The 115,343-nt window shown below is 52.7% G+C and carries 94 protein-coding genes and 2 tRNA genes (2 of these 96 running past the window's edge); 54 read left to right on the top strand and 42 right to left on the bottom strand.

What is annotated here, in order from left to right; genetic code table 11:
• The 3 genes from IE076_RS01185 to pssA all read left to right on the top strand — a co-directional run.
• Positions 1-1,499: the 3' portion of an ABCB family ABC transporter ATP-binding protein/permease gene (locus IE076_RS01185; protein WP_189434629.1), read on the top strand. It extends 442 nt beyond the left edge of the window; 1,499 of the gene's 1,941 nt are visible here — the last part of the coding sequence; its start codon lies off the left edge, out of view; the stop codon is at positions 1,497-1,499.
• Positions 1,500-1,655: 156 nt separating this feature from the next.
• A complete protein-coding gene (locus tag IE076_RS01180; RefSeq protein ID WP_189434627.1) occupies positions 1,656-2,357 on the top strand; it encodes a phosphatidylserine decarboxylase in 702 nt (233 codons plus the stop codon).
• Between the two features lie 11 nt (positions 2,358-2,368).
• A complete protein-coding gene (gene pssA / locus IE076_RS01175; protein ID WP_189434625.1) occupies positions 2,369-3,316 on the top strand; it encodes a CDP-diacylglycerol--serine O-phosphatidyltransferase in 948 nt (315 codons plus the stop codon).
• 201 nt (positions 3,317-3,517) lie between these two features.
• Here pssA and IE076_RS01170 read toward each other — a convergent pair whose 3' ends face one another.
• Genes IE076_RS01170 through IE076_RS01160 form a run of 3 tightly spaced genes read right to left on the bottom strand, consistent with a single transcriptional unit; the run spans position 3,518 to position 8,695 of the window.
• Complete coding sequence (locus IE076_RS01170; RefSeq protein ID WP_189434623.1) at positions 3,518-7,021, bottom strand: efflux RND transporter permease subunit; 3,504 nt, start codon at positions 7,019-7,021, stop codon at positions 3,518-3,520.
• On the bottom strand, positions 7,018-8,121 hold the full coding sequence (locus IE076_RS01165; protein WP_189434621.1) for an efflux RND transporter periplasmic adaptor subunit: 1,104 nt from the start codon (positions 8,119-8,121) through the stop codon (positions 7,018-7,020). The genes IE076_RS01170 and IE076_RS01165 overlap by 4 nt, the downstream gene beginning before the upstream one ends.
• 25 nt (positions 8,122-8,146) lie before the next feature.
• The gene (locus IE076_RS01160; protein WP_189434619.1) at positions 8,147-8,695 is read right to left on the bottom strand and encodes a PadR family transcriptional regulator; all 549 of its coding nucleotides are present in this window, start codon (positions 8,693-8,695) and stop codon (positions 8,147-8,149) included.
• Between the two features lie 417 nt (positions 8,696-9,112).
• Between IE076_RS01160 and puuE the strand changes: the two genes are divergently transcribed.
• The 4 genes from puuE (at position 9,113) to IE076_RS01140 (ending at position 15,979) form a co-directional block, all read left to right on the top strand.
• Positions 9,113-10,015, top strand: a complete 903-nt coding sequence (gene puuE / locus IE076_RS01155; protein ID WP_189434618.1) for an allantoinase PuuE — start codon at positions 9,113-9,115, stop codon at positions 10,013-10,015.
• A gap of 310 nt (positions 10,016-10,325) precedes the next feature.
• A complete protein-coding gene (locus IE076_RS01150; protein WP_189434615.1) occupies positions 10,326-11,099 on the top strand; it encodes a L,D-transpeptidase in 774 nt (257 codons plus the stop codon).
• A 303-nt stretch (positions 11,100-11,402) separates the two neighbouring features.
• Positions 11,403-12,791 carry an efflux RND transporter periplasmic adaptor subunit gene (locus IE076_RS01145; protein WP_189434613.1) on the top strand — a complete coding sequence of 463 codons (1,389 nt, stop codon included), beginning with the start codon at positions 11,403-11,405 and terminating at the stop codon, positions 12,789-12,791.
• 23 nt (positions 12,792-12,814) lie between these two features.
• Positions 12,815-15,979 carry an efflux RND transporter permease subunit gene (locus tag IE076_RS01140; RefSeq protein WP_189434611.1) on the top strand — a complete coding sequence of 1,055 codons (3,165 nt, stop codon included), beginning with the start codon at positions 12,815-12,817 and terminating at the stop codon, positions 15,977-15,979.
• Positions 15,980-15,985: 6 nt separating this feature from the next.
• Here IE076_RS01140 and IE076_RS01135 read toward each other — a convergent pair whose 3' ends face one another.
• Positions 15,986-16,333, bottom strand: a complete 348-nt coding sequence (locus IE076_RS01135; RefSeq protein WP_189434609.1) for a hypothetical protein — start codon at positions 16,331-16,333, stop codon at positions 15,986-15,988.
• A gap of 240 nt (positions 16,334-16,573) precedes the next feature.
• Here IE076_RS01135 and IE076_RS01130 point away from each other — a divergent pair, with 240 nt between their 5' ends.
• A complete protein-coding gene (locus IE076_RS01130; protein ID WP_209008742.1) occupies positions 16,574-16,921 on the top strand; it encodes a hypothetical protein in 348 nt (115 codons plus the stop codon).
• 49 nt (positions 16,922-16,970) lie between these two features.
• Here IE076_RS01130 and IE076_RS01125 read toward each other — a convergent pair whose 3' ends face one another.
• Positions 16,971-17,927, bottom strand: coding sequence for a nucleoside hydrolase (locus tag IE076_RS01125; protein WP_189434607.1), 957 nt, complete (start codon positions 17,925-17,927; stop codon positions 16,971-16,973).
• Between the two features lie 215 nt (positions 17,928-18,142).
• On the opposite strand from IE076_RS01125, the gene IE076_RS01120 reads away from it, so the two are divergent.
• Complete coding sequence (locus tag IE076_RS01120) at positions 18,143-19,174, top strand: DUF2817 domain-containing protein (protein WP_189434606.1); 1,032 nt, start codon at positions 18,143-18,145, stop codon at positions 19,172-19,174.
• A gap of 6 nt (positions 19,175-19,180) precedes the next feature.
• Here IE076_RS01120 and IE076_RS01115 read toward each other — a convergent pair whose 3' ends face one another.
• From IE076_RS01115 to IE076_RS01105, 3 genes are all read right to left on the bottom strand, one after another.
• Complete coding sequence (locus tag IE076_RS01115; RefSeq protein ID WP_189434604.1) at positions 19,181-19,912, bottom strand: SDR family NAD(P)-dependent oxidoreductase; 732 nt, start codon at positions 19,910-19,912, stop codon at positions 19,181-19,183.
• A 121-nt stretch (positions 19,913-20,033) separates the two neighbouring features.
• A tRNA-Gln gene (locus IE076_RS01110) sits at positions 20,034-20,107 on the bottom strand.
• A gap of 61 nt (positions 20,108-20,168) precedes the next feature.
• Positions 20,169-20,242 (bottom strand) — tRNA-Gln (locus tag IE076_RS01105).
• Positions 20,243-20,787: 545 nt separating this feature from the next.
• Between IE076_RS01105 and IE076_RS01100 the strand changes: the two genes are divergently transcribed.
• Both IE076_RS01100 and IE076_RS01095 read left to right on the top strand, forming a co-directional pair.
• On the top strand, positions 20,788-22,260 hold the full coding sequence (locus IE076_RS01100) for a Ppx/GppA phosphatase family protein (RefSeq protein WP_189434602.1): 1,473 nt from the start codon (positions 20,788-20,790) through the stop codon (positions 22,258-22,260).
• Positions 22,257-22,958, top strand: coding sequence for an RlmE family RNA methyltransferase (locus tag IE076_RS01095; RefSeq protein ID WP_189434601.1), 702 nt, complete (start codon positions 22,257-22,259; stop codon positions 22,956-22,958). Before IE076_RS01100 ends, IE076_RS01095 begins: the two co-directional genes overlap by 4 nt.
• Positions 22,959-22,990: 32 nt before the next feature.
• On the opposite strand, the gene IE076_RS01090 is transcribed toward IE076_RS01095, so the two are convergent.
• Positions 22,991-24,391: an MFS transporter gene (locus IE076_RS01090; protein ID WP_189434599.1), complete on the bottom strand. Its 1,401-nt coding sequence runs from the start codon at positions 24,389-24,391 to the stop codon at positions 22,991-22,993.
• A gap of 329 nt (positions 24,392-24,720) precedes the next feature.
• On the opposite strand from IE076_RS01090, the gene guaB reads away from it, so the two are divergent.
• Positions 24,721-26,223, top strand: a complete 1,503-nt coding sequence (gene guaB, locus IE076_RS01085) for an IMP dehydrogenase (protein ID WP_189434597.1) — start codon at positions 24,721-24,723, stop codon at positions 26,221-26,223.
• 287 nt (positions 26,224-26,510) lie between these two features.
• Positions 26,511-28,475: an acyltransferase family protein gene (locus IE076_RS01080; RefSeq protein WP_280514282.1), complete on the top strand. Its 1,965-nt coding sequence runs from the start codon at positions 26,511-26,513 to the stop codon at positions 28,473-28,475.
• 49 nt (positions 28,476-28,524) lie between these two features.
• On the opposite strand, the gene IE076_RS01075 is transcribed toward IE076_RS01080, so the two are convergent.
• A complete protein-coding gene (locus tag IE076_RS01075; protein WP_189434594.1) occupies positions 28,525-28,812 on the bottom strand; it encodes a hypothetical protein in 288 nt (95 codons plus the stop codon).
• Positions 28,813-28,909: 97 nt separating this feature from the next.
• On the opposite strand from IE076_RS01075, the gene IE076_RS01070 reads away from it, so the two are divergent.
• On the top strand, positions 28,910-30,202 hold the full coding sequence (locus tag IE076_RS01070; protein ID WP_189434593.1) for an RsmB/NOP family class I SAM-dependent RNA methyltransferase: 1,293 nt from the start codon (positions 28,910-28,912) through the stop codon (positions 30,200-30,202).
• 78 nt (positions 30,203-30,280) lie between these two features.
• On the opposite strand, the gene IE076_RS01065 is transcribed toward IE076_RS01070, so the two are convergent.
• Positions 30,281-31,507, bottom strand: coding sequence for a tetratricopeptide repeat protein (locus IE076_RS01065; RefSeq protein ID WP_189434591.1), 1,227 nt, complete (start codon positions 31,505-31,507; stop codon positions 30,281-30,283).
• A gap of 310 nt (positions 31,508-31,817) precedes the next feature.
• On the opposite strand from IE076_RS01065, the gene IE076_RS01060 reads away from it, so the two are divergent.
• Together IE076_RS01060 and guaA are read left to right on the top strand one after the other, a co-directional pair.
• A complete protein-coding gene (locus IE076_RS01060; RefSeq protein ID WP_189434589.1) occupies positions 31,818-32,312 on the top strand; it encodes a MarR family winged helix-turn-helix transcriptional regulator in 495 nt (164 codons plus the stop codon).
• Between the two features lie 115 nt (positions 32,313-32,427).
• A complete protein-coding gene (guaA, locus tag IE076_RS01055) occupies positions 32,428-33,975 on the top strand; it encodes a glutamine-hydrolyzing GMP synthase (protein WP_189434588.1) in 1,548 nt (515 codons plus the stop codon).
• A 65-nt stretch (positions 33,976-34,040) separates the two neighbouring features.
• Here the strand turns inward: guaA and IE076_RS01050 are convergent, their stop codons facing one another.
• Together IE076_RS01050 and IE076_RS01045 are read right to left on the bottom strand one after the other, a co-directional pair.
• Positions 34,041-34,382, bottom strand: a complete 342-nt coding sequence (locus tag IE076_RS01050) for a TraR/DksA family transcriptional regulator (protein WP_189434586.1) — start codon at positions 34,380-34,382, stop codon at positions 34,041-34,043.
• A 108-nt stretch (positions 34,383-34,490) separates the two neighbouring features.
• A complete protein-coding gene (locus IE076_RS01045; RefSeq protein ID WP_189434584.1) occupies positions 34,491-34,799 on the bottom strand; it encodes a PilZ domain-containing protein in 309 nt (102 codons plus the stop codon).
• Between the two features lie 275 nt (positions 34,800-35,074).
• Between IE076_RS01045 and IE076_RS01040 the strand changes: the two genes are divergently transcribed.
• From IE076_RS01040 to IE076_RS01015, 6 genes are all read left to right on the top strand, one after another.
• On the top strand, positions 35,075-35,653 hold the full coding sequence (locus IE076_RS01040) for an NnrU family protein (protein ID WP_189434582.1): 579 nt from the start codon (positions 35,075-35,077) through the stop codon (positions 35,651-35,653).
• Positions 35,654-35,815: 162 nt separating this feature from the next.
• The gene (locus tag IE076_RS01035) at positions 35,816-36,394 is read left to right on the top strand and encodes an NnrU family protein (protein WP_189434581.1); all 579 of its coding nucleotides are present in this window, start codon (positions 35,816-35,818) and stop codon (positions 36,392-36,394) included.
• Positions 36,395-36,620: 226 nt separating this feature from the next.
• Complete coding sequence (locus IE076_RS01030) at positions 36,621-37,292, top strand: tetratricopeptide repeat protein (RefSeq protein ID WP_189434579.1); 672 nt, start codon at positions 36,621-36,623, stop codon at positions 37,290-37,292.
• A complete protein-coding gene (locus tag IE076_RS01025; RefSeq protein WP_189434576.1) occupies positions 37,293-38,639 on the top strand; it encodes an outer membrane protein assembly factor BamB family protein in 1,347 nt (448 codons plus the stop codon).
• A gap of 28 nt (positions 38,640-38,667) precedes the next feature.
• Positions 38,668-40,074 carry a ribosome biogenesis GTPase Der gene (gene der / locus IE076_RS01020; RefSeq protein ID WP_189434574.1) on the top strand — a complete coding sequence of 469 codons (1,407 nt, stop codon included), beginning with the start codon at positions 38,668-38,670 and terminating at the stop codon, positions 40,072-40,074.
• Between the two features lie 214 nt (positions 40,075-40,288).
• Positions 40,289-41,071, top strand: coding sequence for an inositol monophosphatase family protein (locus tag IE076_RS01015; protein ID WP_189434572.1), 783 nt, complete (start codon positions 40,289-40,291; stop codon positions 41,069-41,071).
• 82 nt (positions 41,072-41,153) lie between these two features.
• Here IE076_RS01015 and IE076_RS01010 read toward each other — a convergent pair whose 3' ends face one another.
• From IE076_RS01010 to rpsF, 9 genes are all read right to left on the bottom strand, one after another.
• Positions 41,154-41,900, bottom strand: coding sequence for an SDR family NAD(P)-dependent oxidoreductase (locus IE076_RS01010; protein ID WP_189434570.1), 747 nt, complete (start codon positions 41,898-41,900; stop codon positions 41,154-41,156).
• 5 nt (positions 41,901-41,905) lie between these two features.
• Complete coding sequence (gene purF / locus IE076_RS01005; RefSeq protein ID WP_209008741.1) at positions 41,906-43,399, bottom strand: amidophosphoribosyltransferase; 1,494 nt, start codon at positions 43,397-43,399, stop codon at positions 41,906-41,908.
• 47 nt (positions 43,400-43,446) lie between these two features.
• Positions 43,447-44,073: a CvpA family protein gene (locus tag IE076_RS01000; RefSeq protein ID WP_189434568.1), complete on the bottom strand. Its 627-nt coding sequence runs from the start codon at positions 44,071-44,073 to the stop codon at positions 43,447-43,449.
• 81 nt (positions 44,074-44,154) lie between these two features.
• Positions 44,155-45,558 (bottom strand): DNA repair protein RadA, encoded by a 1,404-nt coding sequence (gene radA / locus IE076_RS00995; protein WP_189434566.1) that lies wholly within the window; start codon positions 45,556-45,558, stop codon positions 44,155-44,157.
• A 33-nt stretch (positions 45,559-45,591) separates the two neighbouring features.
• Positions 45,592-46,743, bottom strand: coding sequence for an alanine racemase (alr, locus tag IE076_RS00990; RefSeq protein ID WP_189434564.1), 1,152 nt, complete (start codon positions 46,741-46,743; stop codon positions 45,592-45,594).
• Positions 46,744-46,878: 135 nt separating this feature from the next.
• On the bottom strand, positions 46,879-48,366 hold the full coding sequence (locus IE076_RS00985) for a replicative DNA helicase (RefSeq protein ID WP_189434562.1): 1,488 nt from the start codon (positions 48,364-48,366) through the stop codon (positions 46,879-46,881).
• Between the two features lie 333 nt (positions 48,367-48,699).
• Positions 48,700-49,305, bottom strand: coding sequence for a 50S ribosomal protein L9 (gene rplI / locus IE076_RS00980; protein ID WP_189434561.1), 606 nt, complete (start codon positions 49,303-49,305; stop codon positions 48,700-48,702).
• 152 nt (positions 49,306-49,457) lie between these two features.
• Entirely contained in the window at positions 49,458-49,703 is a 246-nt protein-coding gene (rpsR, locus tag IE076_RS00975; protein WP_008552033.1) for a 30S ribosomal protein S18, read from the bottom strand.
• A 6-nt stretch (positions 49,704-49,709) separates the two neighbouring features.
• Complete coding sequence (gene rpsF, locus IE076_RS00970; protein WP_189434559.1) at positions 49,710-50,141, bottom strand: 30S ribosomal protein S6; 432 nt, start codon at positions 50,139-50,141, stop codon at positions 49,710-49,712.
• Positions 50,142-50,635: 494 nt separating this feature from the next.
• On the opposite strand from rpsF, the gene fabD reads away from it, so the two are divergent.
• The 8 genes from fabD to IE076_RS00930 all read left to right on the top strand — a co-directional run bounded on the left by fabD (position 50,636) and on the right by IE076_RS00930 (position 59,326).
• Entirely contained in the window at positions 50,636-51,589 is a 954-nt protein-coding gene (gene fabD / locus IE076_RS00965) for an ACP S-malonyltransferase (protein WP_189434557.1), read from the top strand.
• 113 nt (positions 51,590-51,702) lie between these two features.
• Positions 51,703-52,440 carry a 3-oxoacyl-[acyl-carrier-protein] reductase gene (gene fabG, locus IE076_RS00960; protein ID WP_189434555.1) on the top strand — a complete coding sequence of 246 codons (738 nt, stop codon included), beginning with the start codon at positions 51,703-51,705 and terminating at the stop codon, positions 52,438-52,440.
• Between the two features lie 276 nt (positions 52,441-52,716).
• Positions 52,717-52,953 (top strand): acyl carrier protein, encoded by a 237-nt coding sequence (locus IE076_RS00955; RefSeq protein ID WP_008551920.1) that lies wholly within the window; start codon positions 52,717-52,719, stop codon positions 52,951-52,953.
• 153 nt (positions 52,954-53,106) lie between these two features.
• A complete protein-coding gene (gene fabF, locus IE076_RS00950) occupies positions 53,107-54,372 on the top strand; it encodes a beta-ketoacyl-ACP synthase II (protein WP_189434553.1) in 1,266 nt (421 codons plus the stop codon).
• Between the two features lie 193 nt (positions 54,373-54,565).
• On the top strand, positions 54,566-55,789 hold the full coding sequence (gene mltG, locus IE076_RS00945; RefSeq protein WP_189434552.1) for an endolytic transglycosylase MltG: 1,224 nt from the start codon (positions 54,566-54,568) through the stop codon (positions 55,787-55,789).
• A 243-nt stretch (positions 55,790-56,032) separates the two neighbouring features.
• Positions 56,033-56,923: a YicC/YloC family endoribonuclease gene (locus tag IE076_RS00940; RefSeq protein WP_189434550.1), complete on the top strand. Its 891-nt coding sequence runs from the start codon at positions 56,033-56,035 to the stop codon at positions 56,921-56,923.
• Between the two features lie 121 nt (positions 56,924-57,044).
• Positions 57,045-57,737, top strand: coding sequence for a guanylate kinase (gmk, locus tag IE076_RS00935; protein WP_189434548.1), 693 nt, complete (start codon positions 57,045-57,047; stop codon positions 57,735-57,737).
• Positions 57,738-57,946: 209 nt separating this feature from the next.
• Positions 57,947-59,326, top strand: a complete 1,380-nt coding sequence (locus IE076_RS00930; RefSeq protein ID WP_189434546.1) for a multicopper oxidase family protein — start codon at positions 57,947-57,949, stop codon at positions 59,324-59,326.
• Positions 59,327-59,434: 108 nt separating this feature from the next.
• Here the strand turns inward: IE076_RS00930 and IE076_RS00925 are convergent, their stop codons facing one another.
• The 7 genes from IE076_RS00925 to lptF form a co-directional block, all read right to left on the bottom strand.
• Entirely contained in the window at positions 59,435-61,834 is a 2,400-nt protein-coding gene (locus tag IE076_RS00925; RefSeq protein ID WP_209008740.1) for a S8 family peptidase, read from the bottom strand.
• A 400-nt stretch (positions 61,835-62,234) separates the two neighbouring features.
• Entirely contained in the window at positions 62,235-63,074 is an 840-nt protein-coding gene (gene rsmA, locus IE076_RS00920; RefSeq protein ID WP_189434541.1) for a 16S rRNA (adenine(1518)-N(6)/adenine(1519)-N(6))-dimethyltransferase RsmA, read from the bottom strand.
• A complete protein-coding gene (pdxA, locus tag IE076_RS00915) occupies positions 63,074-64,090 on the bottom strand; it encodes a 4-hydroxythreonine-4-phosphate dehydrogenase PdxA (protein WP_189434540.1) in 1,017 nt (338 codons plus the stop codon). Before pdxA ends, rsmA begins: the two co-directional genes overlap by 1 nt.
• A 34-nt stretch (positions 64,091-64,124) precedes the next feature.
• The gene (locus tag IE076_RS00910) at positions 64,125-65,066 is read right to left on the bottom strand and encodes a SurA N-terminal domain-containing protein (protein WP_189434538.1); all 942 of its coding nucleotides are present in this window, start codon (positions 65,064-65,066) and stop codon (positions 64,125-64,127) included.
• Between the two features lie 205 nt (positions 65,067-65,271).
• Positions 65,272-67,674: an LPS-assembly protein LptD gene (locus IE076_RS00905; RefSeq protein WP_189434536.1), complete on the bottom strand. Its 2,403-nt coding sequence runs from the start codon at positions 67,672-67,674 to the stop codon at positions 65,272-65,274.
• The gene (gene lptG, locus IE076_RS00900; RefSeq protein ID WP_189434534.1) at positions 67,674-68,765 is read right to left on the bottom strand and encodes an LPS export ABC transporter permease LptG; all 1,092 of its coding nucleotides are present in this window, start codon (positions 68,763-68,765) and stop codon (positions 67,674-67,676) included. The genes IE076_RS00905 and lptG overlap by 1 nt, the downstream gene beginning before the upstream one ends.
• Positions 68,765-69,958 (bottom strand): LPS export ABC transporter permease LptF, encoded by a 1,194-nt coding sequence (gene lptF, locus IE076_RS00895; RefSeq protein WP_189434532.1) that lies wholly within the window; start codon positions 69,956-69,958, stop codon positions 68,765-68,767. Before lptF ends, lptG begins: the two co-directional genes overlap by 1 nt.
• A 284-nt stretch (positions 69,959-70,242) precedes the next feature.
• On the opposite strand from lptF, the gene IE076_RS00890 reads away from it, so the two are divergent.
• From IE076_RS00890 to IE076_RS00880, 3 genes are all read left to right on the top strand, one after another.
• A complete protein-coding gene (locus tag IE076_RS00890; RefSeq protein WP_189434530.1) occupies positions 70,243-71,733 on the top strand; it encodes a leucyl aminopeptidase in 1,491 nt (496 codons plus the stop codon).
• Positions 71,734-72,460: 727 nt separating this feature from the next.
• Positions 72,461-72,910: a DNA polymerase III subunit chi gene (locus IE076_RS00885; RefSeq protein WP_189434529.1), complete on the top strand. Its 450-nt coding sequence runs from the start codon at positions 72,461-72,463 to the stop codon at positions 72,908-72,910.
• Positions 72,907-73,614 (top strand): class I SAM-dependent methyltransferase, encoded by a 708-nt coding sequence (locus tag IE076_RS00880; RefSeq protein WP_189434527.1) that lies wholly within the window; start codon positions 72,907-72,909, stop codon positions 73,612-73,614. The genes IE076_RS00885 and IE076_RS00880 overlap by 4 nt, the downstream gene beginning before the upstream one ends.
• Before the next feature lie 21 nt (positions 73,615-73,635).
• Here IE076_RS00880 and IE076_RS00875 read toward each other — a convergent pair whose 3' ends face one another.
• Positions 73,636-74,217, bottom strand: a complete 582-nt coding sequence (locus IE076_RS00875; RefSeq protein WP_189434525.1) for a TMEM175 family protein — start codon at positions 74,215-74,217, stop codon at positions 73,636-73,638.
• 188 nt (positions 74,218-74,405) lie between these two features.
• Between IE076_RS00875 and IE076_RS00870 the strand changes: the two genes are divergently transcribed.
• Together IE076_RS00870 and IE076_RS00865 are read left to right on the top strand one after the other, a co-directional pair.
• Positions 74,406-74,960, top strand: coding sequence for an AAA family ATPase (locus tag IE076_RS00870; protein ID WP_189434523.1), 555 nt, complete (start codon positions 74,406-74,408; stop codon positions 74,958-74,960).
• Positions 74,961-75,075: 115 nt separating this feature from the next.
• Entirely contained in the window at positions 75,076-76,107 is a 1,032-nt protein-coding gene (locus tag IE076_RS00865; RefSeq protein ID WP_189434521.1) for a hypothetical protein, read from the top strand.
• Between the two features lie 257 nt (positions 76,108-76,364).
• Here IE076_RS00865 and IE076_RS00860 read toward each other — a convergent pair whose 3' ends face one another.
• The 4 genes from IE076_RS00860 to IE076_RS00845 all read right to left on the bottom strand — a co-directional run bounded on the left by IE076_RS00860 (position 76,365) and on the right by IE076_RS00845 (position 80,407).
• Positions 76,365-78,251: an ABC-F family ATP-binding cassette domain-containing protein gene (locus IE076_RS00860; RefSeq protein WP_189434519.1), complete on the bottom strand. Its 1,887-nt coding sequence runs from the start codon at positions 78,249-78,251 to the stop codon at positions 76,365-76,367.
• Between the two features lie 118 nt (positions 78,252-78,369).
• Positions 78,370-78,783, bottom strand: a complete 414-nt coding sequence (locus tag IE076_RS00855; protein ID WP_209008739.1) for a DUF1801 domain-containing protein — start codon at positions 78,781-78,783, stop codon at positions 78,370-78,372.
• 99 nt (positions 78,784-78,882) lie between these two features.
• Complete coding sequence (locus tag IE076_RS00850; RefSeq protein WP_189434515.1) at positions 78,883-79,977, bottom strand: type I restriction enzyme HsdR N-terminal domain-containing protein; 1,095 nt, start codon at positions 79,975-79,977, stop codon at positions 78,883-78,885.
• Positions 79,978-80,095: 118 nt separating this feature from the next.
• Complete coding sequence (locus IE076_RS00845; protein ID WP_189434513.1) at positions 80,096-80,407, bottom strand: hypothetical protein; 312 nt, start codon at positions 80,405-80,407, stop codon at positions 80,096-80,098.
• A gap of 216 nt (positions 80,408-80,623) precedes the next feature.
• Here IE076_RS00845 and IE076_RS00840 point away from each other — a divergent pair, with 216 nt between their 5' ends.
• From IE076_RS00840 to IE076_RS00830, 3 genes are all read left to right on the top strand, one after another.
• Positions 80,624-82,024 carry a YfcC family protein gene (locus tag IE076_RS00840; RefSeq protein WP_189434511.1) on the top strand — a complete coding sequence of 467 codons (1,401 nt, stop codon included), beginning with the start codon at positions 80,624-80,626 and terminating at the stop codon, positions 82,022-82,024.
• Positions 82,025-82,082: 58 nt separating this feature from the next.
• Positions 82,083-82,697, top strand: coding sequence for an AAA family ATPase (locus IE076_RS00835; protein ID WP_189434509.1), 615 nt, complete (start codon positions 82,083-82,085; stop codon positions 82,695-82,697).
• A 177-nt stretch (positions 82,698-82,874) separates the two neighbouring features.
• A complete protein-coding gene (locus IE076_RS00830) occupies positions 82,875-83,147 on the top strand; it encodes a DUF4242 domain-containing protein (protein WP_189434508.1) in 273 nt (90 codons plus the stop codon).
• Positions 83,148-83,417: 270 nt separating this feature from the next.
• On the opposite strand, the gene IE076_RS00825 is transcribed toward IE076_RS00830, so the two are convergent.
• On the bottom strand, positions 83,418-83,951 hold the full coding sequence (locus IE076_RS00825) for a DinB family protein (protein ID WP_189434506.1): 534 nt from the start codon (positions 83,949-83,951) through the stop codon (positions 83,418-83,420).
• 512 nt (positions 83,952-84,463) lie between these two features.
• On the opposite strand from IE076_RS00825, the gene ndk reads away from it, so the two are divergent.
• From ndk to IE076_RS00800, 5 genes are all read left to right on the top strand, one after another.
• Positions 84,464-84,886 (top strand): nucleoside-diphosphate kinase, encoded by a 423-nt coding sequence (gene ndk / locus IE076_RS00820; RefSeq protein ID WP_008551976.1) that lies wholly within the window; start codon positions 84,464-84,466, stop codon positions 84,884-84,886.
• A 221-nt stretch (positions 84,887-85,107) separates the two neighbouring features.
• Positions 85,108-85,581: a GlcG/HbpS family heme-binding protein gene (locus IE076_RS00815; RefSeq protein ID WP_189434504.1), complete on the top strand. Its 474-nt coding sequence runs from the start codon at positions 85,108-85,110 to the stop codon at positions 85,579-85,581.
• A 228-nt stretch (positions 85,582-85,809) separates the two neighbouring features.
• Positions 85,810-86,790, top strand: a complete 981-nt coding sequence (locus tag IE076_RS00810; RefSeq protein WP_189434502.1) for a serine hydrolase domain-containing protein — start codon at positions 85,810-85,812, stop codon at positions 86,788-86,790.
• A gap of 538 nt (positions 86,791-87,328) precedes the next feature.
• The gene (locus IE076_RS00805) at positions 87,329-87,943 is read left to right on the top strand and encodes a TetR/AcrR family transcriptional regulator (RefSeq protein WP_189434500.1); all 615 of its coding nucleotides are present in this window, start codon (positions 87,329-87,331) and stop codon (positions 87,941-87,943) included.
• 615 nt (positions 87,944-88,558) lie between these two features.
• On the top strand, positions 88,559-89,122 hold the full coding sequence (locus IE076_RS00800; protein WP_189434498.1) for a TetR/AcrR family transcriptional regulator: 564 nt from the start codon (positions 88,559-88,561) through the stop codon (positions 89,120-89,122).
• Positions 89,123-89,152: 30 nt separating this feature from the next.
• On the opposite strand, the gene IE076_RS22580 is transcribed toward IE076_RS00800, so the two are convergent.
• Complete coding sequence (locus tag IE076_RS22580; RefSeq protein WP_209008738.1) at positions 89,153-89,389, bottom strand: HAD family hydrolase; 237 nt, start codon at positions 89,387-89,389, stop codon at positions 89,153-89,155.
• 393 nt (positions 89,390-89,782) lie between these two features.
• Between IE076_RS22580 and IE076_RS00790 the strand changes: the two genes are divergently transcribed.
• A complete protein-coding gene (locus IE076_RS00790; RefSeq protein ID WP_189434496.1) occupies positions 89,783-91,876 on the top strand; it encodes a molybdopterin-containing oxidoreductase family protein in 2,094 nt (697 codons plus the stop codon).
• 118 nt (positions 91,877-91,994) lie between these two features.
• Here IE076_RS00790 and purN read toward each other — a convergent pair whose 3' ends face one another.
• Both purN and purM read right to left on the bottom strand, forming a co-directional pair.
• The gene (gene purN, locus IE076_RS00785; protein ID WP_189434494.1) at positions 91,995-92,648 is read right to left on the bottom strand and encodes a phosphoribosylglycinamide formyltransferase; all 654 of its coding nucleotides are present in this window, start codon (positions 92,646-92,648) and stop codon (positions 91,995-91,997) included.
• Positions 92,645-93,730, bottom strand: coding sequence for a phosphoribosylformylglycinamidine cyclo-ligase (purM, locus tag IE076_RS00780; RefSeq protein ID WP_189434493.1), 1,086 nt, complete (start codon positions 93,728-93,730; stop codon positions 92,645-92,647). Before purM ends, purN begins: the two co-directional genes overlap by 4 nt.
• 406 nt (positions 93,731-94,136) lie before the next feature.
• On the opposite strand from purM, the gene IE076_RS00775 reads away from it, so the two are divergent.
• The 4 genes from IE076_RS00775 (at position 94,137) to IE076_RS00760 (ending at position 99,979) form a co-directional block, all read left to right on the top strand.
• Positions 94,137-95,228, top strand: a complete 1,092-nt coding sequence (locus tag IE076_RS00775) for an AI-2E family transporter (protein ID WP_189434490.1) — start codon at positions 94,137-94,139, stop codon at positions 95,226-95,228.
• Positions 95,225-95,905, top strand: coding sequence for a P-loop NTPase family protein (locus IE076_RS00770; protein ID WP_189434488.1), 681 nt, complete (start codon positions 95,225-95,227; stop codon positions 95,903-95,905). Before IE076_RS00775 ends, IE076_RS00770 begins: the two co-directional genes overlap by 4 nt.
• Before the next feature lie 359 nt (positions 95,906-96,264).
• Positions 96,265-98,478, top strand: a complete 2,214-nt coding sequence (locus IE076_RS00765) for an RNA degradosome polyphosphate kinase (protein WP_209008827.1) — start codon at positions 96,265-96,267, stop codon at positions 98,476-98,478.
• Positions 98,456-99,979, top strand: a complete 1,524-nt coding sequence (locus IE076_RS00760; protein ID WP_189434485.1) for a Ppx/GppA phosphatase family protein — start codon at positions 98,456-98,458, stop codon at positions 99,977-99,979. Before IE076_RS00765 ends, IE076_RS00760 begins: the two co-directional genes overlap by 23 nt.
• A 99-nt stretch (positions 99,980-100,078) precedes the next feature.
• On the opposite strand, the gene rnd is transcribed toward IE076_RS00760, so the two are convergent.
• Positions 100,079-101,299, bottom strand: a complete 1,221-nt coding sequence (gene rnd, locus IE076_RS00755; RefSeq protein ID WP_189434483.1) for a ribonuclease D — start codon at positions 101,297-101,299, stop codon at positions 100,079-100,081.
• 297 nt (positions 101,300-101,596) lie between these two features.
• On the opposite strand from rnd, the gene aspS reads away from it, so the two are divergent.
• Together aspS and IE076_RS00745 are read left to right on the top strand one after the other, a co-directional pair.
• Positions 101,597-103,381 carry an aspartate--tRNA ligase gene (aspS, locus tag IE076_RS00750; protein WP_189434481.1) on the top strand — a complete coding sequence of 595 codons (1,785 nt, stop codon included), beginning with the start codon at positions 101,597-101,599 and terminating at the stop codon, positions 103,379-103,381.
• A 155-nt stretch (positions 103,382-103,536) separates the two neighbouring features.
• A complete protein-coding gene (locus IE076_RS00745; RefSeq protein WP_189434480.1) occupies positions 103,537-105,339 on the top strand; it encodes an ABC transporter ATP-binding protein in 1,803 nt (600 codons plus the stop codon).
• A 123-nt stretch (positions 105,340-105,462) separates the two neighbouring features.
• On the opposite strand, the gene IE076_RS00740 is transcribed toward IE076_RS00745, so the two are convergent.
• On the bottom strand, positions 105,463-107,580 hold the full coding sequence (locus IE076_RS00740; RefSeq protein ID WP_189434477.1) for an aq_1923 C-terminal domain: 2,118 nt from the start codon (positions 107,578-107,580) through the stop codon (positions 105,463-105,465).
• 37 nt (positions 107,581-107,617) lie between these two features.
• Positions 107,618-108,811 carry an aq_1923 C-terminal domain gene (locus tag IE076_RS00735; protein ID WP_189434474.1) on the bottom strand — a complete coding sequence of 398 codons (1,194 nt, stop codon included), beginning with the start codon at positions 108,809-108,811 and terminating at the stop codon, positions 107,618-107,620.
• A 249-nt stretch (positions 108,812-109,060) separates the two neighbouring features.
• Here IE076_RS00735 and IE076_RS00730 point away from each other — a divergent pair, with 249 nt between their 5' ends.
• From IE076_RS00730 to IE076_RS00715, 4 genes are all read left to right on the top strand, one after another.
• A complete protein-coding gene (locus tag IE076_RS00730) occupies positions 109,061-110,695 on the top strand; it encodes an EAL domain-containing protein (RefSeq protein WP_189434472.1) in 1,635 nt (544 codons plus the stop codon).
• Between the two features lie 366 nt (positions 110,696-111,061).
• The gene (locus tag IE076_RS00725) at positions 111,062-111,874 is read left to right on the top strand and encodes a ferredoxin--NADP reductase (RefSeq protein WP_189434469.1); all 813 of its coding nucleotides are present in this window, start codon (positions 111,062-111,064) and stop codon (positions 111,872-111,874) included.
• A 53-nt stretch (positions 111,875-111,927) separates the two neighbouring features.
• A complete protein-coding gene (locus tag IE076_RS00720) occupies positions 111,928-112,461 on the top strand; it encodes a regulatory protein RecX (RefSeq protein WP_189434464.1) in 534 nt (177 codons plus the stop codon).
• A gap of 115 nt (positions 112,462-112,576) precedes the next feature.
• Positions 112,577-113,701, top strand: a complete 1,125-nt coding sequence (locus tag IE076_RS00715) for a heparin lyase I family protein (protein WP_189434461.1) — start codon at positions 112,577-112,579, stop codon at positions 113,699-113,701.
• Here the strand turns inward: IE076_RS00715 and IE076_RS00710 are convergent.
• A protein-coding gene (locus tag IE076_RS00710) for a formate--tetrahydrofolate ligase (protein ID WP_189434458.1) crosses the window boundary here: on the bottom strand, positions 113,698-115,343 show its 3' portion. Its footprint extends 22 nt past the window's final position; the window shows 1,646 of its 1,668 coding nt (coding positions 23-1,668); its start codon lies beyond the right edge, outside the window — the gene reads right to left on this strand; its stop codon occupies positions 113,698-113,700. The genes IE076_RS00715 and IE076_RS00710 overlap by 4 nt on opposite strands.

The raw sequence follows: 115,343 nt of genomic DNA, 5'->3' as shown, positions 1-115,343 counted from the left end.
CCGGCGGCTTGACCCGGGTTATCGACCGCGGCGTAAAAGGCATCGAAGGCATCGTCCGCTTCACCATCCTCAGTGGCATCCCGACCGTCGTTGAGTTTGCAATGATGGCGCTCGTGATCTGGTTCCAGTTTGGCTTCTGGTATGTGGTCGTAGTTGGCGCAACAGTCTTCGCCTACGTTTATTACACCGTTGTCGCCTCCGATAAGCGTATCCAGATCCGCCGCGACATGAACAACGCGGATAACGATGCAAACAGCAAGTCCGTTGATAGCCTGTTGAACTTCGAAACCGTCAAGTACTTCGGTAACGAGGAAATGGAGCGTGGCCGGTTTGATAAGGCCATGCGTGGTTATGAACGCGCGGCGATCAAAACCTGGACCTCGCTGTCGTGGCTCAACTTCGGTCAGGCCCTGATCCTTGGTGTTGGTATGACCACCTGTATGGTCATGTCCGCAATGGCAATTCAGCGCGGAGAGCAGAGCATCGGTGACTTTGTCATGATCAACGCGTTGCTCATGCAGCTGTCTGTTCCGCTCAACTTCATCGGCTTCATCTATCGCGAGATCCGTCAGGGCATCGCCGATCTGGAAGCCATGTTCTCCGTTTTGGCCGTTGAACCGGAAATCCAGGACGACCCACTAGCAGAAAACTTGCAGGTCAAGGAAGCCACGATCAAGTTTGAGGATGTGCACTTCCACTATGATGAAGAACGCCCGATCCTGAAAGGTGTGAATTTCGAAGTGCCCGCTGGCAGCACCATAGCAATTGTTGGCCCTTCCGGCGCAGGTAAGTCCACAATCTCCCGCCTGTTGTTCCGCTTTTATGATGTCACCTCGGGCCGCATCACGATTGATGGCAAGGACGTGCGGGATGTGACCCAGAAATCCTTGCGCCATCACATCGGCATGGTACCGCAAGATACGGTGCTGTTTAACGACAACATCGCCTACAACATCCGCTATGGACGCGTGGATGCAACCGATGAAGAGGTCAAACACGCCGCAAAGCTTGCGCAGATCGACCACTTCATCGACGCACTCCCGCACGGCTACGACAGTGAAGTGGGCGAACGTGGCCTGAAGCTCTCAGGGGGTGAGAAGCAGCGCGTTGCGATTGCTCGCACCATCTTGAAAAGCCCGCCAATCCTTATACTTGATGAGGCAACCTCTGCTCTGGACACTCATACCGAGCAGGAAATCCAGTCTGCGCTGGACGTGGTCTCCAAAGACCGGACTACGCTCGTCATTGCCCACCGCCTCTCAACAGTGGTCAATGCAGACCAGATCCTTGTCCTGAAAGCTGGTGAAGCAGTAGAGCAGGGCACCCATGCTGAATTGATGGCCAACAACGGCCTTTACGCCTCCATGTGGAGCCGCCAGCGTGAAGTCAGCGAAGCCGAAGCTCGTCTTGCTGAAATACGTGAGAATGATGAGGGTTTCATTTCCCGGGGCAAAAGTGCCGAGGAAAGCATAATAGAGGGCATAACCGAGAAGAAATAGTGGGGTGAAGTGATTGCACTGCGCCCAATGAGAGGAATCTCTGTTTAAATAAGCTAGAGTCGCTTGCACGCAGCTCTCCGAGTTGCTCTATGAGCAGAAACTTAACGTCTGAGGGGTTCAATAGCTGAACCCCTCACTCTAGCAAAGGTGGTAATTATGTCTTTGGCGGACAGCATTTCCAAGGCACTGGTTCCTATTCATAAAGAAGGCTACCCTTTTATTGCCATTGCAGCAGTCACGACTATTATTCTGGGATGGTTTTGGTCTGTGCTCTTCTGGATCGGCCTCTTTCTCACCGGATGGGTCTGTTACTTCTTCCGCGATCCGCCACGCGTAACTCCTGTTAAAGATGGACTGATTGTCTCTCCGGCAGATGGCACCATTTGCCAGATGGGCTCCGTTGTACCGCCGCGTGAACTGGATCTGGGCGATCAGCCTATGATGCGTGTTGGTATCTTCCTGAGCGTCTTTAATTGCCACGTAAACCGTGCGCCAATGACTGGCCGCGTCACACGCGTTGCCTACAAGGCCGGAAAATTTGTCAATGCGGAGCTGGACAAGGCAAGTGAGGACAACGAGCGCAACGGATTGATCATCGAAAACGACAACGCGCGTATCGGCGTTGTACAAATCGCTGGCCTCGTAGCACGCCGTATTGTGTGCTTCGTCAAAGAAGGCGAAAATATTTCGGTAGGTGATCGCTTCGGTCTGATCCGCTTCGGATCTCGTCTTGACGTCTACCTGCCGCATGGTACCAAGCCACAAGTAGCGTTGGGCCAGACCATGATTGCAGGCGAAAGTGTTCTGGCAAATCTAAAAGATCAAGAAGCAGGCGACCTGGTTGCCCGCGTTTCTTAAGGTAGTATAGAGTGACTAATCCATTTCCTCCCTATGAACCGGGAGGTCAAACCGCCAATGACAAAGGGGCGGCGCGCAAACGCATTCCCCTTCGTATCGTTCTGCCAAACGTCGTCACATTGCTGGCGCTGTGTTCTGGCCTGACTGCCATTCGCATGGCCATGGAAGCCAGATGGGACATGGCAATCGCAGCCATCTTCCTGGCAGCCATTCTCGATGCTCTGGATGGTCGTGTCGCGCGCATGCTCAAAGGCACTTCCAAGTTTGGCGCTGAACTGGATTCGCTGGCCGACTTTGTCAATTTCGGCGTTGCACCGGGCATTATCCTCTACGCGTGGATACTACAGGATGCCGGATCTCTGGGGTGGATCGCCTCACTGCTGTATACCATTTGCATGGTACTGCGACTGGCCCGATTTAACGTGGCGCTGGACGATCCGAATAAGCCGAAGTGGGTAAGTAAATTCTTCACCGGCGTCCCCGCTCCGGCAGGCGCTCTGACAGTTCTGTTGCCAATCTATCTCGAACGGCTGGGTGTGCCGCACTGGGAAGAGCTGGCAGCGCCTGTGGCACTCTACACCATGTTCATCGGGCTCTTGATGGTCAGCCAGCTGCCAACCTTTTCCGGCAAGCAGATCGGCACCCACATCCGCCGCGAATGGGTCCTGCCGCTGTTCGTGGTCGCCGTTGGCATTATCGCTCTTGGCGCCAGCTATCCGTTTGAGTGTTTGACCATTATCAGTCTCGGTTATCTCGCCTCTATCCCGTTTGCATGGCGCTCTTACAAGAAACATTGTCTTGACGGCAAAGGACGCCCCGAAGATTGTAACGTGGTGACCACCGAGATTGACGAGGAAAGTGTCTCTGAGGACAAGGCCTCGTTGAAAGTCAGCCTCGAAGATATCGCAAAAGCTGGTGTTCCCGATCCAAAACTGAATAAGGACAAGGATGGCGACTAAAGGTCCTGTCCCACCTGAAAGAAAAGGCCGCGCTTCACCCCGCGGCCTTTTTTGTGGGCTTACACCTGAACATGACATGAGAACGGTCCGGCCCCTCGCATAGGTCAAACAACTCTGGAGGCAATTGCTTCCGTCACACAGGTGCAGGCAATAAAAAAGGCTGCCGAAGCAGCCTCTTTTGCGTTTGAATTGATACCAGCATTACTCGGCAGCTTCAGGAACACGCTTGCCTTCGTCCGCTTTGGCATCGCCAAAGCTTGGCTCTTGCAGACCCAGACCACCGTTTGCAACAGCATACTGGCCTGCGGGCATTCCAACCTGACCGCGATCTCTGAAGTAACCCCAGCCATTCCTGATATGCATTGGCAACACCAGAGCAATCGGGATCATAACCAGCGTCAGCATGGTCGAAAATGCCAGACCGGATATCACAGCAGTAGAGAGCTGCACCCACCAGCTTCCAGTGACACTGCCAAAGGTGGTGACCTGATTGGCAAAGTCGAAGCTGATCTGTGTCGCCATTGGAATGAGGCCAGCAATCGTTGTGATGGTGGTCAGCATCACCGGACGCACACGCTGTGCACTGGTGCGTAGCGCCGCATCTACCGGGCTCTGGCCATCTTCACGGAAGCGATTGTAAGTATCGATGAGTACAATCGCGTTGTTCACCACGATACCCGCCAGCGCCACAATGCCCGTGCCAGTCATGATGACCGAGAACTTCTGCCCGGTGACCAACATTCCCAGCACCACGCCAAACATACTCATAACCACGGTCGAGAGCGTCAGGAAGGTCTGATAGAAGCTGTTGAACTGGGTCAGCAGAATGATGAACATCAGGAAGAGGGCACCAATCATCGCCTTGCCAAGGAAGGACTGTGTATTCTGCTGCTCCTCGTTGGAACCGCGGAACTTGTAAAATACACCTTCAGGCCATGTCTGAGAGTCAAGCCATTCCTGAATCTCAGTTTCCTTCTCCGTGATCAGATACTTGTCTTTGTTGACGCCCGCCTTGATATCAATCGAGAACAGACCGTTCCGGCGTGTCATGGAGGAAACTTTTTGCTTTGGTGTCCGCTCCACAAAGTTTGAAAGCGGGATCTGACCAAGCGGAGTACGAAGACGCAGCTCATCGAACTTATCCAGCGTGCGCTCCCCCTCAGGAAGACGAACTCTGATATCCACTTCATCCTCGGAATCCGACGGGCGGTAGTCACCAATCAACACACCATTGGTCACCAACTGAACCATAGCACCAACGGCTGCAATATCGGCTTTGTAACGCGCTGCCTTATCGCGGTTGATGGTCAGCTCCCAGTCAATGCCGGGCAGCGGACGGCTGTCTTCCTGATCGCGCAACCCGTCAACAGTATCGAGGTAGGTGCGAATGCGGCCAGCGGCTGCAACAGCTGCATCATAATCGTTTGAGGTAATCTGCAGCTGGATGTCTTTACCAGTTGGCGGGCCACCTTCCACCTTTCGGGCTTCGACTTTGATGCCTGGAAGCAGGGAGGTCTTCTCGCGAATGCTGTTGAAGATTTCCCGTGCTGAACTACGGCAACAGAAGTCAACAAACTCAATGTCGATAGACCCGATCAGGTCAGCAGGCGCGTTGTTGCCACCGCCACCGCGAATACCAACGGGGAAGGCTCTCGTTACAACATTTTTGACGCCCGGTTCCGCCAGAATGACCTTGTCTACCTGAGTAACAAGCGCAAGAGCCTCAGTAGCCGACATGTTGCCGCGAGCCGTCACATAAAAGCGACCTTGCTCCGGCTCCTCGTCAACGAAAAGCTCGGTTCCTGCGTTGTTGCTCATGAAGGTTACGACGATAACCGCGCAAATGGTAAGCAGAGTAACCATGGCAGCAACACCCGCCCACCACTTGCGAACCAGTACCTCCAGTACACCGATGTAAACCCGTGTAATGCCCCGCAGCTTTGAGGTGTCAAACGGACCATGCCCGGAAAAGACCTTTGCTGCTTCCAGCTCTGCTGTTTTGCGACGCTCAACACGGGCACGGGAATACTTGAGGACGGGTTTGAATAGCTTGAGAGCTGGTAGGAATACCGCAACGAAGATTGGTACACCAATGACAAGTATGGTCGGGATCATGAGCAGCAAATGCATCCCGCCCCAAACAGACCTAACGGGCGGCAATGTTACCACGATTATGGCACTGATCAGAGCGACAAGGCCGCTCAGGATGTACTCACCATACTTGCCGATGAAGGCAAATACAGAGGCCAGAATGCCGCCGGTTACCGGTAGGAACACCATTGCCGTCAGCAAGGAGCCGGACAGAACGATGATCACCATGATCGGCAGATAACTCATGAACTCGCCGATCACACCCGGCCACAGTAACATGGGCAGGAAGGCTGCCAGTGTTGTGGCGGTTGACGAGACAATCGGCCAGAACATCAGCTTGGCGGCGCGGATGTAAGCATCCCGCGGTGGCATGCCTTCAGCCGCCTTGCGGTCCGCGTACTCCACCATCACGATGGCACCGTCAACCAGCATACCAACCGTCAGCACAAGGCCAAACATCACCATGTTGTTCACGGTCATGCCAATTGTTGTCAGCGTCAGGAAGCCCAGCATAAAGCTGGTTGGGATAGCAAGACCAACAAGAACAGCTGAGCGCAGCCCAAGCGCTGCCACCACAACGATCATCACGAGGAAGATCGCTGTCATGATGGACGATTCAAGCGAACTCAGAACCTTGAAGATATTATCCGACACATCCAGCATATAGCTGATGGTCACCGTTGGCGGCAGATCCTTGGTAACCTCCGCAACAACCGCGCGCACAGCTGCGTTGTTCTCAATGATGTTCTCGCCAATACGCTTGACCACATCCAGAGAAACAGCAGGCTGACCATTCACCAGTGTAAAGGTGCTTGCATCCTTGAAGGTGCGCTTGATTGAGGCAATATCGCCAAGAGTGACGACGCCTTCACCCGATTGTTTCACCGGCAGTGAATAAACGTCATCTGCATCAAGGATCAGGCCCGGAACCTTGATGTTAAAACGCCCAGCACCGCCGTCAATGAAACCCGCAGCAATCAGCTGGTTGTTCATCTGAAGCGCATTGATCAGCTCATTTTGACTAATGGAATAGCTTTCCATCTTGAGCGTATCGATGATCACTTCCAGCTGTTCATCGCGCTGACCAGTAAGTTCAACCTCTTTGACCGAGGCAATGGATTCGATCTCGTCTTTCAGGCGATCCGCAATACGGTACAGCGTGCGTGCTGGCACATCACCGGAAAGGGCGATGGTCATTGTCGGCTGTAAAGCCATATTGTGCGTGCTGACAGTCGGCTCGTTGGCGTCCGCCGGGATCTTGCTTTTTGCCGTATCCACTTTTTCACGAACATCAACCAGAGCTTTGTCTTTATCGACGCCGATGTCGAACTCGAGCAGGATCCCCACATGACCTTCTGCGGCAATCGTGGTGATCTCCTTCAGTCCCTCAAGACCGCGCAGTTCGGTCTCCATGGGTTGCCCGATCAGCCGCGCCCCGTCCTCAGGAGAAATACCGGACTGGCCGACAGAGACATAAAAGAATGGAACATCAATATCAGGAGCCGCTTCCTTGGGGATTGCGATGTAGGACATAATCCCTGCAATCACCATGAACAGCATCATCACAAAAACTGTTTTGGGGCGATGGAGCACCCCTTCCAGCATGGAAATCATTGTGAAACCTCCGCGGTTTCAAAAACGGGGTGAACGACGCGGCCCTCTTTAACGAAGTCCTGACCAACGGTAATAATGGTCACTTTCTCAGGCAGCCCCTTAAGCCAGACGCCCTTTGTGTCCCCGCCAATCATCTCAACAGGGTAAAAAACAACCTTGTTGTCAGCATCAACGCCGCGCAGGCCAATGTCTCCGTTGTCCGCCAGGGTCAAAATACCCGGAGAAACAAAGTGCGCTTTTTCTTTGCCAAGACGCAGCTGCGTGCTGGTGGTGACACCGTCTTTCAAGTCAAAATTCGGGTTCGGCAGCTCCACTTCCACGCGGAATGTGCGTGTGTCCGGATCAGCTGAACTTGCAATGTAGCTGACTTTTCCTTCAACCGACTGGCCGGTCACCAGATTGACAACTGCGCTCTGCCCAACCTTTACAGCCTGAATGTTGGATTCAGAAACCGCACCAATGGCAAGCATTGGATCCGGTGCCATAATGGTCGCGCACACTTTGCCAACGCCCAGCATGGCGCCCACGTCTGTCAGAGGCGCTTCGATGATGCCGTCAATGGGCGCACGGATTTCCGTACGCTCCAGTTCTAGCTCAGCTTCCTGAAGCTGAGCACTGGCTGCATCACGCGTGGCCTTAAGGGCAATCACACGGTTTGCGGCAGAAAAACCGCGGTCCTTCAGCTTTCCAGCTGCTTCAAAATCAATATTAGCCTGTGCCAGCAATGCGTTTGCCTGAAGAACCCGTGCTTCGCGGGCCCCGCGGTCAAGCGAGCAGAGTAGGTCGCCCTTGCGCACAAACATGCCTTCGCTTGTCGGGCGTGCGCGAACCACCCCAGCCGTTTCTGCATGCACCTCAATGCGGGTTGCAGCCTGCGTCCGTCCGCGCATTTCCAAATAAGGAGTACGCTCGGTTGCTGTAAGTGTCTCCACTTTTACGGCAAATGGAACATCGCCCAGAGCTTTAACCCTATCAGCCGGTGGTGGAGGAGAATCCTCGCTCGTACCCTGACCCATAACAACGCTGGTGCCGGTCGCCATCCAAATACCGATTCCGGCAGTAAGCCCCAAAGCCAGAATATGTGAAAATCGAATTGCCATTTTTCTCTCCGCCTGTTCTGGGCGTTTATTCAGCTGCTTGAGCGTGGGAGACAGGCTCGCTGGCGATACGCTCAAGTTTGCTTCGGTTCATTTTTAAATAATTGAGGGAGGCGCTGTACGCCGTAATTCCGTATTCCAATGTCCAGGCGCTTGCAGGGTCTTCGTTAATCTCAAGCTCATGCTTCATGTCCGCAATCTTGAGCTCCAGATTTTCCATACGCCGGTCAATCTCCTTAGAGATGAACTCAGGACCAACCCACCGGCAGTAAAGAGCAAGTAGGAGGAAAGGGGACCTGAACAGGTCTTCCACCGGGGTTTCGAAAAGCTCTTTTAAAAAAGCATCGCGGCCCAGCTGCGTAATGGAGTAGATCTTTCGGGAAGGTTTGCCTGAGGAAAGCTCTTCGCGCCACGTCACAAGACCTTCTTGTTCCATCTTGGCAAGGGACGGATAAATCGACCCGTAACTTGCTTCAATGAAATGGCTAAACTGCCCTTCTTGTGCGGCCTTGCGAATTTCGTATCCGGTTGCGTCTCCGCTGGATAAAATGGCAAGACAAAATTTTCGTGTGCTCATTCCTCACCACATGAACCCGAGTGCAAAAGAGAACCCACATAATCGTGGATTCGGATAAGCTACTGAACGATAAAGACTTTAAATCAACTTGAGTAGAAGTCTGCTTCCGTTCGATATATATCTACTCGATATATAACGAACTTTTACTTAAAGCTTTGGAAACTGTCAAATGTAGAAATGTAGCAGGATGTCCCAATCTCGCCACATAACTTCAAGTTGTTCTTGCGCTCAGAATTTCAATGGTCACCCATAAAATTTAATGAATATTATTCGAAATAATGTGGCCACTGTAGCAAAATATTCTAGTTTTCTCCGCGGAAGGCTGCGTTGTGCTCTGGATTTCTGCACAAAGCTACTTGTCTTGTCTTGCTGTTTTAAGGTGAAGTGGGCCCGGTTAACGTCATAAAGGTTTATGTTATGGATTACGCACGCGATATGATTGGGTATGGGCGCAACGCGCCGGATCCCAAATGGCCGGGTAATGCGAAAATCGCGGTTCAGTTTGTTATCAATTATGAAGAAGGCGGCGAAAACAACATTCTTCATGGCGATGCTGGATCAGAAGCCTATCTCTCCGAGATCATAGGTGCGCAGACATGGTTGAACCAGCGCCACATGAACATGGAATCCATATACGAGTACGGCTCCCGTGCGGGCTTCTGGCGTCTATGGCGCCTGTTCCAGAAATACCAGCAACCAGTCACCTGTTATGGCGTAACAACCGCACTGGAACGAAACCCTGCCGCAGTGGAAGCCATGAAAGAGGCTGACTGGGAGATCGCCTCCCACGCGCTCAAATGGATTGAGTACAAGGACTTCTCCATTGAAGACGAGCGATGGCAGCTGCAACAGGCAATCAAGATCCACGAGGAGGTGACGGGGGAGCGTCCCTACGGATGGTATACGGGTAGGACCTCCGTCAATACCCTGCCTTTGATCATGGAAGAAGGCGGCTTTCTGTACAGCTCAGACAGCTATGCAGATGATCTGCCTTACTGGGTCGAGGGCCCCAAGGGCCCGCACCTGATCATTCCATACACTCTCGACGCTAATGATATGCGCTTTGCAACCCCGCAGGGCTTCAATTGCGGTGACCAATTCTTTACCTACCTGAAAGATAGCTTCGACACGCTGTACGCTGAAGGCGAGGCTGGTGCGCCTAAAATGATGTCCGTTGGTCTGCATTGCCGGATCTCCGGACGACCCGGCAGAACCGCTGCTTTGGCCCGATTTTTAGATTATGTTTCCCATAAACAAGATGTCTGGGTGCCCCGTCGCATCGATATTGCACGTCACTGGCATGCATACCACAAGCCATAAAACCCTTTAAAATAGGGAATTTTCCTCTCCCAACAGGTGGGAGGGGGCCTTTTACTTGCGAAAAAACTCATATTGTCTTGAACTGGCCGCAATCCAGCCATTTACCGGCCAGACCCGCCCGTTATTGCCTCACGGATCACACAGTTTGAATCCACATGGTGAACAATGCATGGCTTCAAATTGTCGTGACCACCTGTCTTCCTCAATTGCTTATTGATAGAGACAAGTTAGAAGAACGCCAATTGGCTATGCGGTATGCCTATTGCATTATGCTCGGCAATATAACGTAAGGAAAAATAATAGGGTGACCATGAGCTTATTGAGTGCAACTGCCAAGACGGCACGGTCTTGTCGCGATAATAAACTATCCAGACGCGGGTTTATGGTCGGATCAGCAGCGCTTGCCTTGGCTGGCTGTCAGTCAGCCGGTTATGGTGTTGCTCCCGGACCAATGACGTCCGGTCAAGCACCTGTTGCCCCGCGCCGGGGCGCTGACCTTCGTCACGACCCTTACTATAGGAGCGTTTATGCCGCGTTGCCGGAAGAACAATTCCCGATCCCGGCCGTCAACCTCGATGAAATCTCCGACGGACGCTATCTTCGTCAGGTCGTAAACTACACAGGCCCGGAAGAGGGCGGCACGGTCGTAGTCGATCCTGGCAACCGCTTCCTGTATCAGGTGCGCGGTGACGGCACAGCGATGCGTTATGGCGTCGGTGTCGGGCGTGAAGGCTTCAACTGGAATGGTGATGCTGTCGTTCAGTACAAGCGTGCGTGGCCTACATGGACCCCGCCTGCGGAAATGATCGCTCGTCAGCCAGAGCTGGAACCATATCGCACTGGTATGGAACCGGGCCTGTCCAACCCGCTGGGCGCCCGTGCGCTCTATCTGTTCCAAGGCGGAAGGGATACTTTGTATCGCCTGCATGGGACTAATGAGAATTGGTCAATCGGCCGGAACGTATCAAGCGGCTGTATCCGCCTGCTTAATCAGGACGCCATTGACCTGTATAATCGCGTACCAGACGGTTCTCGCGTGGTTGTACGCCATGCCAGCAACCCGGTAGAAGTGATTGGCATCTAGCTAAACAGCTGTTGCGGAAACGACCAAAAGGCCTGATAATACTGTCAGGCCTTTTGTGTGTTTGCCTTTAGGTAAGGCAAGGCTGGCGAAAAAAATGTAACAGACTGTACCAAACCGCCAGTTTCGACAAGACGATTACTTTTTTGTTCGCATCAAAATGCGCACGTCTCACAAAAGCAATGTAAAACACTCTCAACTAAAGTGTTCTTTCAAGCATACTTGATACCGCCATGAGGCCCTTCCCTGATACAGTGGGCCCAACGAGCCGGAAGTAATGCGAAATCTTGTAGGAGTTGGGTGTTTATGTCCCGTTCTAAACAGGCTGTAAAAGCTGGCCTGATCGCCGTTACAATTGGTGTGGCAGGATTATATATTGGTAAACCGGTGCTGTTCGCAGAGCCGGTCCCGGTCCTCGCATCACTTGGATTAACGCTCTGGCCTGCCGATACGGCTGAAGTTGCTGTCAAAGGCAACGCTACAAGGCAACCCGGCGCACGTGGCGGCGGAAATCGTGGATTTGGTGGCAATCAGGAAATTCTGGCCCGCGCCAGAAATGTCACCACAGGCGTAACGGACACGTTCGTTCGGGCCATTGGCACCGGACGGGCCGCCAAAATGACTGACCTGTTCCCGGAAAGCTCAGGGCGCGTTCAGGAGCTGCCTTTCACCGCTGGGACCCGCGTCGCTGCGGGAGATGTTGTTCTGCGTCTGGATGATGTGGAAGAGCGGTTGGCTGTCGACCGTGCAAGGCTTGCACTGAAGGATGCTGAAGATCAGGTTGAGCGTTACGAACAGCTCATGAGCTCCCAAACGATCTCCACTGTTCAGATGCAAAATGCAGTGTTGGCAACAAATCAGGCTCGCCTTGATCTTGATAAAGCCAATATTGAACTGGACCGCCGCTTGGTGAAGGCACCGTTTGATGGTGTTCTTGGCATTATGGACGTGGAGGTTGGTGATTATGTCACTCAGTCTTCCCGTATTACTGGGCTGGATGACCGTTCCAGCATTCTAGTGGAATTTGTTGTGCCGGAGCGGTTTGCCAATAAGGTAAAGCGTGGTGATAAGGTTGAACTGCGTACCGAAGCTATGCCCGGTCAGGTCTTCAGCGGTGAGCTGACGGCCATGGAAAACCGCGTCAACTCAGACTCCCGTACCCTTAAAGTACAGGCAACCGTTGCAAATCCCGATGACCTGCTCCGCTCAGGTATCGCGTTTGATGCCCGCGTACAGCTGGAAGGCGAAGAATGGCCCTCCATTCCGCCGATCGCGCTTAAGTGGGACCGGACCGGTCCGCATGTCTGGACTGCCGTAGATGGTCAGGCAGAGCGGACTGACGTCATGGTCATTGAAAGAAGTGCTGATCGGGTCCTGGTTGAAGGTGAAATTGAGCACGGTGATATCGTCATCACGGAAACCACCCGGGATCTGCGCGAGGGAACCAAACTTCAGCTTTCCCCTGAGCCGGGCTTTGCATTGGTTTTCCCCGAAGATACCGATCAGCCGATGATCAGCCATACGGAAGGCGCTGAAGGTGAGGCTGCAGGAGAGCAACGAGGACAGGGCCGCGGGCAGGGCAGGAGCAACCCGGTAGAGGCTGAGGCCGACCAAAACCCGCAGGTTGAACCGGTGCAAAGCTCCGGTCCTCGCTCCGGCATATCGCGTGACGATGCCGAACGCTCCAGCTCCTGATTGACTGACCCAAAGGTGTTTCTATGAAAGACGATAAAAACTCTGAGCGGGAAAGTCACTTAAGCGGACTTTATGCGCTTTGCGTGCGCCGTCCGGTGCTGGCGATCACCCTCAACCTTCTCATTATTGTTGCAGGTATCGCAGCGATGCTTGGCGTTGAAGTGCGCGAAATGCCCAACGTTGACCGACCTGTCGTAACTGTGACAACCACATATTCTGGTGCACCACCGGAAGTAACAGATGCTGAACTGACGAGTGTGCTGGAAAAGGCAATCTCCCGCACATCCGGCATTGAATCCATCTCATCCTCCTCCAAATACGGCAACAGCCGCATTACTGTTGAGTTTGATGACAGTGTGGACGTGAGTGAAGCGGCCAATGACATTCGTGATGCTGTCGGCGGAGCAGTAGAATTCCTTCCTGAAGACGTCGACACGCCTATGGTCGTGAAGGCTGATGCAGATGCTGACCCGGTCATGCGGCTTGTGGTGACCTCCGATGAGCTGCGCATCGAAGAGTTGAGCAAGTACGTTGATGACGAGATTGTTGATCGCATTACATCCGTACCCGGCATTGCCAGCGTTGAATTGTACGGCTCCCAAACGCCAGTTTTCAGGATTGCCATTGACGTTCCAGCCATGTCATCGCGCGGACTGATCCCTGACGACCTGCGCTCTGTTTTACAAGAATTGGCCCTCGATACCTCTGGCGGCTCATTGGAAACCGGCGCTCAGGAGCTTTTTGTTCGTGCAAACTCTGACGTGGAAACCGCCGAACAGATCGGCATGGTAAAGCTCAACGACACCACGCGAATTCGTGACGTCGCCTTCGTAAGCTACGGCCCGGAACGCGCGTCATCTAGCGCATTCTATAACGGCAAAAGCGCTGTTGGTATGGGTGTTATCCTTGCGGCAAACTCCAATACGATTGATGTCTCAAACAAAGTACGCGCTGAAATCGAGCGCATGCAGGAACAGTTGCCAGCGGATATTGCAATCAATATCAGCAGTGATGACGCTATCTTTATTGGCGGTGCGATTGAGGAAGTGGTGTTCTCGCTCTTTCTCTCCACCAGCATTGTCATCGGCGTGATGCTGCTGTTTCTCGGGTCTATTCGTGTCACGCTCATTCCAGCGGTGACCGTGCCGGTGGCTTTGGTCGGCGCATTGGTTGGGATTTGGTTGGCAGGCTTCTCAGCAAACGTGCTGACATTGCTCGCCTTGTTGCTGGCAACCGGCATGGTCGTAGATGACGCTATTGTTGTGCTGGAGAACATCTCCAAGCGCGTTCAAAAGGGGCAGGGGCCGCGTGCCGCGGCGATCCTGGGTACCCGTGAGGTCTTCTTCGCCGTCATCACAACCACAGCCACACTGGCCGCGGTCTTCATCCCAATTTCATTCCTGCCCGGCAGCGTGGGCAAGCTGTTCTCCGAGTTCGGCTTTGTGCTTGCAATCTGCGTTATGCTGTCCTCGTTTGTTGCGCTGACACTCGCGCCTATGATGGCCTCACGTCTGCTACGTGTTAAGAACTATGAGGACACCCACAAACCCTCTCGTGCATGGCTTGCCATTACCAAAATGGGGTCTGCGATCGAACGCGCCTATTCTCAGGCATTGGACTGGACACTGCGCCGCCCGATGCTTCTGTTGGGCGTTGCTACCCTCTTTGTTGTCTATGGCGCCTCCCAGTATGCCTTCCTGCCGCAGGAGCTTACTCCAACCGAGGATCGGGGTACTATCGTCATGATCGGTTCCACACCACAAGGGGCGAGCTTGGAATATACTGCTGGCAAAGTAAGTGAGCTGGAATCGATGGCTCGGCCATACGTTGATAGTGGCGAAGCACACAGTGTTTTGAGCCTCGTCGGTATGGGCGGACAGGTCAACCGTGGTTTCCTCGTCATGTCTCTGAAGGACTGGTCAGAACGCGATCGCTCTCAGCAGGAGATCGTGCGTGAATTACAGCGCAGTGCCTCCCGGATCCCTGGTCTTGAAGTTCGCGTAAGACAGCCAAATACACTTGGTATTCGCGGCGCGGGGCAGGGTTTGCGCTTCGCGGTAACCGGCACCGACTACGACCAGCTGGCTGAAAGTGCAGATAGGATCGTCGAAGAAATGCAGGCTCGCCATGGCGATCAGGTCGGGTCCGCATCCGTTTCCTATGAGACCACACAGCCACAGCTGTTAGTGAGTGTCGATCGGGAGCGCGCAAACGATTTGGGTCTGTCGTCTGACCGCATCGCCTCCAACCTGCGTATGCTGCTGGATGGTTCCTCTGTTGCTGATCTGTTTGTTGAGGATACCGGTATTCCAATGGTCATGGAAGCGGGCGGTCTGCCAATGCGCTCGACCCGCGATCTGGAAAACATCTTCCTCAAGACCAGTGACGGCACCATGCTGCCAATGTCTTCCATCGTTTCCATCGAGGAAGAAGGCGTGGCGCCAAACCTGACACGCGAAGAGCAGCAGCGGGCCGTTCCGGTCACCATCTCTCTCAATGACGGCTATGACCTTGGTCAGGCAATTTCCGACATGAGGGAAGTGGCCGCGGAGGTTCTGCCTGAAGGAAACAATGTCACATTGCTGAGTGAGGCAGCCGTACTGGAAAGCACGACCTCCAACGTCTACATGACCTTCCTCTTTGCAATCCTTGTCGTCTTCCTGGTACTTTCCGCGCAGTTCGAGAGCTTCATGAGTGCTCTTGTCATTCTCTGCACAGTTCCATTCGGGATTGCAGCGGCGATTATCTCGATTGGTCTGACAGGAGGTTCGATCAACATCTACTCCCAGATTGGGATCATTCTGCTCGTCGGGCTGATGGCGAAGAACGGCATTCTCATCGTCGAGTTTGCCAACGCGCTGCGCGAAGAAGGGCGCACCGTGTTTGAGGCTGTGCATGATGCCTGCCTCGTCCGCTTCCGCCCTGTTGTCATGACTGTGGTCTCCACGGTGCTTGGCGGTGTTCCGCTGGTCATGGCTTTCGGTGCAGGTGCTGAAGCGCGTATCGAGATGGGCTGGGTGATTGTTGGCGGTCTGGGCTTTGCAACACTCTCCACGCTGTTCGTGACGCCTGCAGCATATCTGCTACTGATGCGCTACACGAAGCCGCGTAAGGCCGCTGAAGACAAGCTTCATTCTGAACTTGATCATGCGCTGGGCACGAGCCAGAGCCAGACACCGGCAGAGTAAAATCCGCTAAGGGTATGCCGAGATGATCACAATGCTTGCGTTGTTTTCGTCTCGGCATTTTTGTGCAAGGTAATAGATGTCAAGGCGTAAACTAACCAGATGGGAGTTCGCTCCAGCTTCCGTGGATTCATCAACACGGTGGCCGTGCACTTTCGAAAGCTCCAGATCAAAAAATGCCTCACTCTGAGAAAAGTACGAGAGCAGGAGATCCAGATCCAGCGCTTCATTTCCGGCAGCATCAACCACACGGGTCTGGCACAGTTTGTCACGCCACATCTGCTCTCCGCAATTTTCAAGAAACTGCTCGCAGGAGACAACCTGATCGAACAGCTGATGCACAGTGGAGCGAAGCATCGACTCAATCTCCAACCTTTCGGGTGAGAATTCCGGAGCGTAGTTTAAGCTAAAAACCTGATTTCCCTTCAAAACCAAATGATAAAATTGGAGGTAAGGGCTGCTTAAGAGTTGGGCCAGATCGCTCCAGGTTCCCCCTCAAATACCACAGGAAGATAATAAAGCGCATTGAATGCGCCTTTCTTATGGTAAACTGAACTTTCCTTGGTGGGATTTTAGGTGTGATGAAGGGGGGAAGATATGCGCTCACTCAGGCATTTAGCACTGATGCTCGCCAGCCTGACAACAATGCTGACACCGGCTGTGGCAAACAAGGCGCTGGGTATACCGCGCCTGACAGAAGTGACTGGCCGGGCGGAAGTTATTGATAAGCGGCAACTTAATATATACCACCCGCACGGCATCGCGCGCGTCGGCCTCATGTGGCCTGCCGAAAGTCACTATTCTCTGCGCAGGCAGCTTGCCACCGCAGTTAAAGTGAAATGCCTGATGTTCGGATCAGATACAGCTGCCAGCTGCGTCGCCATAGACCAGTTTGGAACCCGCTGGCTGCTGGGTAATGTCAAGCAAGCGGCCTTCACAAAATAACCACACATGAATAAGCGCCGAGGGCGAGAGACCACCGGCGCTCGAAGGCCTAGGCAGTCTTGGCGAACGTCTTCATCATGATGTCAACGAATAGCGCTGCATTTGCATCAAACGCCACATTGCAATTGTCTGGTCTGGTGCCACGATGGGCCTTGTCGACGACCGTCCGGCCAACCGTCAGCGCCCCCTGGGTTTCAATGTCGACGGGATACCTTTCAAGTGTAATCACCTCTGGCTGAATGAGATAGGCTACACATACAGCGTCATGAACAGGCGCACTATGCTCGATATCCATTCGCTGGATTTTGTCATGAACGCCGATGCGGTGCGCCGTGCAATCTGCCATAGCTGTGCCGGCAGGCGTGCCCAGCTGTTGAAACTGACGGCATTGCGTTGCAGTGATTAACGCCTTGTGAGTGGCATCCAATGGAACCAGCGTCAGTTTTTCAAAGCCAGCATTAAAGACAGCGTGAGCGGCTTCTGGATCGGCCCAGATGTTGAACTCGGCTGAAGGCGTAATATTGCCAACATCATGGCCACCACCCATGATCACCACTTCCGGAATAAGGTCCACCAGTTTCGGCTCAACAGCAAGGGCAGCCGCAATGTTGGTCAGCGGTGCAGTTGGAACCAGTGTGATCGGATCGGTCGTGTTGCGGTACGTCTCAACCAGATACTCAATCGCGTGTTGTTCCTGTGCTTTCAAGGATGTCTCAGGCAAGGGCAGGTGCTTGCCGTGGATCTTCTCGGTCAGATCACCCTTGGAGCGTGGCACGGGAAAGTCGTTCCGCACCAGCGGCTTGAAACAGCCCTCATGAACCGGAATTTCTGGCTTGCCGATCCAGTCGAGCACACGCAATGAATTATCTGTGCAATAATGCACTTCAGCATTCCCGTTCACCGTGGTGATGCCAACCAGGTCCAAATCTTCATGCAAAGCAGCCAGCATAATGGCAACAGCATCATCGGTGCCGGTGTCCACGTCTAGTATCAGTTTTCTTTTCATTATTTGCTCCCGGGAAGTCAGTCGCTGCTAACACGGTGAAGGCGCAGCGGCAGCCTGATTTGAAGATGCACCATCGCACGAGTCTGGAAACTTGCGCGTGCCGCGAGAAAAGGCGATAAGGAATAACAGACTAAATTATTCTTGCTAGGTCAATTACTTGTGTAATATGCCTTGCCAATATATCACAGTCTCATCCTTTTTTTGAAGAGTACGAAATGCCTGCAAACCCCATTTTCTCCGAGGACTATTTCCAAGCTCAACAGCGCTTTGTCGATCTGGCCAGTCGCCTTGGATTTGAGACGGAAGTCATGCCTCACCCAACTTTCTGGAGTGATGAAGGCCCGGTTCAGATGACCGTGGCTCGGCAAGGCAATCCGGACAGCGAACATGTGGTCTTCGTAACCTCCGGTGTCCACGGCACGGAGCTGACGGCTGGCTCCGGTATCCAGTTGGACTTGATGCAGCGTTATGTGGATCGTGTGCCTGACAACACCAAGGTGATCTGGGTGCACGCCGTCAATCCGGCAGGCTGCGCGATTTTCACGCGAACAGATGAGAACAACGTCGACAACAACCGCAACTCCATCAGCTTTGAGGGCGAGCTGCCGCAAAACCCGGATTACGAGGAACTCCACGCCGCCATTTGTGCGCCCCAGATCACCGGACAAGAATGGGACACCGCCAACGCTGCAATCAAAGCCTACACCGATAAGAACGGGGCAGGGGCGCTGACCCAAAAGGTCCTCAAGGGGCAGTATTCTGTACCCATGGGATTGTTTTATGGCGGCAACGAAACCTCATGGTCCACGAAAACGCTAAAACAGGTGATTGTCTGCCACGGGCAAGGGGCAAAACGCGCCACCATCATCGACTTGCACACCGGCGTCGGGCCTGCTGGCTTTTGCGAAGTGATGGACCTGAGCTCAAAGCCAGGCGAAGATGTTGAGTGGAGCCTGATCGGTGGCTTTATGTGCGATACGTTGGATGTTCTTGATCTTGAGCACACACCGACAAAACTGATCCTTGAGTTTGGGACTATTCCGTTTGATCAGGTGCTGGACGCCCATCGCCGTGATAACTGGCTCAAACGCAACCGCGAGACCGTCGCGCCGGAACTTGCCGCGCAAATCCGCCAACAGCTCAAAGACGCGCTCTTTGTTAATACGCCTGAATGGTGCGAGGCACTGCTCACTCAAAGCCGCGATGTCTTTGAAAGATACGTCATCAACGTCAAAGCCGACGCCTGATAAGCCTCAAGGTGCAATCTCGGTCCCGTCATAGGCAAAACACCTGCCTGTCTGGGACTGATCCACCTTGTTGATCACATCCAGCAACAGTGCCGCTGATTTAACTGGCCGCATCAATTGCCCCTCTGGAAGACCCCGTTGAAACGGTTTGGACAGCTCACTGTCCACCGTACCAGGGTGAACCCCAATCACCACAGAGTTCTGATGGGTACGTTGCAATTCAATCGCCGCGCAGCGGATGAGCATGTTCAGCGCGGCTTTTGATGCACGGTACGAGTACCAGCCACCCAGAGAATTATCAGAAATGCTGCCAACCCGAGCGGAGATAGCGGCAAAAACGCCCTTTTGCTGCTTTGGTAAAAGTGGCAGGAAATATTTCATGATCATTGCAGGCAAGACTGTATTCGTATGAAACGTCTCTTCCATCCCGCTGATTGAAAGGGAGCGTATGGTTTTTTCCGGCTTGGCCGTCGGACTGTGCAGCTGTCCCGTCGCGACAAAGATCAGATCAAGCCCGCCGCTAGCTTTAAGCGCCTCCGCTCTGGCCTTGAGCCCCTCCAGATCATTTAAGGACAAGTCATGGCTCTCAACCCGATCGTGGACAGGAATACGGTCTGGAGAGCGGGCAAAGCAAAACACTTTTGCCGTCTCAAAGCGATCAAGACACTCATGCACAAAAGCAGTGCCAATCGCACCGCTTGCGCCAAAAACGGCGATCCGTTGAGGGGAGAAGGGCATGGTAGAACCTTTGCGCGCATTACGACTGCGCGAAGTGTTCTTGAGGCAGACAAGACCGTCAATCTGCGGAATATGACAACGGCAACAGGCCGTTGCTTTAATAGAAATGTTTGGAAGAAATTGGCTGGGGATCCTGGACTCGAACCAGGACCGACGGAGTCAGAGTCCGCTGTTCTACCATTAAACTAATCCCCAGCAGAACAGGAGGGAAGTGTTCCCTGCGCGGCAGCTTCAGCTTTTAGATCATGCGTGCAATTGGCTGGGGATCCTGGACTCGAACCAGGACCGACGGAGTCAGAGTCCGCTGTTCTACCATTAAACTAATCCCCAGCAATAACAGCACGTTAGCTACTGCCGACCAACAAGTTGAAGCAAGGCGCTCAATTCGTCGGTGAGAGGGCTTTTAGTGTCCGTACCGTACCTTGTCAACTTGGTTCTCGTGAGTTTTAACAAAATCAGTGGTCAAAGCCGATTTCCTGCGCTTGGCTTGTGAATAAGGCCATAACACCTGCGTATTTATGCCCAGATACCGTCTGACTTTCAGCCAAGCGAACCTGCTGTCAAGGTAACGGGGGCTTGCTATAAGCTCTTGGAGTCTCCCGCAATTTAAGCGAATTCATTGAAATTTAGGACTGTACATTGAAATGGGGCGATTGCTGTTTGCCATGAAACTGTTACAATGTTGCCAACTTGAAATGACTTCAGTCCAGATCGCATGCAAATGCCTCATGGACTGCACAAAGGCATAGCACTTGAAGAAAACGGGTGAGCGGTCCTCTTCGGATGGAGCGAGAACGCCCGGCGTACCCGGAAGCCCCAAAAAAGGCAGACGGAAGCAACGCCACAAAAAGCGTAGGGCTGGAGATGCAAAAAATGTGTCTGCACACCAAGCTGAAGCTAGTCATTCCGCAGGAACTGCGGAAGAGACTGGCAGTTCTCGTCCTGAAGGCGCTAAACGGCAGAGGAAAGCGCGTCGCGCGAAGCCTAACCGGGCGGAACGTCGTGCGCTCCTAAACCAAAAAATACGTCCGCCCGTCGTCAATATTGATCCGGGCGGTACGTCGGTAGAAGTCTTGCAACCTGCTCCTGTACCGAAGGAAGAGGCCAAGAAACACGCGCCAGTACACACAAAGCCAGCACAATCCAGACATGGTCATGCGAAGCACGGCAAAACGTCAGAGCAAAGCCCTCCACGTCCTGCACAAGGCTTTCGGTCTCGTGAAAACGACACACATTGGCGCCGTCACCACTCAGATATGCGCGGTGACGGAACGCATCGTTTTCCCACGCGCCACCGGCATCATGTCGGCGGATCGCAAGAACTCTATGCAGCCCTGGATCTTGGTACCAATAACTGCCGGTTGTTGATTGCCAGGCCTGAGCAGCGCGGGTTCCGTGTGGTTGATGCCTATTCCAAGATCGTCCGCTTGGGCGAGGGGGTTGGTCGTCACCGCAGACTGTCTGATGATGCCATATCCCGGGCCATTGAAGCCTTGCAGGTGTGCCAGCAAAAGATCTCAGAACGCGGCGTCCAGCGCGCAAGGCTCATCGCTACGGAGGCCTGCCGGGCTGCCGAAAACGGAGATGAGTTTATCCAGCGCGCAAAGGTCGAAGCGGGGCTGGAGTTGGAGATTGTCAGTCAGGAAACAGAGGCCCGCCTTGCTGTCGCCGGTTGCGTGTCACTGGTTGACCCAGAGGCCGATGGTGTCCTGCTTTTTGATATCGGCGGGGGCTCCTCCGAGATTGTCTGGCTTGACCTGCGCAACAGATATGGCGCCCGCGGTTTTGCGCTCACGCGCTTTGTCAGAACATGGACCTCCGTACCATTGGGGGTCGTCAATCTGGCCGAGCGCCATGGCGGCGTACACGTCACACCTGATGTTTTTGAGGCAATGGTTGGTGATGTTGCCGAGAGATTGCAGAATTTCCCTCTTGGCAATGAACTTTCCCGTGCTATAGAGCGCGGCAATGTCCATATGCTGGGAACATCCGGGACGGTAACCACATTGGCTGGGGTCCATTTGGGCCTCAAGCGCTATGACCGCCGCCGCGTTGATGGAGCATGGATGGAGCAGGAAGATGTTTCCGCCATGATTAACCAGCTTTTGAATATGTCCTATCAGGAACGGGTTGATAACCCTTGTATTGGTGAGGACAGAGCCGATTTGGTGCTAGCAGGCTGCGCAATTTTGGAAGGAATACGCCGCAGGTGGCCTTGTCAGCGATTACGTGTCGCCGACAGAGGACTGCGTGAAGGTATTTTGATGGAGATGATGGCGGCAGACAAAGTCTGGAGCAACTCCAACCAGAAGCGCCGACGCACCCCGAGAAAGGAATATAACAGATGACCCGCAACTCAAGTGGTCGTGGATCAGGTGACCGTGGCATGTTTCAGCGCGTGAAAACCGCGCGTAAACGGTCCAATTCCTCAACACTTTGGCTGCAGCGCCAGTTGAACGATCCCTATGTCCGCCGGGCGAAGGTGGATGGCTATCGTTCCCGCGCAGCCTATAAGCTGATTGAGATTAACGAGAAGCACGAAATCCTGAAGCCGGGCATGCGCGTGGTTGATTTGGGCTGTGCCCCGGGTGGCTGGTCCCAGCTGACCGCACCGATTGTTGGCTCCACCGACGATGAGCCGCTCGTGGTCGGCATCGATTATCTGGAAGTTGAGCCAATTCCGGGCGTCGTGATCCTGCAAAAGGACTTTCTCGATGATGATGCACCAGATGAGCTGATGAAAGCACTGGGTGGGCACCGCCCTGATCTGGTCATGTCCGATATGGCAGCGCCTACCACAGGCCACCGTCAGACAGATCACCTGCGCACCGCATACCTTTTCGAAATCGCCATCGATTTCGCCCGTCAGAACCTGAATGAAGGCGGAACCTTTCTCTCCAAAGTGTTTGCTGGTGGTGCTGAGGCGAAGCTGCTTCAGGAGCTGAAAAAAGAATTCAAATCTGTGGTGCACATCAAGCCACCTGCAAGCCGCAAAGGTAGCCCGGAGATGTTTATTCTCGCTAAGGGCTTTAAAGGCTCCAGATAACAATCTGGAAGGCTGGTTTCGACCAGCCTTCTTTATTGCTGCATATATGCTTCATCGTTCAGCTTATGCTTTCCAAGCTCTGCTGGCAGGAGCCAATAGAGCGCAACCGAAAGCAACGTGATCGAACCAGTGAGGATGGACAGCCAGATAAAGTCTGGTCCCGAAAGTGTGGGCTCTTCTGTGATACTCTGGAAGATATGCAATACCGCTGCCGCAAAACCAACGGAAAGCGCAATTGAAAGCTGCTGCACAAGGCTTGCAAAGCTCACACCTGGATTGACTAGTCTTCGGGTGAGATTTGTGTAACTGACCGTATTGGATGAAGTAAACACAACACTACGAGAAAATCCAATAAGTAGACTGAGCAGCGCGACAGCCGCAATTGATTTAGTAAGCCATACAAAGCCGGTGGCCAGTGTAAGCGTGGAGAGCACTGCTATGAATGGTATCAATGTGCCGCGAAAGCCGAGAGATTTGATCAGGCGGTAAGCAACGATTCTTGAAAGCAAGGCCCCAACTGCAGCCGCCCCCATAAGCAGACCAGTAACCAGCGTGTTGTACCCCATCAGGATTTGCAGGATTAAAGGCATAACAAACGCAAAAGAAGACACTCCGATGCGTAACGGGATCTGCCCCATACTCGCAAGGCGGTAACTTGCGTTTTCGAAGAGTTTCAAATCAATTAGAGGATGGAGCGCGCGCTTCGAATGCCATGTAAACGCCAAGCCGCATAACAGACTGGCCCCGAAAAATCCGATTGGGACTGACGCATCATTGGTAAATCTCATCAGGTTTGTGATTCCGGAAAGCAGGAACGCGGCAGTGCTACCAAGTAGTGCAAAACCCAGAAAGTCAAAGGGTATTTTGTCCTTGCTCTTGTAGTTGCGAAAATAGAAACTGCTCATCATACCGGCTGCAATGCAGACTGGGACATTGATCAAAAAGATCCATCTCCAACTCAGGTAATTTACGATCACGCCGCCGATGAAGGGGCCGAGGGCCGTCCCGAATGCGGACGGTATGACCACCCAAACCATCGCCTGAACGAGGTTTTTGGACCCTGCCATCCGTATGACAGTCAATCGACCGATCGGCATCAAGAACGCACCTGCAAGGCCTTGCACGCTGCGCGCAATTAGTAACTGTGTGAGGTTGGCGGAAAACGCGCAGGCAAGCGACATAGTTAAGAACAGCAGGGCTGCTGTAATGTATAAACGCTTCGATCCAAACCGATCAGCCGCCCAGCCCGACATGGGGATAAAGATTGCGAGCGTAAGTTGATAGAGCGAGATGGTCAGATGCAAGGAAAGTGGGTCGATCTCCAGGTCTCGCGCGATTGTGGGAATCGCAGTGCCCAATACCGTGCCATCCAGCTGGATGAGCAACAGTGTCATGCCAACGATCACAGTCGTCATTCGAAGGCGGTGTGGCATGCTTCGGGCTTTCGATTTTGAGAAAATGGACAAGCCTGCTCAAAGACTTCTGCGGGCTCATCAAGTGGTTTACAAACCGAAGGCCACCCTAGTGGTTCACAGTCTACCAACAGTTATTGCAGTGCGTTGAAATTGAGTGAAATCAAGGCGGGGTGCAAAAATTATGCAGGTGTCATTCTTAAATCAACAACTTCCCCCTTTCCAAATCACAAAAGCCGTGGTAGTGACCCGCGTCAACTTCTCTAGAAATTCAGGCAACTCTGCAGTCAAATCCACTTGAGCAGGGAGTGGGTCAGGGCGGTCTATACACATCCGAAGGGAACTTGGCGATGCCTACATTTTACGAACCATCCTATGGTCACGAAGCGCTGACTTTTGATGATGTTCTGCTCCTCCCAGGGCATTCCGAGGTCATGCCAGCGCAGGTTAACCTGCACTCGCGGGTCTCACGCAATCTTCAGCTGCATTTGCCGATTCTCTCTTCCGCAATGGACACGGTGACAGAAGGTCGCCTTGCAATCGCCATGGCGCAGGCTGGTGGTCTCGGCATTATTCACAAGAATATGACCGCTGAGCGTCAGGCCGAAGAAGTCCGTCAGGTGAAGAAGTTCGAGAGCGGCATGGTGGTCAATCCACTGGTGATTGGTCCGGACGCAACCTTGGAAGATGCCCTCAACCTGATGGAAGCCCACAAAATTTCTGGTGTGCCGGTCGTTGAAAATGGCGGTCGTGGTGGAGCAGCCACAGGACGCCTCGTCGGCATCCTCACCAACCGCGACGTACGCTTTGCTTCAAACCCTGAGCAGCTGGTATGCGAACTGATGACGCGGGACAATCTGGTTACAGTGCGTGACAATGTTCATCAGGACGAAGCCAAGCGCCTCCTGCACCAACATCGCATTGAAAAGCTTCTGGTCGTGGACGAAAATCAGTGCTGCGTTGGCCTCATCACCGTTAAAGACATGGAAAAGGCCAAACTTAACCCGAACGCCTCTAAGGATGCTCAGGGCCGTCTTCTCGCCGGTGCAGCAACCAGCGTTGGTGCGGAAGGCATGCGCCGCGCAGAAGCGCTCATCGAAGCCCAGGTGGACCTGCTGGTTGTCGACACCGCCCACGGCCATTCTCAGGCTGTGATCGATCAAGTTGCAGCCATCAAGAAGCGCTTTCCGAATGTGGAGCTGGTGGCTGGTAACGTGGCAACCCCGGCTGCAACAAAAGCATTGATTGATGCAGGCGCAGATGCTGTGAAAGTGGGCATCGGCCCAGGTTCCATCTGCACAACCCGCGTTGTTGCCGGTGTTGGTGTCCCTCAGCTGACCGCGATCCTTGATTGTGCAGAAGAAGCTGCCAAGGCGGATGTGCCGATCATCGCAGATGGCGGCATTAAATTCTCTGGTGACATGGCAAAAGCCTTTGCCGCAGGCGCTGGTTCCTGCATGGTTGGTTCCCTGCTGGCCGGTACGGAAGAAAGCCCAGGCGAAGTTTACCTGCATCAGGGTCGCTCTTACAAAGCTTACCGTGGTATGGGGTCCGTCGGTGCTATGGCGCGCGGTTCTGCAGACCGCTATTTCCAGGCAGAAGTCTCCGACAAACTGAAACTGGTTCCGGAAGGTATTGAAGGTCAGGTTCCTTATAAAGGCCCTCTCTCTTCCGTGCTTCACCAGCTCGCAGGCGGCCTGCGTGCTTCCATGGGCTACGTTGGTGCACCAGATCTCAACGAATACAAAGAACGCGCCACCTTCGTCCGCATCTCCGGCGCATCCCTGAGAGAAAACCACCCTCACGACGTAACCATCACCAGAGAAAGCCCGAACTATCCCGGCGCTGTTTGACGCCGTTGCGCTGAGCGACAATCTCTTCTTTTGATTACATTGGCTTACGGCTATCTGATGTTAAATCAGGTAGCCGTAAGTTTTATGGGACCTGCGATGTGCAGGGAGTTCGCTTTCCAAGCTGATGGGGCAATGAGCGATCTGTCTGGTAGTTCAATGAATTGCCCTATCACCGGGTGCGGTACTCTGGGTAGCACACCTAACGATTGCCGCCAGGGCTACGAGATATCCCACCACGGATATGCGCGGATTACGTTGCGGTTACTGGGTTCGGTATATCTGGGCCTATGCCAACACCTAAGGGTACTGCGTTTAGAACAGACATTGAGGGATTGAGAGGAATTGCAGTCCTCTTGGTTGTTCTGTTTCATTTCGACTTGCTGAAGGTATCCTCTGGTTTTATTGGCGTTGACATCTTCTTCGTTATATCCGGTTTCCTAATGACTCAGATCATTGTGAATCCAGTCTTTGACTGGAGCCTGTCAGGCGTATTCGGATTTTACAAAAATCGTTTCTGGCGTATCGCTCCGGCCTATTATTTGGTGCTGTTGGGTATTGTAGTTTTATGCGTATCCCATCCCTACTATTTCAATCTGGGAAAGGTCGCAGATGGATTGATCGTTTCGGCGTTCTTTTCATACAATGTCGTGGCGCCATCCGAAGCTGATTACTTTGGCACAGACGCAATCGCCAATCCCATGCTCCACCTTTGGTCTTTGGGGGTTGAGATACAATTCTATCTCCTTTGGCCTCTTGTTCTTTACTTCATCCGCACGAAGAGTTTGCTCAGGAAGTTTCAGGCGGTCGCGGTAGTATCGCTTATGTCATTCATTGCAGCGCAAATCCTGTTAGTGACAGACCCTGAAGTTGCGTACTATTCGATCCTTACCCGTCTCTGGCAATTCGGCTTTGGAGCGGCTGCAGCGCTATTACTGCAAACAAACAGAGTTACAAGTCAGTCCAATTTCATAAACCTAATTCAACTGTTGGCGATCGCGACGATCTTTGTGATGGCTTGGACACCCACATCCGCACCTTGGCCTGGCTTTCAGGCAGTAATCCCCACATTGGCCTGTGCTGTTCTCTTGGTAACCGGGCAAATGCCAAACTCCCTATCGCGGATCTTTCTGAGCCTCAGCCCTCTGCGAGCAGTCGGAGCAATTTCCTATAGTCTGTATTTGGTCCATTGGCCTATTGTTGTCTTCATAAATATTTATCTTAGGCAGGAGGAGATTGATGATGTGCTTCGGATAACGGGGCTGGTCAGCGCAATTGCGCTCGCACTCTGTTTATACAAATTTGTAGAATGCCCGCTCAGGACCAGATCGCCACTGGGAGCTGTTCGATGGCGTGCCGTACTCCCAATAAGTGCCCTTACTGTAATCCTGCCGATCAGCTTTTTAGTGACGAATGAGGACCTATTACTTCTTGTAACTCCGTACCGATATACGGAAATGGTTCGCTTGGAAAAAGAGTACAACACTGTATGTCGCGATGACGAAATATTTTGCTTGATAGGCGCAAAATCAGAGACACCAAGCATTTTGCTGTGGGGGGACTCTCATGCAGGACACCTCGAGTATGGTCTTAACAAGATTTTGCGGAACCAAAACACTGCTGCAATATCAATCTCCAAGGGCGGGTGTCCGCCTATCATGAATATTAAATTTCAAGATGAAACAAAGAACCGCAAATGTCTGAGATATAGCAACCTAGCCCTTGATTACTTGTCCAGCAATCAGAAGATAGAGACTGTAATTCTTGCTGCTCGTTGGTCTCGTTATAACGAAATTTTCGTTGCCTCTGAGAAACACCACATTGCCGATTCCGTCTCGAGTCTGGGTGATGACTGGTTGGTCGAGCGGGAAAAACTGGCGCAGACGATAAATAGGATTGTTGGACTACAAAAAAGCGTGATTGTTGTAACTCAAGCGCCACAATTCAAAGAGAATGATAAAGCGCGTGAATGCCGGATGGAATTTCTGAAAGGCTATCATGTACCCAAGAATTGCAACATGAATGAAGAAGACCATATCGCTGAGCAATTTAAGATGGATGAGTGGCTAAGTGATGTGATCAGTGACAGTGATCGAGCAACTATTGCGGATGTGAAGCAGCTCTTTTGTGAAGGGCAGAATTGCTCTGCGTTCGAAGGTGATTCCATTTATTACTATGACTATAACCATTTAAATTCGGTAGGCTCGTCTAAGGTGGCGCATGAAGTGCTTTCTGAACTGCTGTTTTCTCAGTGATCTGGCAACTATTCTACGCGTTGTTTAATCCTCTATCTGTCGAAGGGTTTCACTGTTCTTCGTGGAAGCGGGCAACAAGTTGCTTTAGGTACTCAAAATGACGCGCAGAAGATGGCAGGTGCATATTCTTTCCCACCTTAAGCGAGCGCACCTGCAATTCAGATCGCTCAGTTAAACAGAGCGAAACCTCCAGCGAAATGAGCTGTGCGTCACGAGATTGCGGATTTGATCTGTAAATCGCTGTATTTGCGTCGTTAACTCCTAAGCTAGGCTGGCCGCAATAAGGTAACACCCAAGAAATTGTTGAAGGAGTTTCTGTGAGGTTTGCCTCACGCATGCTATGCACTATTGAAAAGCCTTGAGTATTGGCCTAAACGCTGCAATGCCAAACGAATAAATCGAAAAATTAAAATTTACGGAATTAGGAAACATTCATGCGCGACGGTGGACGAATTGCGGCTGCAATTGAAGTGCTGACAGAGATCAATGAGCGCCGCCGTCCTGTGCAGGAAGCCTTGAAGGATTGGGGCAATAAACACAGGTTCGCAGGGTCCGGCGACCGCGTCGCGATCGGCAATCTCGTGTTCGACGCGCTGCGCCACAGATTGTCCCATGCGCAGGCCATGGGCTCAGACACCGCCCGCGCGCTTGTCTTGGCAACCTACATCTGGGGCTGGGGCAATTCGGTCGAAAAGCTGGATCAGGTGATCGAAGAGGATCGCCACGCACCTGAGCCGCTTTCAGATGCTGAACGTACCGCACTTGTCGAGAACAAGCAGGTCAGTGACAACCACCAGATATCCGCCAATATCCCGGAATGGCTCTGGCCGCATTTTCAGGACAACTTCGGTGAGGAAGCGCTGGCCGTTGGACAGTCTTTGTCCGAGCGCGCACCAATTGACCTGCGCGTAAATACGCTGAAAAGCTCTCAGGAAAAAGTACTCAAGCGCCTGTCTCATCTTCATCCAGAAGCAAGCGGCCTCTCACCCGTTGGCGTTCGTCTGGAGCCAGTTGTCGGTCCGCGCAAATCCCCGCATGTACAAGCGGAAGAAAGCTTTCGTAAAGGCTGGTTCGAACTGCAGGACGAAGCTTCGCAGATTGCTTCTATCCTGTCTGGTGCACAGCCTGGAGAACAGGTGCTGGACCTTTGTGCCGGCGGCGGTGGCAAAAGCCTCGCTCTTGCGGCGCAAATGCAGAACAAAGGCCAGATCTATGCCTTTGACGCTCACAAAACACGTCTGGCCCCGCTCTATGATCGTATGGCCCGCGCCGGCGTAAGAAACATCCAGACCATCGATCCGCAGACCGGCTCATTGGAGATTTGCGAAGGTAAGATGGATCGCGTGTTCGTGGATGCGCCGTGTTCCGGAACAGGTGTATGGCGCCGCCGTCCAGATACCAAATGGCGCGTTACCGAAAATGCGCTTAATGGTCGTGTTGAAGATCAGGCGCAGGTACTGGAAACAGCGACCCGTTTTGTTCGCGAAGGCGGCAAGTTGATTTACGCGACTTGCTCGCTGGTCCCGGCAGAAAACCAATTGCAAGTCCTGGCGTTCCTCGAAAGACACTCTGACTTCAAACTGGTCGACTTGGCACCAGTCTGGGAAGAGCATTTCGGTGATGTGACCGCACGTCGCCCGTTGTTCAAGGACGGCGGCATGATCACGCTAACACCGTACCACACCGGCACCGATGGTTTTTTCATTGCCATGATGGAACGAAGCTAGTCTCAGTAATTTGTGAGCTATTGAGAGGCATGTCGCCAGTTAAATGCGACATGCCTTTAACGCCAGACGCCATCAACCTTAGCTGGAGGCTTTCTCTTCCAGCTCTTCCGCAGCTGCTGGTGCGCTTTCAGCTGCGTCTGCAGTTTCCTCTTCAGAAACAGTCTCTTCAGCCTGAGCCTCGTCAACTTGGCTTTTGTCAGCCTCTTCCTCAACCGGCTCTTCTGTAGTTTCATCCGGCTCTGAAACCTGAGGGGCGGCCTTCTCTTCGCGAACGGGCCGCTCATACCCTTGCTCGGCGAGATACTCAATCTCTTTGATCGCCGCCTTTGTCGCCTCAAGGAACTGGCTACCTCTGGATTTGGAGGTAAGCACATCGCGAGCGGCATCAGTGGCACCAGCTGCAGCCAGTGCAGCGCCAAGAGCATTGCTCACCTGCTTGTTACCCGGTGCAAGCCGCCACGCCTCCGCAGCGTGGTAAACGCCCGCATAAACCAGCCCCAACTTGCGCTTTCCAATGCTTAGATGAACCAGTGCAGCAGCGCTATCTGGCTCGCACGCATGGGCGAGTTCAAAACTTTCAACAGCGCTTGAGTGGTTTTCATCCAGCATATAGGCGTGGCCCATCGCGATCAGAACTTCCACATTCCGCGGCTGTAGATCATGCGCTTTTTCCAAAGTTTCCAGTGCTTCCTCGCTCTTCTTGCGAATAATGAGAAGCTTTGCCATCCCGAGCAGGGCGGGGACATACTCCGGATCAATTCTTAATGCAGCGCGGTAATTCAGGGTTGCCGCCTCGGCTTTGGTCTCCGCGCTGAGTGCATCCCCTAGAAGAGAGAGGGCAGCCGCACTGCCGGGAATCTCCTGCACCAGACGCCGAGCGTAAGGCTCTGCCTCTGCATGTCCGTGCATCTTGATCAAGATGGTGGCAAGCCCGTAAAGCGCATTGCGGTTGTTGGGTTCAGCTTCCACAACAGCGTCAAAGGCTTCTTTAGCCTGCTCCAAATAGCCCAGCAAAAGCAGCGCATTGCCCATATTGGCGCGTGCAGCCAGGTGTTCTGGCTTCATAAACAACACCTTGCGCAGGTGCGCGACAGCTTCTCGCAGGTCGCCATTGCGCAACATGATTGTTGCCATCTTGAAGAGCAGTTCCACATCGTCGGGGTAGCGTCCAACAAGATCCTGATAAACAGGAATCACTTCATCAAAGCGCTCTTCCTGTTCCAGATAGGCAACCGCATCCAGCGCGGCGTTGATTTTCTCTTGCCGGGTGTTTGTGTCCGGCGTTCCACGCAGTGTCTCTGTCACTTTTTACGGACCCCCTTGTTGGGCAGTGCCGTCCGTAGATCCAGTGTGATGGATCTGCTGACAGGCAATTCTGCGAATCAAATTCGTACCTATGCACCACAAAGCCTAAGCGCTTGGCAAATCAGCGTCAAAGGTGGAGCGGGTTGATCTTGTAGGAAGGCGTGGATAGATGATATTGAACGCATCAAAACCACATTCAAGGACTAGTGCCTTGGAATAATCACCAATATTCAAGTCAGATTAACCATTTTCCGGTTTTCTTGCCGGGCAATGGAATGAAGCAAAGCATTCGACGCAGGGCAAAAGGGTTATGGCGGAGAAATACCGTGCCAAATTAACGACACAGGCAAGTTTGTTTGAAGACGAACACAACGTTGAGCTGCTCAACTATCTGCCTTTGCGCATCATCGCAACAGGCCGCTTCATCGAGCGTCGTCTCTCAGAGCATCTGCAAAAGCACTATGGCTTGTCTTTGCCGTCCTGGTTGGTACTCAGCGCACTGGAACGGCTGGGTGCTGTGTCCGTGCGCGAGCTCGGGCCGGTGATCGGGCTGGATACAGTGGCTGTGTCCAGGGCGGTTAAGCGCCTGACCGAAGCAAACCTGATTAAAAAGCAAGAGCACCCCAGAGACCGGCGCCTCGTGCGCCTGAACCTGTCCGAGGATGGCCGTGTCGTGCTGCGGGCACTGGAGGCGCAGCTTAAACAACTTGAGAAGAATCTGTTGCCACAACTGGACGTTCAGGAGCGCATCAGATTGGGGCAAATGATGAGCAGAATCGAAGAACATGAGCAGTCGATTTTGTAGCAGGCTGGGCCGCTTTCAACTGCACACAGAAAAACACCTCGCGCTCTTTACGTAACTCAGAAATTTCCGTTCAAAAGACCTTCCCAAATCAATGCGTTCAGAGTAGAAGCTGCGCATGACTGACCGCATCCTCATAATTGATTTTGGATCTCAGGTCACTCAGCTCATTGCGCGCCGCGTGCGCGAGTCTGGTGTGTACTCCGAGATCGTTCCGTTCCAGTCTGCAGAAGCTGCTTTTAAGGAGATGAATCCAAAAGCAGTGATCCTGTCAGGTGGTCCGGCATCCACGACTGAAATGGGGAGCCCGCGCGCACCCCAGATCGTATTCGAGGCAGGTATCCCTGTCCTTGGAATTTGTTATGGTCAGCAGACCATGTGTGCCCAGTTGGGCGGCGAAGTTGCTACATCCGACCATAAAGAGTTTGGTCGCGCCTTTGTTTCAGTTGAAAAGCCTTCTCCTTTATTCGAAGGTTGCTGGGACCAAGGCTCAAACCATCAGGTTTGGATGAGCCACGGTGACCGTGTAGTCTCCCTTCCGACGGGTTTTGAAGTGATCGGCACTTCAGAAGGCGCGCCGTTTGCAGCAATTGCAGACGAGAAACGCCACTTCTATGCCGTTCAGTTCCACCCGGAAGTGGTGCACACTCCAGATGGTGCAAAGCTCATCGAGAACTTCACCCACAAGATCGCAGGCTGTTCAGGCGACTGGACAATGGCGGAATACCGCCAGCAGGCCATTCAGGCGATCCGTGATCAGGTTGGTGATGGCAAGGTCATTTGTGCCTTGTCCGGCGGCGTTGACAGCTCTGTTGCAGCCGTACTGATCCACGAAGCTATTGGCGACCAGCTCACCTGTATCTACGTGAATCATGGGTTGATGCGTCTTGGTGAAACTGAACAGGTCGTCTCCATGTTCCGCGAGCACTATAATTTGCCGCTGATTCATGTCGATGCTTCTGATCTCTTTATCGGCGAACTGGAGGGTAAATCCGATCCAGAAGAAAAGCGCAAGATTATCGGCAAGCTCTTCATTCAGGTCTTCGAAGAAGAGGCGAAAAAGCTGGGTGGGGCAGACTTCCTTGCGCAGGGAACCCTGTATCCTGACGTAATCGAAAGCGTCTCCTTCACGGGTGGCCCATCTGTGACCATCAAGTCTCACCACAACGTGGGCGGCTTGCCAGAGCGCATGAATATGCAACTGGTTGAGCCACTACGTGAGCTGTTTAAGGATGAAGTGCGCGATTTAGGTCGTGAGCTTGGTCTCCCAGACAGTTTCATTGGACGCCACCCATTCCCAGGACCGGGCCTTGCGATCCGTTGTCCGGGCGGCATCACCCGCGAAAAATTGGATATTCTGCGTCAGGCAGATGCCATCTATCTGGATGAGATTCGCAAAGCTGGTCTTTACGATGCCATCTGGCAGGCCTTCGCTGTTCTGCTTCCGGTGCAAACCGTAGGCGTTATGGGCGATGGCCGCACCTACGAGTTCGTCTGTGCTCTGCGCGCAGTAACCTCCGTAGACGGAATGACAGCAGACTTCTATCACTACGACATGGAATTCCTTGGCCGGGCAGCGACCCGCATCATCAACGAAGTACGCGGCATCAACCGCGTCGTTTATGATGTCACCTCCAAGCCTCCAGGCACCATTGAGTGGGAATAAACTGATTGAAAGCTGGGGTGGTACCACCCCGGCTTTTTTCTTGAGGAGCTTAAGAGGCTGCCCAGCTACCCAAATAATTTTGCGCAGGGGACGCAGTATAGAGCAGCCGGGTCGGCGCGCAGGCGCGCTTCGGGAATGTCTTCTCCACACTCCAGGCAAAAACCATACTCGTCTTCTTTGATCCGGTGCAGGGCGCTCTCGATTCGCTGTAGCTCTCTGGCTCGCTGACGGTCATTGGCTTGGGCCATGGCTTGGCGCTGCATGGCATCCATACGGGACAGGCGCCCAACCGATTGCTGATCAAGGGCAACGGTTGCACGGTCTGCCTCGGAAATCTCGGAGAGTTCACTAAGCTCCTTCCTGCGCGCCAGAAGTAAGCCCTGTGCTTCGTCAAGGGTCAGTACCATCAGATCATCTCCCACCCAATCCGTGATGAAGTCAGTATGAGGGAGGAAGAAGAAGCTGCGCAAGTAAAACAAAAACGCCCATCAAAAATGGGCGTTTGGGAAGGCACATTAGATTTTCATCAGGCTGGAAACGGTTTGCTTTTCGCCAACGAATTCAACGCCAAGTGAGTCTGGAGTTCTCCAGCGCACTTCAACTTGCACGCGCTGGCGTAAATGAACCAGATAGAGATAAAACTCGTCTGGCACATCGATTGTTGTTTCCATCTTCAGGCGTGCGCCGTAATCGGATAAATCACGAATAGTGCAGTCGAAAACCATGGTGTGGTTTGCGAAAACAATGCGTCCTTCCTTTAATGTGCGTCGGCGATAAGCCCGGCGACGCTCAGCATTTGCTGTTGCACTATCACTATCGGACATAGAACTTTCCAAGTGGTGTTTTTGTTGAGGGACCTAATACCTATCAAAAAATAGGAGTCACACAGTCAAGTTATGATATATGCAGGTAAATAACCCATCCTGATTTACCTAGAAACCCTCTAGGATCTCAAGGGCTCTTTGAAAAAGAATTGGGTAAATGTAGTAAGTGCTTACGCAAGGAATATTGAGGCCATTGATATTTCACAGCGTATTGCAAAAGTGCATAAGCTCAACTTTGGGCTTAAACGTAAAAAACAAATCTAAAGGCTCACTCGATGACGCTGCTACTTCTCGGGCTTTTTATCTTTTTGGGAATTCATTTCCTCCCATCATTCCCTGGGCTTCGTGATTCCGTTGTCCAGCGCATTGGCTTAAATCCGTATAGAGTATTTTATTCACTGATCGTGCTGACTGGTCTGTTTTTCATGATCTACGGCTTTGCTCTGGCACGTCAGGAGGACTGGTACCCGCTCTATATAACACCGTTCTGGATGCGCCATCTGGCAATGACGCTGCTGCTGCCGGTCTTCATTCTGGTTTTTGCGAAATTCATTCGCGGTAATATCGCCAAGTGGACCAAGGACCCGGTGATCCTTGCTGTAAAGATCTGGGCGATCTCACACTTGCTCGTCAATGGTGAGCCATATTCGGTGGCCCTGTTTGGCGGCTTCCTTGTCTGGGCAATTTGGGCACGAATCTCTCTGAAGAAATTCAACCGTAAGAACACTGAGACCGAGGAGTTCCCCCACGCACTCCGCAATGACATCATCAGCGTAGTCCTGGGCGTCTTGCTGTATGGTCTATTCGTGTGGAAGGTGCACACACTGCTGATCGGTATGCCGATCCTCACATAAATCGCGCGTCTCCCAATCTAAGCAACAAACGCAGACCGTCTGTGTGACTTGTCAGTCATGCAGGCGGTCTTTTTTTGAGCCTTTCGTAAGGGTAAAGTTTGTTTTGCAATTCAGATCTGCGTGAAATACGTTGTGCCGGTTGATCTTGGGAGAGAACAATTTATGACTTATTTGATTTCCGGCCTTGCTGCTTTTCTTCTGGTACATCTGATCCCGTCCTTCTCAGGACTAAGAGAGACACTCGTAGAGCGTCTTTCTTTCAATGGGTATCGAGGCCTTTACACAATCGTTGCACTGGGTGGCCTGGTTGTCGCTATTTATGGTTTTGGCGTTGCATGGAATGGAGACTATGCGCCGTGGTATGTGGCACCAAGCTGGGGCCGCCATGTGACCATGCTGCTGATGCTGCCGGTCTTTCCGCTTTTCTTTGCCTCTCAGCTAAAGGGCAACATTACCCGTGTCACCAAGCACCCGCTCATCAACGCAACAAAATTCTGGGCAGTTGCGCACCTGTTCGCCAATGGTGAACCGTATTCAGTGCTTTTGTTTGGTTCATTCCTGATTTGGGCGATCATTGTCAGAATCTCCATTGCCCGCCGCGAACGGGTCACACCGCCGGTCCACGACTATCCAAATGCCGTGAGAAACGATGTAATCTCCGTTGTCCTCGGTCTGATTGTTTATGGCCTGTTCGTGTGGAAACTACATGCAATTTTGATCGGTGTGCCGATCGTAGCTTGACCTTTTGCATGTGTTAAGGTTTCAAGACAGATATAAAAGTGGTTCTCTCCTGCATTTGCTCTTGCAAATGTAGGTGGGAAAACTCTTTTCTTGCCCTAAATATGCCACTAATCGGTTGAAAGAGGTAGGGGAAGAGGTTTGCCTGCGGCTCTGTTGGTTTTAATGTGACGCCGCCCATTGGGATACCACACACCTAAGAATCGTTGCTGCAGGAACATTTGAAGTTATGTCCGACATTTTTCGCGAAGTCGATGAAGAAGTAAGAAGCGACCAGTTTTCAAAGCTTTGGAAGCGCTTTGCTCCGTTTGTATACCTGACAGCAGGTCTTATCGTTGTAGGTACTGCAGGGTATCGCGGCTATGAATACTGGGAGAACAAGCAGTCTCAGTCCGCTGGCGCAGAGTTTCTGGAAGCCGTGAAGCTTTCAGAGGCGGGCAATCATGCAGAAGCTCAAGCATCTTTCGTTTCCATGGAAAGCAGCATTGGTGGCTATCCGATGATGGCCAGAATGCGCATCGGAACTGAACTGGCACTGCAAGGTCAAAACGAAGACGCGATCAAGGCTTTTGAAGATGTCGCAGCTGACAGCTCCACTCCAACAGTCTACAAGGGTCTTGCAAACATCCGCGCAGCATATCTTTTGTTGGACAGCGGCGATCTGGCTGCGGTGAAGCAAAACACCGAAGTACTTGCCGTTGCAGGCAACACTTGGCGCTTCTCAGCACTGGAAATTCTGGGGGCAGCTGAATACAAGGCTGGTGATCTGGAAGCAGCACGCACTCGCTTTAGTGAAATTGTTGGTGATCCAGCAGCACCATCAGATATTTCCGGGCGGGCACAGATCTATCTTGAACTGATTACCTCTGCATTGGGCGAAGACGAAAAGGGGACTGAATAAGTGGGCGAAACCAAAAGAAAGTCTTGGAAGACTTTGATTGGAACCAGCGCGCTAGCGCTGACGCTGGCAGGTTGTTCTTCTCTTTCCAGTTTAAATCCATTCGGCGGCGATGATGAATTCCTTGAGGGCGATCGTCAGCCACTTTATACGGGCACAGTAACGTCTTCTGCATCAGGTGCAGCCGCCACCATTGGCGCTGCCACAGGTGGGTCAACCTGGCCAGCTGCTGCAGGACCACGAAATAATGATCCCGGCAACATTGCGATCAATGTTACCGGTAACGTGGCATGGTCCTCCAATATCGGCCAAGTTCGTCGTGCAGGGTTCTTCCGTATTGGTGCCAGCAACCCGCGCACAGCAGCGCGTCCGGTTTCTGATGGGCAGCGCATCTACGTCTATAAGTCAGACGGAAACCTTGTTGCACTGACAACAGGTGGCGCTCAGGTCTTCACCAAAGACCTCAGACCGCGAAACGAAGGGGAAGTCGCAGCAGGCGGCGGCGTTGTGCTTGATGGAAGCAGGGTCTTCGTCGCGACTGCCTACCGCAATGTGTACGCGCTTGATAAGGCCGGAAACGTTCTCTGGACCACGACGCTGGATACCCCGGCGCGCGGCGCTCCAGCTGCTTCCAACGGCATGGTCGTGGTTGTAACACAAGACAACGAAGTGATCGGTCTGAATCAGTCAAATGGTGAGCAGGCCTGGTCCTTCGCCGGTATCGCAGAGAACGCAGGCCTGCTTTCCTCCGCAAATCCGGCAATTTCCGGCAGCACCGTTGTTGTGCCTTTTTCCTCAGGCGAGGTTATGGCGCTTGACATTAACACCGGTGAGCCTAAATGGATCGATACCGTTGCGCGGTCCTTCCGTACTCGCGCAGTATCCGGTTTGACAGATGTTTCCGCAAGCCCGGTCATTGCTGGCAATACGGTTGTGGCATCCTCCGTTTCTGGCCGGACACTGGGCATTTCATTGGGAGATGGCGAGCGTCTATGGGAGGCTGATTTCGGGGCCGTACATACGCCGGTCGTTTCCGGGGGAACCGTGTTCCTGATTGGCCTGGATGACAAGATGCACGCAATCTCAAGCAGAAACGGCAATCTTCTCTGGACGACCGAGTTGCCAACTGGTGAAGGTGGCGGCAGAAATGTCAACTGGGCAGGTCCAATTCTGGCCAACGGCCAGCTCTACGCCGTGTCCAGCAACGGTTATCTTGCATCAGTGGATGCAAAAACCGGTCAGGCATCCGCTTCGCGGAAAGTAACTGACGGCGTATTTGTATCACCAATTGTTGCTGGTGGACGTATGATCGTCCTCACCAGTGACGGAGCGGTTGCGGCGCTGAACTAGCGCCGTAGACCAGACGAGGAGTATTCGCGTGACTGCGACAGTCGCCATTATTGGCAGACCTAATGTTGGCAAGTCGACGCTCTTCAATCGCCTTGTAGGTAAGCGCCTAGCGCTTGTCGATGATACCCCAGGTGTGACCCGCGACCGTAGGTCCGGTGATGCACGCTTGGGCGATTTGCGATTCAAGATCGTTGATACTGCTGGCTTGGAAGAAGCAGAGGCAGCAAGCCTCGAGGGGCGCATGCGCGCCCAGACAGAAGAAGCAATCCGGGAAGCGGATGCATGCTTATTCCTTATCGATGCACGCGCAGGTTTGATGCCGCTCGATGAGCACTTTGCGAACCTTCTTCGCCGGGCCCAGACCCCTGTAATTCTTTGCGCCAACAAGGCGGAAGGCAAGGCAGGCGATGGTGGCCTTTACGACGCGTTCACACTCGGACTGGGTGATCCTATCGCCCTGTCTGCAGAACACGGGGAAGGCCTCTCAGAGCTCTATGACTTCCTGCGTCCGATTGTTGATGCGGCAGAGGAAGCGGAAAGTTCCTCCGAGTTTTCCGAAGCGCGCACCGACGTGGATGTAGAGGACGAAGAGATCGACGAGCCGGTTGGCACCGTTGAACGTCCTTTACGCATGGCCATTGTGGGACGTCCAAACGCTGGTAAATCCACACTCATCAACCAGATGCTGGGTGAAGAGCGTTTGCTGACCGGTCCTGAGGCTGGCATCACCCGCGACAGTATCTCTGTTGAGTGGGAATGGCAGGATCACCACGTCAAAGTGTTCGATACCGCTGGTATCCGTAAGAAGGCTCGCGTTCAGGAAAAGCTTGAAAAGCTCTCCGTTGCAGATGCTCTGCGCGCAGTAAAGTTCGCGGAAGTCGTGGTCGTCACCCTTGATGCGACCATCTCCTTTGAAAAGCAGGATCTGCAGATCATCGATCTGTGCGCTCGTGAAGGTCGCGCAATCGTGATTGCCATCAATAAGTGGGATCTGATCGAAGATCGTGAAGATGCGTGGGGGCACATTAAAGATGCCCAGCAACGCTATCTGAACCAGCTGCGCGGCGTTGAGATTGTCACTATGTCCGGTATCAACGGGCAGGGGCTTGATAAACTCATGCAGGCTGTCTTCCGGGCCTACGAGATGTGGAACAAGCGCATTGGCACATCCGGCCTCAACCGCTGGCTGGAAGGGGTTCTGATCCACCATCCGCCGCCAGCAGTCTCCGGTCGTCGTGTGCGTCTGCGTTTCATGACGCAGCCAAAGACACGTCCGCCGCACTTCGTGGTGTTCAGCTCCAAGCCGGACAATTTGCCTGAGAGCTACACCCGCTACCTTGTGAACGGTCTTCGCGAGCGCTTTGATATCAAGGGCACGCCTATTCGCCTGTCCTATCGAAAAGGCGATAACCCGTACCACAAGAAAAGAAACTGATTTCAGTTCCAAGAACTACAAAAAGGGCAGCATTCAGCTGCCCTTTTTCGTGGCCCACTTAATGAGCATAAAATGCGTCAGGGTTCTGCCCACTAGCGTGCAGACGAATTTTTCTCTAGAAGTATCAATAGTGCGGCCAACAAATTGCAATTCCTCCTGAAACTGCTTTTGATCGCACCCACTATTTGCATTCCACATAGAAAATAGAGGCCCCATGTCACAAGACCGTTTCACCTTCGCTAAGGCTCTGGTTAAGCGCGCTGGCGTATTCGCGCACGAGTATTACATGCGCCTGGATACTCTCAATATTGAGAGCAAGGGTCATCAAGATATGGTGTCAGAGGCTGATCGGGATACAGAAGCTCTTGTCCGAAATGCAATTGCACAAGCGTTTCCCGAGGACACCATTGTGGGAGAAGAGGACGGTGTCAACAAAGGCACCTCTGAATACACATGGATTATTGACCCGATTGACGGAACCGCAAATTTCATCGCCAGTATCCCACAATGGTGCGTGATCATCGCCTGTGTCAAAAATGGCGAAAAACATATCGGTGTCATCTACGATCCGTGTGCTGATGAGCTGTTTGCTGCTGAAAAAGGCAAGGGTGCAACGATTAATGGCACGCCGATGAGGGTCTCTGCAAGCCAATCTCTTGCCAACGGCTCCCTCGGTCTGGGCTACAACGCCCGTGGGAATAAACAGTCAACCAAAAATGCCATTGATCTGCTGATGGATGAAGGAGGGATCTTCTTCCGCAATGCTTCTGGTGGCCTGATGCTTGCTTACGCTGCCTCTGGCCGCCTCATTGGCTACATTGAAGATCATATGCTCTCGTGGGATTGTATGGCAGGCCTGACACTCGTGGAAGAAGCCGGTGGTATCGTTCAAGAGATCGATGTCGCAGATGCAGTCATGAACGGCTGTAAGGTTGTAGCCACTTGCCCTGGCGTGTTTGATCAGGTCAAAGCTTTGACGGATAAGTCCTTCATCTAAGCGATCCGAATTAGAACCCATAATGCAAAAAAAAAGCCCCGGCATTAGACCGGGGCTTTTGGATTCATATTGCAGGTCGTGCCTAGTAGGACGGTTCAGCGAAATCGCGCAGGGCTTTGATCTGAAAATCGTAGATGCGACCATTCTCTTCGCTCTCAGGCACACAGAAGCGCACGATATCATCGGATACTTCAGAGGCGTGCGGCAAAGTCATTGGATCTTCACCCGGCATTGCTTTCGCACGCATACCAGTACGCATTGCGCCAGGGTTGACCAGCATGGATTTGACGTTGGTCTTCCGCGTCTCGTTCACATAGGTATGGACCAGCGCCTCAAGAGCCGCTTTGGAGATGTTGTAAGGCCCCCAGTAGGCCCGGCACCGTAGCGACGCTGCTGAGGTCAGGAAGACCGCACGCCCAGCATCAGACTGGCGCAACAGCGGGTCCAGTGACCGGATCAGGCGCCAGTTGGCGGTCACGTTGATTTTCAGAACATCATCAAACTTCTTCGGATCAATGTGACCCAGTGGAGATGTCGGGCCAAGAATACCAGCATTACCCACCAGAATGTCGAGCTTCTTCCAACGTTCAAAGATTGCAGCGCCCAGACGATCGATCGCATCAAAATCGGTCAGGTCAAGCGGAACAAGAGTAGCCGAACTGCCGACCTGCTGGATCTCATCATCCAGTTCTTCCAGTCCGCCAACAGTACGCGCAATCGCAATAATATGCGCACCTTCTTCAGCAAGCTTTTTCGCAGCAAAATAGCCAATGCCACGGGATGCACCCGTGACAACGGCCACACGACCTTCAAGTCTTTTGGAACTCATTGAACTTAACCAGTTTCTACAAGGCGGGGGGCCTGACGTGTGTCTACATCGTCAGACAGATCTGTCAGCGGGGTTGGGTAGTCCCCGGTAAAGCAGTGATCAGTGAACTGTGGGTTCTCGTTGTCACGGCCATTCTCATGGCCCATGGCACGGTAGACGCCATCAATGCTCAGGAAGGCGAGGGTGTCTGCGCCAATGTATTTGCGCATGCCTTCAAGATCATACTTGGCCGCAAGCAGCTTTTCGCGAACTGGCGTATCGATACCGTAGTAATCAGAGAACTTGATTGGAGGGGAGGCCAGACGGAAGTGAACTTCCTTGGCACCCGCATCCCGGATCATCTGAACGATTTTCACACTGGTGGTACCACGCACAAGGCTGTCATCCACCAGCACCACCCGCTTGCCTTCAATCTGCGCTCTGTTAGCAGAGTGCTTTAGCTTAACGCCGAGCGTACGAATCTGCTGCGTAGGCTCAATGAAGGTCCGGCCAACATAGTGGTTTCGGATGATGCCCAGTTCAAACGGAACACCGCTTTCAGCCGCAAAGCCAAGAGCAGCAGGAACACCGGAATCTGGAACCGGTACAATCACATCCGCTTCCACCGCGCTTTCCTGCGCCAGAACCCGGCCAAAACGCTTGCGAACGTCATAAACGGAGTGACCGTTCAAAACGCTGTCCGGACGGGAGAAGTAGATGTACTCGAAGATATCCGGGCGGGAAGGGCGCTTGCCAAACGGGAAGTAGCTCTCGATGCCACCTGGCGTACAAACAACAACCTCGCCGTTCTCCACTTCGCGGATGAACTTTGCGCCAATAATGTCGAGTGCGCAGGTCTCACTGGCAAGAATCGGAGCTCCGTTCAGGTCACCCAGAACAAGCGGGCGAATGCCAAACGGATCACGCGCACCAATCAGCTTCTTTCGCGTCAGAGCAACAAGAGAATATGCGCCTTCCATCTGGCTGATGGCCTCGATGAAACGATCAACGATCTTTGCCTCACGGGAGCGGGCAACCAGCTGCAGAACCACTTCACTGTCAGAGGTGGACTGGCAAATTGCGCCATCCTTGATCAGCTGCCGGCGCAGGGTCATCGCATTGGTGAAGTTGCCGTTGTGACAGATCGCGATACCACCACCATCAAGCTCCGCAAACAGCGGCTGGATGTTGCGCAGTGCTGCTTCACCAGTGGTGGAGTAGCGTACGTGACCAATCGCGTAGGGACCCTTCAGGTTGTCGATGGTTTCCTGATGGGTGAAATGATCACCAACCAGACCCATATGCCGTTCCGAGCGGAACTGATCCCCATCAAACGTTACAATGCCAGCAGCTTCCTGTCCGCGATGCTGAAGGGCATGAAGCCCCAGAGCTGTCAGCGCCGCTGCATCGTCATGTCCAAGAATGCCAAAAACGCCGCATTCCTCGTGCAGGGTATCGCCGTCAAAATCCGCCTGTAGCTCGGTCAGAGCGGCAGAATTGTTTGATACGCCACTGCTCATGGCATCACTCCTTGGTTCTTACTTGGGCCTAATATCAACGTAAAAGCTTAGTTCTGGCCATCGCCAGAGGCCGTCAACTGATCCAGTCCACGCCGCTCACTTGGGGAGTAGCGGGCTTCTTCGTCACTGGGTGCACCTGTCGCAGGGCCATTTGAGCCGCCCTGCTTACGGATCTGGTCCATAATAGCACGCTCTGGGTCATCTGGCAGAGCCGAGACCAGATTCTGGCCGCTCGTTACCAAGAGATGCCTGGATTTCGCATCAATGATCCAGTTTGGTTGCCGTGGCTCCGGCACAAACCAGTTGAAGAATAGTAGCGCAACAACAACAAGTAGGAAACCGCGGGCTGCGCCAAAGACAAAACCGAGGGTTCTGTCGAGTGCGCCAATGCGGCTGTCCAGCACAAAGTCTGAAATGCGCATGGTGATGTAGCTCACCAGAATCAATGTTACGAGGAACACCGCACCTGCAGCAATCGCAGTTGCTAGTGTGTCATTGGCCACGTGCTGCAACACAAATGGTTTCAGGCTGCCGTAGAAAATATAAGCCGCAACTGCTGCAGCCACCCATGATGCAATAGAAAGGACCTCACGAACGAACCCGCGAATCATCGCAAGAACGCCAGAGATCAGCATGATAGCCAATAGAATTCCGTCTAAGAGTGTGATCGGCATCTGTCGACACATGTCCCTTGTTTGACTGGCAGGCAAACCAACAAAAATGCCTGCCGGTTAAAATCAGCCCAGGTAAATCCCTTAAGCGTTTTCCATTTTATGCGCACTGGCAGCTATATTTGCTACCAAATCTCCCAGCTCCTCAAGTCCTTTAATATGACCAAGCGCTTTGGAGCCTTCTTTCATATTCCCGTCAGGTATAACCGCCTGACCGAATCCAAGCTTCTGAGCTTCCTTTAATCGGGAAGCAGCCTGGGCAACTGGTCGAACCGCGCCAGACAGACTGATTTCGCCGAAATAGACGCATTCGAGGGGAAGAGCAACCCCACTAAGCGATGAGATAAGAGCTGCCGCAACTGCAAGGTCAGCTCCCGGCTCATTAATCCTCAGGCCACCGGCAACGTTTAGATACACGTCATGCTGCGTAAACTTAACACCGCAGCGCGCTTCAAGCACTGCCAAAATCATGGAGAGCCGCGCACTGTCCCAACCGATCACCGCACGGCGCGGCGTGCCAAGCGGAGAAGGGGCAACAAGCGCCTGCATCTCAACCAGTAATGGCCGGGTTCCTTCTATACCCGCAAACACGGCTGAACCTGGAGCAGTAGCGCTACGTTCACTGAGGAACATTGCACTCGGGTTTTTCACTTCACGCAGGCCCTTATCAGACATCTCGAAGACGCCGATCTCATCAGTCGGGCCAAAGCGGTTCTTCACCGCGCGCAAGATTCGGTATTGATGCGCGTTATCGCCCTCAAAGTAGAGCACGGCATCAACCATATGCTCCACAACGCGAGGGCCGGCAATTTGGCCATCCTTGGTCACATGACCAACAAGCACAACAGTGGTGCCGGTTTTCTTGGCAAAACGAACCAGAGCCTGCGCAGAGGCGCGCACCTGTGTCACTGTTCCCGGAGGAGAATCGGCCATCTCAGTCCAAAGTGTCTGGATACTGTCGATGATCACAAGGTGAGGGCGCTCATTGCCCTTCTTGTCTTCCAGTGTCGTCAGAATATCTTCAACACTTGTCTCCGCCGCCAGCTGAACCGGCGCATCTCGCAAGCCAAGGCGCTCAGCACGCAGCCGCACCTGATCCACCGCTTCCTCGCCGGAGATGTAAACGATGTTGTGGCCTTGCAAAGCAAGGTGTGCACTGGCTTGCGTCAGCAAGGTGGACTTACCGATTCCCGGATCACCGCCAACAAGCAGGGCAGAGCCCTTAACAAAGCCGCCACCGGTCACCCGGTCCAGCTCTGCTACGCCGGTAACGATTCGCGGTGCTTCTTTGGTCTCGCCGGACAGCCCAACCAACGGTACGACTCGGCCCTTGGCCCGTGTCGCTGTTTTCGGACCTGCTCCAATGCCACCAGCCTGCTGCTCTTCCTGAATTGTGTTCCATTCACCGCACGATTCGCAGCGGCCTGCCCATTTAAGTGTGGTTGCCCCACAAGACTGACAGACAAATGAAAGGGAGCGTTTCGCCATTTTGAATTCAGGTTCCTGCCAGTGTTTGGTCGGCTAGCGTTTATAGTGGCGTGTATAGCGTGCTCCTAGGCTACACAGCAATTCATATGGGATCGTTTGAGCAAAGTTTGCCAATTCATCCACGTTTACGTGCGCTCCCATAATCTCAACGGGCGCCCCGCGCGACAAATGCTCTTCAGGGATGTCCGTTACATCAACTGCAATCATGTCCATGGACACTCGGCCAAAGATCGGGGCAAAGTGTCCGTTGATATAGACACGCGCTCCATTGGGCTGATCATCAGAGCTGCCAACCCGCCGGTGCAGACCATCCGCATAGCCTGCATTGATGGTTGCGATTCGGCTTTTCCGAGACGTTACACGAGAAGCCCCGTATCCCACAGAATCACCTGCCGGAACCTCGCGCAAACTAATGATCTCACCGTGCACATGGGCAACGGCAAGCATCGGGTTCGGTTGGCCCGGAACCGGATTGCCGCCATAAAGCGCAATGCCAGGCCGAACCATATCGAAATGGTACTCAGGGCCAAGGAATATCCCAGAGGAATTACACAATGACCGGCGCGCACCGGGAAAATGCTCACAAACACGCTGGAACCGAGTTAGCTGCTTTTTATTGAGCGTATGGTCTGGCGTATCTGCACAGGCAAGGTGGCTCATGATCAGGTCCACGTTGATGCCTTTAGACAAAGTGGAAGATCCAGCGATCTCGCGCGCATCACGTGCGGATAATCCAAGACGGTGCATGCCCGTATCAAAATGAAGCGCCGCAGGAAGCTCTTCATCAAGGCTCTGCGCAAAGGAAGACCACTCAGCAACCTCTTCATGGCTGTTGAGGACCGGCTTCAGATCAAAATCGTAGTAAAACTTCTCGCGCTCCCGGAAGAGGCCGCTCAGGACGTAGATTTCTACGTGTGGCAGCTGCTTGCGCAGTTCAATGCCTTCTTCCGGAAAAGCTACAAAGAAAACGCGGGCACCGGCATCGTAAAGCGTCTTGCCAACCTCAATAGCACCCGTCCCATAGCCATTGGCCTTTAAAACCACTGCGCAGGTGCAGTTTTCGCCCACCTTCTTATTCAGGTAGCCCCAGTTGGAGCGCAGAGCGGTTAGGTCGAGGGTTAGTTTTGCAGCGCCGCCAGCAGAAAGCGTTGGACGGTCAGAGGTAACAGTGCCCGAATGTGTCACGTGATTGCCTTCAGATTCTTTGAATGCCCGTTAGCCTACAAAACATAGCAGCATTTAAAAAGAAAGACCCGAAGCACTGCACAACTGATGTGCGTAACTCCGGGTCAATCGCTAATTCAGTAGGTAGAACCTGCCTTATTCCATGATTCTGTCAGGAATATGGGCGTCATCTGCCAGATCGGAGAAGCGAGTGTACTCGCCCTGGAACTGAAGATCGACAATACCAGTTGGGCCGTGACGCTGCTTGGCGATAATCACTTCCGCCTTGCCGCGCAACTGCTCCATCTTGGAGCTCCACTCTTCGTACTCAGGAGTACCTTCCGGAGGTTCCTTTTTACCCATGTAGTATTCTTCGCGGTACACGAACATGATCACGTCCGCATCCTGCTCGATTGAACCGGATTCGCGAAGGTCAGACATCTGCGGCCGCTTGTCATCACGGTTTTCAACCTGACGGGAAAGCTGGGAGAGGGCGATAATCGGAACATTGAGCTCCTTCGCCAACGCCTTGAGGCCCGTGGTGATCTCGGTGATTTCCTGAACACGATTGCCCTGATTCTTGGAAGAGCCGGTCAATAGCTGGATATAGTCCACCACGATCATGTTCAGACCCTTTTGTCTCTTCAGGCGTCGTGCCTTGGAGACAAGAGAGGCGATGGAAATACCACCGGTCTGATCCACGTGAAGTGGAACATGCTGCATGTGCTGAGTCGCAGCAACGAGCTTTTCAAAGTCCGCTTCGTTGATGTCGCCGCGGCGAATCTTGGAGGAGGAAATCTCGGTCTGCTCGGAAATAATACGTGTTGCCAGCTGCTCGGCGCTCATTTCCAATGAGAAGAAGCCCACAACGCCGCCGTTGATGGTTTTCAACTCGCCGTCTGGCATTTCTTCAGTCTGGTAATTCTGAGCAATGTTATAAGCAATGTTCGTCGCAAGCGAGGTTTTACCCATCGCAGGACGACCAGCCAGTACCACCAGATCTGAAGACTGCAAGCCCCCCATCAGCTTGTCCAGATCGCGCAATCCCGTCGAAATGCCGGAAAGTGCACCTTCACGCTGATAAGCTGCTGCAGCCATCTCAATGGTTTGCGTCAGCGCACTGCCAAAGTCCTGAAATCCACCGTCAGAACGGCCTGTTTCAGCCAGTTCGAACAAACGACGCTCCGCGTCATCAATCTGTGAGGACGGTGGCATATCGATCGGCGCATCATAAGCAATGTTCACCATGTCTTCGCCAATGGTGATCAGGTTACGACGGGTCGCCAGATCATAGATGGTCTTGCCGTAATCTTCCGCGTTGATCACAGAAGTCGCATCACCTGCAAGACGCAGCAAATACTGAGTTGCAGACAGGTCCGCAATTTTCTCATCCGCAGGGAAGAATGTCTTAAGCGTGATAGGCGAGGCAATCTTGCCCGCTTTAATCAGCGCTCCGCATTTGTCATAGATGTCCTTGTGGGGAGCTAAGAAAAAATGGCGTGCTTCCAAAAACTCCGAGACGCGATAATAGGTCTCGTTGTTCACCATGATGGCGCCAAGAAGCTGGCGCTCTGCTTCGGCATTATGCGGTACCACTCTCATGGTCTCACTAGCCTTCTCTAATTTTTGGACTGTGCCCTTCATTCCGCCCCTCGTGCCGGTTGGCAACTTGGTTACAGCTTAAACGCGGACAGGAAAAGGGCCCGACACACCTTAAGCCCAGTTCTTTTTCAAAATTAAATCAGCGGGGAAAATTGCAGGTTGGCAATTGACAGTCGCCGCCCTCAAAACTTTGGGAAAGCTTAGAAAAATTGTTTAAATTCAGCTGTGTTCAGTGCTTTTCGGCCCAGCTGCAATTATTAACAAAGCCTTTTCTAAGGAACAGAATCAGAGGAGTTGTTGCCGATTCTGTCAGGTTGAGTCACAAAAAAAGCAGAGCATTGCGACTCTGCTTTTTCAAAGAAGAATGAAGAAAAATTATTCTTCGGTTTCTTTCTCTTCGCCTTCAGCTTCTTCTTCAGAAGCCTCTTCTTCGCCTTCTTCCAGATCTTCATCTTCTTCCAGATCTTCGTCGAATTCGAAGGAATCTTCGTCCTGAACGGTGAGGTCTTCACCGGCAGCCTGACGTACAGCTTCGTCTTCAGAACGAGCAACGTTAACAGAGATTTCAACTTCAACTTCAGGGTGAAGGACGATGGATACGTCGTGCAGACCAATGGTCTTGATTGGTGCACGCAAGGAAACCTGGGAGCGAACAACGGTGAAGCCTGCTTCAGTCAGCTGGCCTGCAACATCGCGGGTTGCAACAGAACCGTAAAGCTGACCGGTCTCGCCAGCAGCGCGGATAACAACGATGCTTTCGCCAGCCAGCTTTGCGCCAACTGCTTCTGCTTCGCTCTTGCGCTCAAGGTTACGAGCTTCAAGCTGTGCGCGTTCGTTTTCAAAGCGCTCTAGGTTCGCTTTGTTTGCACGAAGTGCTTTTGTCTGAGGCAGCAGGTAGTTACGTGCGTAACCGTCTTTAACAGTTACGGTGTCGCCCATCTGGCCAAGTTTAGCCACGCGCTCAAGAAGGATAACTTTCATGGAATTTCTCCTAATGCTGTCCTGCGGATAATGTGACCCGCAGTTAGAGAGAAGCGTCATTGACGCACTCTGTCTCTCAACCGTGATTCCGACAGTCCGGAATCATGAAAAAGGTCAGGATGCAAAAAGCACCCTGACCTGATAATCAAGACTTACTTGATTACGAACGGCAGTAGGCCGAGGAAACGAGCACGTTTGATGGCACGAGCCAGTTCACGCTGTTTCTTCGCAGATACTGCGGTAATACGGGAAGGAACGATCTTGCCGCGCTCAGAAATGTAGCGCTGCAGAAGACGGATGTCCTTGTAGTCAATCTTCGGAGCGTTCGCACCGGAGAATGGGCAGGTCTTACGACGACGGAAGAAAGGACGACGTCCTGCGGAAGAAGATTCAGCCATTTTCAATTACTCCGCTGCAGGTGCTTCAGGACGACGATCAGGACGTGGACCACGATCACCACGATCTGGGCGAGGGCCACGGTCATTGCGATCACCGCGACGGCGGTCATCACGATCACGCTTCTGCATCATAGCGGACTGTTCTTCGTCCAGCTCTTCTACGCGAATGGTCATGAAACGAAGAATATCTTCGCTCAGGCCCTGCAGACGTTCCATTTCAGCAACAGCTGCATGAGGAGCATCCACGTTCATTAGAACGTAGTGAGCCTTGCGGTTCTTGTTGATACGGTAAGTCAGGGTGCGCAGACCCCAGGTTTCAATCTTGCCGACTTTGCCGCCGTTTTCTTCGAGAACAGTTTTGAACTGCTCAACGAGGGCTTCAACCTGCTGGGTAGAAATGTCCTGGCGTGCCAGGAACACGTGCTCATAGAGCGCCATGTGGATTGCCTTTCTGAGATCAAACAATTCCGGTATCGGCGCAAAGCCCCTTCGAATGGCCCTCAGAAAAAGGCCGCAAGAAGATGTTTCACAAGAGCGGAGACACGGGAAGACGGATATCTTTCGATTCCTACAGTCCCGAAGAACTGCCTTCCTTTTAGCCTCCGGCCAAATACCGGAAACGAGAGGGGCTTTATAGCCAATCCCCTGCAAAAGACAAGCGCTATCGGGGAAAAAGCCCTTTTTTCCAGTTGTAGCCTTGACATTGTGCCAGCAAGACGGCTCATGTCGCCCCGTTGAATACGCAGGTAACCGAGGTTTCCCCTAGGTTTCTTGAGGGTGCGGATAGCTGACGATTAGGGTATCTGCACTGCTACTTATTTGGGCGCGGTCATAATTTGCACGTATTTGCTGAATTTATAGCCGCCCATCTTGGAATACAAAGTGGGATACCCACATTTGACGCAATTAGAATGCGACGGAGCTACTAATAAATGACTATTGCATTTACATTTCCCGGACAGGGTAGCCAGACGGTTGGAATGGGTAAGGAACTTGCCGACACGTTCCCGGAAGCGCGCGCTGTATTTGAGGAAGTTGATGCAGCTCTCGGTCAGTCTCTGACCAAGATCATGTGGGAAGGGCCGGCAGATGAGCTGACCCTTACGGCAAACACACAGCCAGCTCTTATGGCTGTCAGCCTCGCCACTATGCGTGTGCTTGAGGCGAAAGGTGTGGACCTGTCCAAGGCTGCAAGCTTCGTTGCTGGTCACTCATTAGGTGAATATTCTGCACTGGCTGCAGCAGGTTCCCTGAGCATCGCTGACGCAGCACGCCTGCTGCGTATCCGCGGTGATGCAATGCAAAAAGCAGTTCCAGTGGGTGAGGGCGCAATGGCAGCTCTGCTCGGGCTGGACTTCGATCAGGCGATGGAAGTCGCTACAGAGGCCGCTCAGGGCGAAGTTTGTCAGGCAGCAAACGACAACGCAACTGGTCAGGTTGTTGTGTCTGGTCACAAGGCAGCTGTTGAGCGTGCCTGCGAAATCGCAAAAGGTAAGGGCGCCCGCCGCGCTGTTCTGCTTCCTGTATCCGCACCCTTCCATTGCTCCCTGATGCAGCCTGCTGCAGATGCAATGGCGAAGGCACTGGCGGAAGTTGAGATTAAGGCGCCGGTTGTTCCACTCGTTGCGAACGTCCTGGCCGCTCCAATCACCGATCCGGAAGAAGTCCGCACCCGCCTCGTAGAGCAGGTGACAGGAACCGTACGCTGGCGCGAATCTGTAACCTGGATGGCTGACAACGGTGTTACCACCCTCGTTGAGGTCGGTACCGGCAAGGTTCTGACCGGCATGGTGCGCCGTATCGTGAAGTCTCTGGAAGGCGTTGCGGTTAATACCGCAGAAGATATTGATGCGCTGGTTGCGCGTCTTGAAGGCGCCCAGAGCTAATACACAGATTTTGACGGCTCATAGGCGCGCATTTAATACTGCGTATAGACGGGGCACAGGTTTCGTCCCTATGAGTTTTCTTAAATGGATTTTAAGCCGAGGAGACCAACGGCATGTTCAATTTAGAAGGTAAAAGCGCACTCGTAACCGGCGCGACCGGTGGTATCGGTGAGGCGATTGCACGCGCTTTGCACTCTCAGGGTGCAACGGTAACCTTGTCTGGTACCCGCGAAGCAAAGCTGGAAGCGCTGGCAGCTGATCTGGGCGAGCGTGTACACATCAAAGCAGCCAACCTGTCTGATCGTGACAGCGTTGACGCACTTGTGCCTGCAGCTGAAGAAATGATGGGCGGCCTCGATATCCTCGTGAACAACGCAGGGATCACTCGCGACAACATTTTCATGCGCATGAAGGACGAAGAGTGGGATCACGTACTGGAAATTAATCTTTCCGCCACTTTCCGCATCTGTCGTGCCGCGATTAAAGGTATGATGAAGCGCCGTCATGGCCGTATTGTTGGAATTACCTCTATCGTTGGTGTAACCGGTAACGCAGGTCAGGTGAACTATTCCGCTGCAAAGGCGGGCATGATCGGCATGTCCAAGTCGTTGGCGCAGGAAGTTGCATCTCGCAAGATTACCGTCAATACAATTGCTCCAGGTTTCATCTCAACTGCGATGACCGACGAGCTAAACGAAAAGCAGCGCGAATCGATCCTGGGCAATGTTCCAGCTGGTCGTTTGGGCACTGCTGAAGAAGTCGCAAGTGCAGCTGTTTATCTCGCAAGTGATGAAGCAGCGTATATTACTGGCCAGACATTGCACGTGAATGGCGGTATGGCGATGATTTAACGAAGAAAATATGTAGATTTTTCGTACCCTGTACAAAAGGGGCAATCACTACTGGCGGCTGGTAAACCTGAACAGATTGTGCTAGGAACCCGCCGATTAGAAGTGGCCTCTTGGAAAGAGGAACGGAAAAGCTGCGGTTTTCTTTGGAAGCGGCTTAACATATAAGCCGTTGCGTCTTTTCAAAAGAACCAGAGTGTGCAACACGGGTGGCGAGTGAAATTAGGCCTCCGTGAAGCGGACCGAAACACTACCTTGAAAACCAATTGAGGACTTAAAATGAGCAATGTTGCAGAACAGGTAAAGAAGATCGTTGTCGAGCACCTCGGCGTAGAGGCTGACAAGGTCGTCGAATCTGCAAGCTTCATCGACGATCTGGGCGCAGACAGCCTGGACACCGTTGAACTGGTAATGGCTTTCGAAGAAGCATTCGGCGTGGAAATCCCGGACGATGCTGCTGAAACCATTCAGTCTGTTGGCGATGCTGTGAAGTTCATCGAATCCAAGCAGGGCTAATCCTGCTGCAAGAGCTAGGAACGCGGTGGGTCATTAGTACTCGCCGCGCCTGTTTTCTTTTAAGCTGCATGCTTGTCGCAGAGGTAAGGCCATTGTGTCTTCAGGGGGCGATATCAGGGCTGGCAGCGCTCAACAAATTAAAGTGCAGGAAATATGCGTCGAGTCGTTATCACAGGCATTGGCATGGTAAGCCCGCTTGGTTGCGGAGCTGAGGTTTCATGGCAACGTATTCTTGAAGGTAAAAGCGGTGCGGGGCGCATCGAAAACTTCGAGACCGAAGATCTTCAAACTAAGATTGCCTGTCAGGTCCCGCGCGGTGATGGCACTGACGGCACATTCAATCCAGACGACTTCGTGGCTCCGAAGGAGCAGCGCAAGGTAGACCCATTCATCGTCTATGCCATTGCAGCTGCAGACCAGGCCATTGAAGATGCGAACTGGAAGCCGGAAACCGAAGAAGAAAAGTGCCGCACCGGTACGCTCATCGGTTCTGGTATTGGCGGCCTTCAGGGGATCGCTGACACAGCTCTACTGATGGAAGAAAAAGGCCCACGCCGCGTAAGCCCGTTCTTTATTCCAGGTCGTCTGATCAACCTGGCAAGCGGTTACGTTTCCATCAAGCACGGCCTTAAAGGTCCAAATCATTCTGTTGTAACAGCATGCTCCACCGGCGCACACGCTATCGGTGATGCTGCACGTCTTGTTGCATTTGGTGATGCAGATGTCATGGTTGCAGGTGGTGCTGAAGGCACTGTTTGCCGCATTGGCATCGCAGGCTTCAACGCCTGTAAAGCACTTTCCACCGGCTTCAACGATGAGCCTGAAAAAGCTTCCCGCCCTTACGATAAGGGCCGTGATGGCTTTGTCATGGGTGAGGGTGCAGGCGTTGTTGTTGTGGAAGAATACGAACACGCAAAAGCACGCGGCGCAAAAATCTACGCTGAAGTTGTTGGCTACGGTCTGTCTGGCGATGCATACCACATCACAGCGCCTGCGTCTGACGGTGACGGCGGATACCGCTGCATGGAAGCTGCATTGAAACGTGCAGACATTTCCATCGCTGATGTTGATTACGTAAATGCACACGGCACATCCACCCCACTGGGTGATGAGATCGAGCTGGGTGCCGTTGAACGTCTCGCTGGTGATCATGCCGGCTCTCTGACCATGTCATCCACAAAATCTGCGACCGGCCACTTGCTGGGCGCTGCAGGTGCTGTGGAAGCAATCTTCACCGCTTTGGCGATCCGTGATCAGGTTGCACCACCGACGATCAACCTTGATAACCCTTCAGTTGAAACTGCGATTGACTTGGTCCCTAATAAAGCCAAGAAGATGGAGATTAATTATGCTCTGTCTAACTCATTTGGTTTTGGCGGTACCAACGCGTCTCTGGTTCTCAAAAAAGTTGAGGCATAACTCGCTTTTTTGATAAAAGAATGAAAGGGCCAGACTCCGCGCGGCGGAATCTGGCCTTTTACATTGCGGTTCCCGAATGGGTTAAGCTCTGTGATGAGTATTAAAAGCGTGTCTCCGGTAAGTGGGTGTCGGTTTACGGGCAAGATACGCAGATTATGGAGAGCTGCCGGCTCTCCCGTATTAGAGGGTTACAATGGCTCAAACGCCTGAAGACAACTCAAATGGGCCTCAGGATCAGCCTGATCTTCCAAATCAGTCGAGCGGACCTGCTGCACCGCGCAGTCCAAGTCGTGCAATCCAGCCGGATGCTGCACCGCCACCTCCGCCGCGCTCCCGTCATGCACGCAATCCAATTGTCATCACCATCAATTTCTTACTCTCCATGGCAGTCCTTGGCATCATCGTTGCCGGCGCTGCGCTGTACTGGGGTAAAGGAGAGTTTGATGCTGCCGGGCCGCTGAATGAAGACAAAACCTTTATCGTTGCAAGCGGAATGAGCTTGCCTCAGATCGCTGCCAAGCTGGAAGAGGAGGGGGTCATCTCCAACTCTCTCGTTTTTGAGGCAGGCACCCGTTTGTTTAAGAACGAGAATCGGATCAAGGCTGGCGAGTACGCATTCCCCGCTGGAATTCCCATGAAAACCGTCATGGAAGATCTGGTTGAGGGCCGTGCAGTGTACCACTCCGTGACCTTCCCTGAAGGCTGGACCAGCACGCAGATCATCAATCGTCTGAATGCCAACGAGATCCTGACCGGCGAAATTTCGGCAATTCCTGCTGAAGGCTCTTTGCTGCCGGAAACCTATACCTTCACCCGCGGAACCACCAAGGCACGCATCATTGATCAGATGCAGAAGGCCATGAAGAACCACATTGCCCGCATCTGGGAGCACCGCTCGCAGGGCCTTCCGATCGATTCGCCTGAGCAGCTTGTTGTTCTTGCGTCCATCGTGGAGAAAGAAACCTCCAAGGTAGACGAGCACCCGCGTGTTGCCTCCGTCTTTATCAACCGCTTGCGCCGCGGAATGCCGTTGCAGTCTGATCCGACAATTCTTTACGGCTTGTTTGGCGGCAATGCCTGGACCCAGGACCGCTCTGCAATCACACGCTCCATGCTCAACCAGAAGAACCCGTACAACACCTACCAGATCAATGCCCTGCCTCCAGGCCCAATTGGCAACCCGAGCGTTGCTGCCATGGAAGCGGTCGCAAATCCGGCCCGTACGAAGGATCTTTACTTTGTAGCAAATGGCACAGGTGGTCACGCCTTTGCCGAAACCTACCGCCAGCACCAGCGCAACGTGGCTGAATGGCGAAAGGTCGAAAGAGAGCTGCGCGCAAAACAGGCAGCCGAAAAAGCTGCGAAAGAGGCCGCTGAAAAAGCTGCCGAGCAAGAAGCGGAACAAGCAAAGAACTAACCTGCAGATCTTGCAGGACGAAATCGGAAAGCCTGCCCAGACAAAACACCGGGCAGGCTTTTTGCTGAAAGCGAAGGTTTCTCTTCGTAAAAGCTGAGATAGGTTTTGGGACGATAAGAGCCCGGAGAGGTAAGACCCACACAAACCCCATGGGATTGGTGGGTGTTCGCTGGTAAGCTCCGGGCGAGCAAAGATTGAATTGACGCACTACTAAAACGGGTGGTGGCATAAGGAGTTTCAGGGATGGCACTGGCAAGCATGACCGGATTTGCCCGCGTGGAAAGCAGCCATGAAGAGGCGCGCTGGGTGTGGGAGCTTCGCTCGGTGAACGGCAAGGGACTGGATGTCCGCCTGCGCCTGCCACAAGGGCTGGACGGCGTCGAGGCAGAAGTGCGTAAGCGCCTCGCCGCAAAGCTGAAGCGCGGTAACGTTTCCATCGGCCTGCAAATGCAGCGCTCTCAGGCAGATTCCAAACTTGTGGTCAACGAAGGGGCGCTGGAGCAAGTGCTCAAAGCCATCTCTCTCCTTAAAGACCGCCTGCCCAACGCCTCGGAACCGACACTTGATGGTATCCTCGGCTACAAGGGCGTTCTGGAGTTTGAAGAGGCCGAAGAGAACGAAGAGGCAAAGAACGCTCAGAACAAGGTTCTTCTCTCTACCTTTGATGAGGCTCTCAACGAGCTCGTCGCCATGCGCAGCAGCGAAGGCAATGCCATCTCCACGCTGCTAACCGGTCAGATCAACACGATTGAGGCGCTGACCAAACAAGCCGAAGAGCTGCCATCCCGCAGCCCTGAAGCCATCCGCGCACGCCTTGAGACGCAGCTAGAGGAGCTCCTTGAGGCAAGCAGCCAGCTCGACCCACAGCGCCTCCATCAGGAAGCAGCGCTTCTCGCCACTAAGGCAGATATCCGGGAAGAGCTTGATCGCCTCTATGCGCACGTGGAAGCGGTTCGTGAACTGCTCCTAAAGGGCGGAGCTATCGGGCGCCGCCTCGACTTTCTGGCGCAGGAGTTCAACCGCGAAGCAAATACGTTGTGCTCAAAGTCCAACAGTGTGGAGTTGACCGCAATTGGCTTGGAGCTGAAAACAGTCATTGACCAGCTCCGGGAGCAGACCCAAAACATCGAATAAGGCGTTTGACCTAAAAGGTAGACGTTGTTCGGGCAACAAGACACAAGCTCAAAGCTGTTCCATAGCAAACGCTCAGGCAGGCAGCTTTGAACGCACACACGCACAAGAAGACAAAGTCAAAATGAACTCAGAAAACTCTGGTGGGACAACCGTATCAGCTCAGGATATTGAAGATGTACGCCGCGGCTTCATGCTGGTATTAGCGGCGCCATCCGGGGCTGGCAAGGGCACAATAGCAAACCGTTTGCTAGCTGAAGATGACAAACTGGCTCTTTCCGTTTCTGCCACAACGCGCCAGCGCCGTGCTGCGGAAGAACATGGCGTTCACTACTTCTTTCTGGAGACCCAGGAGTTCGAACGCAAGATCACCGCAAATGAACTGCTTGAATGGGCTACCGTCCACGACAACTACTACGGAACGCCGCGCGAACCGGTTGACGCCAGCCTGAATGCGGGCAAGGACATCCTGTTTGATATCGATATCGCTGGCGTCCGTCAGCTTCAGGAACAGGCCGGTGAGGATGTGGTCGCAATCTTCGTACTGCCACCGTCCATTGCTGAAATGCAGGCCCGTCTGACAGGGCGTGGGGATGATGATGAAGCCGCCATCAAACGCCGTATGCAGACCGCCATTGATGAAATCTCCGGCTGGCAAGAGTTCGACTACATCATCGTCAACGATGATCTGGATAAGGCAGTAACAACCGTACAGTCGATCATCGCAAGCGAGCGCCTGAAGCGGATCAGACTGCCAAAACTCGCGGGCAAGATGGATGGCATGATCGCCGACTTGAAAGCTGCCATCGCGGATTGATGCGGAACAAACAACGCAAAGTCTTGTAGTTTCAATATCTTGACGAGATTTACTGATTCACATTATCAGTGAGTTGAATCAAATTGTGAACCAGAGTAGAGCAGGGCATCATTTGCATAAGCAGATGCTCTGTAAATAACAGCCGTCGTGAGTGAATAGCCATTGACCAGCCAAGTACAGAGACGGACTGAACTTGAGGACAAAGAGCGATGATCACACGACGTCAGGCGCTGAAAGGCGCCCTGTTTGGCGGAGCTGCTGTTGCAGGCGGGTTGGCCGGTGCCTCCAGTCTGTGGGCCCTGCCAAAACGACATGACCTGATTGCGCGCAATATTGATCACCAGCTGATGGATGGTGCACCTGCGACCAAGAACATGTTCACCTTTGGCGACGCCATGCCGCCGACCTTGCGCTTGAAGCAGGGCCAACCATTCCACGGTCGCCTCATCAACAAGCTGGAAGAGCCAACCACCATTCACTGGCACGGCATGCGCCTGCCCAATGACATGGACGGCGTTGCCTTCCTAACCCAGCATTACGTGTACACCGACGATCATTTCGACTATCGCTTCACGCCCCATGATGCAGGTACTTTCTGGTATCACCCTCACTGCAACTCGCTGGAGCAGCTGTCCTACGGCATGACCGGCCTGATGGTCGTCGAGGAAGACGAAGACCCCGGCTTTGATCACGACATTCCGGTCAACCTGCGCGACTTCCGCCTTGGCAGTGACGGCCAGTTCACCAAGCTCTACCAGGCACGTTCGTCAGCGCGGGCAGGGACCTTTGGAACCTACCGCACCTCCAATTGGCAGCCTGCGCCTGTGATGGATGTTAAAGCTGGTTCCCTTGTGCGTCTGCGTTTATGCGTTACCGATGTGACACGCATTTACAAACTGTCTTTGCCACATGGAACCGATGCGAATGTCATCGCTATCGACGGCAATCCGGTGGAAGCCTTTGCGGTGAACAAGCTTGCGCTGGGACCGGGTCAACGCGCAGATATCGCAATGCGTATTCCAGACGCAGAGGGCGAGCAAATCGAGCTAACGAACTACTCCTCGTCCTCTCCATGGACGGTTCTGTCCCTGCGGGCCATTGGTCAATCTCAGAACCGAGACCTGCGCGAAATCAAGCCGCTGCCAGCTAACCCGATTCCGCAGCCGGACCTGAAAAACGCGCAATACATCCCACTGGAATTTTCTGCCACCGCCGAGAAGCGCCCTGCAAACCCAATTTGTGGCAGTCTCGGATTTTCATTCTGGGCCGTGAACAAAAAGGCATGGCACGGAGCAGAGCGTGGCCCGCTGGATCCGGTAGAAGTTTTGAAGCGTGACAAGTCGTATGTGTTTGAGTTCATCAACCGGACACCGCGCACCCACCCGATCCATATCCATGGCATGACGTTCCAGCTCCTGAAGAGCAACAAGCGCCAACTCCCACCGTGGTGGACGGACACTGCACTTGTGCTGCCTGATGAACGTGTACAGGTCGCCGTGCGCCCGGATTATGAGGGCGACTGGCTCATGCACTGCCACATCATCGAACACCAGGAAAGCGGCATGACCGCCTTTCTGCGGGTCGAATAAGCCCGCATGACTGCAACAAGCAAAAAGCCCTGAGGCCATCACAGTCTCAGGGCTTTTTGCTCATCTTTTGAGGAGGGGTCAGATCGGGCGCCCTGCTCAGGCTTAACGTCAGAAACGATGCCTAAATGCCAGAATCCCGGAGCCGCCAAGGTTTCCTTGGGTGTGTCCTTCATTCACAGAAAGCGCCGCGCCCAGACCCAACGAGGTATTCTCCAGAAAATCAATATGATAGCGGAGCCCGAAATCCAGCTGACGCGCACTTGGCGTCAGGTCAATCTCATGAGCAGCGTAGGAAATTGTTCCGTCCTCCATGCGCCCGGTCGGCAAACGAACAGTCGCGCTACCTTGCTCAACCCGTAAAGGCTGCCGAAGTGAGAACGTGACTGCGTCGCTCTTCGCAAACACTCCTCCAACCTTCATGCCAGCGCTAAAGGCACTATGAAGAGCCGGATCAAGAGACGTGATGTATCCTGCTCCACTGGAAACGGTCATCCCAAGCTCCGCGTTGGCAAAGAACGACAGGCCTTGCTGGTAGGTCCACTCACCGGCGAAGGAGAAGGCAGAACTGGCAGCAGACAGACTCTCATCATCCAAACTTTCAGCAGAAAGGCCAAGCGCAGTGCCTGCCTCTCCATTAACACTGAAGCCAAACACACTTGTCAGATCAGGCGCTATTGTTCTTGCAGCAGAAAAACCAAAACCAGCAGAGGCAACCCCATCACTGGTATGCTCCACAAAGGCCAGCGCGCCAAAACCGTGGCTGTCGGACTTTTTCACCGTCGCAAATGCCATAGTGCCGGGGCCATCAGAAACGATAGAGGAGTCGCCGGAAAACAGACCACCACCAGATCTCATGAAGCCCAGATCCTCGCCAACCTCTGAGAACGCACCCGAAACAAACTGAAATCCGCCGGTATCCTGAGATAGCTCATTACCCATGAAGGAGTAAGAGGCCGCTGTGGAGGTTTTAACTGTGGTGTCGGACTGGAAATTAGCAAGACGCGCACCGAAGTCCTGCGACTGCTCTTCAACAAGCGCACGTGCATCAATGGTGAAGTTAGCGCCAAGGGAATCGTAGATTGCCATAGCGACCCCGCGAAGCCCATTCCTGATGGCATCACCATGAGCCGTACCAGCTGCAACGCTGACTTCCGATAGGGGTGCAACGCCACCATAAGCATTGTTGGTATCCGGAACCCCCACATTCCCAATCGGCAGCAGCGCCGCCTTCAAATCCAGAAAGCCATGTCCGAATTCTTCGTTATAGCCATGTGTCACACCGTTTCCAAAATCAACAGTTCCGCTCGCAGTCAGGAAACTGTTGTTGGCTGATGCAAACAACCTCTTAAGCAAATCAGCAGCTGGCAAAGCCGGAAACGCTTCAGCCAAGAGGGCGATCGAACCAGAGATCTGCGGTGCGACAAAAGAGGTGCCGGTGTCAAGTTTGTAGGCGCTATCTGACGAGGTAGTTCCGCCACGAACACTACCATTTGCCGTTAAACAATACTGCGCCGTCTCAAGGCAGCGGGCAGACAGTCGATGCATTTCAGAGATGTTACCTGCTGCATCGTATTCCGGCAGCCCGTTGACAGCGACCACCCAGGAGCGTTTCAGTTCGGGGAAGATTTCCGGCAAGGCAGCGATGAGGGAGGAACTGAGGTCATCCTCAAAATTGGACTGTGCGAACACCACTACGCCCTGTTTTGTAAACTCGTCGAGCTTGCTAACGTAATCTGTCCAAACCTCAGCGCTCTCGTCGAAGTAGCGTGCAAGAAAGGCTTCGGCAGGTGTGTCGTTAGTGAACGTGTTGTCTTCGGATGGTGAGTTGACGAGATCGCTGACCAAAGTGTTGTAGTCTGCAAGCGTGATGCTTGCTCCGCTTATCTCAGAGAAGTAGCCCCATGAGTTGTTCTGGACAATTGCCCCTTTTCTTGAAGCATCCGACGTTGCGGCTGCAAGATGTGCGGTATTTGACTTTGTAGCATCGCCATCCCCCCAAGACGTTAGATGAAGGTCCGCGCCCGAGGCGACGCCCATTACTCCGTTACCATCTTGATTACCCGCCGCAATGGTCGCAACAAACGTTCCATGGTCTTCAGCTGTGTTCCCGCCGAAGACAGTTACTTTCTTTTTGCTCAGATCATTGTGGGAGAGCGAGAAGCCATCGTCGATAATAGCAATGGTCTTTCCAGCGCCAGTTAGTCCCGCTGCGCGGGCGTAATGCAGGTTAATGTCCGAATATGCGTTGCTGGTAATAGCGTGGCGTGCGCCGCTCGTAAGAGGCCCGACCGTAACAGTTTGCGCAATAAACTCACCGACCTGCAAAAATTGCTTTGCAATTTCCCAATCAAATGAGGTGATGCAGGTAGAAAACTCACCGGGCCAACGGTCAGAACTATCGCAGGGCTGCACGCGAGTTTCTGGTATCGGCTTGTGACTGGCGGTCGAGCCTCCACCGGATCCACCACCGCCGCCGCACCCCGCTAAACCGAGAGCTGTTATAGCCAACCCCGCCCCCAGAGTAGTTCTCTTAACAAACCTACCGATATTCACACTTTTGCCATAAAGATTAATATTATTAATCAATCTAAAATAATCGATTATTTTAGATTGGCAATCTCTGCGAGGGAATGGCCTTATCTTATGCACAAAGATGGACCGCATGCGTTCATTTGCGCCGATTTTCGCGAGGGATTTGCACCTAGTAGCCTGTGGTCTCGTACTGCCTCGAGCTATGTGCGGGACTGAAGTGATGAAGAATATTTAAGGATGGGTAGATTGAGGGGATTTAGTAGACTCGTATTAAGTCATCGTCTCCCGGCCACGTGGTGAAATGGTCGAGAAACAGGCAAGCCGGTTGTGCCGTGCTTGCCATTGTCGCTAAGTCAAAGTCGCTAGATTGGCTGCACTAATCCCTGTCAAACGCATGTGCCAGTGCAACAAAACCGGCAACATCAATTTCTTCTGCACGGGCCGTTGGCTTAATGCCAGCCGCTTCAATACGGGATTCCGCGTCTGGTTTGAGGCCTTTTAAACTGGCCCGGAGCATTTTCCGCCGTTGACCAAAGGCATGCGCGGTCACGCGCTCCAATGCCTTTAGGGGGCAAGCCAGAGGTTCTTTACGCGGGTGCAGCTGTACAACCGCTGAGGTCACCTTTGGGGGAGGTGTGAATGCCTTTGGATTGAGATCAAACAAAATGTCTGTATGACACCGCCAGTTTGCCAGCACGCCAAGCCGGCCGTAAGCCTTGCTGCCCGTATCAGCCACAATGCGCTGCCCCACTTCCTTTTGGAACATCAGGGTCAACGACTCCCAAAATGGAGGCCATTCGTCCGTTGTCAGCCACCCCAGAAGAAGCTGGGTGCCCACATTGTACGGCAGGTTTGCAATGATCTTGATCGGGCCCTCAGCAAGGTCAGCAGGATTGTACTTCAGAGCATCGCCCTCAATCACTTCCAACTTGCCGTTATAGTGCTCTGAAATCTGAGAAAGCGCAGGCAGGCAGCGCGTGTCCTTCTCAATGGCAATAACCTTCTTGGCGCCAGCCGCTAACAACGCACGCGTCAGTCCGCCGGGGCCGGGGCCCACTTCAACAACAGTGCAGTTACTCAGATCACCGGAACTGCGGGCAATGCGTGAGGTTAGGTTGAGGTCGAGAAGAAAGTTCTGACCAAGGGATTTTCGGGCATCAAGCCCATGCTCTGCAATCACCTCACGCAGAGGTGGCAGATCATCAATTTGTGACATTAAACGAGCTCAGGTTGGGCGAGGGCTGCTGCAAGACGCAAGGAAGCCATCAAACTGTTTGGAGAGGCCTTGTTGGTTCCCGCAATCGAAAATGCGGTCCCGTGATCAGGTGAGGTGCGCACATAGGGGAGGCCAAGTGTCACGTTCACAGCTTCATCAAAGGCAAGAGTTTTAACAGGAATAAGCGCCTGGTCATGATACATGGCCACTGCCACATCATAGGTATCCAGCGCTTCACTGTGGAACATGGTGTCCGCAGGCAAAGGACCTCGCGCGTCAATGCCTTCACTGCGCAGCTGGGCAATTGCAGGAGAGATCGTTTCAATCTCCTCCATGCCCATGGAACCACCTTCACCTGCATGCGGGTTCAGGCCAGCAATGGCAATACGCGGAGCTGTGATGCCGAACCGTTCGATCATATCTTTGTTGATGGCCCGGCAGCGCTCGACAATCAGGTCCTTTGTCACCAGCTTGGGCACATCAACAAAAGGAACATGAATTGTCAGCGGTACAGCCATCAGCTCAGGCCCCGCCAGTAGCATGATCGGCTCAACATCCTTGTCCCAGTAGGTCTTCGCCAGATCACCGAGAAACTCCGTATGACCTGGATGATGGAACCCGGCGTCATAAAGAATCCGCTTGGATATGGGGTTTGTCACAACTGCGGAGGCCCGACCCTGTTTGACATGCCGAACCGCAGTCTCAATCGATTCGATCACAAGTGCCGCGTTGGTGCCCGAAGGTGCGCCCGGCGTGACCTGCACAGGCCCCGAAAGAGGCACCACCGGAAGCGCTTCATCAAAGCACTCGCAGGCGGCTTCAGGCTCTATCACTTTGATTGGAATTTTTAATCCGAGATGTTTGGCGCGGGCTTTAAGGAGTTCTGGATCGCATAAAACGTAAAATGGCTGAACGTCCCGTTCAAAGCGCATTTTCCAGGTTTTTAGCGTAATGTCAGGCCCAATGCCTGCAGGCTCGCCCATTGTAAGGGCGAGCGCCAATTTCACTCTGCGCATGACTAAAAAATGTCTCCTGCTGCTGATCAGGCGATCAGCGCTGCTCGATCACAGCATTGGAGCGCAGGTCACGAAGGTAACGGCGAGAAAGCTGTTGCCCTTGCTTATTCCGCAACTCGCCCTCGATTGTGCTTCGCGCAGTCGCATCACTGTTGATTGTCTCTTTACCACAAAGAGCAACCATCTCAAATCCAGAGTCTACAGGGGTAGGCGCTGTGACGCGGCCAACAGAGATCTCATCAAGCTGTTTCACGAAGTTTTGCGGCAAATCAGTTTCCATACGCTTGCCGATCGGGCGAACGATCACTTCATTCAAACCGGAGGCGATGCGGATGCCTTGCTCGCATGAGGTAAAGCGGGCACGGAGCTTCTTCATCTCGTCCATGCGTTTGTTCCTGAACGACTTGCTGGCTTTTTCCGGAACCACAAAAATGATGCGTTGCAGGTCATATTCAACACTGGTTGTCCCAATGGAATCTTTGTCCTCTTTGCTCTGCAGAGCAGCAATCACATCAGATTCATTGATCCGAACAGTCGCACGGAAACGCTGCATCACCACCTCAGACCACGTGATCTCGGCGCGCAGGCGATTTTTCAACGTGCGTGGATTTACACCGCTTTGGGAAAGAGCCTCGTTGAACTGGGTAGGCGACAGATTAACGCGCTTTGCAATCGTTGAAAAAGCGTTGTCTACTTCGCTGTCAGGTACAGAGATGCCAACACGCTTCGCTTCTCCAAGCTTCAGCGCCTCATCAATCAGCTCTTCTCTGGCCTTTCTCTTGGCAATACTGGAAGAAGCTCGTGTGGTGAGTGTGATAAGCTTTGAGCGCTGCTCAAGTTCGTAACTGGTAATTGGCCGACCATTGACCACAGCAACAATCTTACTTGCTGCAGTTGCAGTCGTAAGCATTGGGCCAATTGGTGCGAACATGCTGGCGGCAACAACAAGCGAAGCACAGAAGCGAGTAAGTTTCATTTTTTTAAGCTCTCCGTCCCAAAGACATCTGCCCCCAACAGGCGCTCCCTAGATGTCTTCGAAGCATATATAGCGCGTCGTTCCAAAAAACAGGGTGCAGTCTGGGAAAATGTTATTCAATTTAATAATGGTAAATGAAGGCGACACTCGGTCAATCCTCTGGCTATTTTGTGTCATAACCATAGACTTAAGTATGTGTACGTACTTAATCATTGGGGTCAGAGCTAGAGTTAGATTGCGAGAGCGTGGTATCGCCAATGGTCCTCAGGCCGAACCGGAAGAAGAAGACCCGCTGAACCGGCTCCCCATTGTTCCGACTTCTGTCTTCACTATAGGAGATAGAAGCGTTAAAGCCTTCGTCAATATACCCAAGACCGACTGTATCCTGAACAATATTCTCATTGATCATATCGTAGCGAAGTGACCCGAACACACGCCAGTTTTCTTGCAGGTTCAAATTCAAAGAGCCTACAAACTCAGAGCGTTGCTCATCAATACCCGCATCCGGACGTTCTGCCAGATAGGCATAGGAAAGAACGGTAGAGGCTGGGCCATAACGACCACTTGCACCTACTTCAGCACGTTCCACCCCGAAATCATGTTCATTGAAACGAGCGTTACCACCAATGCGGAAGCCGGTGTTGGTGTCAAAGTATAAGCTCGTGACGTAGTCCGAACCGTCGGTCTCCAAGCCGGAATCACCCGTGGCATCAAGAATACCCGGTACGGCATAAGAGTTGAGACCTGCCAGCTGGAAGGAGCGACCAAACAGGCCACTCACGAATGAGCCTTTGTCAAATTGTAACTTATACTGCAAGCCGAGGTTCGTTCGTACACCGCCTTCGTTTCGGTCAAATCCGGAGAACTTGTCCCAATCGAATAGTGTGGATGCATCAAACACAATCGACTGCGCATCTTCGTTCGGCAGCTCGCCAATCTCGGCTTCGTTTGGCCGCACAATCAACTGCGCAATTGGTTCAATAACCTGATTGCCGCCAGTGAAGGTGGACAGGAACGGGAACCGATACTCCAGACCAATCGCTGGCATACCGCGGAAAACGACCGCGTCATCGGTAAGCTCAGTTACGTTGTCATCCGCGTTGGCAAGAAAGAAGAGGTTTGTCTTTGCATAAGCAAAAGGCGTAAAGACCTGCCCGATCGGATCAATCAGTGTACGCTGCCATGTCAGGTTTGCACTCACACGGCTGAACGTGCCTTCCACACCGCGGAACCGGTTCTCGCCATTCACGAAGAATGCGTCAGTGGTTTGGCGCGTCAAACTCGTCAGGTTGCCATCGTAATTCAGCTGCCCTCCAAAGATGGGCCTCTCGAAGTAAATTGAGTTATCGATCACCGGATGAACGAAGGGCTGCTTCTGCTGCAAATCCTCATTGACCATCGTGAATGGCCCGATTGGGTTCATCGGCTGCGTCGGGCTCGGATTGTCTTCCTGAGCAATCTGGAAGGCTAAGGCATCTGCATGAAACAGGTTACGCTGGGTTTCGCCACGCAGGAAAAGTCTGGAAACTTCCTGGGCGCTACCAAAATCAGCAAATCCATAGTCCTCGCGGAAGGCTCTATCGGTCGCATAGGTTACATCCCAACCAGTCCGCCAGCGGTTGGTAATGTCGAAGTTACTGTTCGAGTTGATGATGAAACGACCGCGTACATCACCGCTGGACCCCTCAAACGCGCCCGGATCGGCCTGATTGATCGCGCCCAACGACACATTGTAGTGCCCCCGGTCAAATCGCTGTCGCCATTCGAGTTGACCCAAAAATCCCTGGCGTGTAAGCGGCGTCAGCGTTGCTGTTAGGTCGTATGTTGGTGAAATGGTCCAATAAAATGGAACAGAGACACCAACTCCGAGGCGGTTCTGTGTGACAAAACTTGGCAGCAGGAAGCCGGACTTTCGTCCTACGGTCGGATCCGCGATTGAGAAGTAAGGGATCCTTGCGATGGAGTTCCCAAACAGCTCGATGGACGAATCTTCAAAATAGATACGCTGTTTTTGCTGATTGTGAGTGATGGTGGTGGATTTGATCCGCCATAAAGGCGGTTTAGGCGCTTTCTTGTAGACAGAATAAGTGCCATTTTGGAATATCGTCAGGTTGTCGTTGGCACGTTCAGCGCTTTCAGCCACAAAATGGGTGAACTGCGGTGTATCAATCTCCAGGGCGTTGACGAAGCCCTGTGCGAAGTCATCACTGAGTTCCAGATTATCGGCCTGAATGAAGTTGCCGTCAGGCTCTGTCATTTCCACGTTGCCGGAGGCCGAGAAACGCCCGTCTGCGCGGTTATAAGTGACCCGATCAGCGCGCAACGTATAGTCATCAAAATAGATTTCAACATTGCCCGAAGCAATAATGACATCATTATCAAAATCGTATTGCAGCTCGCGCGCTTCAAGCAACATCGGCTGAGACGTGTCGACGGACTGCTCCGCAGCGCTCGTCAAGTCAAACTGTGCCTGTGCAGGCGTGCTGAGAACCGCAAGGCCAGCGCCACACAACAGAGCAAGTGCAGAGACAGTGCGAAGGTATACTGGCGATACGCAGCCAGCTCCAACTCGCTTGATTTTCTGTTTCAGGATATTGGCCGAAACCATCAACCATCCTCCTGATTCAACAGAATAGTAAAACCCATAAGAACCCCAAATACGCCAGGTGCCCATGCCGCAACCGTTGTCGGAACAATTCCGGCGCCCCCCAGATCCCTTGAAACTTCAGACACGGCGTAAAGCACAAACCCGGCAATAATGCCCCAAGTGACCAGGCGGCCAATTCCCCCAAAACGCGATACACGCAGCGAAACAGCAGCAGCAATAACAATCATTGCCACAAGTAGGAGGGGTTTGGCTAGAAGAGACTGATATTGTAAGGAATATCGATAGGCTGGCAATCCGGCTCGCTGGGACAGCTCAATAAACCGCGGAAGGCTCCAAAAACTGATGGATTCCGGCGCGCCAATGCTTTCCTTGACCTCGGTCGGGGTCAGGAATGTGCTGATTGTATAGTTTCCATAATGTTGTGGATCAGTGTCCAGAGCATACACAATTGCATCCGAAAGGCGCCACATACCCTCTTCGAGAACGGCACTGCGTGCTTCGATTCTTTCAGAGAATTGGCCCTGACGGTCAAAGGAGAAGATGGTTACACCGTTCAGCGTTGCGCCTTGCCCGCTGGTATAACGTGCATGCAGAACCGACTCACCATCCGTACCATTCTGCCTGAGCCACACCTCGCCAGAGCCTTCCAGCAGATACGTTTGCTCCACACTGAAGAGGCCTTCGGCAACCTGGTCAGATTTCGATTGCAGGTACACCGCGCCCGGATTGTAGACACCCACAGCAACTATGCCCAGAAACAGGCCGGTCAAGAGAGCAGGGGCCGTGAACTGCCAGACTGAGATGCCGGCTGCCCGCGCAATCACCAATTCAAGGCTTCTGCTCAGCGACACAAAGGCCCAGATTGAGCCAAAAAGCACGGCAAATGGGATAACCTGCTCCAGCAGCAACGGAACGCGCAGTGCAGAGATGGCAACAATGCGCAGCAAGGAGAAACCTTCGCGGTCACCACCACGGCGCACGAGCTCAAGCACGTCAAACAGCAGAATCAGGACAGCTGCAAACAGAAACAGGGCCAGAATCGACTTCAAAAATCGTTTGGAGATGTAAAGACTAAGCGTTCTTCCGGTCATTACAGTCCTGCTGTCCTTTGGTTTTTGCGACCTATCAGTTTGGAAAACACACTTCGAATTCCATAAAGAAGGCTTTGCATTCCATCGACCAGACGCTGAACAAACCAAGGTCTTCTGTTCAAGCTAATGGACCACGCAGCAAGCGCAATTACGATTATTGGGATTGCGTAGAGCAACGGGAACAGGTTTGGAGCTGCACTCACGATGAGCGTGGCGCCAAAACCGGCTGTTCTGAGTAGAACCGCAATCGCGATTACTGTTGCTACTGCAAGGCCTTGGTCCTGCCTGGTGGTCTTGGGAGACCCTAGGAAAGCAAAGATGATGAGACCGAAGGCAATGGGGTAGAGCGGCACACTTAAACGGTCATGGAATTCCACAACTAGCTGGCTCCAGTTGTTTGCCGCGTAAGAATCATCGGGAGTTGCACGTAGTAATTCGAAGGTTGGGCGCTCACTTGCCTTAAATACTGGCTCGCGTGCCTCGGGAATCATCGAGGATAAATCGAATCCGTAGCTCTCAAAACTAACAAGGGACATGTCCGGCCCGGTGCGCGGGCGCCGTTGGATCGTCCCGTCCAGCATCACAAGCAGTGTTTTGTCCGCGGCTTCGATGATCCGACCTGTCTCCGCCGTATAAGTGAACGAGATTTCCGGATCGCGGGCATCATCCAGCAACAGCCCTTCAAGCAGGCCATCACCGCTTCTGTTGCGGATATGGAACGTCAGGTTCTCTTCAATGGGAATAAACCGGCCCGGCCTGATGATGTTGGCTACCAGATCCACACGGACACGCGTCAACTCACTGCGCAATTCTGCCAGCCCGATCGGCGACAGATACATGGACAGAAAATACATCAGGCCCGTGATGGTGATCGATACCACAAGAATTGGCCGGAGCACTACCCACTTGGAAGCACCTGAGGCGTTGATGACAATAAGCTCACTGTCACGGGACATCGCGTTCAGTACGATAATCAGCGCCAGCATCATTGCAAACGGCGCAATGATCAGGATGAGGAATGGCAGCGCCAGAGCTGTGATGTACCCAAACTGGAGCAGCGTCTGTCCCTTTGACGTCACCAGATCCAGCTGGCGTAGCGCCTGAGTGGACCAGACCACGCCGCTCATAGCCGCCAGCGACATGATAAACGCGCCCAAACTGCGTCGGATTATGTAGCGTTCGATTGTTTTCATTGTGCCGTGCACCAGAACCTTTTCTTGTTCAAATACGGGGCGGTCAAGCCGTAATCTTTTTCAAGATAACTCAATAGCATGGATTAAGGAAGAAAGTCGGCTCTCTGGATCTTTTAATGAATAAACTCGCAAGTTTCTTCGCCCAGTCTTGAAACGGGAACATTATCACGCCATGTTCTGCGGTGAATTTTACCAGTAGCTGGACCGCGCGTCCGCCTGTGGTCCCTAGTATATTCTGCTAGAAATTGCCTATCGCAGGTCATTCCAAGGAAAGAAACTACATAATGACGCAATTCACATCCATCAACATCGCGCAGTACTCTGATGCAGCCGCCCCTGTTCAGGTTGTCTTTGTCAGTGAAGAGCTCAAGTTTGCAGCAGAAGCTCAGGCTGTGATGGGGTCAGCAGGCAAAGTGGTTGAGCGCGCGGCGAAAACGGCGGATTTCACAGGCAAGAAATCCGGCATCATGCATTTGCTCGCTCCCGAAGGTCTGAATGCAGAACGCCTGATCGTGGCAGGTCTTGGCAAAGTTGATGAGCTGAATGAACAGGACTGGGTCAATCTGGGCGGCGAAGTTGCAGGCAAACTGCTCGCACTCAAGGTTGAAAATGCTGAAGTGACTATCCCGTCCGCAGCAACGGCCCAGCAGGCAGCTGATTTTGCTCAAGGAGCGCTGCTGCGTGGCTACAAGTTTGACACCTACCGCACTGTCAAGAAGGAAGCAGACGGCGACAAAGTATGCGAACTCACTTTGAAGGTGCAGGACGCAGCCGCTGTTGAACCGTTTTGGGCAGAAGCTGAAGCCGTTGCACAAGGCACCTTGCTCGCGCGTACACTGGTAGATGAACCAGCCAACACTCTGGGCCCGGTTGAATTTGCCGCAAAAGCTCAACAGCTCTCCGAGCTGGGTGTTGAAGTTGAAATCCTCGACGAAGACAAAATGCAGGAACTGGGCATGAACGCCCTTCTGGCCGTTGGTCAGGGCTCCGTTCGTCCATCCCGTCTGGCTGTCATGCAGTGGAATGGCGGCAAAGAAGGCGACGCACCAGTCGCGTTTGTTGGTAAGGGCGTTGTGTTTGATACCGGCGGTATCTCCCTGAAACCGGGCGCTGGCATGGAAGATATGAAGGGCGACATGGGCGGCGCAGCCGCCGTTATCGGCCTGATGAAAGCGCTGGCGGGCCGTAAGGCGCCTGTCAATGCCGTGTGTGTGCTGGGTCTGGTAGAAAACATGCCGGACGGCAACGCGATCCGTCCAGGTGATATCGTCAAAACCATGTCCGGCCAGACTGTTGAGATTCTCAACACCGATGCAGAAGGCCGCTTGGTGCTGGGCGATGCACTCTGGTACACGCAGGACCGTTTCGCACCGAAGTTCATGATCGATCTGGCAACCTTGACCGGCGCATGTGTGGTTGCGTTGGGTGGTCACCGTGCAGGTGTGTTCTCCGCTGATGACGAGCTGGCTGCCCAGATCTGTCAGTCAGGTGAAACTACTGCAGAGAAGATGTGGCGTCTGCCACTGGGTGATGAATACGACAAGATGATCGACACCCCGAACGCCGACATGCGCAACACTGGCGGCAACCGTTGGGGCGGCGCCAGCACCGCAGCTGTCTACCTGCAGCGCCACACCAATGAGACCAAGTGGGCTCATATCGATGTGGCAGGCACTGCCATGGGCTCCAAGAAAAGCGCGATCTCTCAGGGTTGGGCATCCGGCTTTGGCGTGCGCGCACTGAGCCGCATGGTTAAAGATCACTACGAGGGCTAAACCTCGCAAAGAGTGCGCAGACGCGTGCTATCAAGATGATCAGGAGAAGGCCGGTTGCACATGATGCAGCTGGCCTTTTTATTACTCGGAAAATGCTTGACCGGAGATGCTTAGAAAATCCCTGAAACGCGCAAGAAAAAAGCCCCTTCAAAACAGAACGGGCTTCATGAATAAAAAAGCTATAAGCGCGTGAGACGCAATTTCTAGGAAATTCCAGCGACCTGATAAGGCCGAGCCGGTCTCGAAGAACTCAGCAGGTCTGGTAATATGCGCAGGCGCCGTCGCTCTGTGGAAGCATGCCACCCACTGCAGCCGTTACCCCAACAAGGCCGGATACAAGAGCAAAGAACAATACAATACGCGCTGCCATTTGGTCGTTTCCTAAATATAAAATGCCTGCAATCCGATCACACCACAAAGATGAGCCTCGTCATCTTCCATAGTCTCGTGACGGTTGCGCCAAACTTAACCCTACAACGAAATTCCCCAGGAACGCGGTCAAGTCCAGCCCTTTAAAGTGTCTGGGCGGGGTTTATCAACGATTCCTATGAAAATTCCGGTGCAATTGGGATCATTCACGACAATTTTTGGATAAAAATGTGGTCAATTGGGAAACGAATTGATTTGGGCTTTACATGTTCCATTATCACCCCGATGGAGCAGGCCTGACGAAACCTGTCAGGCTGCGTGATGCCACAAGCCTGCCGGATAAACGGGAAACCAGAATATGAGTGAAGTGCTGTTCTACCAGCTCTCGAAATTTCCATTGGAACGGGCCTTGCCCACTCTGCTTGAAAAGTGTCTTGAGAGAGACTGGGTGGTCACGGTCCAGTTTGGAACCGAAGAACGGTGCGATGCCATAGATTCCTATCTCTGGACTTACTCTGATGATGGCTTTCTGCCCCACGGCACCAAGAAGGAAGGCCACCCGGAATACCAGCCCATCTACCTGACAACGGAAAACGACAACCCCAACGAGGCAATCGTTCGATTTCTGGTGGACCGCGCCCCGCTGCCTGATCCTGCGCAGTATCAGCGTGTTGTCTATATGTTTGACGGCAACGATCAGGAAGCCCTACAAGAAGCCCGCCAGCGCTGGCTTGAAGTGAAGGGCAGCGACCACGAACTCACCTACTGGGCGCAGACTGATAACGGCGGATGGGATCGTAAAGCATGAGCATGGATGAAATCGAACGGCGCAAACAGTTGCACGCCCGTTTGGATAAGATGGAAAACGCGAGCGAAGGAAGCTGGGAAGGCCGCAAAGGCTGGTTTGAGCAGGTTTACACCAGTGCCCACGGCGACACCGGCGAGATCCCTTGGGCGGAGTTGGAACCAAAGGCCCCGCTCGTGGAATGGCTGGCAGCAAACAAGGGCGTAGGCCGCACCGCGTTGGATGTAGGCTGCGGTCTGGGCGACAACGCCAATGCGTTTCATGAGGCCGGTTGGAAAACCTCAGCCTTTGATGTGGCACCAACAGCCATTGAATGGGCGCAAAAACGCTTTCCATCAGGGGACATTGAGTTCCGCTGCGCTGATCTGTTCAATCCACCACAAGACTGGATTGGTAAATTCGATCTGGTCTACGAATGCTACACCCTGCAATCAATCTGCACTGAAATGCGCGGCGACTTGGTTGCGCCACTCAAAAGCCTCGTCGCCCCCGGCGGCACGCTGATCATCCTGGCCCGCTATTCTGAAAGCGCTGGCGAAAGCTCGGGCCCTCCATGGCCACTGGTGGATACTGAGATCGCACAATATTGCGATGATGGTTTTGAGGAGGCAGTCAGAAAGACCTTCCTTCAGCATAAAGAAGACGGCCGCAAAATCCCGCACATCTGGCTGGAATTGAAGCGTAGCATGGCGGTGGTGGAAGACTAAAACCAAAACCATCGCAGCAGGCTAACGATGATATACGAATGGGTGCATTACAAAAAGCAATAGCCAAACAAGCAGAGCCAGAGATGAGCCCGCGTAAGCGAGAAGCACTGACAAAAGAGCAATAAGGGCTCCACGAATGGCGACCAGACTTGTAATTAGCCCGGGCTTTGGGAGTGGTGTATCAGAATGCAGTAGGTTCTTTCTTTGTCCATGAAACGCGATTAAGGCAATACATAACCAGCCCAATCCTAGTGTACCAGAAAACAAGACAACGGCGATCGGCTGATCGTTGTATGAGCCAATCAAAGAAGTTGTCCACGGCGTTACAGAGACAAACAACAGCAGAAACAAATTATAGAGGAGCACGGTTGAATCAGCGTAGCGGAGCTGAGCTACAATGTAATGATGATGCAGCCACAAGGTGCCAAGCGCAAAAAAGCTAATCAGCCAGTTGTATAGCTTTGGTAAATCCATCTCCACGAGTTGTAGAACTGAATGCTCCGACACATCAGGAAGATCCAGGTCGAGAACCAACAGGGTGATTGCAATTGCAAATACACCGTCTGTGAAAGCCGCTAATCGACCGATATCAAACTTGTGCACTCGACAACCCTCAGTCTCTCGTTATCTTCTATGCAATCTTCACTGGTAAGCTGGCATGATGCCACAAGCCTGCTGAACGCTAAGCTAACACTGAGGGTAGTGCGAAAACTGCTTTGGTGGGGCAAAGGAACTAACAAGCGCCTCACTTAATCCTTGGTGAGAGGCACATTTCCATATGAGGGCAAACTATGAGGATTGCAGTGACCGGAACCCACGGCAGCGGGAAAACCACGCTCCTTGAGGATTTCGTCGACCAGCATCAAAACTATCAGGCAATTCAAGAACCCTACTGGGACCTCGCAGAGCAGGGCATCGCACTTGCCGGTGAACCATCCATCGAGAGTTTCACCGACCAACTGAACCACAGCCTGCAAACGCTTCTCGCATCGCGGAGTGAGAAACACACCATCTTTGACCGCTGCCCGCTGGACTTCATCGCCTATCTGGAAGTGCTCAGTGAACAAGGGGGCGAAGACTGGGAACCCTCAGGCCAGCTGCTCGCAAAGATCGAAAAAGCCCTCACCACACTGGACCTGATCGTCTTCCTTCCAATCTCGTCACCGGACGAGATCACCACCCCCATCGAATACCCAAAACTCCGCCACCAAACCGACACCCGCCTAAAACAAATCCTCCGCAATGACACGCTGGGCCTATTGGATAGTCTGCCCGAAGTTCTGGAGCTGACCGGATTAAGAAACGCTCGGTGGACTGCACTTTCAAAACGCGTATTTGTGCCCTAAGATATTTTAGGTGTTCAATTATGTTGGTTGCAAAAAGTAGTGATTTTATCCGAAAAGTTCGTCTTGCAAGTATTTGTGAATTATAATGAAATAATTTTTATGTTTTGGATGAGAAATGATTTTTTCTACTAATTTTGACGATACTAGTTTGAGCTCAATCAGAAAGTCAATTTTTGTCTTTGGCTCTATGATTGTAGTTTTTTGGTTGTATGAATTTACTATAAAATTGCCGGAAACATACATAACGTCGATTGGGACGCCGATCGAAGTAAAGTATGATACTGTTATTGCGGCATTGACGGTTTTTCAGGCCTATCTCGCGATACGCTTAAATTTCACATTTGCTATTCAAAAGGCAAAGTTTCAGAAAGTCTGGATAGTCGATGAACAGTCATTTGATGGCGCTTCGTTGTACGCGCAACTTGAAGATTTTGCCGTTCTGGCAGAGGATATCAAAACTGATGCTTACGAAGGTTCACTGGATTTATCCGACCTACCTGAACGGAAGGAAAAAGAGGAGCAATTACAAGCTTGGTTTCTGAGCGCATCAAATCAAGACAATGAAATCAAGCAGATGCTATCCCAGATTAAATCTGATCATGATCGCAGGTTTTCAGAGTTCAAGGATTTGCTAAGCCGCATGCTTCAGCAAAGTGATGAAGCTACAAAACTCCAACTAGTCTCATATGCGCCATCTGGGCCAGCGAGGAGTTCAGCTCCCGAAAACTTGGTTGATCATTCTGATCTTGATCTGGATAAGGTAATAAGTGATTTTCTTGATATTCAAAGAGTTCGAGACGAAAAACTTAGAAGAGCTTTTCAAGGCGGACAAAAATTCTACCAGCTCGGTATCATCGAAAAAATTTCAGAGCTGGAAGAACTCTCCAATAAACTGACGAAAAGTCACTCAGATCTAAGTACAGTCGTTGAAATTTACCGTCAAAGCGCACTTAAGCAGGCACTTGAGATACCTGAAGGTTCTCTTTTGAAGGCTAGAAACAGACGCTTAATGGAGATGTATATCTTTGAACGCTGTGTTCCATTATTCGTGTCAGTAGCAAGTGTAACAATATCTTGCCTGACACTATTGTTTGGAAAGAGTACACTGGTCGAGTGCTTTGAACGTATTGTTCGGTTTTTCTTATGAGGCACAGTATTAGGGCTGCCTTTAGTAGCAACTCTTCGGGCTCTTTCCGCATAGGTCGCTCGATTAATGGCGCGTTCTCTGGCTTTGTCCGGCGTATTCGTATCATTGGAGAGCGTACCAAGTCCTTGAGGTGTGCATGATACTCCGAGATCACTCTCTTCGTAATGTCAGCTCGCCGCTCACCATCATCATCAAAATTTAAAACCCGGCACTGCTTCCAGAACCGGGTTTCACCAATCTCACGATATGCAACAGACTCAGTTCACTGAGATCGCTTCCAGCTCAGCAGACATTTCCAACCATTTCTCTTCAGTCTCTTCCAGTACCTTCACATAGGCAGCGCGGCGGATGGCGTGTTCTTTGGCCTTCTCCGGGGCTTCCGTGTAAATGCGTGGGTCGGCCAGAAGGGTATCAAGCTTTTTGATGTACTTCTGATACTTGGAGATCTCTTTTTCCGCTGCCTCGATATTCTTCTTCAGCGGGGCCAGCTTGGCACGGCGCTCAGCTGCTTCCTTGCGGCGCGCTTGCGATCTGCCTTTTTCGCTGTCCTCGTCAACCACAGCTTTGGACTTGGCATTGCTCTCACCCTTCAGGATCAACCGGCGATACTCCGCCATGTCGCCCTCAAACGGTGTCACCCCGCCATCGGCCACCAGCCACAGGCGGTCCGCACACGCTTCCACCAGATGCCTGTCGTGGCTGATGAGAATGACCGCACCATCATAATCGTTGATCGCATGCACAAGGGCTTCGCGGCTGTCGATATCAAGGTGGTTGGTCGGCTCATCGAGAATAACAAGGTTCGGCCCATGGAACGTGGCCAGACCAAGCAGAAGGCGTGCCTTCTCACCACCGGAAAGATCTTTGGCCGGCGTCAGCATGCGATCAGTCGGCAGGCCGAACCGGTCAACACGCGCCCGCAGCTTGGATTCCGGCGCACCCGGCATCAATGGCCGCACATGCTCAATCGGATTGCTCTCCGGCATCAGATCATCCAGCTGATGCTGCGCGAAAAATGCTGTGCTCAGCTTGTTGGCGCAGGTCATTTCACCAGACATAAGCCCCAGACGCCCCGCAATCAGCTTGGCAAAGGTGGACTTACCGTTACCATTGGCACCCAGCAGCGCAATGCGGTCGTCGTGATCGATGTTTAGCGTCAGGTTCTGCAAGATCGCCTTACCATCATACCCGACAGAGGCATTCTCCAGCTTGATGATCGGTGGAGAAAGCTTGGCTTCTGGCTGCGGAATATGCAGCTCCAATCCAGATGCTTCATCCAACACAGAAATCGGCTGCATTTTCTCCAGCATCTTGATGCGAGACTGTGCCTGCTTCGCCTTGGTCGCCTTGGCGCGGAACCGGTCCACAAAGCTCTGAATATGCTTGCGTTGCTTTTCCTGCTTCTCAGCAGCTTTCTTCTGCAACAGGATTGTCTCACGGCGCTGACGGTCAAAGCTGTCATAACCACCGCGATAGAACGTGAGTTTGCCCCCATCCATATGCACGATGCTGTCCACGGCGTTGTTGAGCAGGTCACGGTCGTGGCTGATCAAAACAACCTGATACGGATAGCGCGCAATGAAGTTCTCCAGCCACATGGTGCCTTCAAGGTCCAGATAGTTGGTCGGCTCATCCAGCAGCATCAGGTCCGGTTTGGAGAACAGCAGCGCAGCCAAAGCCACACGCATACGCCAGCCACCGGAAAAGTTCGCACACGGCTCTTTCTGCTGCTCAGGAGAAAACCCAAGCCCGCTCAGGATCGCAGAGGCACGGGCCTCCGCGCTGTGGCTCTCAATGTCCACAAGCCGCGTATGGATCTCCGCAATTCGGTGTGCATCTTCTGCCGTCTCCGCCTCAGCCAAAAGGGCAGTGCGTTCCGTATCGGCCGCCAACACAACATCCAGCAGCGAATCCTGCGTGCCCGGCGCTTCCTGAGCCACCTGACCCACACGCGCCTTTTGCGGCATGTGAACACTGCCGCTCTCAACCGAAAGCTCGCCGCACAAAAGCTTGAACAGCGTGGACTTGCCAACACCATTGCGCCCAACCAGACCAGTCTTTGCACCACTTGGAATAGTAACGGAGGCATTGTCGATCAAAAGACGCCCGGCAATGCGGTATGTAAGATTAGAAACCTGAAGCATGCCAAGCTGTTTGCCTCCTTAAGAAACACTTGGCAAGTCTTCAGTGGAGGCGAGATCGAATAAATTCCGGCAGATGCAGGCAAATCACAGGTTTCTACCCTAAACCGGAGAACTTGCGCTACCTCTTCCCATAGCGAAATGCCTCAGCCACAAAGTGCGCCACCGCATCACGCGGATAATCCCCTTCCGCAGGCACCCATAAGCAGCGGTTGCCCTCAAACGAGAGCACATCGCCATAAAGGGCGCGCATGTCGGCAATAACGGTGGTCTGGCAATGCACGAACAGCCCGATCCGGTCGCCGAACTTGGGCTTCCAGTGCAGTCGCACAGTGGTGCCGCCGTGTTTTGAGAGAGGACGATAGGCGGGCTCACCCCACTTCAGGCTCTCAGTGACAGAGGAGGGGCCAAACAGCCGCTGGGCGCAGTCGAAAATGAGAGACCGTAGCTCCAAAAGGCGCGCGCGCTTGTCCTCCGGATAGGCGGCAAAGACAGATGCCACACTCTCTGGAAGAGAGAAACCGCCAACCTCCACTGGCACCTCCTTAGTTGGATTCATTATCACGGCGCAGGCTGCTCTGCGGCCTATAAATACATAATCTCTTGATGAAGCTTTGATGGTGTTTGAACAGAGCTATCTAAGATCACAAGAAAGTGCGTATTTGCCTACAAGTTTTAGTTCAATATCACCTGAAGTTGGGTTTAGAGAAGGCATATGAAGGTTGGTAAAAGAATCCGCAGTCCCGACAATCTTGTTACCTGAAAGATGTAGTGCCGCTCGAATGAAATTATGGGCCGACAAGTTTTGAGGACTTGGAAACGCGTCACCCAAAAATGGAAGTATCAGCTCGCCTTTTGTAACGCCAAACTCAAAGTTTGTTTCGAATAATGTGGGAAAAGAACTGTTGCTGGATATAAACTCATCATTCGTAATAAATTTTAACTCGGATATCCCGAATTGCTTCATTGCCGCATCATTGTTCTTCGTCGATCCACTAAAAGAGATGTCGGCAGTTATGCGACCTTCATCATTACGATAACATCGGCCCTGCTCTATTCTAGATATAAGTGCACTTTGCAGATTCAACATGTTCTTAAATTCATCACCTGCAGGGGTGCCTTCTAACTTAGGCATTACATCAACACCGTTGGCATAAGCATAAAGCCTGATCTCAGATAACGTGTATTGTCCATTAGTTATTGTGACATTAGACCGAAGGCCTTCTGAAAGTTGCAGGCCTGTATCGTGCTCTTTTCTGCATAGCATCTGCAGATTTTCTGGACGGAGGATATTGAAGATTTCGTGTTTTCGACGCTCAAGTTTTCCAACTGGAACATTTACAACAGGGGGGCTGCTAATTCCCGCTAATGTCTCATAAATTTGGAAACTGTGCCCATCGCATAACACAAAGTAGTCTGCGGCAATCTCAGGGTGGGTGGCGTATGAGTGTGCTTGCTCCCGATGACTTTGGCTAATTTTCTGGTCCGTTGATTTGGCTTCAACAACGAAACTTCCACGCCTGCCTTCTAGCCCACAAAAATAGTCAGGGTAACCAATCGGCAAGTCCTTTTTCTCTTTTCTGTGCCCGATGCATTTGTAAGGGTAGTTAAGCTTTCTCTCAAGTTCAAGATAAGCTTGGCTGCCGCGCTTATATCCAAGTTCGCGAATTATCGGATCGATAACCTCGTAGCGAACGGTTGTTTCGTTCATCATTTTGCTGACAGTCATACAAGTCCCCAAAAAATGAGTATTACCTATGTAGTTTTTTCAATGAGTCTAAATCTAAAAGTAAATACTATAACGATGGCTACTCTGCTCTATGCTCCCTTTGTTTGATTCGTGTCGGCTAGATCCTAGAAACTGATGTCGTGCTTGGATCTAGATGAAGCAATGCATCGAAGACTTCAATTTGTGGCTCTGAGCCGTACAATTTGCGCACCATCATGCTATAATCAGTTCCGTGCCACCGTTCCATCGCTTCTCGGGATTGCCAATAATAAACACCTCCACCCAAGGCCCGCTCTTCATCGAAGAAGTAGTACTTCTGAATAAGGTCGGGATTGGAGAGCCACTTCCCGGTGGACTGCTGATAAAGATTTAAGGCAGCCTCACGATTAGTTTTCGGCGGTAGTTCAAATTTTACAATCTCTACAATCATTGCAACACCTGCAGGGGTTCAAAGGGAATCCTATCAAATTACGAGGGGTAGGCCTCCTTTGAACTCTCCATCAACCCCACCCAAAAACTTGGCTCAAGGCAACTGGTCCAAACACCTTAATATCCCCTTGAAACTGGGAGTGCCAAACAAGCGCAAACGCAGGTTTAATCAAAGCTTCCGAAACAGGACGGCCTCAGCAACCTCCGGGCGCATCTTATGTCAAAACCCAGCTTCCCCTCGGCGTTTACAATTCTGTTCACGCTAACCATTCTGGTTGCAGTTGCAACCTGGTTTATTCCGGCTGGCAAGTATGATCGCGCCTTGAACGAGGAAATTGGCAAACAGGTACCGGTACCGGGCAGCTTCCATGAGGTCGCACGAAATCCGCAAGGGCCGATTGATGTTCTCATGGCACCGATCGCTGGGCTTTATAACCCCAAGACCGGTCAGGCCAATGCCATCAACGTCTCTGTTTTTGTGTTGGTCATCGGCGGCTATCTGATGGTCGTAAAGCGCACAGGCGCAATCGATGCCGGAATAGCGCGGGTGTTGATGGCTCTCAAAGGGCGCGAGCGCCTGATGATTCCCATTCTCATGGCCCTGTTCGCCTTGGGCGGCACGGTCGATGGCATGGCAGAAGAAACACTGGCCTTTTACGCCCTTGTGATCTCGATCATGATCAGAGCGGGCTATGACTCGCTCACAGGCGTGGCCGTCATTATGCTGGGCGCGGGCGTTGGCACCATTGGCTCAACCATCAACCCCTTCGCCACCGCCATCGCCTCGGATGCGGCAGGCGTCGCCTTCACAAAAGGCATCGGGCTACGGCTTGTGATCCTCGTGGTGGGGTGGGTGCTCTGCGTGTTCTGGGTCATGCGCTACGCCGCCAAGGTCAAAGCCGATCATTCAAAGTCTCTTATCGCGGATATGCAAAAAGACAATGCAAAGCACTTCCTGCACGGCGTCACCATTGAGGAGCTGCCGGAGTTTACCCGTGCGCATGCCCGCGTGCTGGTCATCTTCGTCGCCTCGTTTGGCTTGCTGATCTATGGGGTCTCCGCTCTTGACTGGTGGATGGCACAAATGTCCACTCTGTTCCTTGCCTCATCCATCCTTGTGGCCTTCGTAACTCGAATGGGAGAACACGCCTATATCGATGACTTCCTAGATGGCGCAAAGGATCTTTTGGGTGTTGCGCTTATCATCGGCGTTGCCCGCGGCATCGTGGTTGTCATGGATGCAGGCTCCATCACCGATACCGTACTTCACTGGTCAGAGCAGGTCCTGAGCGGGCTAAGTGAAGTCGCCTTCATCAATGTTGTCTTCTGGCTGGAGCTGTTGTTGTCGTTCTTCGTCCCATCCTCGTCCGGGCTCGCAGTTCTCTCCATGCCCATTATGGCACCCCTTGCTGGCTTCTCGGGCGTGGGGGCCGAGTTAGTCGTAACGGCCTTTCAGTCGGCCAGCGGCCTGTTGAATTTGTTCAACCCAACCTTTGCCGTCGTCATGGGTGGTCTGGCCATCGGCCGCGTCCCATACCTCCAATGGCTGCGCTTCTGCATGCCTCTGGTGATCATGCTGTTCGTCCTGATCTCGCTCGCGCTCTCTTTGAGCGTTTAACGCAGCACGCCATATAGCCCAACTTGCCACGGACAAAACCCGTACTTAACATGCACCAATGCCTACCAGTAAACGCAGTTTAAGACGCATCCTCATCACTGGCACCTCTCACACAGGCAAAAGCACGCTGGCGCAGCGACTGAGCCAGCAGCTCGGTTGGTCGGTCGTCTCAACGGACCAGCTCACGCGCCACCCAGGCAGGCCATGGCCTCAACCACGCCCGCAAGTTGCTGAATATTACAAAAACCTTTCACCCCAGACGACGTTCTGGTTCCTCAGGGTCCACCACGAAAACATGTGGCCACAGGTGGAAGCGATGATTGGCACCATGGCGGAAACAGAGCAGGGCGTAATCATGGAGGGCTGCGCGCTTAGACCGGAACTTATGGTTCAGCTCAACACGCCTGCCTGTCTCAGCGTCTGCCTCTATGACGAACCCGCAGCACTCACCGCCAGAATTTATCGGACCAGCGCCTATGAGACCCGGCCACCGGACACCAAAGCCTGCATTGATGCCTTCGTGGAACGGTCTTTGCTGGACAATGACGCACAAGTTGAAGCCGCAAAAGCTCATCAGATCCAGCTGATAAAGTCGACCGATCACGAAGCAATTGATTTGTTTTGCCAACGCGCCTTGGACGCTTGGAAAGTCACATTCGCAATAGACTCGTAAGGCTACGCCCGCAGCCGCTCCACCATCAGGCGTGAGAGCGTATCAGGTTGTCATCAGGTCCTCTGCTTATTCTGGGACATGCCCCGTTTTCAATAAGATGCAGTCGCCTTATTTCGGATGGAAAGTACAAATACGTAAATGCCCCTGACGTACACCAATAACAAAAGGAATATGATGATGAAGAAATTTATTATCGAGAGAAACGTCAAGGCAGAGAACAAAAACGACCTTGAAGCGATCAAGCAAGGGGCAATGAAGTCCAATGAGGTTCTCGCCAAACTAGCGCCCAAAGTCCAGTGGCTGCATTCCTACGCAACGAAAGACAAGACATATTGCGTCTATCTCGCCGAGGACGAATCTTACGTTCGTAAGCATGCCGAAATTGGCGGCTTTCCCATCGATAGTGTTGCTGAGGTTGAATATATCGTAGACCCAACGCGCGCAAATTAAACATGGGTCTCTCGATTTTTGCTGAGACAGCAGGGGCTGGTTTCTCCCTGCAACACTAGGACATCGAGCAAATCAGTCTCGATGTCCTATGTATTCCAGTCAAGCACACAACGAGGCCGCAAGAGCTCGCCAAATCCAGCTCATACAGACCACCAATCCCAAGGTAGTTGATCTGTTCTGGCAAAGCTTCGCGGACGCGCGCAAGTCACATCCGCGAAAGACACGTAAGGCCAGCCCACAGCCGCTTCTCCCATCAAGCTTGTGAGCACATCAGGCCTTCACCATATCCTCTTCCTTTGCCATGCCATGGCCCGTTTCACGCTGGAAGTAGATCATATCCAGCGCCTCTGGAGTGTGGCCCAGCTGTGTCAGCATGGCGTGCACCTGTCCGCGGTGGTGAGTCTGGTGGTTGAAGAAGTGGAACAACGCCGCGCCAAGCGGCTGTTGCATCACCAGCGGCTTACGGATGGTGCGGTAGATCATGGTCCGCAGGAAGTCTTTCTCCTGCATCTGGTCCACCACAGAGCAGATGCGCTCATCCAGCAGGCGGCGTTTTTCATTGAGCGTGGCAAAATCGCCGGTCATCTGCTCATCAAGGCTGTCGATTGGATCGCCTTGTGCAGTAAACCGGTAAAGCCAGACCTTATCCGCAACCAGCTGATGGTCCATGGTGCCGTGAATGGAATTGAAATACGAGCCAAGATCACGGTGGTAGTCCTCACTCGTGAGCTGTTCACACTCTTTAAGCAATAGATCGTTTGCCCACTTATTATAGGAGGCATACATAACAAATGCTGCTTTCATAGGGGTGCCCTCTTGCGTGTCTATTGCACTAACAATGCACCCCTTTTTGCGTCGATAAATTGACCCACCTCAAATAAATCCTGCAGTAGGGGGAGGCGTGAAGTCGCAACCGCAAAGGCATATCTGCTATGCACGTCGAGAACCCGTTGGAACACGGGCGCTTTTCGCAAAACACTCTGCTTAGTGTCCCCATAGCCCTACCTCCAGCCCATGAAAAACAAAGGGGGCTTGGTCAACCTAATCTACAAGTGAGCGTATGGCAGGACTGCTTGTTGCCACGTCTTTGCAGTAATCACCAGCCTGCTGTCTGACCTGTGGGTGGCTGAGCCAACGGTTTTCTGCCATTCCTGTGCAGGGCAACGTGGGAATACGGATATACCCTCTTGCTTTTTGCGGGGCACATTAAGTATATCTCGCGCGAACCTTTGTGGCGTTCTTTTCTACGCCGCAGGAAAAAAGATTTTTCAAAGAGAGCGGCCTTTGGGACGCTCGCAAAACTGCAGGTAATAACGATGGCGATTGAACGCACGTTTTCCATGATCAAGCCGGACGCAACCAAGCGCAACCTGACCGGTGCAATCACCGCTAAGCTCGAAGAAGCTGGCCTCCGCGTTGTTGCATCCAAGCGCGTTTGGATGTCCCTGCGTGAAGCAGAAGGTTTCTACGCTGTTCACAAAGAGCGTCCGTTCTTTGGCGAACTGACAGAATTCATGTCTTCCGGCCCAACCATCGTTCAGGTTCTTGAAGGCGAAAACGCAATCGCGAAAAACCGTGAAGTCATGGGCGCAACCAACCCAGCGGACGCTGCTGAGGGCACCATCCGTAAGGAATTCGCTCTGTCCATCGGCGAAAACTCCGTACACGGTTCTGATGCTCCTGAAACAGCTGCTGAAGAAATCGCTTACTGGTTCTCCGGCACTGAAATCGTAGGCTAATCCAGCCTTACGATTTTGGCAGCACGCTGAAATCAGAAGAAGCCCGTTTGGTCCCGCAAGGTATCGGACGGGCTTTTTTATGCGGTCATCTACGTAAGCCACAAGATCTTCGTGCTGAAAGGGTTGCATAACCTGAACAATACGCTGGGCTCCCTTTTTTATGACACAATTATAAAATTAAGTCCGCGCGCACGCGGGATAATGGAGCGCGAGATAAATATATGAATATTAATGCAAAATATCTGCTCTTGGGAGCCATTTTGGCATTGCCTGCAAGCGCAGCCGGCGCTCAGGAAAACACCCGGCCTTATTTGAGCCTTGATGCAGCGGGCAAGGGCATGAGTGCCTGTGTAGCGCTGGCGCGAGAGAACGAATGGAACGTGTCCATCGTGATTATTGACCGCGGTGAAGATGTTGTTGCCTCTGCACGTATGGATGACGCTCTGCCAGCCAGCTACAAAGCGGCAACCCTCAAGGCAAACACCTCTCTGGAATGGGGCACGCCCTCCGAAGATGTGAACGCGGTTCTGGAAGAGATGCCGGTCTTTAGGCAATACCCGGCCACACTGGCGATCGCTGGCGGACTTCCAATCATCATTGGCGAGAATACAACCGTTGGCGCGATTGGCGTTGCAGGCGGCTCCGTTGAAGATGACGCAACCTGCGCAAGAGCAGCGCTGGAAGCCATGCGCTGATAGTTGTGTGGGGGTGAGTTCTTGGGTTCAACTTCAAAGGGAATCTATTAGTCTGCAAGAGTATTTTCCCGCGGCAGCCTTGTCGCCATAGGATATTGCTCGCTAATGCCACATCATAAGTTACTGCAATCATTCATTGTAGGGCTCCTGTTAAGTTCCCCCTTTGTTTTCAGTGGCTCTGCTGCAAGCCAATCACCTAAGCCGGTCCAGCCGGCTGGTGAACCTGAGATGCCGGACTGGGTGCTGTCCGTTGATGAGCTCACAACCATGCTTAAGCGCTTTGATGTGCCCGGCATGGCAGTCGTTGGAATAAAGAACTGCGCTCCCACAAAGCCAATGAACATCGGGCTGGCGACACTCAATCCACCAGAGCCGATCGTTGATAACTCGGTATTTGAAGCCGCGTCCTTATCCAAGCCCGTCTTCGCCTATCTGGTTATGCAGCTGGTTGAAGAAGGTGTGATTGATCTTGACCGGCCTATCGCGGACGAGTTGGACTATGCACGCATTACCGATAAACAGCGGTATGGCCAGATAACACCCAAAATGGTGCTAAGCCACCAAACCGGCCTACCCAACTGGGCAGGCAATGCGGGTGATCCGGATCGAGACACTCCAATTGCCTTCACGAATGATCCGGGCACGCACTACGCCTATTCAGGAGAGGCCTTTGAACTCCTGCGCCATTACGTGGAAAGCAAAACCGGGAAGCCGCTAAACCAGATTTTTCGTGAGCATCTCGGAGCGCTCATGCCTCAATCCACATATGTAAGTCCTCTGCCAACAGGTATCTCGCTCACCAGAGGCTATAAGAGCGCGCAGAACACGCAAGAAAGCCGCGGTTTCACCAATCTTCGTGAGCGCGCCAACGCAGCTGCAAGCCTTGTAACAACGCCGCGCGATTATAGTCGCTTCCTGGGTTGGGTGTGTGAGCGCAAAGGCTTGTCCGAGGAAAGTTATTCGGCAATCTTCTCGCCCATTACACCGGTGCCAGCACAGGCATCTTCAGAGAAAGACCCTATCTATTATGGTCTCGGGTGGGGGGTAACAACTCAGGGAAGTGAAGTCGTAATCTTCCATGACGGCAACAATGATGAGTACCGAAGCATCTTCGCGCTTTTCCCGGAAAGCGATGAAGGCATTGTGGTCTTTACAAACGGCAGTAATGGCGGCGCGCTGATTGATACCATGATTGAGCAGATGCAGTGACCAAAGCCGGAACGTGTGTAAGCGCACTGTGAGCTCCGGTGTCTGAAATAAAGCCCCACTAATCGAGCAGCGTGCACGACGCGCACAACTTCACGAGACAGCTTGTCGAGCGATTCAAGTCGCACCTCGCAGGTTGTATTTCGCTCTCGGGTGCCCTGCACAAGGTCGGTGTCGGCGGATGATCGACCGGCACGGCCAGAAAAGACTGCCTTTTGACCGCAGGAATGCCTTTTTTACTCAGATGCAGAGCTGTGGGGCCCATCCTGCGGGATTATCCTGAATTAGCCATGATATGTGCTCGAGAAAGCAGCGCTTTGCTCTGGAAAAGCGCATGTGTGCCGCAAACGATGACCTGTCGATCCTCAAAGGATATGGCAGACCACTACAATTTTCGGAGAGATCGAACAGTTATTAGCTTCTGTTGTTAAGGATGAGTCTTGTTCGCCTAGGGGTATATTGCCGCCTCTTTTAAAGGGCGTAGATTGGCACGATAACCAGAAAACACACAGGCCGACATGAAAGGGATGGGTGATTTTTGATGAAAACTGAGTTCGTTAACACCAGCCGACCGGCACCAATCAGTCTAACGAAAACATTTGAAGCCTCCATTCACGAGTTCTCCAACTCGGGCGTGGAAGCAACCTCGCTGGAACAGATCAGTGCTGTCACGGGTGTGCCCTATGAAAGGCTGTCGCAAACCTTTCACGATACGGCCAATCTGTTTTCCAATGTGGTGAAATGGTACTTACGCAGATACGAGCACCAGATCCTTTCCGGTTTTGCAATGCACTGCAATCCGGTCGGAGCCATCCGCATTGCCCTTTACGAATGCATCGAGATCTTCTGCGAAGACGAAGACGCGGAGGATGGGTTCCTCGCGGTTAAGCTGTTGGAGCTCCCGGACACGGACGGCGTCATTGCCAGACAGTTGTCCCAAATGAAAGGGCAGGCCAACGCCCTCCTTCTCCAGAAACTGGAAGACTGCAAAGGCCGGTTCGCCACCAGCTTCAACCCCGTAGAGCTAGCCGACTTTTATACAGAGATGATGGTCATCATCATTAGGCAGGCCTGTGAAGGGGTAAAGAGAGACGATCTCTATAGTCTCGCAGACGCCAGCCTCGAACGACTGGAAAACCAGCCAGTCGTCCACTAACTCTCCAAACATCCGTGACACAAAGAGGCGGACTGCAATCCGCGCAAGGACCAGTCCGCTTCCGAAAACTGCAATGCCTCCCGCTCACAGTCTGTTCTCACGCCAAATTGTATGCCGCGAACATATAGGGAACATTTGCAGGTGATTGAGAACGAACAACATACCTGAACGACTGGATAAGATCTGACGGGAATAAAATGATATCAGAACATAACATGAACATATCGAGCCGAAGCAGACTTGCGCGCACGTCGGCAAGCTGAGAAAGATCCGCTTGCTCTGTTGCTCGCACCTGCATAGAAAGCACTGCGGATTTGGCCCGCCAGCGGTCTCTACGCCTCTGAGCCCTGCGCTGTCATGGCTTCTTTAGGCTGGGACCGCGCTGGAAGGGTCGCAACAGAGATCATCACTACAAAATCAATGAAATCCCTTAATGATAACAATCTAGAATTTGTTGTGCGTATGAAACGAAAAACAAGGGCTTACCCTTGAGGATGGGAGAACGCAGAGCCTCGCGTTGTGTGCTGTAAGCTGAAAGCCATGCACGAGCGCGACGATGGGCGCACGCAGGCCGATAGCAGGCCCGCCCACGGTTGATCTTGGAATGGTGTTCTCGTGGTCAATGACAACAACTCATATCAGGCTATCTTAAGCGCGGCCCTGACGCTGTTTCTGACGCAAGGCTACGCCACCACAACCATTGCGCAAATCTGCCGGAAAAGCAGGATCAAAACCTCCACGCTCCATCAATACTTTGAGGACAAACCGGAGATCGCTATCGCTCTTTGGGATCAGGCGGTGGCGGGTTGGACCAGAGAGACACGTAACACCCCACAAAGCGCGAGTGCGGAAGATACCATCAAGGCATCGGTCAACGGTTTGCTCCGGTGGGGCAGTGCCAACCCGGAGCTGTTCCGTCTCTTTGAGAAGCTCAAGGTAAGGGCGCTGACTGATGATGACTTCACGCCCATAAAACAGCAGATGGAGAAGGTTCATCTACAAGGGGATGCGCTCTATGCGACATGGCGCGTGCTTGGGGCAGTCAAACCAATCCCCTGGTCAGTTGCCTCTGCGCTCATTGTCGGCCCGGCTTATACGTTACTAAGCACGGAACGCAGGGTTTCTGACAAGGACAGGAAGTTTTTGGTCAACATGGCGTGGGAAGCGGTCAGGAAGTAGCAAAGAGGCAGTAAGAGGGAACTCAGCTCCCTATAGCTTTCCCAGTGCTTTGATGATCTGACTGCGGGTATTTGGGGTAAAGTAAAACGCCTTCCAACCCAGATCCTGCGCCGCCCTAACGTTGGCTACCCGGTCATCAATCAGCAACATCCGCTCTGCAGGCACATTGAGCGACTGGATGATATACTGAAAGAATGCCACGCTGGGCTTGAGTACACCCATACGGCAAGAGGAAAAGACAGCCTCCACCCGGTCCTTATAGCCCATCTGCTGTTCAATATAGCGTGTGTGCAGCTTTCAGTTATTGGTCGCAATCACCTGACGGATCGGTGTGGTAGAGTGCTTTTCCACCAAAGCCAGCAACTCATGGTCCGGGTGGGCATCCTTTTCAAACCAGTAAAGCAGAAACGCATCAAGGTCTCCCTTTTACCCTGTCTTCTCCGCCCAATGGGAAACGAGCTCTTTCAGGTCAGCCCGTAAGTGAACACGGGCGCAACTGCGTTAATCAACCAGTAGCACGTTAAGGCTGTATCAAGCTTCAAGAATGCGTCAAACCACCTATTATTTGCTGGTGGTTTCTTGACAATTTGAGCGTTTACCTTGATCAGTTGAGGGAACGAGAACAAGTCTAGAACACATATTTTATTGAGTACGCCAAGCATGTCCAAGCCCGAAAAGCCACAAAGGTTTGCCTCCGCATGTCCTCATGATTGCCCTTCAACCTGTGCACTTGAGGTCGAAGTCTCTGCAAACGGACGCATAGGACGTATTCATGGCACACGCGACAACGACTACACTGCTGGGGTCATCTGCGCAAAAGTCGCTCGCTATTCCGAACGCTTGCATCATCCGGACCGTTTGACCAAGCCTTTACGCCGCACAGGACCCAAGGGCTCAGGCCAGTTCGAAGAGATCAGCTGGGAAGAGGCACTTCAGGAAGTAACGCAAAAGTTTCTTGAGGCGGAAGAGAAGCACGGCCCGCAGACCGTCTGGCCTTACTACTTTGCTGGCACCATGGGGCTTGTTCAGCGCGACAGCATCAACCGTCTGCGCAACGCCAAGAGCTACTCCGGCATGTACCAGACCTTCTGCACCAACATGGCGTGGACAGGTTACATCGCCGGAACCGGTAAGCTCGCTGGGCCTGACCCGCGCGAAATGGCACTCGCTGACACGGTCGTCATCTGGGGCACTAACCCTGTCGCTACCCAGATCAACGTCATGACCCACGCCATCAAGGCCCGCAAAACCCGTGGGGCCAAGATCGTAGTCATCGATGTTTATAAGACCGAGACCATGAAACAGGCCGACATAGGACTCGTCCTGAAACCGGGCTCCGACGCAGCACTCGCGTGCGCCGTCATGCATGTTCTCTTCCGTGACGGCTATGCTGACCACGCCTACATGGAAAAGTACGCCGACGCGCCTGCCGAGCTCGAAGAACACCTCAAAACCCGTAGCCCGGAATGGGCCAGCCCGATCACCGGCCTGACTGTCGAGCAGATCGAAGATTTCGCGAAACTGGTTGGCGAAACCAAAAAGACCTTCTTCCGTCTCGGCTACGGCTTCACCCGCCAACGCAACGGCGTCGTCTCCATGCACGCCGCCAGCTGCATCGCGGTTGTAGGTGGTCATTACCAGTACGAGGGAGGAGGGGCGTTCCACAACAACGGCGCCATCTTCGGCCTCAACATGTCAATGGTCGAAGCTCACTCGCTCCATGACAGCTCTATCCGTAAACTCGACATGTCTCAGGTCGGACGCGTTCTGACAGGCGACAAAGACGCGCTCATGGACGGCCCTCCGGTCACCGCCATGCTAATCCAGAATACCAATCCGGTGTCGGTAGCCCCTGAGCAGTCCCTCATCAAAGAAGGCTTTGCCCGCGAAGACCTCTTTACCGTGGTCCACGAACAGTTCATGACCGAAACTGCTATGATGGCTGACATCGTCCTGCCAGCAACCCAGTTTCTGGAACATGACGACATCTACAAAGGCGGCGGACATCAGAACATTCTCTTCGGTCCAAAACTGGTCGACGCCCCGGGCGAAGCCAAGCCGAACCTGTTTGTCCTCAACGAACTTATCAAACGCCTCGGCGGGGATAAGCACGAAGCCCACGACATGACCGCCCGCGAGCACATCGACTGGATGCTTAAAAACTCCAAGTATCCCGGCGGCCTGCAAGAGCTGGAAGAAAAGCGCTGGATTGATTGCCAGCCGGATTTCGAGGAGGCCCACTACATCAATGGCTTTGGCTACGAAGACGGCAAATTCCGCTTCAAGCCGGACTGGCCAAATGTACCAGCTCCAAACGCTGGGCCGATGGGACCATGGCAACAGATGCCAGCCCTGCCGGATCATTGGGAGGTCAATGAGACACCTACTAAGGACTATCCATTCCGTCTGGCCACCTCGCCATCACGCTCATTCCTCAACTCCACCTTCAACGAGACCCCAAGCTCTCTGAAAAAGGAAGGACGCCCTACGGCCATGCTGCACTCAGACGATGCCACCGCGCTGGGCGTGGAAGAGGGCGACAAGATCATGCTCTCCAACCACCGCGGTGAAGTCTACCTGCACGCCTCCGTCGGCGACCGTCCACAAAAGGGAACAATCATCGCAGAAGGCATCTGGCCTAACGCTGCCCACGAGAATGGAGCAGGCATCAACACGCTCACCAGTGCCGACCAAACCGCCCCCTTCGGCGGCGCTGCCTTCCACGACATCCACGTGGCAGCGCGCAAAGCATAAGAACGCCCAAAAACCGTAAATTGCGCAAACCAACGCACATTTCAACGCAAACAGAAAAGGCCGCAGAAAACGATGTCTGCGGCCTTCATTTTATCTCTAAAGAAATCACCTTATCTCATTAAGAAATAATCTTTTTCCCTTCAGGCTTCATACCTTCAACCTTCACGCGGAAGCCGTCAATCGTCGCTTTGCCGCTGGCAACAGCCGCAAGGGCCTTGGGATAGATTTCATGCTCCACCGTCAGAACTCGCGCCGCCAGCTCATCCGGGTTATCCCCGTCCAGTACGGGGACAGCACCTTGTGCGATGATCGGACCCACATCCATTTCGGAGGTCAGGAAGTGCACCGTGGCGCCATGGATGCGAACACCTTCCTCAAGCGCCCGCTCATGCGTATGTAGCCCCGGAAAGCTTGGCAGTAGAGCAGGGTGGATGTTGATCACGCGGCCCTGCCACTGGTCAACAAACCACGGCGTCAAAAGGCGCATAAACCCTGCAAGAACAAGGAGCTCCACATTGTGTTCTAAGAGTTTGGCATGCAGATCGCGGTCAAAAGCCTCCCGGTCCTTGCCGTAAAGCTTGTGATCCAGTGCAAAAGTCGCAAAACCCTCGTCAGACGCGCGGTCTAGCCCCTTTGCGTCTGGCCGGTTAGAGCCAACCACAACGATTTCCGCTGGATAATCAGCGGCTTTGGCGGCCTCGATGAGCGAGACCATGTTGGATCCGCGCCCTGAAATCAAAACGCCAACACGTTTTTTCGGCTGCATGCTCATTTGGCAAAACCCAGCGAGCCGTCAAACACAACCTGCTCAGCCTCGTCCTGTGCTGCTTCCAATGTGCCAAGTGTTACAACAGTTTCACCTTCACGCTCAAGCACTTCGCGAACCGCATCCGCTTTATCAGCCGCAACAGCAACCACCATGCCAACACCGCAGTTGAAGGTCCGCAGCATCTCAAACTGCGCAATGCCGCCAGTTTTAGCCAACCAGCCGAACACTGCTGGAGACGCAATCGCAGAAAGATCGATCCGCGCCGCAAGGCCTTCAGGCAAAACACGCGGCAGATTTTCAGGAAGACCACCACCGGTGATGTGTGCCAAGGCCTTGATACCATTGGTCTCTTTAATCGCCGCAAGCAATGGCTTCACATAAATACGGGTCGGCTCCATCAGCGCTTCGCCAAGTGTTTTGTCAGCGTCAAACGGCGCTTTATCAGCCCATGTCAGGCCGGACACTTCAACGATCTTGCGAACCAGAGAGAAGCCGTTGGAATGAACGCCGGAAGACGCAAGACCCAGCAAAACATCACCTTCGCCAATATCTTTGGAAGGCAGCAGCGTACCACGCTCAGCCGCACCAACCGCAAACCCGGCCAGATCATAATCACCTGCCGCATACATACCCGGCATTTCAGCAGTTTCACCGCCGATCAACGCCGCACCAGAGATCTTGCAGCCCTCGGCAATCCCCGCCACAACGTCCGTTGCCATGTCCACGTCCAGCGCGCCTGTCGCGAAATAATCAAGGAAGAACAACGGCTCAGCGCCTTGCACCACAAGATCGTTCACACACATGGCAACAAGATCAATCCCCACGCCATTATGAACGTTGGTATCGATCGCAATCTTCAGCTTGGTGCCCACGCCATCATTGGCGGCCACAAGAACAGGGTCTTTAAACCCGGCACCTTTCAGATCAAAAAGGCCGCCGAAGCCACCAATGTCACTGTCAGCACCCGGGCGACGCGTTGCTTTCACCAACGGGCTGATCCGCTTGACCAGTGCGTTCCCAGCATCGATGTCGACGCCCGCTTGTGAATAGGTGAGGCCGTTGTGGCCGGTCTGGTCCTGGCTCATGGATACTGCTCCGCATCATCAAGAGTGTGGCGGCATGACCGCCTCTTTAATTTGGCGGCATAAAACCAAAACTGCAGGGAATTGCAAGGCCGAAACCAAAAGGAAACAGCACTAGCCTCCGAGAAATCAGCAGATCTGTGCAGAACCAGCTAAGCATTTGCAAAATAAACGATGGACTGAAAATCTCTTCGTTTGAGGGAAAGTTTTTCGCGCCTCAGTAAGATGCTCTCAAAATGAGCTGGCAAAAATAAAGAGTAGCTACTCTGGCAAGCCTGATGCTGCGACTTGACGCCATCACTTGATCGAAACTACAACCAATTTAATCTTATTATAATGTGTCTGCGAGCATCTGCCGGACCGAGCAATCGGAGAGCAGGGACGCTCACACCTCCATTTGGAGAAATTCATGAATACGAACAAGCAGGTGCTTTTCTGGTTGCTGTCATTTGCAGCCTTCGTTCTGTTCCTCTCAGTGTTCCAGAATATCCTGCTGCCGTTTGTTGCCGGCATGGCGCTGGCCTATCTTCTTGATCCCATAGCAGATTATCTGGAGGAACACGGGTTTGGCCGTATCTGGGCAACCGTCACCATCCTTCTCATATTCCTTGTTGTTTTCGTGACAGCACTGCTGATCCTTCTGCCAATTCTGGGCAGGCAGTTGATTGCATTTCTTGAGTATCTGCCGGAACTTGCAGTAAATCTGGAAACGCTCCTGCGCGACGGGCTTGGGCCGCAGCTGGACAGGATCAGCAATCTGTCAGGGCAGGGCCAACAAATTGACTGGGGCGCCTTTGTCGGTCAGGCCGCGAACTTTGTAGGTGGCCTGCTCTCTTCTATCTGGAGCGGCGGCCAAGCACTGATCTCCATCATCGGCCTTGCAGTCGTAACGCCCGTTGTTGCGTTCTATCTGCTTCTGGACTGGGACAGCATGATCGAGCGCATCGACAGCTGGCTCCCGCGTGACCACCAACAAACCATCCGCACGCTCGTAAGTGATATGGACTCAGTCGTCGCAGGCTTCGTGCGCGGGCAGGTGCTCATGTGCATTATCCTCGGCACGTTCTACGCGCTTGGACTGTTGCTGATTGGTCTAAAATTCGGCCTGCTGATCGGACTGACAGCAGGGCTGATCAGCTTCATTCCATATGTGGGCGCAATTGTCGGCTTCGGACTGTCGATTGGTGTCGCTCTTGTGCAGTTCTGGCCTGATTTTTTCATGATCGGGGCTGTGCTGGCAGTATTTGTCCTTGGTCAGTTTCTTGAAGGAAATGTCCTTCAGCCGAAACTTTTAGGCGGAAGTGTCGGTCTTCACCCTGTCTGGCTCATGTTTGCACTGTTTGCTTTTGGCTCTTTGTTGGGATTTGTGGGGATGTTGATCGCAATTCCAGCCGCAGCAGTGGTTGGGGTACTAGCAAGATTTGCTCTAAAGCAATATCTTGCAAGCTCGCTATATGCAGGTCACTACAAAAATACCAATAAGACGGAAGGACTGGAATGACAGGATCGACAGGGCCACAACAATTGCCTTTGGTCTTGCCCCACGAGGAGGCTTTGGGGGTTGATGATTATCTGGTTTCGACGTCAAATCAGGCTGCATTCAATTTGATTTCCAACTGGCCTGAATGGCCGTCGGCAATCGTAACGCTCCAGGGGCCGATTGGATCTGGCAAAACACATCTGGTCAACGCCTGGCAGGAATTGAGCGGCGCACAAATCGTGGGCGGCGATGAGTTGGAATATCTTGACCTGACAGCATTGGCAGAGGCCGGACCAGTCGCTGTAGAAGACCTACACGCTGGTTTTGATGAGGCTTCGCTGTTTCACCTGTTCAACGCTGTGCGTCTGACAGGTGGCAATATGTTGATGACCACCCGCGAGTGGCCAAATACATTTGACTTGAAAACCAAGGACTTGGCGTCCCGTTTTCGCGCATCTACCCCAGTCCAGCTAGAAGAGCCGGACGATATGCTGCTGAAAATGGTAATGACTAAACATTTCTCGGATCGTCAGGTAACTGTTGACTCCAGTGTGATAGATTATCTCGTAATTCGAATTGAACGCTCGCTGGATGCAGCGCGCAACACTGTAGACATGTTGGATAGGCACGCATTGGCGAAGGGTCGCAAGATTACGCGCGTGATGGCCTCCAAAATACTGGAGAGCATGGGCGAATAAGTAAAAAGCGTATCCCTCAGAAATGGCTGTCGGTTTTCGGACAAGGATACGTGGGAGATAGTCGTATCCTCGAAAACTGATTTCCGATCTTTGGGAGAGATGCGCGAGAAACAGCATCTCCTCGGGAGGCGATTATTGGTTCCCGGGCGAAGATATGCGTGCAGAAAGAGCTGAAGGATTGATGGGTGAGCGCAGCATGCTTCTGGCGTGCAGTTCCCCGTTAAAAATGTGTGGTCTAAATGACCAGAATCATACACTTGCCAGCGCAATCGCCAGATAATCTGTAGCGAGGTGCGCCGAATGCTGGCGAACCCGGTCCACGGGCTGCGGAGGTACATGGAATGAATGAGATTACGGAAATGAAGGCTTTGGAAGACGAGACCACAGACACCGCAGATTATGAGGTGGATGCAGGGCTTGCCTTGATGCAAAAACCGGAGCGCTTCATTAACCGTGAGATCTCATGGCTTCAGTTCAACCGCCGTGTTCTGGAAGAATCCATGAACCCGAGCCATCCGCTCTTGGAACGGCTCCGGTTCCTGTCCATCTCCGCCAACAACCTCGATGAATTTTTCATGGTCCGTGTTGCCGGTCTGCGCGGCCAGCAGCGGGCAGATGTGACAACCCTGTCAGATGATGGCCTGACCCCGTCTGAGCAGCTTGAAAAAATCTCGGTTGAAGTCGGAAAACTGCAAAGTGAACAGCAGGCACGCTTCCGCCAGCTGCGCTCTGAATTGGCGGATGAAGGCATCTTCATCGTTGAAGCACAGAATATGAGTCAGGCGGAAACTGACTGGTTGGAAGAATACTTCCTGCAGCATATCTTCCCGGTCCTGACCCCGCTGGCCATTGATCCGGCACATCCATTCCCGTTCATCCCCAATCTGGGGTTCTCGCTGATCCTTGACCTGCGTCCGGTCGACGGCGGCGCTGGTATGACCGCATTGCTGCGCATGCCCAGCCAGATTGGCCGGTTTGTTGTCCTGCCAACACCGCGCGATGCAGGGCCGAAGGCAACGCGCTTTATTCCCATTGAAACGATCATTTCGCTGTTTATCGGTAAGCTCTTCCCCGGCTATCAGGTCTGCGGCAAAGGCGCGTTCCGCGTTCTGCGTGACTCGGATCTGGAAATCGAGGAAGAAGCGGAAGATTTGGTGCGCGTTTTCGAAACCGCACTGAAGCGCCGCCGTCGCGGATCTGTGATCCGTATGGAAATTGATGAGAGCACACCGGAGAGCCTGCGTGCCTTTGTTGCCAATGAGTTGGAAGTCACGGAAGAAGAAACCTTCCTCGCCAATGGCCTGCTGGCGCTCAATGATTTATCTCAGGCCGTGAACGTGAAACGCGATGACCTGAAGTTCTCGCCTTACAGCCCTCGCTATCCGGAACGCATCCGCGAACACGGCGGGGATTGTTTCGCAGCTATCCAACAAAAAGACATCCTGATCCACCACCCATATGAGAGCTTTGACGTCGTCGTCCAATTCCTCCGCCAAGCCGCTCAGGACCCGGATGTCGTCGCTATCAAGCAAACGTTGTACCGTACATCCAACAACTCGCCGATTGTAAGAGCCCTTGTAGAAGCAGCGGAAGCTGGCAAATCTGTTACCGCTCTCGTTGAGCTGAAAGCACGGTTTGATGAAGAAGCAAACATCCGTTGGGCGCGGGATCTGGAGCGCGCTGGCGTACAGGTGGTCTTTGGATTCCTTGAGCTGAAAACCCACGCAAAAGTATCTATGGTGGTGCGCCGCGAACAGGGTGGTCTGAAGACCTACTGCCACTTCGGCACAGGTAACTATCACCCAATTACAGCGCGCATTTACACCGATCTGTCTTACTTCACGGCAGAGCCAGTCATGGCACGTGATGCGGCTAAGGTGTTCAATTATATCACTGGTTACGCTGAGCCGGGCGAGCTGGAGCGACTGGCCGTTTCTCCAATGAGCCTGCGCAAGCGGATTATCCAGCATACCGAAGAAGAGATCGCCCACACCAAGGCTGGCCGTCCGGGCCAGATCTGGATGAAGATGAATTCGTTGGTTGACCCAGGAGTCATCGATGCTCTCTACCGCGCCAGTCAGGCCGGGGTGCAGATTGATCTGGTCGTACGCGGTATCTGTTGCTTGCGCGCAGGCGTGCCGGGTCTTTCCGACAATATCCGTGCAAAATCAATTGTGGGCAGATTTCTGGAGCACAGCCGCATCTTCTGCTTTGGTAACGGTCATGGGTTGCCCTCGGACGAAGCCCATGTCTATATCTCGTCTGCGGATATGATGCCGCGTAACCTTGATCGCCGGGTTGAGCTCCTTGTGCCTCTTAAAACGCCGACGGTACATAAGCAGGTGCTTGATCAGATCATGGTTGCAAATTTAGAAGATAATCAACAAAGCTGGCGTCTGCTTCCGGACGGTAGTCATGAGCGCATTGTTGCCGAACCAGACGAAGATCCGTTCAACGCACACATGTTCTTTATGACAAACCCATCTCTTTCTGGTCGTGGTAGCTCGCTACAGGGTGACAGCCCTAAACTTTTTGCAGAACGGCCTAATAGTGACAGAAATCTCGACGAGTGATGAGCCTCGAGGACGATTTACAGAGCCGGGACCAATAGCAATCATTGATATTGGCTCCAACTCTGTCCGTCTTGTTATTTATGAAAGACTGGCGCGTAACCCTACAGCGTTGTTCAATGAAAAGATCCTGGCAGGACTGGGACGCGGTGTAGGCGCAACGGGACGTCTGGGTGAAGAAAATGTCGCCACGGCCTTGCGTGCATTGGTGCGTTTCAGGCGGGTATGTGATCATGTAGGCGTCATCAAAGTCCATATCCTTGCAACCGCTGCAGTTCGCGAAGCCGAGAACGGCGCAGATTTCATCACAAGAGTCGAAGAAATCTGCCGTGAGAGTGTGCGGATTCTGTCTGGCCGTGACGAAGCTTTCTTCTCCGCGATGGGCGTGTTTTCCGGTTTCTGGAGAGCAGATGGCCTCGTTGGCGATTTAGGTGGTGGCTCGTTGGAGCTGGTCGATATCAGTGCACATGGCATTGGCGACGGCCGCACGTTCCCGCTTGGCGGTATTCGCCTGCAGGAATCTTCCGATAGGGACCTTGCGCTAGCCAATGAAATCGCGCGGGAAGAGCTGGAAAAAGCCGACTGGCTCGGCAAAGCCCGGGATCGGAACTTCTACGCAATCGGCGGCACCTGGCGCTCTCTGGGGCGCCTGCATCTGTACCAGCAAGGCTACCCGCTGCACGTTATGCATGACTACACGGTGCCTGCAGAAGTCATGATTGATTTCTGCGAGCAGCTTATGCGCGATGACGTGAGCAATGAGCCGAGCATTCAGGTTATCTCCAAGGCTCGCCGCGCATTGCTGCCCTACGGCGCAACAGTGATGCGTCAGACATTGCTGCACTGTCAGGCAGATCAGGTCGTCTTTTCTGCACTTGGTGTGCGTGAAGGTTACCTCTACGATCAGCTTGATGAAGAAGGCAAGCAGCAGGACCCGCTCATAGCGGCAGCTCATGAGCTGGGCGTCTTGCGTGCCCGTGATCCTTCCTACTCCGCCGAGGTGGTTGAGTGGAGTGAGCAGGCCATGCGTGTTGCGGGGGTGGATGAGAGCGAAGGCGAACGCCGCTTGCGCGAGGCTGCCTGTCAGCTCACTGATATTGGTTGGCGCGCGCACCCGGACTATCGCGGACAGCAATCGCTGAACATCATCTCTAACGGCGGCTTCGTTGGTATTGATCATGCGGGCAGGGCGTACCTCGCTCTGACGGTGTTCTATCGGTACGAAGGCTTGATGGATGAGGCGCTCTCACCTGCCATTCGCAGCCTGAGCAATCCACGCCTCATGAAACTGGCGCGGCTTCTGGGCGCGACGCTACGTGTTGCAGCGCTGATCAGCGCATCGATGAACGGTGTCCTGCTGAAGAGCAAGCTCTCACTGGTCAACGGCAAGCTTGTGCTTGCGCTTCCCGCTGAACTTGCGGACATGCAAGGGGACCGTTTGACAAAACGCCTAAACCAACTCGGGCGCGTTATGGATCTAGAAGCGGAAGTCAGAGTGCTGTAACAAAATGCCGAGATAATTATAAGAAAGCCCCGACAAATTTTGCCGGAGCTTTTCTTATTTATCAGTGTCTTACGCTAATTTTTGAATGTAAAGTCTCAATTAAGCTTTTGCTTTGTTGTTTCTGTTGCCACCACGCCGACGAGACCCGTTCTCAACCCGCTCAACAGGTTGGCCTTGTTCGCAAACCACGACCTGCCGGCCATTAAAGGCAAGGCCGATTTCACCCTTCTTCAAGCGGAGTGCATCGTCACCAAAGAGTTCCTTGCGCCAGCCGGACAAAGCCTGCACCTGTGCATTGTCATCAGAGGCAATCTTATCCAGATCATCAACGGTTGCAATAACTTTTGGTGCAACGCCAAAGCTCTCACTCTTCATCTTCAAGAGCACCTTTAGCAGGTCAACTGCTGCAGAAGCACCATCCGGTGACGCGCGACCCTTTGGAATTGCCGGGAGATCATCCTCGGGAATTTCCATGGCCCGTTTGACCGCATTGAGAATTTCATCAGCATGACGCGAACGCTCAAACCCACGCGGAATCGTGCGCAAATGGCCCAACGCCTCGCTTGTCTGCGGCTTTTGCGTCGCAACCTCAAAGATTGCATCGTCCTTGATAACGCGGTTGCGAGGGATATCGCGCTTTTGCGCTTCTTTCTCGCGCCAGTACGCAAGTTCCTTAAGAACCGCCAGATCGCGTGGCTTACGAACTCGCAGCTTCATGCGCTGCCATGCCTTGTCCGGGTCACTGCGATAGGTATCGATGGAGGACAATGTCGCCATCTCATCTTCAACCCAGTGGCTGCGACCTTTCTGTTCAAGCTGCTCTTTCAGGAACAGGTAAACGTCGCGCAAATGTGTTACGTCCGCAAGTGCATAGGTGAGCTGCTTGTTCGTCAAGGGACGGCGGGACCAATCTGTAAACCGTGAGGACTTGTCAATCCGCTCACCAGTCACTTTCGAAACCAGCTGGTCGTAGGAAACAGAATCCCCAAAGCCACAAACCATGGCCGCAACCTGACTGTCGAACAGCGGTGAGGGCACAAAGCCGCCCAGATGGTAGATTATCTCAATGTCCTGCCGCGCCGCATGGAACACCTTGACGATGTCCGTATTGCGCATCAATGCAAAAAAAGGTTCAAGATCCAGATCTTCAGCCAGCGCATCAACCAATACAGCGTGATCTGGATTGGCAATTTGAATGACGCAGAGTTTTGGCCAGAAGGTCGTCTCCCGCAAAAACTCGGTATCTACTGTTACAAAATCTGATTGAGTAAGCTTCGCACACGCTTGCGCAAGCTCTTCTGTCGTTGTGATCATCTTCATGGTGACAAAGTCTATAGCGCAAGCGAACCGCCTTGTCCCTATCTAACTTTCTCGTTTTTTCATCAAGCAGTTGTATATGCCGATTTTTACGCCTCTTGATCCAAAGGGTCGCAGCTGGAGCCCTGCGAAAATCGCGTAGGCAGAGGAAACTCGGGAAATGTGCTCAAGAAATAGGGTCAAAGCTCCAGACTTACTTGACTTTGAGAGGCTGACATGTCTTTTCCAGCCGGATGACCTTTTGAAAGGGTCAACCAGTTTCTGAATTCTATGATTCACTAGATTACCACTGAGGACGCTATGCATCGTTATCGAAGCCATACCTGCGGAGAGTTGCGGGCAAACAATGTAGGTGAAACCACTCGCCTTTCTGGCTGGGTACACCGTGTACGCGATCACGGCGGCCTGCTCTTCATCGACCTGCGTGACCACTACGGCATCACCCAGTGTGTTGTTGACCCGGACTCCCAAGCCTTCAAACTGGCTGAAACCGTACGCTCCGAATGGTGCATTCGCATCGATGGTGAAGTCAAAAAACGCTCTGACGAAACCATCAACGAAAACCTCGGCACCGGTGAAGTAGAGATCTTCATCCGTGATATGGAAGTTCTTGGCGACTCCCAGGAACTGCCTCTGCCAGTATTCGGTGAGTTGGAATACCCGGAAGACATTCGTCTGAAATACCGCTTCCTGGACCTGCGCCGCGACACGCTGCACGCAAACTTGATGACCCGTACCAAGATCATCAATTCCATGCGAAAGCGCATGAACGATGCTGAGTTCAACGAATTCCAAACACCAATCCTGACTGCGTCCTCTCCGGAAGGCGCACGTGACTTCTTGGTGCCTTCTCGTATTCATCCGGGCAAATTCTACGCGCTGCCGCAGGCACCTCAGCAGTTCAAGCAGCTGTTGATGATGTCCGGCTTCGACAAATACTTCCAGATCGCACCGTGCTTCCGTGATGAAGACCCACGCGCTGATCGCCTGCCAGGCGAGTTCTACCAGCTCGACGTGGAAATGAGCTTTGTGACGCAGGAAGACGTTCTGACCACCATGGAGCCTGTGATCCGCGGTGTGTTTGAAGAGTTCTCTGAAGGCAAGCCGGTCACCAAAGAGTTCCCGCGTATTCCTTACGCAGAAGCAATCCGCAAATACGGCTCCGATAAGCCTGATCTGCGCAACCCAATCGAAATGCAGAACGTTACCGGACACTTTGCAGGCTCCGGCTTCAAAGTCTTTGCACGCATGATCGAGAGTGATCCAAAGGTTCAAGTTTGGGCAATTCCTGCACCAAAGGGCGGTTCTCGTGCATTCTGTGACCGTATGAACTCGTGGGCACAAAGCGAAGGCCAGCCGGGTCTCGGCTACATCTTCTTCCGTAAAGAAGAAGACGCAATCGCTGGTGCAGGCCCAATTGCGAAGAACATCGGCGCAGAGCGCACCGAAGCCGTTCGCACCCAGTTGGGTCTGGATGAAGGCGATGCAGTGTTCTTCGCGGCAGGCGATCCAAAGAAGTTTGCAGACTTTGCTGGTAAGGCACGCACCCGCGCAGCTGAAGAGCTGAACCTGATTGACGAAAATCAGTTCTCGCTTTGCTGGATCGTGGACTTCCCAATGTATGAGTGGGATGAAGACAACAAGAAAGTTGACTTCTGTCACAACCCATTCTCCATGCCCGAAGGTGGTATGGACGGTCTCAACAACGTTGAGCCTCTCGAACTCAACGCATACCAGTATGACATCGTCTGTAACGGTTTTGAGATCGGCTCCGGTGCGATCCGTAACCACCAGGTCGAAGTTATGAAGAAAGCCTTCGAGATTGCTGGTTACGATGAGAGCCTGCTTGAAGAGAAATTCGGCGGCATGTTCCGCGCATTCCAGTACGGTGCACCTCCACACGGCGGTATGGCTGCTGGTATTGACCGCATCGTGATGCTGCTGGTCGGCGCAAAGAACCTGCGTGAAGTAACCCTGTTCCCAATGAACCAGCAGGCACAGGACCTGATGATGGGTGCACCAAGCGACGTGTTCCCGGCGCAGTTGCGTGATCTACATATCCGCTTGAACCTGACAGACGCCTAAGAGCCGCTGGCAGAAATGCAGGTATGGCGATTTGCGTCATAATGTTATAAATCACATAAAAAGGCGGTCGTAGATCTACGGTCGCCTTTTCATCTTCTACCGGTAGCAATTTAAGCAGATACGCTTAATATCGCTGGAAAAACTGAGGGTTTTGGGTGTTTAACGCCATAAGCAAAAAACTGTTTTCCGATGTAGAAGGCGCTCCCAGCCTAATTCGCCGCCTTCTCCGGGAAAACTTTGGGAAGTACAAGTACCGATATATGCTCGCGATTTTCTTCATGGTGATATCAGCTGCTGCCGGAGCCGCCAGCGCTGCAATCATGAAGACCGTAGTTAATCAAGTGTTTTTCGATCGTGATCTCTTCATGGTCTATGTGATTGCCGGCGCAGTAATGGGCATCTTTCTGACCAAAGGTCTGGCGACTTATGGGCAGAGCATCGTGCTGAGCCGGATCGGAAACTCAATCGTCGCCAAACTTCAGCGTGACATGTTTGAGAAGGTGACCCGTCTGGGTGTCAGTTACTTTGATCGCACCACATTTGGCGATCTGGCGACCCGCTTTGGCCATAACACTGGCGCGGCACGCGGTGTGATGGACCTGATTGTGCTCTCTGCAGGCCGCGATGTCATGTCAGTGATCGGTTTGGTGACTGTCATGGTTTGGCAAAATCCGCTGCTCTCGGTCGTTTCACTCGCAATCATGCCACCGGCTGTATATGTGGTATCAAAGCTTGTACGCCGTGTAAAAAAAATCGCCAAAAGCCAGTTTGTATCCCAAACCATTATTCTTTCTCTGGTAAAAGAGATGGCTCTTGGAATCCGTGTTGTGAAATCCTTCAATTACGAAGGCAGCATGCATGGATCCATGGACAAGGCTGTTTCCAATGTGGAGCAGCAAGCCAACAAAATCGCCAAACTGACGGCACGCACGTCACCTTTGATGGAGACTCTGGGTGGTATTGCGATTGCGTTGATCATTTTATATGGCGGATACAGCGTGATCGTGCTGGGTCAGGATCCAGGTGCCTTCTTTGCCTTTATCACGGCCCTGTTGCTCGCATACGAACCAATCAAGCGTTTGGCCCGCTTTCAGGTCACTTTGAACACACAGCTTGTCGGTGTTCGCTTGATGTATGAACTTCTGGATTTGCCAGAAGAAAATCGCGCAAGTGCAAGTAAGCCGGACATTAAAGTGACCAAAGGCCGAATTGAACTGAAAGATGTTGAGTTTGATTATGGTGAGGCGAAAGCTCTCAATGGTCTGAGCCTGGTAGCAAATGCTGGTGAAGTGACTGCGCTTGTCGGAGCATCTGGCGCCGGGAAATCAACAGTCTTCTCACTGATTGAGCGGTTCTACGAAATCAATAAAGGTGAGATTTTGATCGATGATCAGGATATTCGCCAGTACAACATGCGTAGCCTGCGCGAAAATATCGCGATTGTAACCCAGGATACATTCCTGTTTGATCGCACGATCAAAGAAAACATCCGCATTGGTCGCCCTGACGCAACTGATGAGGAAGTGATTGAAGCGGCAATGAATGCCAACGCCCATGAATTCATCGAGAAGATGGAGAAGGGCTACGACAGCGGGGCAGGTGAGGGTGGTACACGCCTCTCAGGCGGTCAACGTCAGCGCCTTGCTATTGCGCGCGCAATGCTCTCCAATGCACCAATTCTGCTGCTGGACGAGGCAACCTCTGCTTTGGATGCTGAATCAGAGAAAAAGGTCCAGACTGCTCTTGCTCGCCTGATGAAAGGCAGGACCACGCTGGTTATCGCTCACCGACTTGCAACCGTCCGGGACGCCAACATGATCCACGTGCTATCGCAGGGCAAGCTTTTGGAAAGTGGCACGCACAATCAGCTATATGAAATGGATGGCTACTATCGCCACTTGTGCGAGCTTCAGTTCACCAACAGCAGCGAGGGTGTGCAGGAAAAGTCTGCAAACTAACGCCGGTCGCGAAGGCAGAAGATGTGGTTCGAATTGAACCGTAATGGTTGCAACAACAGACAAAAGAAATGCCGCTGTGATAATAGCTATCACAGCGGCATTTCTTTTGAAATGTACCAGCTCTTATTCGGTGTAGCTCACGCTAGCTCCGAGCAGTTTCGGAAGTTGCTGTGGTGCCAGAGCAGCCAGACCACCCAGTTGCAGGAGTGGAACAGCAGCCTCAGGAGCAAGCGTAACCCGGATGTTGGTTGGGTTGCCCACAAAACTCTTGGCAGCTTTTGCGAGTTCCAGAGCAAACTCGGTTTTTGCAAGAGGTCCTGCCTGCTGCACAGTGCCATCAATCAACATCGATGCCAGTAGTTCGGCAGGAACACCAGCTTGCTCAGCCTGTGTCTCCAGCATTTCACTGATAAGCGGTGAGTCCATGACTTCTATCTGTGCACCTTTGAAAGTTGCCAGCGCAATAACAGCTTCCGCTTCATGTGGCCGCTCAAAGAGCGCTCGCGGAATATTGCCAATCTGGATGTCAGCACGAAGTCTCAGCCCGTTTTCAAGATCAAACTCGAACTTCTCCAGAGTGAGATCTTCAGTGGTCTCATCCCATGTGATATGGAAATCCTGTGTGAGGTGAACCCTCTCAATCCCGAGACGATCAAGCATACCCAAAACCGTTGGCTCTTCGAGAAGGGCAGCGTCAAAACTCAGTCCATCAATCACTTCAGAAAGTCTGGTCGGGATCGGGCCAATGTGGTTGTCCATCTCGATTGAAAGCTCGTCCAAAACGACCGGTGTATCCAGCTCTTTAGACTGCATGCTCAGCCCGCTAATGGAAATGAGCCCGATCGTTGGGATCGCATCCAGTGCAGCAGAAGGATCAACTTGTGCCAGCATGGCGCTTTCAACGATTGTGCGCAGGCTTGGCCACTCGATATCGGCAAGCTCAAAACTGTCCAGGTCAAAGACCGCGTCCTCACTTTCAACCGCACCATAAAGGCCTTCAACTTTGATCTGGCCAAGACTGTTTGTAGTCAGATCTGTCGTCGAGGCATGATCAAGGCTCACTTCAAAGCTTGGTGACTTGGTGTCTTTCATACGCGCACTGATAGGATCCCATGCTTTGATCTGAATATCGTTTACATCGGAATATGCGATGGAAAATGAACCCAGAGCATCAAGCAGTGAATAGACATTATCTAGGTTTTCTGCCTCGGAAGCGGCGGAACTAAACCCTTCCATTGCAGCGAAAAGTTTAGTCGCATCACCGCCGGAAATGCGAACTTCTTCTGTAACAGAAGATCCTGCAGTCATTTCCATAATACCAAATGGCTCGGAGTCGTTTGACGCTCCATTGTTCACTGTGGTTGCAAAGCTGCCAACACGGTAAAGGCTGGTGACCAGATCGGAAGGAGCAGTGCCAGCACCCAAAAGCGCCAGAATTGGGCGAATGTCTTGATCTAGAATCTCGATGTCCGAATATTTCGTTTCTGAAGTCGTGGACACGTCCTGTCCGTCGACGAACCCGGACATGTTTGTGGTATAAGTGTATTCTTCAATCGTATTGGCCTCTATGAAGCCATCCCGTGCCCCCATATACTCAAAGTTTTTGAGCGTGTACTCGCCGGTAACTCCATTGAGTATTGTGCTGTTGGCGGAAAGTTCCGCGATGTGACTGCGATAATAAGACACCCGCGTTGTTGCAGCTAGAAGCTGCTGGAACTCTTCCGTCGTGATGCCATCAGTGACCACCGGCAGGTCCATCCAGTTTTCGCTGTAGCTTTCGATTATGTAGTCCTTGGCATCACCGTCTAAATGGAAAATTTCGCTTGATGTTCGCGCATCCTGAATGCTTTGGATGGCATCGCTTGTTTCGAAAAAGCCGACTTCGAACTGCATACCTTCTGTAGATATACTTTCGAAGCTGAATGTATCACCGCTGCGCGAACCATTTAGGTAAACGGTCTTCGGTGTTGTGATTGCATAATAAACACCGAGCTCAGGCTTATCCTTATCGAGAGAAAAGGAGAACATACCCTCGATTTTATGGTCCAGAATCTGGGTGTTTGCACCGTCATCCACCGCACTTGCGTAGGATGCAGTCGTTGCACCATTTGCAAGGAACCAGTCATTGTACTTGTCGACAAGGTCTGAGGCTGGGCTGGAGAGTGCGGAGGTTGCATATAAGCAAAATACAGCGCTTGAAACGGCGAAAAATCCTTGCCGCCTGGAATTTTTGAAAGGCATAAAATAGACCTTTTATGATCGGTAGAAGGGTTCCCGGTCAGTCTACATTTGCTTCAAGGCCAATGCCAAGCAAAGAAATGATGGACACAGGCGAAAATGCCGCTACTCCAATTATTTGTGCAATACCGATTGGTGATGCAGGTGCTGCGCTGAGCGTGAGGTTCTGTGGATCCTGCAAAAAAGCAATAACTGCCTGCGAAAACTCCAGTTGCTTTGACTGATCCGGAATGCGAGCAATCTGTTCATCTATGCGTGCAGTCAGTTGCGCGACATATGCTCCGCGCGATTGCCCGTGCTGCTGTGCTTGCCGATCCAACAGATCATCCAAACCACCTTCGTCGATTATGGAAAGGTTGAAGGTGGAAATAGCTACATTCTGCAACAGATCCAGTGCAATAATATGGTCTCTGGTTGCCAACTCTGAGAACTGTTGGATAACGGGAGCTGTTAAGCCTTGCAGCTCAAGAGATGTCTGAACCCCGAAGAGATCCTGAAGCACGACTGCTGCGCTAGGTATTGTCAGCTGGCCGGTATCACCATTCCACACACCCTGAAATTCAATACCTGCCGTCACTTGCTCCAGTCCCAGATCCACAAGCACCTGTTGTTGCAGCAGTGTAAACATGGAGCGGTTTAGCTCGATATTTTCAACCACAATACTTGCGATAATTGGGAAGCCATTATTCTCCGTGTCAAAGTCAATGGTAATCCGTTCGATAGGCATGGACTGGCCTGATCGACGGTCCTGAAACAAAAGCCCCTCAATTTCTGCAAAGGAGTAGAGCGAAGCGGGAAGCGCAGCCACCAGATCATCCTGACTAGCGGAGTTCGGCAGGTAAAGGTCCGTGATCGCGATTTTATTGGCAACGAAACTGAATGCCGGCTCATCTATCTCAAAGTCTGTGGCTGCAAACGCACCAATATAGAGCCGACCATCATTCTCCAGGGTGGCCCGAGACAGTGCCAGTTCACCAATTTTGAAGCGTTTTCTCTGGTCTGCGGTAGGGTAACCTTCTATCCCGTCGATGGTTAGCACTTCACCATTAACCGTCACCGGTCCCACATGCACCAAGGTCAGGCCGCGCTCTTGCAAGCTCTCAAGTAAGGCACTGGCAATAGGATTGTCAGTGTTGGTCTGAGCCGAGGCAGTAAGTGTGAGGAAACTGGTGACGAAGAAAGCAAGAAAGAAGGTAATTGAATAACGGTGGGATCGTAGCTCAATACTGCGCATTGCTCGGCTCCAGATTTCCCTAAGGGAGGCATTAGGATCTTAAACTGGCATCCAGAGGGTTAGGGGGGCGTATATTTCATTGCAAAAACTAAGAGTATCCCGTCGAAAACGTGGAGCATCCATGCAATTTTCCGTGATTTTGAAAAGCATCTGGGGATCGTTTGGCGTGTTTGAATCTTTTTTACAGTTTTAAGTAAGTCATAATCATAGAAATAGAGAGCCGTAATCCGCAATCTTAAGGTCGTTGTCGTGTCTCGCCATTATTTCGTATTTATCCGCGCAATTGTGGTTGCTCTGGGATTGGCGTTGTTGCCGTTGATTATTGGTAACCTGATCCTCGAGAACTTTGCGATGCATCAGGCGCGCAAGGAGATGGGAGCGATTGCGGATCGCTACATCTCGCGCAGCGAAGCAGCAATCTCGGATGTGGTGGAAGTCCTGCGCAAGATACAGGTGAAGGGTCTCACATCTTGCTCACGCCAAAATCAGAGTGAATTCGAACAGGCCCTTTCGGAAAACGTCATTATCAATGCCGTTGGTATCATCGATCAACGCGGTGTTCCCATGTGTTATGTTCCGGCTCAGGTTCCTCGCGGAAGCGGCATTCTTCCTAGTTTAAAGCCCAATTCACCGCGTGTCGGCATTGGTATGTCACGGTCCGAGTATCAAGGCATCCGTACCGCATTGGTTTCCTGGAAGCTGGAGAATGACTGGCGGCTTGTCGCCAACATTTCGCCTATTGTTCTGGCGATCGAACCGGGGCCTGATTACATCCGCCAGGCCTCAGAGATTGAGGTGCGCCTTGGTCGCGACCAAGTCTGGGTCAGCCCCGCCAATGACAGTAACCTAACCGAGGTATCGGATAGCAACATCGTTGAAGAGTTTGCTGCGTCAACCGTCTATCCGATTAACGTGATCATTCGGAGCGACCGCAATGCAATCATGGGCCTTGTTGGAGAGCTCAAGATTGTTGCCGTGATCGCTTGTTCCGGCGTTGCCATCTTCCTGATTGCTCTGGGCGTCTGGCTCTCTTGGAAACCAGAAAAAGACGCAGAGGACGACTTTGTCGCCTCCATTTGCAACAACGAGTTCATACCCTACTACCAGCCGGTTGTTGACATCGTAACGGGCGAGTTACAGGGCTGTGAGATGTTGATGAGGTGGCAGCTTCCCAACGGCAAGATCGTCTCTCCAGGGCAGTTCATGACCTATGCTGAGACCTCCGGCCATATCTTCGAAATGTCGCGCAAGATCATGCGTCAGTCGATCGAAGATCTTGGTGATCTCTATTCCAGACACCCGGAACTCAAGCTCTCGGTGAACCTGTTTGCAGGTCACTTCAATGACCGTTCCATCGTCGACGATCTGTTGGATATCTACGAAGACAGCCCGATTGCGCTCAACCAGATCGTCATGGAGGTAACAGAACGTCAGCCCCTCGAAGATATTGACCTAGCCAGAAAAATTATTGCAGAACTTCAGGCCCACGGCATACGTGTCGCGCTTGATGATGTGGGAACAGGGCACGGCGGGCTGGCCTATCTGCAGAAGCTGGGTATGGACATCGTCAAGATCGACAAGATGTTTATCGACCCGCTCGGCAACGAAGAAAATGCCTTTCGTCTCGTCGATGCCATCGCTGAGCTCGCTGATACCATGAATATGGGCATCATCGCAGAAGGGGTAGAGAAGTACGAGCAAATCGTATTGCTCCGTGAACTGGGTGTGTCATCAGCACAGGGCTATATTTTTTCCAAGCCATTGCCTGCAAATAAGTACCTCGAGTTTGCCGAGGACATCTTCACTGATCGTCGCAACCCGGTAAGGGTGCTTGAAGAAGAACAGCAGGCTTCCGATGCAGGGCTGGAGCCCACGTCCTCCTAGGGCTGCTCTGCCTAACCGTTCTCAACTCAACTCAATTCAATCGTAACGATGCGTGCTGATTGACGTTTCGTCATGGGCACATATCGCGCGCCATCGCACGATATTGTCAAAGTAATCGACATAATAAATAATTATTCCATAATAAAATGGGTGGCGCGATCTGAACCGTTCGTTCCCTCCATCACAGAATAACCTACCAACGCTCCAGTAGCTCTGAAAAGAGGGCAGGGAGAAAGGATTCTATGGAATAATGCAACTGGAAAAGAAATATTCACTCCGACGAGGTTAATTAGCTGCATGTGCCTCAGCACAGCCCTCTGCTTAGGTTAGCCTTTGCCAACCTCATTAATCGGAGCAAGGCTAACGATGAACCAGATCATAAAGGGTGCGGAATTGGAGAGCGCAGTTCCTGCAAATGTCTTTGTAGAAACAGTAACGGAAGTGACCCATTTCACTGACCGCCTTTTCCGGTTCAAAATCACACGTCCTGCAAGCTTCAGGTTCCGCTCCGGCGAGTTTGTGATGATCGGTTTGATGATCGACGGCAAGCCACTGTTTAGAGCCTATTCCATTGCAAGCCCATCCTGGGATGAGGAGTTGGAATTCTTCTCGATCAAGGTTCCCAACGGTCCTTTGACCCAGCATCTGCAAAAGGTCAGGGAAGGAGACCAAATCCTTCTGAAGAAGAAGTCCACCGGTACGCTCGTGCTTGATGCTCTTTCTCCGGCAAAGCGTCTTTACATGTTCTCATCCGGTACCGGAATTGCACCTTTTGCCAGCCTGATCCGTGATCCGGAAACCTATGAGAAATTTGATGAGGTGATCCTGACGCACACCACGCGTGAGATAGCAGAACTGCGGTACGGCGAAGAGTTGGTCGCTGATATCTCCAGCGACCCACTGATTGGCGAGGTCGCAGCTGGTAAGCTCCATCTTTATAACTCTGTAACCCGTGAGCGTTTCGAGCGGGAGGGGCGCATTACCCACCTGATTGAGAGTGGAAAGCTCTTTGATGATCTTGGGGTCCCACCGATCAATGTGAACGAAGACCGTGCTATGATTTGTGGGTCAATGCATATGATTAATGATACAAAGTCGTTGTTGGAACAGCGCGGATTTACCGAGGGTGCAAACAACAACCCGAGTGATTTTGTTGTTGAACGTTCATTCGTGGGCTAAACCACCGCTCAATATGTGATAGCTCATTTCTAGTGTTTTGGAGATGAGGTTACGTGGGCAAAAAAGTATCATCTGAATATCTGCGCCGGGCAGCGCTGCACTATCTTAATAAATACAGTGCATCGGAGGATAGCCTCCGCCGTGTCCTGAAACGAAAAATCGACCGGCGTGCGAGAGAAGCAGATGAAGAGCCCGACCAGTACTATGACTTGATTGAACCTGTGGTCACCTTCTGCCGAGATCACAGGTTCGTCGATGACCTGAGATTTGCCCAAAGCAAAATACGAACAGGCACGGTCAAGGGAAAATCTAGGTCCCGCATCAAGATGGAGCTGAGCTCAAAGGGCGTGTCGGGTAAACATATCCAAACAGCCTTCGAGGACGAGGCGCATGATGACCAGCGCGCCGCAGTCTCGTATGCCAAGCGCAGGCGCCTTGGACCATGGCGAACAAAACCAAAAGAAGAACGCCACGACAAAGAGCTGGGCAGTCTCGTACGGGCCGGTTTTCCATTCGCGCTTGCGCAAAAGATAATAGATATGTCACTGGAAGAAGCAGAAGACATCCTCTATGCACGAGGATTGTAACGCTTCCGTAAAATCCTTCGAAAAACCACCGAAATCTCTTGTGAACGCGGCAATATCTTTTCTTTAGATTATGAGTGACTGTTAACGATCCAGCACTGAGCTTTTGGGAGTGCATATGCCGGGTTTTGGTCTGCGCGACACCTATAGAAAATATGGCTTGTTCATCCCTGCAATTGCGGGCGGTTGCTTGTTGGCAGTGCCGTATTTGGCGGCCGCGCAAGACGCAATCCCGCCTGAACAACCTTCAGATAATATTGATGTGATCGTCACGCCCCAAGAAGACGGAACTGTCCATGTCGATGAAATGCAGCAGGAAGCATGTTCTGTAATCATTGACAACTTTGATGAATATCCCAGTGCACGCAACTGGGACCTTCATCGCATGAATAAACCGGAGAACTTCCAGATTGAGAACCAGATTGTGCGCGACGGCGGGCAGGCACTCGCAATCACTGTCTATGGGAATGACGAGCTGGATGAACAAGGTCATCTGAAGAATGAGCTTTGGGAGGCACGACAACAGCGCTGCAACTTCGGCGATGAAGTCTGGTACTCCTTCAGCTTCAAGATTGACGGTACGGTGTGGCCAGCCGGGTCAACGCGCTGGGTAATCGGTCAGTGGAAAGAGGAGACTGGCGGTAGTCCATTTCTGGCGCAACGGTTCGACAATGGCGTGTTCCATATAACTGTCCAGCACAATGACATACGCAAGATCGTCGCGCAGGCAAAAGGGAGTTATCAGCAGGACTTTCAAGGCTTCTCGCGTGAGCTCCAGCAGCTGCTCAGCCTAGACCGTCAGGTCTTTCGCAGCCGAGAGGATTCTAGTCGCACTTCCGATGAGTTCCTGGGGAGCGGGTTAACACTGGATGAGCTGAAGATAGCTATTGAAACCCAGGACACCTCAAAGTTCCCGTTCCTGACAGATCCGCAAACCTATTCTGAGTATCAGGGCATTCAGATTGAACTGTCAGAAGACCCGGTCCTGCCTAATCCAACTGAAGACTGGGTCGATATGCGCTACCGGGTGCAGGGCAGCCGCGAAGGCCACGGCCTAATTGAAATCTGGGCAAATGGCAGATTTATCGCTCGCGTGACCGGCTTTATCGGCAACGATAAATTCGCCGGCAACACCCAATACTTTAAGTTTGGGCATTACCGCGATTATGACCGCGAGGATCTGCAAACAACGGTGTACCTGGACCGGTTCCGCCGCGGTCCAAATCGGTCGGATGTCGACTAGAATAAGCCTTCAATCTGTCCGTTTGTATCAACCCCGATCGTTTCTGCCGCCGGATGACGCGGCAGGCCCGGCATCACCATAATGTCCCCAGTCAGTGCAACGATAAAACCGGCTCCGGCAGAAAGACGAACCGCACGTACATGTATGCTGTAGTCAGACGGCGCGCCGAGTAGGGACGGATCAGTCGAGAACGAATAAGGTGTCTTGGCCATACACACAGACAGATGTCCATAGCCCTGTTCCTCGTAGGATTTGAGTTGATCCTTCACCGCCTGGTCGCAAGTGACTTTTGAGGCTCCATAAATCTTTTTGCAAATTCGGCGGATCTTCTTCCATAGCGCCAGATCATCATTGTAAAGCGGCTTGAAGTTTGACGGGGTTGTCTGAAGAATCTCCGAAACTGAACTCGCCAGTTCCTCGGTACCTTTCGAGCCATCCGCCCAGTGCGTGCACGGCACAGTTTGAATGCCAAGTGCTTCCATCTCTTGCACGATCACCGAAATTTCCTGATTTGTATCAGGACCATAGCGGTTGATCGCTACGATCACCGGCACACCATACCGCTGGCAGTTCTTCACGTGCCGTTTTAGATTGCTCATGCCCTTTTGCAGAGCGCCAATATTCTCTGTGCTCAATGCATTCTTGGGAACACCGCCATGCATTTTCAGCGCTCGCACCGTTGCAACTACCACAACAGCATCTGGCGTTAATCCAGCTTGGCGGCATTTGATATCAAAGAACTTTTGTGCCCCAAGGTCAGCCCCAAAGCCAGCTTCCGTCACCACATAATCGGAGAGACGTAGCGCTGTCTTCGTAGCAATCACCGAGTTGCAACCATGAGCAATATTGGCGAACGGCCCCCCATGAATAAAGGCGGGATTGTTCTCCAGTGTCTGCACCAGATTTGGCCGGAATGCATCTTTCAAAAGCGCGATCATTGCGCCGTCAGCCTTCAGGTCACGGCAATAAACCGGGGTCTTGTCTTTACGATAAGCGATCAGCAAACGGCCAAGACGATCCTGAAGGTCCTGCAGGTCCTGCGCAAGGCAAAGTACTGCCATCACTTCGGAAGCAACTGTTATGTCAAAGCCAGATTCGCTTGGGAAGCCATTGCGCACACCGCCAAGCCCTGTTGTTATGGACCGGAGCGACCGATCATTGATGTCAACAACGCGGCGCCACACAATGCGCCGCTGATCGATGTTCTCTTCATTACCCCAATAGATATGGTTATCGATCATGGCAGAGAGCAGGTTATGCGCTGAAGTGATCGCATGTAGATCACCTGTGAAATGAAGGTTGATGTCCTCCATGGGCACCACCTGCGCAAAACCGCCCCCGGCAGCACCGCCCTTCATGCCAAAGCATGGACCGAGCGAAGGTTCCCGCAAACAGATGGTGGTTTTCAGGCCGATCCGGTTAAGCGCATCAGCCAGTCCCACAGTAGTTGTGGTTTTACCTTCACCAGCCGGGGTAGGGGAGACTGCTGTTACAAGAATGAGTTTCCCGTTAGGCTTGTTTGCCAGTTCTGGCATCTCATCCAGATTGACCTTGGCTTTAAACCGGCCATACGGTTCAAGAGCGTTCTCGGGGATCTCCAGATTTTGAGCAACACGCGCAATAGGAATCATATTTGCTGCGC

Source organism: Pseudovibrio japonicus, assembly GCF_014651595.1.
Lineage (GTDB): Bacteria > Pseudomonadota > Alphaproteobacteria > Rhizobiales > Stappiaceae > Pseudovibrio > Pseudovibrio japonicus.
Note: the sequence above shows the minus strand (reverse complement) of the source record. Positions and strands in the feature narration are given on the sequence as shown.

What these genes read in the sequence shown, in the direction of transcription:
- IE076_RS01180 (WP_189434627.1), top strand. Translation starts at nt 1,656, where the DNA reads ATGTCTTTGGCGGACAGCATTTCCAAGGCACTGGTTCCTATTCATAAA.
- IE076_RS01170 (WP_189434623.1), bottom strand. Translation starts at nt 7,021, where the DNA reads ATGATTTCCATGCTGGAAGGGGTGCTCCATCGCCCCAAAACAGTTTTT.
- IE076_RS01165 (WP_189434621.1), bottom strand. Translation starts at nt 8,121, where the DNA reads ATGGCAATTCGATTTTCACATATTCTGGCTTTGGGGCTTACTGCCGGA.
- IE076_RS01160 (WP_189434619.1), bottom strand. Translation starts at nt 8,695, where the DNA reads ATGAGCACACGAAAATTTTGTCTTGCCATTTTATCCAGCGGAGACGCA.
- puuE (WP_189434618.1), top strand. Translation starts at nt 9,113, where the DNA reads ATGGATTACGCACGCGATATGATTGGGTATGGGCGCAACGCGCCGGAT.
- IE076_RS01150 (WP_189434615.1), top strand. Translation starts at nt 10,326, where the DNA reads ATGAGCTTATTGAGTGCAACTGCCAAGACGGCACGGTCTTGTCGCGAT.
- IE076_RS01145 (WP_189434613.1), top strand. Translation starts at nt 11,403, where the DNA reads ATGTCCCGTTCTAAACAGGCTGTAAAAGCTGGCCTGATCGCCGTTACA.
- IE076_RS01140 (WP_189434611.1), top strand. Translation starts at nt 12,815, where the DNA reads ATGAAAGACGATAAAAACTCTGAGCGGGAAAGTCACTTAAGCGGACTT.
- IE076_RS01135 (WP_189434609.1), bottom strand. Translation starts at nt 16,333, where the DNA reads ATGCTTCGCTCCACTGTGCATCAGCTGTTCGATCAGGTTGTCTCCTGC.
- IE076_RS01130 (WP_209008742.1), top strand. Translation starts at nt 16,574, where the DNA reads ATGCGCTCACTCAGGCATTTAGCACTGATGCTCGCCAGCCTGACAACA.
- IE076_RS01125 (WP_189434607.1), bottom strand. Translation starts at nt 17,927, where the DNA reads ATGAAAAGAAAACTGATACTAGACGTGGACACCGGCACCGATGATGCT.
- IE076_RS01120 (WP_189434606.1), top strand. Translation starts at nt 18,143, where the DNA reads ATGCCTGCAAACCCCATTTTCTCCGAGGACTATTTCCAAGCTCAACAG.
- IE076_RS01115 (WP_189434604.1), bottom strand. Translation starts at nt 19,912, where the DNA reads ATGCCCTTCTCCCCTCAACGGATCGCCGTTTTTGGCGCAAGCGGTGCG.
- IE076_RS01095 (WP_189434601.1), top strand. Translation starts at nt 22,257, where the DNA reads ATGACCCGCAACTCAAGTGGTCGTGGATCAGGTGACCGTGGCATGTTT.
- IE076_RS01090 (WP_189434599.1), bottom strand. Translation starts at nt 24,391, where the DNA reads ATGCCACACCGCCTTCGAATGACGACTGTGATCGTTGGCATGACACTG.
- guaB (WP_189434597.1), top strand. Translation starts at nt 24,721, where the DNA reads ATGCCTACATTTTACGAACCATCCTATGGTCACGAAGCGCTGACTTTT.
- IE076_RS01080 (WP_280514282.1), top strand. Translation starts at nt 26,511, where the DNA reads ATGCCAACACCTAAGGGTACTGCGTTTAGAACAGACATTGAGGGATTG.
- IE076_RS01075 (WP_189434594.1), bottom strand. Translation starts at nt 28,812, where the DNA reads ATGCGTGAGGCAAACCTCACAGAAACTCCTTCAACAATTTCTTGGGTG.
- IE076_RS01070 (WP_189434593.1), top strand. Translation starts at nt 28,910, where the DNA reads ATGCGCGACGGTGGACGAATTGCGGCTGCAATTGAAGTGCTGACAGAG.
- IE076_RS01060 (WP_189434589.1), top strand. Translation starts at nt 31,818, where the DNA reads ATGGCGGAGAAATACCGTGCCAAATTAACGACACAGGCAAGTTTGTTT.
- guaA (WP_189434588.1), top strand. Translation starts at nt 32,428, where the DNA reads ATGACTGACCGCATCCTCATAATTGATTTTGGATCTCAGGTCACTCAG.
- IE076_RS01050 (WP_189434586.1), bottom strand. Translation starts at nt 34,382, where the DNA reads ATGGTACTGACCCTTGACGAAGCACAGGGCTTACTTCTGGCGCGCAGG.
- IE076_RS01045 (WP_189434584.1), bottom strand. Translation starts at nt 34,799, where the DNA reads ATGTCCGATAGTGATAGTGCAACAGCAAATGCTGAGCGTCGCCGGGCT.
- IE076_RS01040 (WP_189434582.1), top strand. Translation starts at nt 35,075, where the DNA reads ATGACGCTGCTACTTCTCGGGCTTTTTATCTTTTTGGGAATTCATTTC.
- IE076_RS01035 (WP_189434581.1), top strand. Translation starts at nt 35,816, where the DNA reads ATGACTTATTTGATTTCCGGCCTTGCTGCTTTTCTTCTGGTACATCTG.
- IE076_RS01030 (WP_189434579.1), top strand. Translation starts at nt 36,621, where the DNA reads ATGTCCGACATTTTTCGCGAAGTCGATGAAGAAGTAAGAAGCGACCAG.
- IE076_RS01015 (WP_189434572.1), top strand. Translation starts at nt 40,289, where the DNA reads ATGTCACAAGACCGTTTCACCTTCGCTAAGGCTCTGGTTAAGCGCGCT.
- IE076_RS01010 (WP_189434570.1), bottom strand. Translation starts at nt 41,900, where the DNA reads ATGAGTTCCAAAAGACTTGAAGGTCGTGTGGCCGTTGTCACGGGTGCA.
- purF (WP_209008741.1), bottom strand. Translation starts at nt 43,399, where the DNA reads ATGAGCAGTGGCGTATCAAACAATTCTGCCGCTCTGACCGAGCTACAG.
- IE076_RS01000 (WP_189434568.1), bottom strand. Translation starts at nt 44,073, where the DNA reads ATGCCGATCACACTCTTAGACGGAATTCTATTGGCTATCATGCTGATC.
- radA (WP_189434566.1), bottom strand. Translation starts at nt 45,558, where the DNA reads ATGGCGAAACGCTCCCTTTCATTTGTCTGTCAGTCTTGTGGGGCAACC.
- IE076_RS00985 (WP_189434562.1), bottom strand. Translation starts at nt 48,366, where the DNA reads ATGAAGGGCACAGTCCAAAAATTAGAGAAGGCTAGTGAGACCATGAGA.
- rplI (WP_189434561.1), bottom strand. Translation starts at nt 49,305, where the DNA reads ATGAAAGTTATCCTTCTTGAGCGCGTGGCTAAACTTGGCCAGATGGGC.
- rpsR (WP_008552033.1), bottom strand. Translation starts at nt 49,703, where the DNA reads ATGGCTGAATCTTCTTCCGCAGGACGTCGTCCTTTCTTCCGTCGTCGT.
- rpsF (WP_189434559.1), bottom strand. Translation starts at nt 50,141, where the DNA reads ATGGCGCTCTATGAGCACGTGTTCCTGGCACGCCAGGACATTTCTACC.
- fabD (WP_189434557.1), top strand. Translation starts at nt 50,636, where the DNA reads ATGACTATTGCATTTACATTTCCCGGACAGGGTAGCCAGACGGTTGGA.
- fabG (WP_189434555.1), top strand. Translation starts at nt 51,703, where the DNA reads ATGTTCAATTTAGAAGGTAAAAGCGCACTCGTAACCGGCGCGACCGGT.
- IE076_RS00955 (WP_008551920.1), top strand. Translation starts at nt 52,717, where the DNA reads ATGAGCAATGTTGCAGAACAGGTAAAGAAGATCGTTGTCGAGCACCTC.
- fabF (WP_189434553.1), top strand. Translation starts at nt 53,107, where the DNA reads ATGCGTCGAGTCGTTATCACAGGCATTGGCATGGTAAGCCCGCTTGGT.
- mltG (WP_189434552.1), top strand. Translation starts at nt 54,566, where the DNA reads ATGGCTCAAACGCCTGAAGACAACTCAAATGGGCCTCAGGATCAGCCT.
- IE076_RS00940 (WP_189434550.1), top strand. Translation starts at nt 56,033, where the DNA reads ATGGCACTGGCAAGCATGACCGGATTTGCCCGCGTGGAAAGCAGCCAT.
- gmk (WP_189434548.1), top strand. Translation starts at nt 57,045, where the DNA reads ATGAACTCAGAAAACTCTGGTGGGACAACCGTATCAGCTCAGGATATT.
- IE076_RS00930 (WP_189434546.1), top strand. Translation starts at nt 57,947, where the DNA reads ATGATCACACGACGTCAGGCGCTGAAAGGCGCCCTGTTTGGCGGAGCT.
- rsmA (WP_189434541.1), bottom strand. Translation starts at nt 63,074, where the DNA reads ATGTCACAAATTGATGATCTGCCACCTCTGCGTGAGGTGATTGCAGAG.
- pdxA (WP_189434540.1), bottom strand. Translation starts at nt 64,090, where the DNA reads ATGCGCAGAGTGAAATTGGCGCTCGCCCTTACAATGGGCGAGCCTGCA.
- IE076_RS00910 (WP_189434538.1), bottom strand. Translation starts at nt 65,066, where the DNA reads ATGAAACTTACTCGCTTCTGTGCTTCGCTTGTTGTTGCCGCCAGCATG.
- IE076_RS00905 (WP_189434536.1), bottom strand. Translation starts at nt 67,674, where the DNA reads ATGGTTTCGGCCAATATCCTGAAACAGAAAATCAAGCGAGTTGGAGCT.
- lptG (WP_189434534.1), bottom strand. Translation starts at nt 68,765, where the DNA reads ATGACCGGAAGAACGCTTAGTCTTTACATCTCCAAACGATTTTTGAAG.
- lptF (WP_189434532.1), bottom strand. Translation starts at nt 69,958, where the DNA reads ATGAAAACAATCGAACGCTACATAATCCGACGCAGTTTGGGCGCGTTT.
- IE076_RS00890 (WP_189434530.1), top strand. Translation starts at nt 70,243, where the DNA reads ATGACGCAATTCACATCCATCAACATCGCGCAGTACTCTGATGCAGCC.
- IE076_RS00885 (WP_189434529.1), top strand. Translation starts at nt 72,461, where the DNA reads ATGAGTGAAGTGCTGTTCTACCAGCTCTCGAAATTTCCATTGGAACGG.
- IE076_RS00880 (WP_189434527.1), top strand. Translation starts at nt 72,907, where the DNA reads ATGAGCATGGATGAAATCGAACGGCGCAAACAGTTGCACGCCCGTTTG.
- IE076_RS00870 (WP_189434523.1), top strand. Translation starts at nt 74,406, where the DNA reads ATGAGGATTGCAGTGACCGGAACCCACGGCAGCGGGAAAACCACGCTC.
- IE076_RS00865 (WP_189434521.1), top strand. Translation starts at nt 75,076, where the DNA reads ATGATTTTTTCTACTAATTTTGACGATACTAGTTTGAGCTCAATCAGA.
- IE076_RS00860 (WP_189434519.1), bottom strand. Translation starts at nt 78,251, where the DNA reads ATGCTTCAGGTTTCTAATCTTACATACCGCATTGCCGGGCGTCTTTTG.
- IE076_RS00850 (WP_189434515.1), bottom strand. Translation starts at nt 79,977, where the DNA reads ATGACTGTCAGCAAAATGATGAACGAAACAACCGTTCGCTACGAGGTT.
- IE076_RS00845 (WP_189434513.1), bottom strand. Translation starts at nt 80,407, where the DNA reads ATGATTGTAGAGATTGTAAAATTTGAACTACCGCCGAAAACTAATCGT.
- IE076_RS00840 (WP_189434511.1), top strand. Translation starts at nt 80,624, where the DNA reads ATGTCAAAACCCAGCTTCCCCTCGGCGTTTACAATTCTGTTCACGCTA.
- IE076_RS00835 (WP_189434509.1), top strand. Translation starts at nt 82,083, where the DNA reads ATGCCTACCAGTAAACGCAGTTTAAGACGCATCCTCATCACTGGCACC.
- IE076_RS00830 (WP_189434508.1), top strand. Translation starts at nt 82,875, where the DNA reads ATGAAGAAATTTATTATCGAGAGAAACGTCAAGGCAGAGAACAAAAAC.
- IE076_RS00825 (WP_189434506.1), bottom strand. Translation starts at nt 83,951, where the DNA reads ATGAAAGCAGCATTTGTTATGTATGCCTCCTATAATAAGTGGGCAAAC.
- ndk (WP_008551976.1), top strand. Translation starts at nt 84,464, where the DNA reads ATGGCGATTGAACGCACGTTTTCCATGATCAAGCCGGACGCAACCAAG.
- IE076_RS00815 (WP_189434504.1), top strand. Translation starts at nt 85,108, where the DNA reads ATGAATATTAATGCAAAATATCTGCTCTTGGGAGCCATTTTGGCATTG.
- IE076_RS00810 (WP_189434502.1), top strand. Translation starts at nt 85,810, where the DNA reads ATGCCGGACTGGGTGCTGTCCGTTGATGAGCTCACAACCATGCTTAAG.
- IE076_RS00805 (WP_189434500.1), top strand. Translation starts at nt 87,329, where the DNA reads ATGAAAACTGAGTTCGTTAACACCAGCCGACCGGCACCAATCAGTCTA.
- IE076_RS22580 (WP_209008738.1), bottom strand. Translation starts at nt 89,389, where the DNA reads ATGGGCTATAAGGACCGGGTGGAGGCTGTCTTTTCCTCTTGCCGTATG.
- IE076_RS00790 (WP_189434496.1), top strand. Translation starts at nt 89,783, where the DNA reads ATGTCCAAGCCCGAAAAGCCACAAAGGTTTGCCTCCGCATGTCCTCAT.
- purN (WP_189434494.1), bottom strand. Translation starts at nt 92,648, where the DNA reads ATGAGCATGCAGCCGAAAAAACGTGTTGGCGTTTTGATTTCAGGGCGC.
- purM (WP_189434493.1), bottom strand. Translation starts at nt 93,730, where the DNA reads ATGAGCCAGGACCAGACCGGCCACAACGGCCTCACCTATTCACAAGCG.
- IE076_RS00775 (WP_189434490.1), top strand. Translation starts at nt 94,137, where the DNA reads ATGAATACGAACAAGCAGGTGCTTTTCTGGTTGCTGTCATTTGCAGCC.
- IE076_RS00770 (WP_189434488.1), top strand. Translation starts at nt 95,225, where the DNA reads ATGACAGGATCGACAGGGCCACAACAATTGCCTTTGGTCTTGCCCCAC.
- IE076_RS00765 (WP_209008827.1), top strand. Translation starts at nt 96,265, where the DNA reads ATGAAGGCTTTGGAAGACGAGACCACAGACACCGCAGATTATGAGGTG.
- rnd (WP_189434483.1), bottom strand. Translation starts at nt 101,299, where the DNA reads ATGAAGATGATCACAACGACAGAAGAGCTTGCGCAAGCGTGTGCGAAG.
- aspS (WP_189434481.1), top strand. Translation starts at nt 101,597, where the DNA reads ATGCATCGTTATCGAAGCCATACCTGCGGAGAGTTGCGGGCAAACAAT.
- IE076_RS00740 (WP_189434477.1), bottom strand. Translation starts at nt 107,580, where the DNA reads ATGCCTTTCAAAAATTCCAGGCGGCAAGGATTTTTCGCCGTTTCAAGC.
- IE076_RS00735 (WP_189434474.1), bottom strand. Translation starts at nt 108,811, where the DNA reads ATGCGCAGTATTGAGCTACGATCCCACCGTTATTCAATTACCTTCTTT.
- IE076_RS00725 (WP_189434469.1), top strand. Translation starts at nt 111,062, where the DNA reads ATGAACCAGATCATAAAGGGTGCGGAATTGGAGAGCGCAGTTCCTGCA.
- IE076_RS00715 (WP_189434461.1), top strand. Translation starts at nt 112,577, where the DNA reads ATGCCGGGTTTTGGTCTGCGCGACACCTATAGAAAATATGGCTTGTTC.